The organism is Streptomyces sp. NRRL WC-3742, assembly GCF_000720635.1.
Classification (GTDB): Bacteria; Actinomycetota; Actinomycetes; order Streptomycetales; family Streptomycetaceae; genus Kitasatospora.
In genome coordinates, this window is record NZ_JOCF01000047.1 from 1 (window position 1) to 111,199 (window position 111,199).

General features: G+C 71.8%; 110 protein-coding genes and 3 pseudogenes (1 of these 113 cut by a window edge). 60 read left to right on the forward strand and 53 right to left on the reverse strand.

Annotation, left to right across the window (positions count from 1 at the left end):
• Window positions 1-763: response regulator transcription factor (locus tag IH61_RS43165; RefSeq protein ID WP_031073386.1), on the reverse strand; the 763-nt coding region annotated here is incomplete at its 3' end.
• A gap of 132 nt (window positions 764-895) precedes the next feature.
• On the opposite strand from IH61_RS43165, the gene IH61_RS0124465 reads away from it, so the two are divergent.
• Entirely contained in the window at window positions 896-2,218 is a 1,323-nt protein-coding gene (locus IH61_RS0124465) for a DUF6350 family protein (protein ID WP_051837851.1), read from the forward strand.
• 7 nt (window positions 2,219-2,225) lie between these two features.
• Here IH61_RS0124465 and IH61_RS0124470 read toward each other — a convergent pair whose 3' ends face one another.
• A complete protein-coding gene (locus tag IH61_RS0124470; protein WP_031073390.1) occupies window positions 2,226-2,888 on the reverse strand; it encodes a hypothetical protein in 663 nt (220 codons plus the stop codon).
• 480 nt (window positions 2,889-3,368) lie between these two features.
• Here IH61_RS0124470 and purN point away from each other — a divergent pair, with 480 nt between their 5' ends.
• Together purN and purH are read left to right on the forward strand one after the other, a co-directional pair.
• Entirely contained in the window at window positions 3,369-4,028 is a 660-nt protein-coding gene (gene purN, locus IH61_RS0124475; RefSeq protein ID WP_031073392.1) for a phosphoribosylglycinamide formyltransferase, read from the forward strand.
• Window positions 4,025-5,602, forward strand: coding sequence for a bifunctional phosphoribosylaminoimidazolecarboxamide formyltransferase/IMP cyclohydrolase (gene purH, locus IH61_RS0124480; RefSeq protein WP_031073394.1), 1,578 nt, complete (start codon window positions 4,025-4,027; stop codon window positions 5,600-5,602). Before purN ends, purH begins: the two co-directional genes overlap by 4 nt.
• A gap of 111 nt (window positions 5,603-5,713) precedes the next feature.
• Here the strand turns inward: purH and IH61_RS0124485 are convergent, their stop codons facing one another.
• Window positions 5,714-6,346, reverse strand: coding sequence for a hypothetical protein (locus IH61_RS0124485; RefSeq protein WP_031073396.1), 633 nt, complete (start codon window positions 6,344-6,346; stop codon window positions 5,714-5,716).
• Between the two features lie 464 nt (window positions 6,347-6,810).
• On the opposite strand from IH61_RS0124485, the gene IH61_RS0124490 reads away from it, so the two are divergent.
• The 6 genes from IH61_RS0124490 (at window position 6,811) to IH61_RS0124515 (ending at window position 12,346) form a co-directional block, all read left to right on the forward strand.
• Entirely contained in the window at window positions 6,811-7,665 is an 855-nt protein-coding gene (locus tag IH61_RS0124490; protein WP_031073399.1) for a bifunctional methylenetetrahydrofolate dehydrogenase/methenyltetrahydrofolate cyclohydrolase, read from the forward strand.
• A 21-nt stretch (window positions 7,666-7,686) separates the two neighbouring features.
• Complete coding sequence (locus tag IH61_RS0124495; RefSeq protein ID WP_051837854.1) at window positions 7,687-8,112, forward strand: DUF3017 domain-containing protein; 426 nt, start codon at window positions 7,687-7,689, stop codon at window positions 8,110-8,112.
• Window positions 8,113-8,313: 201 nt separating this feature from the next.
• Window positions 8,314-9,306, forward strand: coding sequence for a malate dehydrogenase (locus IH61_RS0124500; RefSeq protein WP_031073402.1), 993 nt, complete (start codon window positions 8,314-8,316; stop codon window positions 9,304-9,306).
• Between the two features lie 92 nt (window positions 9,307-9,398).
• Window positions 9,399-10,724: a hemolysin family protein gene (locus IH61_RS0124505; protein WP_031073405.1), complete on the forward strand. Its 1,326-nt coding sequence runs from the start codon at window positions 9,399-9,401 to the stop codon at window positions 10,722-10,724.
• Between the two features lie 30 nt (window positions 10,725-10,754).
• Window positions 10,755-11,795 (forward strand): tryptophan--tRNA ligase, encoded by a 1,041-nt coding sequence (gene trpS / locus IH61_RS0124510; protein ID WP_031073407.1) that lies wholly within the window; start codon window positions 10,755-10,757, stop codon window positions 11,793-11,795.
• On the forward strand, window positions 11,792-12,346 hold the full coding sequence (locus IH61_RS0124515; RefSeq protein ID WP_051837856.1) for a 2'-5' RNA ligase family protein: 555 nt from the start codon (window positions 11,792-11,794) through the stop codon (window positions 12,344-12,346). The genes trpS and IH61_RS0124515 overlap by 4 nt, the downstream gene beginning before the upstream one ends.
• Window positions 12,347-12,399: 53 nt before the next feature.
• On the opposite strand, the gene IH61_RS0124520 is transcribed toward IH61_RS0124515, so the two are convergent.
• On the reverse strand, window positions 12,400-14,865 hold the full coding sequence (locus tag IH61_RS0124520; RefSeq protein WP_051837858.1) for a CDP-glycerol glycerophosphotransferase family protein: 2,466 nt from the start codon (window positions 14,863-14,865) through the stop codon (window positions 12,400-12,402).
• A 341-nt stretch (window positions 14,866-15,206) separates the two neighbouring features.
• Complete coding sequence (locus IH61_RS0124525; protein WP_031073412.1) at window positions 15,207-18,779, reverse strand: bifunctional glycosyltransferase/CDP-glycerol:glycerophosphate glycerophosphotransferase; 3,573 nt, start codon at window positions 18,777-18,779, stop codon at window positions 15,207-15,209.
• 131 nt (window positions 18,780-18,910) lie between these two features.
• Here IH61_RS0124525 and IH61_RS0124530 point away from each other — a divergent pair, with 131 nt between their 5' ends.
• Window positions 18,911-19,909 (forward strand): glycosyltransferase, encoded by a 999-nt coding sequence (locus IH61_RS0124530; protein ID WP_031073415.1) that lies wholly within the window; start codon window positions 18,911-18,913, stop codon window positions 19,907-19,909.
• Between the two features lie 38 nt (window positions 19,910-19,947).
• Entirely contained in the window at window positions 19,948-20,844 is an 897-nt protein-coding gene (locus IH61_RS0124535) for a YihY/virulence factor BrkB family protein (protein ID WP_051837860.1), read from the forward strand.
• A 32-nt stretch (window positions 20,845-20,876) separates the two neighbouring features.
• Here IH61_RS0124535 and IH61_RS0124540 read toward each other — a convergent pair whose 3' ends face one another.
• Window positions 20,877-22,064 carry a D-alanyl-D-alanine carboxypeptidase family protein gene (locus IH61_RS0124540; RefSeq protein ID WP_234327317.1) on the reverse strand — a complete coding sequence of 396 codons (1,188 nt, stop codon included), beginning with the start codon at window positions 22,062-22,064 and terminating at the stop codon, window positions 20,877-20,879.
• Window positions 22,065-22,169: 105 nt separating this feature from the next.
• Here IH61_RS0124540 and IH61_RS0124545 point away from each other — a divergent pair, with 105 nt between their 5' ends.
• Window positions 22,170-22,427 carry an SCO4848 family membrane protein gene (locus IH61_RS0124545; protein ID WP_031073421.1) on the forward strand — a complete coding sequence of 86 codons (258 nt, stop codon included), beginning with the start codon at window positions 22,170-22,172 and terminating at the stop codon, window positions 22,425-22,427.
• 59 nt (window positions 22,428-22,486) lie between these two features.
• Here the strand turns inward: IH61_RS0124545 and IH61_RS0124550 are convergent, their stop codons facing one another.
• From IH61_RS0124550 to IH61_RS0124580, 7 genes are all read right to left on the reverse strand, one after another.
• Entirely contained in the window at window positions 22,487-23,257 is a 771-nt protein-coding gene (locus IH61_RS0124550; RefSeq protein ID WP_031073423.1) for a succinate dehydrogenase iron-sulfur subunit, read from the reverse strand.
• A complete protein-coding gene (sdhA, locus tag IH61_RS0124555) occupies window positions 23,257-24,999 on the reverse strand; it encodes a succinate dehydrogenase flavoprotein subunit (RefSeq protein ID WP_031073425.1) in 1,743 nt (580 codons plus the stop codon). Before sdhA ends, IH61_RS0124550 begins: the two co-directional genes overlap by 1 nt.
• Window positions 25,000-25,050: 51 nt before the next feature.
• Window positions 25,051-25,542, reverse strand: a complete 492-nt coding sequence (gene sdhD / locus IH61_RS0124560) for a succinate dehydrogenase, hydrophobic membrane anchor protein (protein ID WP_031073427.1) — start codon at window positions 25,540-25,542, stop codon at window positions 25,051-25,053.
• 8 nt (window positions 25,543-25,550) lie between these two features.
• Window positions 25,551-25,931: a succinate dehydrogenase, cytochrome b556 subunit gene (sdhC, locus tag IH61_RS0124565; RefSeq protein ID WP_037973303.1), complete on the reverse strand. Its 381-nt coding sequence runs from the start codon at window positions 25,929-25,931 to the stop codon at window positions 25,551-25,553.
• 284 nt (window positions 25,932-26,215) lie between these two features.
• Window positions 26,216-26,761, reverse strand: a complete 546-nt coding sequence (locus IH61_RS0124570; protein ID WP_420713998.1) for a 2-oxo-4-hydroxy-4-carboxy-5-ureidoimidazoline decarboxylase — start codon at window positions 26,759-26,761, stop codon at window positions 26,216-26,218.
• Between the two features lie 249 nt (window positions 26,762-27,010).
• Complete coding sequence (locus tag IH61_RS0124575) at window positions 27,011-28,651, reverse strand: alpha/beta hydrolase (RefSeq protein ID WP_051837864.1); 1,641 nt, start codon at window positions 28,649-28,651, stop codon at window positions 27,011-27,013.
• A gap of 82 nt (window positions 28,652-28,733) precedes the next feature.
• Entirely contained in the window at window positions 28,734-29,474 is a 741-nt protein-coding gene (locus tag IH61_RS0124580; RefSeq protein ID WP_031073436.1) for an SDR family oxidoreductase, read from the reverse strand.
• Window positions 29,475-29,866: 392 nt separating this feature from the next.
• Between IH61_RS0124580 and IH61_RS0124585 the strand changes: the two genes are divergently transcribed.
• The 7 genes from IH61_RS0124585 (at window position 29,867) to IH61_RS0124615 (ending at window position 38,690) form a co-directional block, all read left to right on the forward strand.
• The gene (locus tag IH61_RS0124585) at window positions 29,867-31,120 is read left to right on the forward strand and encodes an amidohydrolase (RefSeq protein WP_078911365.1); all 1,254 of its coding nucleotides are present in this window, start codon (window positions 29,867-29,869) and stop codon (window positions 31,118-31,120) included.
• Between the two features lie 253 nt (window positions 31,121-31,373).
• A complete protein-coding gene (locus IH61_RS0124590; RefSeq protein WP_031073439.1) occupies window positions 31,374-32,435 on the forward strand; it encodes a BMP family lipoprotein in 1,062 nt (353 codons plus the stop codon).
• A gap of 369 nt (window positions 32,436-32,804) precedes the next feature.
• Window positions 32,805-34,379, forward strand: a complete 1,575-nt coding sequence (locus tag IH61_RS0124595; RefSeq protein WP_051837902.1) for an ABC transporter ATP-binding protein — start codon at window positions 32,805-32,807, stop codon at window positions 34,377-34,379.
• Window positions 34,380-34,383: 4 nt separating this feature from the next.
• Entirely contained in the window at window positions 34,384-35,550 is a 1,167-nt protein-coding gene (locus tag IH61_RS0124600) for an ABC transporter permease (protein ID WP_051837866.1), read from the forward strand.
• Complete coding sequence (locus IH61_RS48785) at window positions 35,547-36,839, forward strand: ABC transporter permease (protein ID WP_051837868.1); 1,293 nt, start codon at window positions 35,547-35,549, stop codon at window positions 36,837-36,839. Before IH61_RS0124600 ends, IH61_RS48785 begins: the two co-directional genes overlap by 4 nt.
• Entirely contained in the window at window positions 36,836-37,246 is a 411-nt protein-coding gene (locus IH61_RS48790) for a cytidine deaminase (RefSeq protein ID WP_031073448.1), read from the forward strand. Before IH61_RS48785 ends, IH61_RS48790 begins: the two co-directional genes overlap by 4 nt.
• A gap of 166 nt (window positions 37,247-37,412) precedes the next feature.
• The gene (locus tag IH61_RS0124615) at window positions 37,413-38,690 is read left to right on the forward strand and encodes a thymidine phosphorylase (protein WP_031073450.1); all 1,278 of its coding nucleotides are present in this window, start codon (window positions 37,413-37,415) and stop codon (window positions 38,688-38,690) included.
• 62 nt (window positions 38,691-38,752) lie between these two features.
• On the opposite strand, the gene IH61_RS0124620 is transcribed toward IH61_RS0124615, so the two are convergent.
• Together IH61_RS0124620 and IH61_RS0124625 are read right to left on the reverse strand one after the other, a co-directional pair.
• The gene (locus IH61_RS0124620; RefSeq protein ID WP_078911366.1) at window positions 38,753-39,145 is read right to left on the reverse strand and encodes a Uma2 family endonuclease; all 393 of its coding nucleotides are present in this window, start codon (window positions 39,143-39,145) and stop codon (window positions 38,753-38,755) included.
• 26 nt (window positions 39,146-39,171) lie between these two features.
• Complete coding sequence (locus IH61_RS0124625; RefSeq protein WP_031073452.1) at window positions 39,172-40,443, reverse strand: MFS transporter; 1,272 nt, start codon at window positions 40,441-40,443, stop codon at window positions 39,172-39,174.
• Window positions 40,444-40,535: 92 nt separating this feature from the next.
• Between IH61_RS0124625 and IH61_RS0124630 the strand changes: the two genes are divergently transcribed.
• The 3 genes from IH61_RS0124630 (at window position 40,536) to IH61_RS0124640 (ending at window position 43,408) form a co-directional block, all read left to right on the forward strand.
• Window positions 40,536-41,504 carry a LysR family transcriptional regulator gene (locus IH61_RS0124630; RefSeq protein WP_078911367.1) on the forward strand — a complete coding sequence of 323 codons (969 nt, stop codon included), beginning with the start codon at window positions 40,536-40,538 and terminating at the stop codon, window positions 41,502-41,504.
• 126 nt (window positions 41,505-41,630) lie between these two features.
• Window positions 41,631-42,785 (forward strand): adenosine deaminase, encoded by a 1,155-nt coding sequence (locus IH61_RS0124635; RefSeq protein WP_051837872.1) that lies wholly within the window; start codon window positions 41,631-41,633, stop codon window positions 42,783-42,785.
• A 218-nt stretch (window positions 42,786-43,003) separates the two neighbouring features.
• Window positions 43,004-43,408 carry a hypothetical protein gene (locus IH61_RS0124640; protein WP_031073455.1) on the forward strand — a complete coding sequence of 135 codons (405 nt, stop codon included), beginning with the start codon at window positions 43,004-43,006 and terminating at the stop codon, window positions 43,406-43,408.
• An 83-nt stretch (window positions 43,409-43,491) separates the two neighbouring features.
• Here the strand turns inward: IH61_RS0124640 and IH61_RS0124645 are convergent, their stop codons facing one another.
• Window positions 43,492-43,674: a PspC domain-containing protein gene (locus tag IH61_RS0124645; protein ID WP_031073456.1), complete on the reverse strand. Its 183-nt coding sequence runs from the start codon at window positions 43,672-43,674 to the stop codon at window positions 43,492-43,494.
• A gap of 384 nt (window positions 43,675-44,058) precedes the next feature.
• Between IH61_RS0124645 and IH61_RS47125 the strand changes: the two genes are divergently transcribed.
• Window positions 44,059-45,450 (forward strand): hypothetical protein, encoded by a 1,392-nt coding sequence (locus tag IH61_RS47125; protein WP_031073457.1) that lies wholly within the window; start codon window positions 44,059-44,061, stop codon window positions 45,448-45,450.
• A 130-nt stretch (window positions 45,451-45,580) separates the two neighbouring features.
• On the opposite strand, the gene IH61_RS43170 is transcribed toward IH61_RS47125, so the two are convergent.
• Complete coding sequence (locus IH61_RS43170) at window positions 45,581-46,141, reverse strand: hypothetical protein (protein WP_051837875.1); 561 nt, start codon at window positions 46,139-46,141, stop codon at window positions 45,581-45,583.
• A gap of 143 nt (window positions 46,142-46,284) precedes the next feature.
• Between IH61_RS43170 and IH61_RS0124660 the strand changes: the two genes are divergently transcribed.
• On the forward strand, window positions 46,285-46,968 hold the full coding sequence (locus IH61_RS0124660) for a PhzF family phenazine biosynthesis protein (RefSeq protein WP_051837876.1): 684 nt from the start codon (window positions 46,285-46,287) through the stop codon (window positions 46,966-46,968).
• 222 nt (window positions 46,969-47,190) lie between these two features.
• Here IH61_RS0124660 and IH61_RS50365 read toward each other — a convergent pair.
• The 4 genes and pseudogenes from IH61_RS50365 to IH61_RS0124680 all read right to left on the reverse strand — a co-directional run.
• Window positions 47,191-47,583, reverse strand: a pseudogene (locus IH61_RS50365) (hypothetical protein); the annotation flags it as partial.
• 133 nt (window positions 47,584-47,716) lie between these two features.
• Entirely contained in the window at window positions 47,717-48,112 is a 396-nt protein-coding gene (locus IH61_RS47130) for a hypothetical protein (RefSeq protein WP_031073461.1), read from the reverse strand.
• Window positions 48,109-49,653 (reverse strand): sensor histidine kinase, encoded by a 1,545-nt coding sequence (locus IH61_RS0124675; protein ID WP_051837880.1) that lies wholly within the window; start codon window positions 49,651-49,653, stop codon window positions 48,109-48,111. Before IH61_RS0124675 ends, IH61_RS47130 begins: the two co-directional genes overlap by 4 nt.
• Window positions 49,654-49,759: 106 nt before the next feature.
• Complete coding sequence (locus IH61_RS0124680; RefSeq protein ID WP_031073463.1) at window positions 49,760-50,437, reverse strand: response regulator transcription factor; 678 nt, start codon at window positions 50,435-50,437, stop codon at window positions 49,760-49,762.
• A 638-nt stretch (window positions 50,438-51,075) separates the two neighbouring features.
• Between IH61_RS0124680 and IH61_RS0124685 the strand changes: the two genes are divergently transcribed.
• Complete coding sequence (locus IH61_RS0124685; RefSeq protein WP_420713999.1) at window positions 51,076-51,684, forward strand: SigE family RNA polymerase sigma factor; 609 nt, start codon at window positions 51,076-51,078, stop codon at window positions 51,682-51,684.
• A gap of 177 nt (window positions 51,685-51,861) precedes the next feature.
• Here the strand turns inward: IH61_RS0124685 and IH61_RS0124690 are convergent, their stop codons facing one another.
• The 5 genes from IH61_RS0124690 to deoC form a co-directional block, all read right to left on the reverse strand.
• Window positions 51,862-52,485 carry an ATP-binding protein gene (locus IH61_RS0124690; protein WP_031073467.1) on the reverse strand — a complete coding sequence of 208 codons (624 nt, stop codon included), beginning with the start codon at window positions 52,483-52,485 and terminating at the stop codon, window positions 51,862-51,864.
• A gap of 61 nt (window positions 52,486-52,546) precedes the next feature.
• Window positions 52,547-52,957, reverse strand: a complete 411-nt coding sequence (locus IH61_RS0124695) for a hypothetical protein (protein WP_158845265.1) — start codon at window positions 52,955-52,957, stop codon at window positions 52,547-52,549.
• Window positions 52,958-53,223: 266 nt separating this feature from the next.
• Window positions 53,224-54,126: an aldehyde dehydrogenase family protein gene (locus tag IH61_RS0124700; protein ID WP_031073471.1), complete on the reverse strand. Its 903-nt coding sequence runs from the start codon at window positions 54,124-54,126 to the stop codon at window positions 53,224-53,226.
• On the reverse strand, window positions 54,119-55,597 hold the full coding sequence (locus tag IH61_RS0124705) for an aldehyde dehydrogenase family protein (protein ID WP_051837882.1): 1,479 nt from the start codon (window positions 55,595-55,597) through the stop codon (window positions 54,119-54,121). The genes IH61_RS0124700 and IH61_RS0124705 overlap by 8 nt, the downstream gene beginning before the upstream one ends.
• A gap of 5 nt (window positions 55,598-55,602) precedes the next feature.
• Window positions 55,603-56,589, reverse strand: coding sequence for a deoxyribose-phosphate aldolase (gene deoC, locus IH61_RS0124710; RefSeq protein ID WP_031073475.1), 987 nt, complete (start codon window positions 56,587-56,589; stop codon window positions 55,603-55,605).
• Window positions 56,590-56,766: 177 nt separating this feature from the next.
• Here deoC and IH61_RS0124715 point away from each other — a divergent pair, with 177 nt between their 5' ends.
• From IH61_RS0124715 to IH61_RS0124725, 3 genes are all read left to right on the forward strand, one after another.
• Window positions 56,767-57,033, forward strand: coding sequence for an AbrB/MazE/SpoVT family DNA-binding domain-containing protein (locus IH61_RS0124715; protein ID WP_158845269.1), 267 nt, complete (start codon window positions 56,767-56,769; stop codon window positions 57,031-57,033).
• Entirely contained in the window at window positions 57,030-57,488 is a 459-nt protein-coding gene (locus tag IH61_RS0124720) for a PIN domain-containing protein (RefSeq protein WP_031073479.1), read from the forward strand. The genes IH61_RS0124715 and IH61_RS0124720 overlap by 4 nt, the downstream gene beginning before the upstream one ends.
• Window positions 57,489-57,555: 67 nt before the next feature.
• Window positions 57,556-58,233 (forward strand): PH domain-containing protein, encoded by a 678-nt coding sequence (locus IH61_RS0124725; protein WP_051837906.1) that lies wholly within the window; start codon window positions 57,556-57,558, stop codon window positions 58,231-58,233.
• 69 nt (window positions 58,234-58,302) lie between these two features.
• Here the strand turns inward: IH61_RS0124725 and IH61_RS0124730 are convergent, their stop codons facing one another.
• From IH61_RS0124730 to IH61_RS0124740, 3 genes are all read right to left on the reverse strand, one after another.
• On the reverse strand, window positions 58,303-60,021 hold the full coding sequence (locus IH61_RS0124730) for a phospho-sugar mutase (protein ID WP_031073482.1): 1,719 nt from the start codon (window positions 60,019-60,021) through the stop codon (window positions 58,303-58,305).
• 159 nt (window positions 60,022-60,180) lie between these two features.
• On the reverse strand, window positions 60,181-61,002 hold the full coding sequence (locus IH61_RS0124735) for a purine-nucleoside phosphorylase (RefSeq protein ID WP_031073484.1): 822 nt from the start codon (window positions 61,000-61,002) through the stop codon (window positions 60,181-60,183).
• A gap of 135 nt (window positions 61,003-61,137) precedes the next feature.
• Window positions 61,138-61,575, reverse strand: coding sequence for a gamma-glutamylcyclotransferase (locus IH61_RS0124740; protein WP_031073487.1), 438 nt, complete (start codon window positions 61,573-61,575; stop codon window positions 61,138-61,140).
• A 97-nt stretch (window positions 61,576-61,672) separates the two neighbouring features.
• Here IH61_RS0124740 and IH61_RS0124745 point away from each other — a divergent pair, with 97 nt between their 5' ends.
• Window positions 61,673-63,124, forward strand: a complete 1,452-nt coding sequence (locus IH61_RS0124745; RefSeq protein ID WP_031073489.1) for an NAD(P)H-quinone dehydrogenase — start codon at window positions 61,673-61,675, stop codon at window positions 63,122-63,124.
• Between the two features lie 237 nt (window positions 63,125-63,361).
• Window positions 63,362-64,321 carry a DeoR/GlpR family DNA-binding transcription regulator gene (locus IH61_RS0124750; protein WP_037973305.1) on the forward strand — a complete coding sequence of 320 codons (960 nt, stop codon included), beginning with the start codon at window positions 63,362-63,364 and terminating at the stop codon, window positions 64,319-64,321.
• An 88-nt stretch (window positions 64,322-64,409) separates the two neighbouring features.
• Here the strand turns inward: IH61_RS0124750 and IH61_RS0124755 are convergent, their stop codons facing one another.
• The 6 genes from IH61_RS0124755 to IH61_RS0124780 form a co-directional block, all read right to left on the reverse strand.
• Window positions 64,410-66,182, reverse strand: a complete 1,773-nt coding sequence (locus IH61_RS0124755; RefSeq protein WP_031073494.1) for an acetyl/propionyl/methylcrotonyl-CoA carboxylase subunit alpha — start codon at window positions 66,180-66,182, stop codon at window positions 64,410-64,412.
• Between the two features lie 236 nt (window positions 66,183-66,418).
• On the reverse strand, window positions 66,419-67,177 hold the full coding sequence (locus tag IH61_RS0124760; protein WP_031073496.1) for a hypothetical protein: 759 nt from the start codon (window positions 67,175-67,177) through the stop codon (window positions 66,419-66,421).
• 64 nt (window positions 67,178-67,241) lie between these two features.
• Complete coding sequence (locus IH61_RS0124765; RefSeq protein WP_031073498.1) at window positions 67,242-67,844, reverse strand: nucleoside triphosphate pyrophosphatase; 603 nt, start codon at window positions 67,842-67,844, stop codon at window positions 67,242-67,244.
• A gap of 34 nt (window positions 67,845-67,878) precedes the next feature.
• Window positions 67,879-68,019, reverse strand: a complete 141-nt coding sequence (gene mmpB, locus IH61_RS47835; protein WP_199823376.1) for a morphogenic membrane protein MmpB — start codon at window positions 68,017-68,019, stop codon at window positions 67,879-67,881.
• Window positions 68,020-68,136: 117 nt separating this feature from the next.
• Window positions 68,137-68,358, reverse strand: coding sequence for an acyl-CoA carboxylase subunit epsilon (locus IH61_RS0124775; RefSeq protein WP_031073500.1), 222 nt, complete (start codon window positions 68,356-68,358; stop codon window positions 68,137-68,139).
• A gap of 68 nt (window positions 68,359-68,426) precedes the next feature.
• A complete protein-coding gene (locus IH61_RS0124780) occupies window positions 68,427-70,019 on the reverse strand; it encodes an acyl-CoA carboxylase subunit beta (RefSeq protein WP_031073501.1) in 1,593 nt (530 codons plus the stop codon).
• A 225-nt stretch (window positions 70,020-70,244) separates the two neighbouring features.
• Between IH61_RS0124780 and IH61_RS0124785 the strand changes: the two genes are divergently transcribed.
• From IH61_RS0124785 to IH61_RS41360, 3 genes and pseudogenes are all read left to right on the forward strand, one after another.
• Window positions 70,245-71,138 (forward strand): biotin--[acetyl-CoA-carboxylase] ligase, encoded by an 894-nt coding sequence (locus IH61_RS0124785; protein WP_031073503.1) that lies wholly within the window; start codon window positions 70,245-70,247, stop codon window positions 71,136-71,138.
• Between the two features lie 218 nt (window positions 71,139-71,356).
• The gene (locus IH61_RS0124790) at window positions 71,357-72,481 is read left to right on the forward strand and encodes an adenylate/guanylate cyclase domain-containing protein (RefSeq protein ID WP_031073505.1); all 1,125 of its coding nucleotides are present in this window, start codon (window positions 71,357-71,359) and stop codon (window positions 72,479-72,481) included.
• Between the two features lie 312 nt (window positions 72,482-72,793).
• Window positions 72,794-73,927 (forward strand): annotated as a pseudogene (locus IH61_RS41360) (diguanylate cyclase domain-containing protein); the annotation flags it as partial.
• A gap of 801 nt (window positions 73,928-74,728) precedes the next feature.
• Here IH61_RS41360 and IH61_RS0124800 read toward each other — a convergent pair.
• Window positions 74,729-75,328, reverse strand: coding sequence for a TetR/AcrR family transcriptional regulator (locus IH61_RS0124800; protein ID WP_031073509.1), 600 nt, complete (start codon window positions 75,326-75,328; stop codon window positions 74,729-74,731).
• Between the two features lie 100 nt (window positions 75,329-75,428).
• Between IH61_RS0124800 and IH61_RS0124805 the strand changes: the two genes are divergently transcribed.
• Both IH61_RS0124805 and hutH read left to right on the forward strand, forming a co-directional pair.
• Entirely contained in the window at window positions 75,429-76,625 is a 1,197-nt protein-coding gene (locus IH61_RS0124805) for a macrolide family glycosyltransferase (RefSeq protein ID WP_031073511.1), read from the forward strand.
• Window positions 76,626-76,758: 133 nt separating this feature from the next.
• Window positions 76,759-78,336 (forward strand): histidine ammonia-lyase, encoded by a 1,578-nt coding sequence (hutH, locus tag IH61_RS0124810; RefSeq protein ID WP_031073513.1) that lies wholly within the window; start codon window positions 76,759-76,761, stop codon window positions 78,334-78,336.
• Between the two features lie 43 nt (window positions 78,337-78,379).
• Here the strand turns inward: hutH and IH61_RS0124815 are convergent, their stop codons facing one another.
• Window positions 78,380-78,805 carry a hypothetical protein gene (locus tag IH61_RS0124815; protein WP_031073514.1) on the reverse strand — a complete coding sequence of 142 codons (426 nt, stop codon included), beginning with the start codon at window positions 78,803-78,805 and terminating at the stop codon, window positions 78,380-78,382.
• A gap of 211 nt (window positions 78,806-79,016) precedes the next feature.
• On the opposite strand from IH61_RS0124815, the gene IH61_RS0124820 reads away from it, so the two are divergent.
• Both IH61_RS0124820 and IH61_RS41365 read left to right on the forward strand, forming a co-directional pair.
• Window positions 79,017-79,886, forward strand: a complete 870-nt coding sequence (locus tag IH61_RS0124820) for a MurR/RpiR family transcriptional regulator (protein WP_031073517.1) — start codon at window positions 79,017-79,019, stop codon at window positions 79,884-79,886.
• A gap of 58 nt (window positions 79,887-79,944) precedes the next feature.
• The gene (locus IH61_RS41365) at window positions 79,945-80,298 is read left to right on the forward strand and encodes a hypothetical protein (RefSeq protein ID WP_037973306.1); all 354 of its coding nucleotides are present in this window, start codon (window positions 79,945-79,947) and stop codon (window positions 80,296-80,298) included.
• A gap of 1 nt (window position 80,299) precedes the next feature.
• Here IH61_RS41365 and IH61_RS48795 read toward each other — a convergent pair whose 3' ends face one another.
• A complete protein-coding gene (locus tag IH61_RS48795) occupies window positions 80,300-80,479 on the reverse strand; it encodes a hypothetical protein (protein ID WP_234327319.1) in 180 nt (59 codons plus the stop codon).
• A 380-nt stretch (window positions 80,480-80,859) separates the two neighbouring features.
• Between IH61_RS48795 and hutU the strand changes: the two genes are divergently transcribed.
• The 5 genes from hutU to IH61_RS0124855 all read left to right on the forward strand — a co-directional run bounded on the left by hutU (window position 80,860) and on the right by IH61_RS0124855 (window position 87,082).
• A complete protein-coding gene (gene hutU, locus IH61_RS0124835; protein WP_031073522.1) occupies window positions 80,860-82,515 on the forward strand; it encodes a urocanate hydratase in 1,656 nt (551 codons plus the stop codon).
• A 17-nt stretch (window positions 82,516-82,532) separates the two neighbouring features.
• Entirely contained in the window at window positions 82,533-83,714 is a 1,182-nt protein-coding gene (locus IH61_RS0124840; protein ID WP_031073524.1) for an allantoate amidohydrolase, read from the forward strand.
• Window positions 83,705-85,078, forward strand: coding sequence for a formimidoylglutamate deiminase (locus IH61_RS0124845; RefSeq protein WP_031073525.1), 1,374 nt, complete (start codon window positions 83,705-83,707; stop codon window positions 85,076-85,078). The genes IH61_RS0124840 and IH61_RS0124845 overlap by 10 nt, the downstream gene beginning before the upstream one ends.
• 29 nt (window positions 85,079-85,107) lie before the next feature.
• On the forward strand, window positions 85,108-86,283 hold the full coding sequence (gene hutI, locus IH61_RS0124850; RefSeq protein WP_031073527.1) for an imidazolonepropionase: 1,176 nt from the start codon (window positions 85,108-85,110) through the stop codon (window positions 86,281-86,283).
• A 97-nt stretch (window positions 86,284-86,380) separates the two neighbouring features.
• A complete protein-coding gene (locus IH61_RS0124855) occupies window positions 86,381-87,082 on the forward strand; it encodes a 2-phosphosulfolactate phosphatase (protein WP_031073529.1) in 702 nt (233 codons plus the stop codon).
• Window positions 87,083-87,315: 233 nt separating this feature from the next.
• Here IH61_RS0124855 and IH61_RS0124860 read toward each other — a convergent pair whose 3' ends face one another.
• The 3 genes from IH61_RS0124860 to IH61_RS0124870 form a co-directional block, all read right to left on the reverse strand.
• Window positions 87,316-87,570 carry an NUDIX hydrolase gene (locus tag IH61_RS0124860; protein WP_051837889.1) on the reverse strand — a complete coding sequence of 85 codons (255 nt, stop codon included), beginning with the start codon at window positions 87,568-87,570 and terminating at the stop codon, window positions 87,316-87,318.
• A 272-nt stretch (window positions 87,571-87,842) separates the two neighbouring features.
• Window positions 87,843-88,043, reverse strand: a complete 201-nt coding sequence (locus IH61_RS47135; RefSeq protein ID WP_158845271.1) for a hypothetical protein — start codon at window positions 88,041-88,043, stop codon at window positions 87,843-87,845.
• 15 nt (window positions 88,044-88,058) lie between these two features.
• A complete protein-coding gene (locus IH61_RS0124870) occupies window positions 88,059-88,247 on the reverse strand; it encodes a hypothetical protein (protein WP_031073533.1) in 189 nt (62 codons plus the stop codon).
• Window positions 88,248-88,446: 199 nt separating this feature from the next.
• Between IH61_RS0124870 and IH61_RS0124875 the strand changes: the two genes are divergently transcribed.
• Window positions 88,447-89,724, forward strand: a complete 1,278-nt coding sequence (locus IH61_RS0124875; RefSeq protein WP_031073537.1) for a helix-turn-helix domain-containing protein — start codon at window positions 88,447-88,449, stop codon at window positions 89,722-89,724.
• Between the two features lie 65 nt (window positions 89,725-89,789).
• Here the strand turns inward: IH61_RS0124875 and IH61_RS47140 are convergent, their stop codons facing one another.
• Both IH61_RS47140 and IH61_RS0124885 read right to left on the reverse strand, forming a co-directional pair.
• Window positions 89,790-89,927 (reverse strand): hypothetical protein, encoded by a 138-nt coding sequence (locus IH61_RS47140; RefSeq protein WP_158845274.1) that lies wholly within the window; start codon window positions 89,925-89,927, stop codon window positions 89,790-89,792.
• 44 nt (window positions 89,928-89,971) lie between these two features.
• A complete protein-coding gene (locus tag IH61_RS0124885) occupies window positions 89,972-90,682 on the reverse strand; it encodes a TetR/AcrR family transcriptional regulator (RefSeq protein WP_031073540.1) in 711 nt (236 codons plus the stop codon).
• 106 nt (window positions 90,683-90,788) lie between these two features.
• Here IH61_RS0124885 and IH61_RS0124890 point away from each other — a divergent pair, with 106 nt between their 5' ends.
• The 3 genes and pseudogenes from IH61_RS0124890 to IH61_RS0124895 all read left to right on the forward strand — a co-directional run bounded on the left by IH61_RS0124890 (window position 90,789) and on the right by IH61_RS0124895 (window position 92,517).
• On the forward strand, window positions 90,789-91,523 hold the full coding sequence (locus tag IH61_RS0124890; RefSeq protein WP_234327320.1) for a DUF4386 domain-containing protein: 735 nt from the start codon (window positions 90,789-90,791) through the stop codon (window positions 91,521-91,523).
• 166 nt (window positions 91,524-91,689) lie between these two features.
• Window positions 91,690-91,861 (forward strand): annotated as a pseudogene (locus IH61_RS44810) (IS5/IS1182 family transposase); the annotation flags it as partial.
• 224 nt (window positions 91,862-92,085) lie between these two features.
• Window positions 92,086-92,517: a VOC family protein gene (locus IH61_RS0124895; protein ID WP_031073544.1), complete on the forward strand. Its 432-nt coding sequence runs from the start codon at window positions 92,086-92,088 to the stop codon at window positions 92,515-92,517.
• Between the two features lie 117 nt (window positions 92,518-92,634).
• Here IH61_RS0124895 and IH61_RS0124900 read toward each other — a convergent pair whose 3' ends face one another.
• Window positions 92,635-92,832 carry a DUF397 domain-containing protein gene (locus tag IH61_RS0124900; protein WP_031073546.1) on the reverse strand — a complete coding sequence of 66 codons (198 nt, stop codon included), beginning with the start codon at window positions 92,830-92,832 and terminating at the stop codon, window positions 92,635-92,637.
• Window positions 92,825-93,688 (reverse strand): helix-turn-helix domain-containing protein, encoded by an 864-nt coding sequence (locus tag IH61_RS0124905; RefSeq protein ID WP_037973309.1) that lies wholly within the window; start codon window positions 93,686-93,688, stop codon window positions 92,825-92,827. The genes IH61_RS0124900 and IH61_RS0124905 overlap by 8 nt, the downstream gene beginning before the upstream one ends.
• 293 nt (window positions 93,689-93,981) lie before the next feature.
• Here IH61_RS0124905 and IH61_RS47145 point away from each other — a divergent pair, with 293 nt between their 5' ends.
• The 4 genes from IH61_RS47145 to IH61_RS0124925 all read left to right on the forward strand — a co-directional run bounded on the left by IH61_RS47145 (window position 93,982) and on the right by IH61_RS0124925 (window position 95,380).
• A complete protein-coding gene (locus IH61_RS47145; protein ID WP_051837896.1) occupies window positions 93,982-94,344 on the forward strand; it encodes an ATP-binding protein in 363 nt (120 codons plus the stop codon).
• Complete coding sequence (locus IH61_RS0124915; RefSeq protein ID WP_031073553.1) at window positions 94,341-94,592, forward strand: hypothetical protein; 252 nt, start codon at window positions 94,341-94,343, stop codon at window positions 94,590-94,592. The genes IH61_RS47145 and IH61_RS0124915 overlap by 4 nt, the downstream gene beginning before the upstream one ends.
• Window positions 94,589-94,711: a hypothetical protein gene (locus tag IH61_RS49670; RefSeq protein WP_267884065.1), complete on the forward strand. Its 123-nt coding sequence runs from the start codon at window positions 94,589-94,591 to the stop codon at window positions 94,709-94,711. The genes IH61_RS0124915 and IH61_RS49670 overlap by 4 nt, the downstream gene beginning before the upstream one ends.
• A 135-nt stretch (window positions 94,712-94,846) precedes the next feature.
• Window positions 94,847-95,380 carry a DUF6879 family protein gene (locus IH61_RS0124925; protein WP_031073555.1) on the forward strand — a complete coding sequence of 178 codons (534 nt, stop codon included), beginning with the start codon at window positions 94,847-94,849 and terminating at the stop codon, window positions 95,378-95,380.
• A 28-nt stretch (window positions 95,381-95,408) separates the two neighbouring features.
• Here the strand turns inward: IH61_RS0124925 and IH61_RS0124930 are convergent, their stop codons facing one another.
• The 3 genes from IH61_RS0124930 to IH61_RS0124940 all read right to left on the reverse strand — a co-directional run bounded on the left by IH61_RS0124930 (window position 95,409) and on the right by IH61_RS0124940 (window position 97,320).
• The gene (locus tag IH61_RS0124930; RefSeq protein ID WP_031073557.1) at window positions 95,409-95,879 is read right to left on the reverse strand and encodes an NUDIX domain-containing protein; all 471 of its coding nucleotides are present in this window, start codon (window positions 95,877-95,879) and stop codon (window positions 95,409-95,411) included.
• Between the two features lie 62 nt (window positions 95,880-95,941).
• The gene (locus IH61_RS0124935) at window positions 95,942-96,790 is read right to left on the reverse strand and encodes a helix-turn-helix domain-containing protein (protein WP_031073559.1); all 849 of its coding nucleotides are present in this window, start codon (window positions 96,788-96,790) and stop codon (window positions 95,942-95,944) included.
• 14 nt (window positions 96,791-96,804) lie between these two features.
• A complete protein-coding gene (locus tag IH61_RS0124940; protein WP_031073561.1) occupies window positions 96,805-97,320 on the reverse strand; it encodes a DUF6879 family protein in 516 nt (171 codons plus the stop codon).
• Window positions 97,321-97,523: 203 nt separating this feature from the next.
• Between IH61_RS0124940 and IH61_RS47840 the strand changes: the two genes are divergently transcribed.
• The 5 genes from IH61_RS47840 to IH61_RS0124965 all read left to right on the forward strand — a co-directional run bounded on the left by IH61_RS47840 (window position 97,524) and on the right by IH61_RS0124965 (window position 101,472).
• Complete coding sequence (locus tag IH61_RS47840; RefSeq protein ID WP_199823377.1) at window positions 97,524-97,670, forward strand: hypothetical protein; 147 nt, start codon at window positions 97,524-97,526, stop codon at window positions 97,668-97,670.
• Between the two features lie 170 nt (window positions 97,671-97,840).
• The gene (locus IH61_RS0124950) at window positions 97,841-98,839 is read left to right on the forward strand and encodes a methyltransferase domain-containing protein (RefSeq protein ID WP_324607617.1); all 999 of its coding nucleotides are present in this window, start codon (window positions 97,841-97,843) and stop codon (window positions 98,837-98,839) included.
• Window positions 98,840-98,897: 58 nt separating this feature from the next.
• Window positions 98,898-99,236, forward strand: coding sequence for a hypothetical protein (locus IH61_RS0124955; protein ID WP_031073565.1), 339 nt, complete (start codon window positions 98,898-98,900; stop codon window positions 99,234-99,236).
• A complete protein-coding gene (locus IH61_RS0124960) occupies window positions 99,233-100,918 on the forward strand; it encodes an alpha/beta hydrolase (RefSeq protein ID WP_051837898.1) in 1,686 nt (561 codons plus the stop codon). The genes IH61_RS0124955 and IH61_RS0124960 overlap by 4 nt, the downstream gene beginning before the upstream one ends.
• Before the next feature lie 2 nt (window positions 100,919-100,920).
• Entirely contained in the window at window positions 100,921-101,472 is a 552-nt protein-coding gene (locus IH61_RS0124965; RefSeq protein ID WP_158845277.1) for a hypothetical protein, read from the forward strand.
• 76 nt (window positions 101,473-101,548) lie between these two features.
• Here the strand turns inward: IH61_RS0124965 and IH61_RS0124970 are convergent, their stop codons facing one another.
• Window positions 101,549-103,072, reverse strand: a complete 1,524-nt coding sequence (locus tag IH61_RS0124970) for a peptide MFS transporter (protein ID WP_031073571.1) — start codon at window positions 103,070-103,072, stop codon at window positions 101,549-101,551.
• Between the two features lie 328 nt (window positions 103,073-103,400).
• Here IH61_RS0124970 and IH61_RS0124975 point away from each other — a divergent pair, with 328 nt between their 5' ends.
• Together IH61_RS0124975 and IH61_RS0124980 are read left to right on the forward strand one after the other, a co-directional pair.
• Window positions 103,401-104,075, forward strand: a complete 675-nt coding sequence (locus tag IH61_RS0124975) for a response regulator transcription factor (protein ID WP_030290974.1) — start codon at window positions 103,401-103,403, stop codon at window positions 104,073-104,075.
• A gap of 72 nt (window positions 104,076-104,147) precedes the next feature.
• On the forward strand, window positions 104,148-105,392 hold the full coding sequence (locus IH61_RS0124980; protein ID WP_031073573.1) for an ATP-binding protein: 1,245 nt from the start codon (window positions 104,148-104,150) through the stop codon (window positions 105,390-105,392).
• A 15-nt stretch (window positions 105,393-105,407) separates the two neighbouring features.
• On the opposite strand, the gene IH61_RS0124985 is transcribed toward IH61_RS0124980, so the two are convergent.
• Window positions 105,408-106,103 (reverse strand): ester cyclase, encoded by a 696-nt coding sequence (locus IH61_RS0124985; RefSeq protein WP_031073574.1) that lies wholly within the window; start codon window positions 106,101-106,103, stop codon window positions 105,408-105,410.
• 123 nt (window positions 106,104-106,226) lie between these two features.
• Entirely contained in the window at window positions 106,227-106,802 is a 576-nt protein-coding gene (locus tag IH61_RS0124990) for a GtrA family protein (protein ID WP_051837901.1), read from the reverse strand.
• Window positions 106,803-107,061: 259 nt separating this feature from the next.
• On the opposite strand from IH61_RS0124990, the gene IH61_RS0124995 reads away from it, so the two are divergent.
• The 3 genes from IH61_RS0124995 to IH61_RS0125005 are packed head-to-tail and all read left to right on the forward strand — an operon-like array spanning window position 107,062 to window position 109,961.
• Window positions 107,062-108,201, forward strand: a complete 1,140-nt coding sequence (locus tag IH61_RS0124995) for a 5-(carboxyamino)imidazole ribonucleotide synthase (RefSeq protein ID WP_031073577.1) — start codon at window positions 107,062-107,064, stop codon at window positions 108,199-108,201.
• The gene (purE, locus tag IH61_RS0125000; RefSeq protein ID WP_031073580.1) at window positions 108,198-108,728 is read left to right on the forward strand and encodes a 5-(carboxyamino)imidazole ribonucleotide mutase; all 531 of its coding nucleotides are present in this window, start codon (window positions 108,198-108,200) and stop codon (window positions 108,726-108,728) included. Before IH61_RS0124995 ends, purE begins: the two co-directional genes overlap by 4 nt.
• A gap of 33 nt (window positions 108,729-108,761) precedes the next feature.
• A complete protein-coding gene (locus IH61_RS0125005; RefSeq protein WP_031073582.1) occupies window positions 108,762-109,961 on the forward strand; it encodes a dipeptidase in 1,200 nt (399 codons plus the stop codon).
• On the opposite strand, the gene IH61_RS0125010 is transcribed toward IH61_RS0125005, so the two are convergent.
• Window positions 109,958-110,377, reverse strand: a complete 420-nt coding sequence (locus IH61_RS0125010; protein ID WP_031073584.1) for a CoA-binding protein — start codon at window positions 110,375-110,377, stop codon at window positions 109,958-109,960. The two genes, IH61_RS0125005 and IH61_RS0125010, sit on opposite strands and share 4 nt — an antisense overlap.
• 48 nt (window positions 110,378-110,425) lie before the next feature.
• Window positions 110,426-111,199 carry the 3' portion of a UDP-glucose dehydrogenase family protein gene (locus IH61_RS0125015; protein ID WP_031073586.1) on the reverse strand. 564 nt of this gene lie beyond the right edge of the window, so 774 of the gene's 1,338 nt are visible here — the last part of the coding sequence; its start codon lies off the right edge, out of view; the stop codon is at window positions 110,426-110,428.

Below are 111,199 nucleotides of genomic sequence, written 5' to 3' on the forward strand. Positions count from 1 at the left end.
CCAACCGCACACAGTGCACCGCCCGGTGCCGACACGTCGTCAACAGAAACACCTGCTGCACCAACCGCGTGTACGCCCCCTCGTACAGCACCTCGAACGCCCCGTCGCCGCCGTCGGCCGACGGCGCTGAGGGCAGGCCGTCGGACGGCTTCGCGGCAGCACCGCGCACGCCACCGCCCGGCGCCGCACCCGCGACGGACACGCCGTCACCCGGCCTTGCCGCAGAGGGCACGCCCCCGCCCCGCTTCGCCGCGGCGTCGACGGGCCGTCCGCCACGCGGCTCGGCCGTGGCGGACGGCTCACCGGGCGATTTCCTCCCTCTGTCGTCGGCCTGTTCGCCGTGGCGTGGTGCCGCGGTAGCAGACCGCCGGGGGTCGGCGGTCGGCGCCTTCGGCTGCCGGCCGCCTGAATTCGTGCCACCTGAATTCGCGCCGCCCGGTTGCGCCGAACGGTCGGTGACCGCGTCGCCGGGCTGCGGCGGACCGCCCGCCGCCGTCCGGCCGTCCCCGCCCTTCGCCGCCCCGTCCGGGTGGGCGAGGGCGACGGCGGCGGCCGGGGTGGGGGCGCCGAGTTTGCGCATGGCGCGGTGGATGTAGCTGCGGGCGGTGGCGGGGGTCACGCCGAGTGCGGTGGCGACGTGGGTGAGGTCGTGGCCTGCGGAGAGGTGGGCGAGGGCTTGGGCCTCACGGGGGGTCAGCTTTCGTAGCAGGTCGGCGAGGTCGTGCTCGCCGGTGCGTCGCTTGGGGGTGGGTGGCGTGGTCATCAGACGCTCCGGGCCGGGGCGCCGGCGGCTTGGGGGCAGGGTCTGAAAATGCGCATAAGCCAATAATCTGGGACACGGCGGCGGTTTGCCGCTTCACGGAGCATGGCGAGTCGCCTTGGCACCATGAGGCGCATGACGCAGCTGACGGGTCGTCCGATCCTCGGGATTCCGGGCGAGGTGGGCGGACGCCCGGTGCCCGCCGACCTGTTGACGGGGGTGCGGGCGGCGCTGGTCGGGCTCGCGGTGGTCGGGGTGCCGGTTCTCGGGCTCTGGGTGATCACCCCGTACGCGGACGACGGCGCCGCCGGTGCCACCCGTCTGGCGGCGGCCCTGTGGCTGCTGGGGCACGGCGCGCCGGTGCTCCGCGGGGGTGCGCAGGCGCCGTTGTCGGTGACGCCGCTGCTGCTGGGCGTACTGGCCGTGGTGCGGCTGTACCGGGAGGGGGCCGCGCTGGAGCGGCGGCGCGTGCTGCGGTCGCGGTGGGGCGGGCCGGTGGCGCTGTGGGCGGGGTACTGCGCGGTGGCGGTCGGGGTGGCGCTGCACTGCGCGGGGGCCGGGCTGTTCCGCAGCCGGGTGCTGCTGGACGTCCTCGTGGTGGCCCTGGTGGCGGGGGCCGCGCTGGCCGCGGGTGTGCGGTCGGCGGATCCGGAGGCCCGCGCCCACCCCGTTCTCGGTCTGCTCGACCGCCTGCCCCCGCCGTACCGCCCGACAGGAGGCGCGGAAGCGGTGGGAAGCGCCGCGCTCGCGGCCGGGGCGGGGCTGGTGGCGGCGGGCGGGGTGCTGGTCGCGGTGTCGGCGCTGCTCTCGGCGGTGGCCGGGGGTGGCCGGGGCGCGGCGCTGCTGGCGGGCGGTCCGGCGGCGCTGGCGGGGCTGGTGCTGCTCGCCGTGGTGCTGCTGCCGAACGCGGTGGTGTGGGGCGCGGCGTACGCGCTGGGCCCGGGATTCGCGGTGGGCGCGGGTACGGCGGTGGCGCCGTCCGGTACGAGGCTGGGCCCGCTGCCGGACTTCCCGCTGCTCGCCCTGCTCCCGGCCGAGGGGCCGGGCGGCTGGCGGTGGGCGGCGCTGCTGCTCCCGGCGCTGGCGGGCGTGGTGCCGGCGCTGCTCCTCGGGCGGGCGGCGGTGCGCCCCGAGCCCTGGACGCCCGCCGCGACGGCGGTCGCGGCCCTGGCGGCGGCCCTGCCGACCGGGGCGGGCGCGGCGGCGCTGGCCTGGCTGTCGGGCGGTGCGCTGGCGGCGGAGCGGATGGCCCGCCTGGGGCCGGTGCCCTGGTGGACGGGCCTGGCGGCGGCGGGCTGGGTCGCGCTGGTGGCCGTTCCGGGCGCGCTGCTGGTCCGTCACCTGGCCCTGGCGCCGTCCCACCGGACAGGGCTCGCACGCCGGAGCGCGCTGCGGCTGCGCGCCGGGGCGTACGCGGCCGTCCTGCGCCTGTCCTCCCGCCGCGCGCCCGCCGACTGAGCGGCCCCTACTCGGCGTTGCCCGTGAAGTCGACGTACCACTTCGGCGCGTACCGGTCGCAGTTGTCGGCGCCGACCGAGGTCAGGGAGTCCTGCACGCAGGTCTCGTACTCGTGGTAGTAGAGGCCGAGCCCGATCACCGAGGTGGTGACCACCACCGTCATCGCGCCGGTCAGGATGCCCGCGAGCGCGGCCGGGGTGAGCGGGTTCGGTGCGGGCGGCTCGTAGGCCGCGTTGCCGGTGCGGGCCTCGGCCGGCTTGGGGGTGCGCATGGCGCTGACGCCCCAGACGATGCCCAGCAGGCCGACGAGCAGGGCGAGCCAGTGGAGGCCCAGGAACAGGCAGACCAGCGCGAGCGGCCCGGCGAGGGCGGCGTTGCGGGCCCGGCGGTGGGCCGGGTTGCTCGGGTCGAGCCGGGGCGGCTGCGGTGCCGGGGGCCGCTGGCCGGGGCGGCCGTCGCCGAGGCCCGCACCCCACGGCGGCGGGAACGGCGGGCGCTCGCCGGAGCCCGAGCCGGAACCCGAACCCGAACCCGGCCCGCCGTCGCCGGACGGGCCGTGGACGCCGCCCTCGCCGGGCCGGGGACCGCGAGGCTGCCACGGCTGGTCCGGGGCATCCTCCGGCGGCGGCGCGAAGGGGTTGCGCTCGCCGGTGTCGTCACCGCTGCTCATGGTTCGGCCATTCCTTCTCGGTCGGTGGCCCGGTCGGTCGATCCGTCGAGGACCGGTCGGCTCGGAGGCTCGGTCGGCCGGAGCGTTGCCCCGGCGTCTCCTATGATCCCGCAGCCGTTCACCGACCCACCGGGCGGCCCGTCCCGCCGCCGCCCGGCCGCCGCCCCGCCACTGCCCGGCAGCCGCCTCGGCACCCGCCCGCACCGCCGTGCGGGCACCTCGCCGCGCCGCCCGCAACTCCCGTACGGCGAACGCGAGGAGATCCCCGTCTCAACTACGCGCGTAGCGCCGCCGAGGGCGTGCGGAGGCCGTCCGACCAGCCGTTATCGTGGTGACGGTCAGCAGCTCACCACGGTTCCCCGGGGCCCGCGTCGCGGCGGGTTCCCCTGGTGTTCCCCCTTGCTCGACCTGCCGTTCGTAGTGGCCCCACCGCCGGTGGACGTACCAGCGGGCGGCGCCCGACCTACGGAGAATCGCGCAGTGGCCGCCGCCCCCGCCCAGCTCTTCCCGCCCCGTACGCCCGGACCGGCCCGCCTGGTGGTGCTGGTCTCCGGCTCCGGAACCAATCTGCAGGCGCTGATCGACGCCGCCGCCGACCCGGCCTTCGGTGCCGAGATCGTCGCCGTCGGCGCCGACCGGGACGGGATCGTCGGCCTGGAGCGCGCCGCGAAGGCGAACATCCCCACCTTCGTCCACCGGGTGAAGGACTTCCCGGACCGCGCCGACTGGGACGCCGCGCTGACCGCCTCCGTCGCCGCCCACGAGCCGGACCTGGTGGTCACGGCCGGCTTCATGAAGATCCTCGGCCCCGCGTTCGTCGCGGCCTTCACCGGGCGGATCGTCAACACCCACCCCGCGCTGCTGCCCGCCTTCCCCGGCGCCCACGGCGTCACCGACGCCCTCGCGTACGGGGTGAAGGTCACCGGCTGCACCGTTCACCTGGTCGACGCCGGCGTGGACACCGGGCCGATCATCGCGCAGGGCGTCGTCGAGGTCGTCGACGCCGACCACGCCGATGGCGGCGACGCGCTGCACGAGCGCATCAAGACTGTCGAGCGCAAGCTGCTCGTCGACGTCGTGGGCCGGCTGGCCCGCGAAGGTCACCGCATCGAGGACCGAAAGGTATGGATTCCGGCATGAGTGCCAGCTCCACCACCCCCCCTGTCTCCGAGAACGTCCGTCCGATCCGTCGTGCGCTCATCAGCGTGTACGACAAGACCGGTCTGGAGGAGCTGGCCCAGGGCCTGCACGCCGCCGGGGTCGCCATCGTCTCCACCGGCTCCACCGCCGGACGGATCGCTGCCGCCGGCGTGCCGGTGACCGAGGTCTCCGAGCTGACCGGCTTCCCGGAGTGCCTGGACGGGCGCGTGAAGACGCTGCACCCCCGCGTGCACGCCGGCGTGCTCGCCGACCTGCGTCTGGAGTCGCACCGCGCGCAGCTGGCCGAGCTGGGCGTCGAGCCCTTCGACCTGGTCGTGGTGAACCTCTACCCGTTCAAGGCCACCGTCGCCTCCGGCGCCACCCCGGACGAGTGCGTCGAGCAGATCGACATCGGCGGCCCGAGCATGGTCCGCGCCGCCGCCAAGAACCACCCCTCGGTCGCCGTCGTGGTCGACCCGGCCCGCTACGAGGACGTGCTCACGGCCGTCCGCGAGGGCGGCTTCGACCTGGCCACCCGCAAGCGCCTGGCCGGTGCCGCGTTTGCCCACACCGCCGCCTACGACGTGGCCGTCGCCTCCTGGTTCGAGGCCGGCTACGCCCCGAGCGACGCGGACTTCCCCGAGTTCCTGGGCGCCACCTGGGAGCGCCAGAACGTGCTGCGCTACGGCGAGAACCCCCACCAGGGCGCCGCGCTCTACACCGACGGCAGTGGCGGCCTGGCCGGCGCGGAGCAGCTGCACGGCAAGGAGATGTCGTACAACAACTACGTCGACACCGACGCCGCCCGCCGCGCCGCCTACGACCACGCCGAGCCGGCCGTCGCGATCATCAAGCACGCCAACCCGTGCGGCATCGCGACCGGCGCCGACGTCGCCGAGGCGCACCGCAAGGCCCACGAGTGCGACCCGGTCTCCGCGTACGGCGGCGTGATCGCCGTCAACCGCCCGGTCACCGTCGCGCTGGCCGAGCAGATCGCCCCGATCTTCACCGAGGTCGTCGTGGCCCCGGGCTACGAGGACGGCGCCCTGGAGGTGCTGACCAAGAAGAAGAACCTGCGCGTGCTGCTCGCCGCCGAGGCCCCGGCCAACCGCCAGGAGGTGCGCCCGATCTCCGGCGGAGTGCTGCTCCAGGACGCGGACCGGGTGCACGCCGAGGGCGACGACCCGGCGAACTGGACCCTCGCCACCGGCGAGGCGCTCTCCGAGGCGGAGCTGGCCGAGCTGGCCTTCGCCTGGCGGGCCTGCCGGGCCGTCAAGTCCAACGCGATCCTGCTGGCCAAGGACGGCGCCTCGGTCGGCGTCGGCATGGGCCAGGTCAACCGGGTCGACTCCTGCAAGCTCGCGGTCGAGCGGGCCGGCGAGCGGGCCAAGGGCGCGTACGCCGCCTCGGACGCCTTCTTCCCGTTCCCGGACGGCCCGGAGATCCTGATCGCCGCCGGTGTGAAGGCGATCGTCCAGCCCGGCGGTTCGATCCGCGACGAGCAGGTCGTCGAGGCGGCCCAGAAGGCCGGCGTGACGATGTACTTCACCGGCGCGCGGCACTTCTTCCACTGACCGGCAGGCCCGGCGGCAGGCACAGACCCTGACGGCATGACGGAGCGGCCCGGCACCTCCTCGGAGGTGCCGGGCCGCTCCGTCGCGTCAGGCCGTCAGGCCGTCAGGCCGTCAGTAGCGCGGCCGGTTGAACCAGGCCACGCCGTCCCGGGTGCTCATGGCGACGATCCAGAGGATGGAGATCCCGATCCACAGCACGCCGATGATGAGCCCGAACGGGCCGCCCGGGTTGTTCGCGGAGCTCTGGGTCAGGCCGCTGAACAGCACCAGCAGGCCCAGCAGCAGCGAGATGCAGCCGTACACGAGGGTGGTGATCCTGGTCGCCGGGCCGCCCTTGCCGAACTTCGCGCCGAGGGTGATGGACAGGATCGAGGCGAGCAGGTACACGATCCCGAGCACCAGCAGGACGCCGGCCGCGGCGTTGCCGATCGTCGCGATGTCGCCGCTGCGGGTGTTGGCCTCGTGCTTGGCGCCCCCGGCGATGATCAGCAGGATGGCCGTCAGGATGACCTGCACGCCGCCGATGACGAAGAGCAGCACGCGGGTGGTCAGCACCAGGCCCGGCATGCTCTGCGGCGCGGCCGGCGGGAAGCCGTAGCCCTGACCCACCGGCGGGTAGCCGTACGCGGCGGGCTGGGGCTGCTGCTGCGGGTAGCCGTACCCGGCCGGCTGCTGCTGCGGGTAGCCGTAACCCTGGGGCTGCGTCTGGCCGTACGGGTTGTTCGGGTCGGGCGGGTAACTCATGGATGCCTCCGGGCAGTTACGGGGACGCGGGGACGGGACGGCGGAGGACCCGGTTGCGGCCGGCGGGTCGGGGTCACCGACCTGGACGGGACGGTGGTCGAGCGCGCCGGCAGCCCGGCGACGGTGACGGGCGGCGCGGGGCTCAGCGGCGAGGTGAGCGGGCGGCGAGCGGAGCCGTGCGCGGGCGCGTGGCGAAGGGCCGCGCGCGTGGGCGGTCGGGCTGCTCGGTCTTCTGCGGTCGGCTCACATCTTCCCCCGGGTACGCCCCGCCGCGGTGTCCGGCGGCCCGTCACGGGGCCGGTCGCGGCAGGATATGCCCCGACATCGTCAACCGGACGGCACGGCCCTGTCCAGCCGGTTGCCGGACAGGGCGCGAGACTGTGGCGCAACCGCAACGTGGTCCGGACCTTCCGCCGGTGCCGCCCCTGGTTCGGGGGCGTTCCGCGATCCGGGAGAATGGGGTCATGAGCGCCCAGATTCTCGATGGCAAGGCCACCGCCGCCGCGATCAAGTCCGAACTCGCCGCCCGCGTGGCGGCCCTCAAGGCGAAGGGCGTCACGCCCGGCCTCGGCACCGTCCTGGTCGGCGACGACCCGGGCAGCCGCTGGTACGTCAACGGGAAGCACAAGGACTGCGCCGAGGTCGGCATCGCCTCCATCCAGCGCGAGCTGCCCGCCACCGCCACCCAGGAGGACGTCGAGAACGTCGTCCGCGAGCTCAACGCCGACCCGACCTGCACCGGCTACATCGTCCAGCTGCCGCTGCCCAAGGGCCTGGACCAGAACCCCGTCCTCGAGCTCATGGACCCGGACAAGGACGCGGACGGCCTGCACCCGACCTCGCTCGGCCGTCTGACCCTGGGCATCGAGGGCCCGCTGCCCTGCACCCCGCTGGGCATCGTCGAGCTGCTGCGCCGCCACGAGGTGCCGATCGACGGTGCCGAGGTGGTCGTCGTCGGCCGCGGCATCACGGTCGGCCGCTCGATCGGCCTGCTGCTGACCCGCCGCAGCGAGAACGCCACCGTCACCCTGTGCCACACCGGCACCCGGGACCTGGCCTACCACCTGCGCAAGGCCGACATCATCGTGGCCGCCGCCGGCGTGCCGCACCTGATCAAGCCGGAGGACGTCAAGCCGGGCGTCGCGGTGCTGGACGTGGGCGTCAGCCGCAGCGAGGGCAAGATCGTCGGCGACGTGCACCCCGGCGTGGCCGAGGTCGCGGGCTGGATCTCCCCGAACCCGGGCGGCGTGGGCCCGATGACCCGCGCGATGCTGCTCAACAACATCGTCGAGGCGGCCGAGCGCCGCGCCGGCGTCTGACACCCCAGGGAGACGGCGAGCATGTCTGAACCGCGACCGGCGCGGTCCCGGCGCAGGCCGGTCAAGACCACCGGCACCCTGCCGCCCGAGGGCTCGCGCGCGGCCCTCGGCTCCGGCCACGCCCTGCCGGTCCGGCAGTGGCCCATAACGCTGGTCCTGTCGGTGGTCGGGGCCGGTCTCGCGGTCACCTGGTTCGCCGACTTCAAGGACGGTTTCCGGTACGGGCTGCTGATCCTCGGCTGCGGCGTGCTGCTGGGGGCCGTGCTGCGGCTCGTCCTGCCGGAGGTCGGCATGCTGGCGGTGCGCAGCCGCTTCACCGACGTCATCGTGATGGGCTTCCTGGGTGCCTCGATCGTGCTGCTGACGCTGGTCGCGCAGCCGAACCCGTGGCTGGAGATGCCCTGGCTGGACAACGTCGGACAGCTCATCGGCAGGCCCAAGCACTGATCCGCAGGTCTGCGGCGGCCCCCGCCCTCGGAACAGAGGGTGGGGGCCGCTCTTCGTCTGTGACGCATCAGCCACGCCCGGGCATCGGGCGTACGCCCCGCTTTGCGGTAACCTGACGCCGGTCTCTCGATGTCGAGAGATCATCCTGGCTCCAGCGCCGGTGTGCCTGGGGCACCTGGCGATCTGCTGGAGAAGGTAGAAATGACTCGCACCCCCGTCAACGTCACCATCACCGGAGCGGCCGGCCAGATCGGCTACGCGCTGCTCTTCCGCATCGCCTCGGGCCACCTGCTCGGCGCCGACGTGCCGGTGAACCTGCGCCTCCTCGAGATCCCGCAGGGCCTCAAGGCCGCCGAGGGCACCGCCATGGAGCTCGTCGACTGCGCCTTCCCGCTGCTGCGCGACATCAAGATCACCGACAACCCGAACGAGGCGTTCGACGGCGCCAACGTCGCCCTGCTGGTCGGCGCCCGCCCGCGCACCGCCGGCATGGAGCGCGGCGACCTGCTGTCGGCCAACGGCGGCATCTTCCGCCCGCAGGGCAAGGCCATCAACGACAACGCCGCGGACGACATCAAGGTCCTGGTCGTCGGCAACCCGGCCAACACCAACGCCCTGATCGCCCAGCGCAACGCCCCGGACGTCCCGGCCGAGCGCTTCACCGCGATGACCCGCCTGGACCACAACCGGGCCGTCGGCCAGCTCTCCGCCAAGACCGGCGCCCTGGTCTCCGACATCAAGCGCGTCACCATCTGGGGCAACCACTCCGCGACCCAGTACCCGGACATCTTCCAGGCCGAGGTCGCCGGCAAGCCGGCCTTCGAGGCCGCCGGCAGCGACCAGGCGTGGCTGGAGAACGACTTCATCCCGACCGTCGCCAAGCGCGGCGCGGCCATCATCGACGCCCGCGGCGCCTCCTCGGCCGCCTCGGCCGCCAACGCCGCCATCGACCACGTCTACACCTGGGTCAACGGCACCGCCGAGGGCGACTGGACCTCCATGGGTGTCGTCTCCGACGGCTCCTACGGCGTCCCGGCCGGCCTGATCTCCTCCTTCCCCGTCACCACCAAGGACGGCAAGTTCGAGATCGTCCAGGGCCTGGAGATCTCCGACTTCTCCCGCGCCCGCATCGACGCCTCGGTCAACGAGCTGGTCGAGGAGCGCGACGCGGTCCAGGAGCTGGGCCTCATCTGAGCCCCCGCAACCGACCGACGGCCCGCCGCCCCACCGAGGGGCGGCGGGCCGTCGCCGTCCGGCCGCACCCGGCCGCCCTACACTGACCGGCTGTGAACGAAACCATCGGCGACGCCGCGCTCGTCCTCGTGTTCATCCTCCTGGGCGGCCTGTTCAACGTCGCCGAGATCTCGCTGATCTCCCTGCGCGAGGGCCAGATCCGCACCCTGGAGGCCGTCGGCACCCGGCGCGCGGCCCGGGCCGCGCACCTGGCCGCCGACCCCAACCGCTTCCTCGCCGCCGTCCAGGTCGGCGTGACGTGCATGGGCTTCCTGTCCGCCGCCTTCGGCGCGGACACCCTGGCCGGCAAGGTCGCCCCGGTGTTCGTCGAGGCCGGGCTCTCCCCGGGGCTCGCCGACGCCCTCGCCCTGGTCGGCCTCACCCTGGTGATCAGCTACGTCTCGCTGGTGCTCGGCGAGCTCACCCCCAAGCGCATCGGCCTGCAGCGCGCCGAGTCCATCGCCGTGGTCGCCGCGCCCGTGGTGGACGTCATGTCGGTGGCGCTGCGCCCGGTGATCTGGCTGCTCGGCCATTCCACCAACCTGATGGTCCGCCTCCTCGGCGGCGATCCGGCCGCCGGCCGCGGCTCGATGAGCTCCGAGGAACTGCGCGGCCTGGTCGCCGCCAACACCGAACTCGGCAGCGACGAGCGGGCGTTGATCGCCGACGTGTTCTCCGCCGGCGAGCGCCAGCTGCGCGAGGTGATGGTCCCGCGCACCGAGGTGACCTTCCTGGACGCCGAACGCCCGCTCGCCGCCGTGCGCCACCAGGCCGAGACCTCCCCGCACTCGCGCTACCCGGTGGTCGAGGGCAGCGCCGACGCCGTCGTCGGCTTCGTGCACGTCCGGGACCTGTACGGCGCCCGCGGCGAGCAGGCCGTCAAGGTCCGCGACCTCGCCCGCCCGGTCAAACTGCTGCCCGGCACCAAACGGGTGCTGAAGGCGATGAGCGAGATGCGCCGTGAGGGCCACCACCTGGCCATCGTCGTCGACGAGTACGGCGGCACGGCCGGCATCGTCACCCTGGAGGACCTGGTCGAGGAGGTCATCGGCGAGATCCGCGACGAGTACGACCGCCCCGAGACCGCCACCACCCGCCGGCTGGCCGGCGGCGGCATGGAACTGGACGGCCTGCTCAACCTCGGCGACTTCGAGGAGGAGACCGGCGTCGCCCTGCCCGAGGGCCCCTACGAGACGGTGGCCGGCTGCCTGGTCGCCTCCCTCGGCCACCTGCCCCGGGAGGGCGACCAGGCGCGGATCGTCGCCGAGAGCGGCCAGGGCGTCATGCTGACGGTCGCCAAGCTGGAGGGCCGGCGGATCGCCCGGGTCGGGGTGAGTGCCGTCACACCGCCGGAGCCCGAAGGGCCGGAGGTTTCCTGACCGAGCGGGGGAACTGGAAGAATGGCCCGCATGGTCAACGCAGCGGTCACCGGTCCGGCCAAGGACCGTCCCCGGGTGCTCTCCGGCATCCAGCCCACCTCCGGCTCGTTCCACCTCGGCAACTACCTCGGCGCGGTGCGCCAGTGGGTCGATCTGCAGAAGGACAACGACGCCTTCTACATGGTGGTCGACCTGCACGCGATCACCGTGCCGCAGGACCCGGCGACCCTGCGCGAGAACACCCGGATCTCCGCCGCGCAGCTCCTCGGCGCGGGCCTCGACCCGGAGCACTGCACCCTGTTCGTCCAGTCGCACGTGCCCGAGCACGCGCAGCTGGCCTGGGTGATGAACTGCCTCACCGGCTTCGGCGAGGCGTCCCGGATGACCCAGTTCAAGGACAAGTCCTCCCGGTACGGCGCCGACAGCACCACCGTCGGCCTGTTCACCTACCCGATCCTGCAGATCGCGGACATCCTGCTCTACCAGGCGGACGCCGTCCCGGTCGGCGAGGACCAGCGCCAGCACGTGGAGATCACCCGCGACATCGCCGAGCGCTTCAACTCGCGCTACGCCCCGGTGTTCACGATCCCGAAGCCGTACATCCTCAAGGAGACGGCCAAGATCATGGACCTCCAGGACCCGGCCATCAAGATGAGCAAGTCGGCCTCCTCGCCCAAGGGCCTGGTGAGCCTGCTGGACGAGCCGAAGGCCAGCGCCAAGAAGATCAAGAGCGCCGTCACCGACACCGGCACCGTCGTCTCCTACGACGAGGAGCAGAAGCCGGGCGTCTCCAACCTGCTGCGCATCCACTCCGCGCTCAGCGGCCGGTCGGTCGAGCAGCTGGTCGCGCACTTCGAGGGCAAGATGTACGGCGCCCTCAAGACCGAGCTGGCCGAGCTCTACACCGAGTGGGTCACGCCCTTCCAGGACCGCACCCGCACCTTCCTGGACGACCCGGCGGAGCTGGACCGGGTGCTCGCGATCGGCGCCGAGAAGGCCCGCGCGGTCGCCTCCGAGACGCTGGCGACGGTGTACGACCGGATCGGCTTCCTCCCGGCCGCCAAGCGGTGACTCCCCTCACACAACTACCCGATGGTGAGCGGCTCCCGGAGCTGCTCACCATCGGCGTGTCCGTGCACATCCCGGAGCCGTACGGCACGCAGCTCCAGGACGCCCGGGCCGCGCACGGCGATCCGCAGGCCCGGTCGATACCGACGCACGTCACCCTGCTGCCGCCGACGGAGGTGCCCGCCGAGCTGCTGCCCAAGATCGAGGAGCACCTGGCGTCCGTGGCGGCCGCGCACCGGCCGTTCCGGATGCTGCTGCGCGGCGCCGGCACCTTCCGTCCGGTCTCCCCGGTGGTGTTCGTCCGGGTCGAGGAGGGCGCGCAGGAGTGCCGGCTGCTGGAGGCGGACGTCCGCTCGGGCCCGCTGGCCCGCGAGCTGGCCTTCCCGTACCACCCGCACGTGACGGTCGCGCACGGCCTGCCCGAGGACGTGCTGGAGCGGGCGTACGAGCAGGCGCGCGGCTACCGGGCGTCCTTCCGGGTGCCGGGCTTCTCGCTCTCCCGGTTCGACGCGGACGAGGTCTGGCGGCCCTGGCGGGCCTACGCGTTCGCCTGAGCCGGGCAGCGCGTTCGCCCGGGACGGAACGCCGCGCCCTCTCCCGAGGCGGACTACCCGGCGCTGCGCCCGAGTTCCAGCATCCGGTCGACCACCCGGCGGGCCGCGCCGCCGTCGTCCAGGGCGCAGTGCTCGGCCCGGAAACGGCGGTAGCGCTCGGCGTATCCGGGCGGCAACTCGGCTTCACCGTCCGCGAGTTCGCGCAGCGAGCCGAGCAGTTCGGCGGAGGTCGGCACCAGCGGGCCCGGGGCGTCCCGCTCGAAGTCGAAGTAGAAGCCGCGCAGGGTGTCGCGGTAGTGCTCCAGGTCGTAGGTGAAGAAGTAGATCGGGCGGCCGGTGATCGCGAAGTCGAACATGATCGACGAGTAGTCGGTCACCAGTACGTCCGCGACGAGCAGCAGTTCCTGCGGGTCCGGGTAGTCCCCGCAGTCGTACAGGAAGCCGTCCCCGGCCGAGGGCAGCGGCTCGCGCACGTGCGAGTGCGGGCGGATCAGCAGCACGTGGTCCTCGCCGAGCAGGCGCCGCGCGTGCTCCACGTCCAGCTTCAGGCCGAGCCGGAAGCCGTCGCCGTCCCCGCGCCGCTGGTCCTCGCGCCAGGTGGGCGCGTACAGCACGATCCGCTTGCCCTCGGGGACGCCGAGCTTGCGGCGGACGGCCTCGGCGTCGCTCCGGTCGGCCCGGGCGAGCACGTCGCCGCGGGGGTAGCCGGACTCCAGCACCTCGCCGTTGTAGCGGAAGGCGCGCCGGAGGATCGGGGTGGCGAAGGGGCTGGGGGAGAGCAGCAGGCTCCACTGCGGGGTCTCGCGGTCGAGCGCCTCCAGGTAGCCGTGGTCGGACAGCCAGGAGTTCTCGACGTCGTGGGCGATGCGCTTGAGCAGCGAGCCGTGCCAGGTCTGCACGACGACCTGGCCGGGGCGGCGCTCCAGGAAGTCCGGGAAGTGCGTGTTGCCGACGAGGTAGCGGCAGGTGGCCAGCGCGCGGTACCACTCCGGGCTCCAGATCCGTACGGCGCGCACCCCGGGCGGCAGCTCGGCCTGGGCGTCGTCGACGACCCACAGGTGTTCCAACGCCTCGCCGCGGCGCACGAGTTCGGCGTGCACGGCGCGAGGTGAGTCGGCGTAGCCGCGGCCGCCGAACACGTCGTACAGCACCGCCTCGCGCACCGGCTCGCGGCGGGCGGCGGGGTAGTGCTCGGTGCGCTGGCGCCGCTGGGTGAAGGCGCTGCGCTCGGTCGCGTCGAGCACCGGGGTGGAGTCCACCAGCAGGGTGTCGGCCCAGCGGCGCTGCAGCAGGACGCGCTTGCCGCCGGCCGTGGTGGCGGCGGGCAGGGCGGGCAGCAGGGCGGGGGCGGCGAGCAGCGGCCGGCCGGGTCCGGAGCCGTCGGCGGGCTCCAGCGAGACGCCCCAGACGCCCTTGCGCAGCGGCAGTGCGATGCCGTCCGAGCCGGTGCGGGTGGCGGGCACCCGGGCCAGGAAGCGGCCGTCGCCGGTGGCGGATATGGGGGTGCGGACCTCCTGGGCGAGGGAGTCGTGCCGCAGGACGAGCTCGAGGCCGTCCTCGGCCGCGCCCGGGCAGTGGCCGGCCAGTTCGAAGGCGCCGGCGCGCCCGGTGATCCGGTCGACGAAGCCGGCCGGGGGCTGGACGCACAGCTGGAGGCGCCCGTCCGCGAGGTGCTTGAGGTAGAGCGCCCGGCCCGGGGCGCCCGGCAGCGGGTGCTGGCCGGCGACCGGGCCGCCGCGCTCGTCGAGGCAGAGCTGTTCGGTGCCGCCGTCGGGGAACAGCAGCTCGGCGTCCCAGTGCTCCAGGTCGCCGGTGCCGCGCCCGTCCTCGGTGAACGGCCCGTACGGCAGGTGGACGGCGAAGGTGTTGCCGGTGCGGGCGAGGGGGCGCTCGATCACGGCCTCGCTCTCCCGGTGGCGCAGCCGCAGCACGGTGCCGGACGGGCAGGAGTCGGCGGCGCCGCGCAGGTCGAGGCCGCCGGGGCCGGGGTCGGCCGCGGTGAGCCGGGCGGCGGGGCGTTCGAGGCGCAGGGTGAGCCGGCCGTCCTCGAAGAACGGCTGGAGGCGGACGTCGCCGTCCACCCAGCGGGCCGGCGGGTACTCGCCGGAGCCGCACCAGTGCGGGGCGAGCGTGCCGTAGCGGCGGCGCAGCCGGGCGGCGGCGGGGCGGGTGAACAGGGTGGTCTCGATCCGCCAGTCGCCGAGCAGCCACTGGCCGTCGCGGTGCAGCCGGGAGGGTTCCACGAGCGCGGTGAAGCCGGACCAGTCGTGGTTGAACGCGGACTGGGCGCTGTCGTCGGTGACCTCGGGCATCCTGCGCGGTCTCGACCGCAGGTGGACGGGCGGGCGCGCGGCGTCCCGGTGGCGCAGGGTCAGCCAGGTCCAGGCGGAGCCGGGGCGGCCGGTGTCGAGGTCCGCGGGCCGGGCGAAGCCGGTGAGCTCCAGGCCCCGGGCGTGCCAGCGGGCGCGCAGCAGGCCGAAGGCCACGTCCTCGTCGGCGGCGGGTCGGTCGGTGGTCACACGGGGTACGGCATGGGGGAGGACGAACCGTGTGAGCACAGGCATGGCGGGGATGGCCCTTCGGGGAACGGGACCCCCGGCCATGGCGGTGGACCGGGAGCGCGGCCGACGATCCGTTCTTCGCAGGGGGGTCGGGGCCGATTTCACATCCCATACCTCGGCGACGTTCCCGGTCAACCGTACGGAGTGTCGAAATTCGCCGAAGATTCGCTCGCCAATCACCGGGTGGACGGCAAAGCAGACACAAAGGGTCGTAAACGCAGTGTGATTTCTCTCAGATGATTCTCAGGAATTGCCGGGGCGCCCGCACCGGTGGTGTCGGGCGCCCCGGAAAGCCCTCGCTACTCCTGGCGGAGCATGGCCTCGACCACGCGGGCCGAGGCGCTTCCGTCGTCCAGGTCGCAGTACGCCTCGCGGAAGGCGGCCGCCTTGTCGGTGTACTCGGCCGCGACCTCGTCGACCCGGCCGAGCGCCTTCACCAGTTCCTCCGAGGTGGCCAGCAGCGGCCCGGGGGCCTCGGCCTCGAAGTTCAGGCTGAATCCGCGCAGGTTGTCCCGGTAGTGCTCCAGGTCGTACGTGAAGAACAGCAGCGGCTTGCCGGTCGAGGCGAAGTCGAACACGCTCGCCGAGTAGTCGGTCACCAGTACGTCGGCGATCAGCAGCAGCTCCGCCATGTCGGGGTAGCTGCCGACGTCCCAGATGTAGCCGTTGCCGGCGTCCGGGATCTGCCCGCACATCAGGTGGTGACGGCGCACCAGCAGCACCTGGTCGTCGCCGAGCGCCGCCCGGGCCGCCTCCAGGTCGATCCGCAGGTCGATCTGGTAGCCGCCGTTCGGCCGCCGCCGGTCCTCGCGCCAGGTCGGCGCGTAGAGCACGACCTTCTTGCCCTCGGGCAGGCCCAGCCGTTCGCGGACCTGCTCGGCGGTCTTCTCCCGGTCGGCCGCGAACAGCAGGTCGTTGCGGGGCGAACCGCTCTCGACGATCTCGCCGTGGTAGTCGAAGGCGCGCCGCAGCACCGGGGCCGACCAGCTGTTGCCGGCCACCAGCAGGTTCCAGTGCTGGACCTCGCGGGCGAGGCTCTTCAGGTAGTTCGAGTCGGTGAACCAGACCTTCTCGAAGTCGAAGCCGACCTGCTTGAGCGGGCTGCCCTGCCAGGTCTGCACGACCACCTGGCCGGGGCGGCGGACGAAGAACTCGGGCAGGTGGGTGCTGGTGACGATGTACTTGGCGGTGGCCAGCGCCTCGAACCACTCCGGGCTCCACATGCGCACGGAACGCGCGGTGCCCGGCAGGTCCGCCTGCATGTCCTCACTGCCCCACAGGTGCTCCAGCGGCAGGCCCCGGCGGACCAGTTCCTCGTGGATCGCCCGGGGGGAGTCCCCGTACTGGCTGACGCCGCCGACGTGGTAGAGCACGGTGTCGCGTACCGGCTTGCGCCGGGCCGCCGGGTAGTCGACGGTGCGCTCCAGCCGCTGGCGGTAGCCGGCCCGCTCCTCGGGCAGCAGCACCGAGTGGGACTCCAGCGACAGGCCGTCGTGGCGGCGGCGCTCCAGCGCGATGCGCTTGCCGCGCGACTCCACCTCCAGCGGCAGCGTGTCGAAGCAGCCGGGGCCGACCAGCGCCGAGGCGTCGGGCAGCGCCTCGGCCGTCGAGCCGACCGGACGGAAGAAGACGTTCCAGGTGCCCTTGGTGAGCGGCACCCGCCCGGCGAAGGAGGCGGTCGGCACGGCGGGCAGCGCGGTGCGGAACCGGCCGTCCGCGATCTCCACGGGGTAGACGTGCTCCTCCTCGCGCCAGTGGTGACGGACCACCAGCTCCCAGCGGTGCGCGCCGGGCAGCGGGAACGAGCCGCTGAGCAGGAAGCCGTCCGCGCCGCGCGCGGAGACCTCGTCCACCACCGGCTGGAGCACCTGGTCGACCAGCTGCAGGTGGCCGCCGGGGGAGGGCTTTGAGTACAGCGCCCGGCGCAGGTCGGCCGGGGCGCCCGGGTTCAGCGGCACGTGCAGCTGCTCGGGCGCGTTGCGCTCGTCCCAGGCGATCTGGATCGTCTCGCCGTCGGCCAGCTCCAGGACGGCGTCCCAGCGGTCGCGGCTGCGCTCGGTGGCCACCGGGTCCAGCTCGGCCCAGGCTTCGCGCACGGCCGTCAGCTCGGCGATCGGGACGTCCGCGGTGAACGGCTGCAGCGAGCCGGCCGGCACGCCCAGCTCCAGCGGGAAGGACACGTGGCGGTCCGACTCCACGTGGGTCAGCCGCAGCCGGCCCCCGGCGAAGTTCGGGCCGGAGCGGGCCGCGCCGGAGACCTCCAGCCGGTCGTTGCGGGCGGCCAGGCCCGACACCCGGGCCCGGACGGTCTCCACCCGCAGGTGCACGTGGTTGTCCCGCACCCACGGAGTGATCCGCACGTCCGGCTCGACCCAGTGCGAGGGCAGGTACTCGGCGCTGTCGCTCCAGCCCGCCGAGATCCGGCCCTTGTACACCCCGCCCTTGCCCGCGCCGGCCACCAGGACGCGCCAGTGGCCGTCCTTCCACTGGCCGCGGCTGCGGAGCTTCTTCGGGTCGATCGCGACGCTGAACCCGGACCAGTCGCAGTTGTACAGGTCGTGGTTGCAGCTGGCCGTGGCCTCGGGGCTGTACGTGGTCCTCATCGGCACCGCGATCACCCGGCGGCCCCTGGTCTCCCGCAGCACCAGCGTGCGCACCATGTCGTGCTTGCCGGACGCGCCCAGCTGCTCCGGGTACGCGTGCCCGGTCAGCTCCAGCTTCCCGCCCACCCAGGCGCTGCGGTACAGGCGGCTGCGCATGACCAGCGAGTTGTCCAGCTTGAGCACCCCGGCCGGCACGCTGCGGCGCCCGCCGCGCAGGAACGGGTAGTCGGCGTACGGGCGCAGCAGGCCGCGGGCCTGCACACCGCCGCCGCTGTCGCCCTCGTACCTGATCTGCTCGACGAGCTCGTCGATGCGGCCCTGCAGGGTCAGGTGGTACTTGAGCCGCAGCGGCGCGCGCAGCTTGCGCACCTGCTCGGGGCCGATGGCGCGCAGCAGCCGGCTGACGTGCTGGAGGTAGGCGTCCCGGTACTCCTTGTCGCCGTCCACGACGGACCAGAAGAACATCGGGATCTCCTCGACGAGGGTGTTCTCGTCGTAGGAGCGCAGGTACTGGGCGAAGCGCGGCTCGGTCTGCTTCCGCAGCCAGGCGCGGACCAGCTCGACCGAGGCGACCCGGTCGACCAGGCCCTTCGGGTTGGTGCGCATCTGTGTGATCGACATCTCGCCGACCTCGCGCTCGCGCCAGTGGTAGATCGGCTCGGAGAGCACGTCCACGCTCGCGGCGAGGTAGTGGTGCGGCACGCTGACCGGCGCGTCCTCGTAGAGGATGCCCTCGGGGTAGAGGATGTCGGCGGCGTCGAAGAAGGACCGGCGGTACATCTTGTTCCAGGCGGTGCGGTCGGTGACCAGCGCCGGGATCTCCGTGATGTGGGTCCTGAGCCTGGTCTCCTTGAACGGCTTCACGTGCCCGCCGGACTGGTAGTAGCCCACCGCGCGGAACCGCAGCACGTTGCCGGTGCAGAAGTCGGAGCCGGTCTCGTCGAGCGTGTTGATCATCAGCTCGTACGCGCTCGGCGGCATCGAGTCGTCGCTGTCCACGAAGCACAGGAACTGCGAGTCCGGGTCGATGTGCCGGATACCGGTGTTGCGGGCCGCCCCCAGGCCCTTGTTGACCTGCCGGACCAGCCGGAACCGGGAATCCTTCGCCGCGTACGCCTCCGCGAGCGCCGCGCTGCCGTCCTTCGAACCGTCGTCGACCATGACGCACTCGAAGTCCGTGAAGGACTGGGCGGCGATCGAGTCGAGGCATTCGACGAGGTAGCGCTCGACGTTGTAGATCGGAACGACGATGGAGAGGCGGGGAGCCATCGGCTACGCGGCCTTTCTCGGGAGGAGCGGAGCCGCCCGGGGGACGGGCCTGACCGCACTGGGATCGGTGCGTTTTGCCCCCGATCCTACCTAAGCACCAGGCCCCGACCCCGGCCCACTACGCTGGGCCCGTGCCCCGTTTCAGCGTCATCGTGCCCGTGTACCAGGTCCAGGACTACCTGATCGAGTGTCTCGACTCGGTCCTGGGACAGAACGGCCCGAGCCTGGAACTCATCGCGGTGGACGACCGTTCCCCGGACGGCTGCGGCGCCCTCCTCGACGGGGCCGCCGCCGCGGACCCGCGCGTCACGGTGCTGCACCTGCCCGAGAACGTCGGCCTCGGCCGCGCCCGCAACGCGGGCCTCGAGGTCGCCACCGGCGACTACGTCCTCTTCCTCGACAGCGACGACACCCTGACCTCCGGCCTGCTCCGGAGCATCGACGACCGCCTTCGCGCCACCGGCGACCCGGACGTCCTCGTTTACGACTACGCCCGCACCTACGCCGACGGCCGGATCACCCGCGCCGCCTCCGCCCACGTCTTCGGCGCCCCCTCCCCGGACGTCTTCGACCTCGCCGCCCGCCCCGACCTGCTCGACCTGCTCCAGGTCGTCTGGAACAAGGCGTACCGCCGCGACTTCGTCACCGAGCAGCAGCTGGTCTTCCCGGCCGGCTACTACGAGGACACCCCCTGGACGTACCCGGCGCTGCTCGCCGCCGAGCGCATCACCCTCCTCGACGAGATCGGCGTGCACTACCGCCAGCGCCAGGAGGGCGGCAACATCCTGGCCACCGCGAGCCGCAAGCACTTCGACGTCTTCGCCCAGTACGACCTGGTCTTCGCCTTCCTCGACCGCCGCCCCGACCTCGACCACTGGCGCCCGGTCGTCTACGGCAAGATGCTGCACCACCTCAACACCGTCGTCGCCAAGCCAGGCCGCGTCCCCGCCGGCGACCGCCGCGAGTACTTCCGCCGCGCCGCCGAGCACTGCGCCCGCCTGCGCCCGGCCGGCTACCGCCCGCCCGCCGGCGTCGAGGGCGTGCGCCTCGAACTGCTCGGCCACGGCCGCTACGGCGCCTACCAGGCCGTCCGCGCGCTGGCCAAGGCCCGCCGCCTGGTGCGCCGCTGACGGCTGTTCGGGGGACGGATTGGGGTATAACCGGTCAGGTGGACTTCCTGACCCGCCTGCCGGTTCTCGGCCCGCTCGTCACCCGGGTGCTGCACAGCCGCCCCTACCGGGCCTACGAGTGCTTCACCGCCGCCCGGGGCAACCGGCTGGCCGGGGCCGTCACCTTCTTCGGCTTCCTCGCCCTGTTCCCGCTGCTGACCGTGGCCCTGGCGATCGCCGTCGCCACCTTCGACAGCGCCCAGGTCGACGACCTCCAGCGCCGCATCTCCGACCAGTTGCCGGGCCTGTCCGACGCCCTCAACCTGCCCTCCCTGGTCGCCAACGCCGGCACCATCGGCCTGGTCGGCGGCGCCCTGCTGCTGGTCTCCGGCCTCGGCTGGGTCGACACCATGCGCACCTCCATCCGGGACGTCTGGCAGCTGCCCGACGACGACGGCAACGTGGTGGTGCGCAAGCTCTGGGACTGCCTGGTGCTGGCCGGCCTCGGCGTGGTGTCGCTGCTCTCCATGGGCCTGCTCACCGCCGGGACGACGGCCGCCGGCTGGATCGCCGACCGGATCGGCTTCCACAACGGCTACGTCTTCACCGTGGTCGGCCTGCTGCTCGCCGTCGCCTGCGACACCGTGCTGTTCGCCTACCTGCTGGGCCCCTTCCCCGGGGTCACCGACCAGAGCCGCCGTGACCTCCTCCTGGGCGCGCTGATCGGCGCGGCCGGCTTCGAGGTGCTGAAGCTGGCGCTCGCCTCCTACCTCGGCTCCGTCGCCGGCCGCAGCCTGTACGGGGCCTTCGCCACCCCGGTGGCGCTGCTGCTGTGGATCAACTTCGTCTGCCGCCTGCTGATGTACTGCGTGGCCTGGACGGCGACGGCCGACCCGGAAGCGGCCCTGGAACGCACCCGCGCCCACGGCCGCGCCCTGATCGACTCCGCTTCCTAGACCTGGACCTGGACCCAGACCTGGACCCAGACCTAGACCTTCCTGCCCCGCCGCCGCAGCACCAGCCCGCCGTACGCGACCGCGCCACCCGCCGCGGCCACCACCAGCCAGCCCGCGAGCCCGAGGCCCCCGTCGTCGCCCCCGGCCGCCGCCGCCTTGGCCGTCACGGCGCCCGGCGAGGGGTGCGGCGGCGGCGCGGGAGTGCCCGTCTCCTCGGCGGACCCGCCGCCGGGCGGCAGCTCGTCGACCAGCTTCCCGACCGGCTTAACCTTGCCCGCGGCGGCGAACCCCCAGTCCAGCAGCGCGGCCGTCTCGTCGTACACCTTCTGGTAGCTCGCCGGGTGCATCACGGTGACCAGCAGGGTGCGCCCGTCGCGCTCGGCGGCGCCGACGAAGGTCGAGCCGGCGTTGGTGGTGGTGCCGTTCTTCACCCCGATCAGGCCCGGGTACTTGCCCAGCAGCCGGTCGGTGTTGGCGATCCCGAAGCTGCCGCGCTGGCCGGTCTTCGGGTCGACGGCCCCCGGGAACACCGCGTCCTTGGTGGAGCAGTACATCCGGAAGTCCGGGTTGCGCAGGCCGGAGCGGGCGAACAGCGACAGGTCGTACGCCGAGGAGAGCTGCCCGTCCATGTCGTAGCCGTCCGGGGAGATGACCTTGGTGTCCCGCGCCTGCAGCGCGTCCGCGCGGGACTGCATCTCGGCGACGGTCTGCGGCACACCGCCGTTCATGTGCGCGAGGACGTGCACGGCGTCGTTGCCCGAGCTCAGGAACACCCCCCGCCACAGGTCCTCGACCCGGTAGTCCAGGTTCTCCTTGATGCCGACCAGGCTGCTCCCGGCGCCGAGCCCGGTGATCTCCTCGTCGGCGACCTTGTGCACGGTGTTGCGGTCGAACTTGGGCAGCACGGTGTCCGCGAAGAGGATCTTGAGCGTGCTCGCCGGAGGCAGCCGCAGATGCGGGTTGTAGGACGCCAGCACGTCACCGGTGGCGGCGTCGGAGACTATCCAGGACTGCGCGGTCAGCCCCCCGGGCAGCGCCGGCGCCCCCGCCAGCGGATCGACCTGCACCCCGGCCCCCGCGAGCCGCTCCCCGCCGATCACGGCCTTCGGCGGCGGCTCCAACGGCGCCGCGACGGCTGCCGGGGCGGCGCAGAGCAGGACGGGAAGCGCCACGGCGAGGGAGGCGCACAGCTGAGTGAGGGACTGACGGCGTGTCGGCACCAGCAGACCGTACCCAGTGAAGGTGACCGCCGTCCCAGCCAGGTCCCCGGTCCTCCGCAGGAGGGGCCCGCCCTACGCCGTTCGGAGGCCCCGCATACTGGAGCAATGAAGCTCAGCCGCCGCGCCTCCTGGTTCCTGACCGCCTTCGGGGTCTGGTCGATCATCATCTGGACCACCTTCGTCAAGAACCTCTGGAAGGACTCCGGCGGCCAGGCGTTCGTGAACGGCGACCACTCCCACCCCACCGCCTTCTTCTGGATCCACCTCCTCCTCGCCGTCACCTCCGCCCTCCTCGGCATCGCCGTGGGCACCCTGGGCCTCCGCGGCCTCCGCGCCACCCGCCGCACCCCGGCCACCGACTGAGACGTACGAAGGCCCCCACCCGGTCGGGTGGGGGCCTTCGTCATGTCCTGGCGGGAGGATCAGAAGCGGCGGGTGACCAGGGCGCGCTTGACTTCCTGGATCGCCTTGGTGACCTCGATGCCTCGGGGGCACGCCTCGGAGCAGTTGAAGGTGGTGCGGCAGCGCCACACGCCCTCACGGTCGTTGAGGATCTCCAGGCGCTGCTCGCCGCCCTCGTCGCGCGAGTCGAAGATGAAGCGGTGCGCGTTGACGATGGCCGCCGGGCCGAAGTACTGGCCGTCGTTCCAGAAGACCGGGCAGGACGACGTGCACGCGGCGCACAGGATGCACTTGGTGGTGTCGTCGAAGCGCTCGCGGTCCTCGGCGGACTGCAGGCGCTCGCGGGTCGGCTCGTTCCCCTTGGTGATGAGGAACGGCATGACGTCCTTGTACGCCTGGAAGAACGGGTCCATGTCCACGATCAGGTCCTTGAGGACCGTCAGGCCCTTGATGGCCTCGATCGTGATCGGCTTCTCCGGGTCGACGTCCTTGATCAGGGTCTTGCACGCCAGCCGGTTGCGGCCGTTGATCCGCATGGCGTCGGAGCCGCAGATGCCGTGGGCGCAGGAACGGCGGTAGGTGAGGGTGCCGTCCTGCTCCCACTTGATCTTGTTGAGGGCGTCGAGGACGCGCTCCTTCGGGTCCATCACCAGCTGGTAGTCCACCCACACCGGCTCCGGGTGCTCCTCCGGGTTGAACCGGCGGATGCGGAAGGTGACGGTGATCGGCTGGACGGCTCCGGCCTCGACCGCGTCCAGAGCGGCCGAGTGCTCCACAGTCGGAGTGCTCATCAGTACTTACGCTCCATCGGCTGGTAGCGGGTCGTGACGACCGGCTTGTAGTCGAGGCGGATGGAGGTGGCGCCCTCGGCGTCGACCTCCTGGTACGCCATGGTGTGCTGCATGAACTTCACGTCGTCACGCGTCGGGAAGTCCTCGCGGTAGTGGCCGCCGCGGGACTCCTCGCGGGCCAGCGCGGAGACGGCCAGCACCTCGGCCAGGTCGAGCAGGTTGCCCAGCTCGACGGCCTCCAGGAGGTCCGTGTTGTAGCGGAAGCCCTTGTCCTGGATGGAGACGTTCTTGTAGCGCTCCTTCAGCGCGGCGATGTCCTCGACCGCCTGCTTCAGGGTGGCGCCGGTGCGGTACACCATCGCGTTGGCGTCCATGGTCTCCTGCAGCTCCTTGCGGATCTGCCCCACGGACTCGGTGCCGGTGGACTCGCGCAGGCCGTCGACGAGCGCCTGCACCTTCTCCTCCGGGTTCTCCGGCAGCTCGACGAACTCGTGCGCGTTGGCGTAGTCGGCGGCGGCGATGCCCGCGCGACGGCCGAACACGTTGATGTCGAGCAGGGAGTTGGTGCCCAGGCGGTTGGCGCCGTGCACGGACACGCAGGCGACCTCGCCGGCCGCGTACAGGCCCGGGACGATGTCCGTGTTGTTGCGCAGGACCTCACCCTCGACGTTGGTCGGGATGCCGCCCATGGCGTAGTGCGCGGTGGGCTGGATCGGGATCGGGTCCGTGTAGGGCTCGATGCCGAGGTAGGTGCGCGCGAACTCGGTGATGTCCGGGAGCTTGGCGTCCAGCTGCTCCGGCGGCAGGTGGGTGAGGTCCAGGTAGACGTGGTCGCCCTCGGGACCGCAGCCGCGGCCTTCGCGGATCTCGGTGTAGATCGCGCGGGAGCAGACGTCACGGGACGCGAGGTCCTTCATGACGGGGGCGTAGCGCTCCATGAAGCGCTCGCCGTCCTTGTTGCGCAGGATGCCGCCCTCGCCGCGGGCGCCCTCGGTGAGGAGGATGCCCATGCGCCAGATGCCGGTCGGGTGGAACTGGAAGAACTCCATGTCCTCCAGCGGCAGGCCGCGGCGGTAGACCAGGGCCTGGCCGTCACCGGTGAGGGTGTGGGCGTTGGAGGAGACCTTGAAGAACTTGCCGGTGCCGCCGGAGGCGAACACGACGGACTTGGCCTGGAAGACGTGGATCTCGCCGGTGGCCAGCTCGTAGGCGACGACGCCGGCCGTCTTGCCCTCGTTGATGAGCAGGTCCAGGACGTAGAACTCGTTGAAGAACTCGACGCCGTGCTTGACGCAGTTCTGGAACAGCGTCTGGAGGATCATGTGACCGGTGCGGTCGGCCGCGTAGCACGAGCGGCGGACCGGGGCCTCGCCGTGGTTGCGGGAGTGGCCGCCGAAGCGGCGCTGGTCGATGCGGCCCTGCTCGGTGCGGGAGAAGGGCAGACCCATCTTCTCCAGGTCGAGGACGGCGTCGATGGCTTCCTTGCACATGATCTCGGCGGCGTCCTGGTCGACCAGGTAGTCACCGCCCTTGACCGTGTCGAAGGTGTGCCACTCCCAGTTGTCCTCCTCGACGTTGGCCAGGGCGGCGCACATGCCGCCCTGGGCCGCGCCGGTGTGGGACCGGGTCGGGTAGAGCTTGGTCAGGACGGCGGTGCGGGTGCGCTGCGTCGACTCGATGGCCGCGCGCATGCCGGCGCCGCCGGCGCCGACGATGACGGTGTCGTACTGGTGAATCTGCATGGGGGGTTAACTCGCCTCTGGCCTCTGCCGATGGTCGATGGTGCTCGCGGCTCAGATGTTGGGGTCGAAGGTGAAGATCACCAGGGTGCCCAGCAGCACGGTGAAGACCGTGGCGGTACCCATGAGCCCCTTGAGCCAGAGCCGGGTCGAGTCCTTCTCGGCGTAGTCGTTGATGACCTGCCGCATGCCGTTGGCGCCGTGCAGCATGGCGAGCCAGAGCATCAGGAGGTCCCAGCCCTGCCAGAACGGCGAGGCCCAGCGACCGGCGACGAAGGCGAAGCCGATCTTGGAGACGCCCCCGTCCATGATCAGCATGATGAACAGGTGGCCGAGGATCAGCGCGACCAGGACGACACCGGACAGGCGCATGAAGAGCCAGGCCAGCATCTCGAAGTTGGTGCGGGTGCGGCGCGGCGTCTTGGCCGTCCGCTTGCGCGGCGGCTCGATGACGAAGGCGTCGGCGGGGTTGCCCGTGCCGAGGCCCTTGCCGGTGTGCGCCTGCTTGGAGGGGACGACGATCGCGTCGGAGTATTCCGTGGTCATCAGTCAGCTCACTTCCCGAACCAGTCGATCAGGGTGTGCTGCAGGATGCCGTAGAAGGAGCCGGCCATCATGACGACCCAGACCCCCACCACGGTCCACAGCATCTGCTTCTGGTACTTCGGGCCCTTCGACCAGAAGTCCACGGCGACGACGCGCAGGCCGTTGAGGGCGTGGAACAGGATGGCGGCCACGAGGCCGTACTCCATCAGGTTCACGAGGGGAGTCTTGTACGTCTGGATGACGGTGTCGTAGGACTCCGGCGACACTCGCACCAGGGCGGTGTCCAGGACGTGGGCGAACAGGAAGAAGAAAATGAGGACGCCGGTGACTCGATGAGCCACCCAGCTCCACATACCTTCCCGGCCGCGGTACAGCGTTCCAGCCGGCACGGAAAAACCCTCCGGAAGCGATTGGGGGCTCGGCCGGCTTCGGTGTCGGTCAGCCCGGCCGGGTACGGTCCACCGGCCGCCAGCATCCTATCGGCGCGTTCTGGCTCGCCGCCTCCGGGGCCCCCGGGTGTGATCAATCAGGCACTTCTGGCCTAGTGGGACAGGAACCGGCGGGCTTTTCGTCACACAGAGTGAGAATGCGACCGCGCCACGGTGACGGACGGTCGGTCACCGTGGCGCGGAGGGACGCGGAGGAGCGTGACGGGGCGAGGTCTGGCGCAGGCTCAGCGGGCCGCGGCCTCCGGATGGGTGGCCACCAGGTGCTCCAGACGGGTGAGCGCGATCCGCCGGAGCTCGTCGGCCGCGATCAGCCGCTCCTCGTCGGGGTCGTTCGCCAGCCGGGTGCGGATGGAGGAGAGCACCGCGTCGAGCATCTCCTCCGGCTCCACCCCGTCGAGGCAGACGACGAAGACGTGGCCGAACCGTGCCTCGTACGCGGCGTGCGCCGCCCGCAGTGCGGTGTGCGCGGCCTGGCTGCCGGGCGCCCGCATGCCGAGGAGGGGCTGGGGCATCCAGCTCTCGTCGGCGAGCGCCTCGGTCAGGTCGGCGTGGCGCAGGTCGTAGGAGGCTTCGCTGGCGGCGGCCAGCAGGGACTCTATGTCGGGGTAAGGGCGGTGGGCGGCGAGCCGCAGGGCCCAGCGGTGGCTGCCGCAGCAGGCCAGCAGGGCCTCCTCGGCGGCGCCGTGGTCGGCCTCGTTGAAGCGGTGCAACCCGAGGAGGGTCGGCTCGGAAATGGGATCGAGCCGCTGTGGCGGGATGTCACTGGCCAGCGGGTCCTCCTCGTGAGGGCGGGAAGATGCCGGTGAAAGGTGGGGTGGTGGAGCAGGTGAAGTATGGGGGCCTCGGGCGGCCGTCCTGGCCGGTCGGGCGGTTCCTCCAAGGTAGTTGAGCGGTCATCAGTTGGGGAGGGCGCACGCCGAATTCATCCGGACGAGCTATCAAGTTGTGACGTTGACACCGGTTCGTCAGCTTCGTCGGCATGGTCGGCTTCGTCGGTACGACTCTCCCCAGGGGAGGTGCTACTCGCAGCGGGTGCCCGCGGCGGGCATGGTGCCCTCGGTCAGATAGGCGGCCATGGCCTTGTCGATGCAGGCGTTGCCCTGGCCGAAGGCGGCGTGGCCCTCGCCGACGCGGGTCAGCAGGGTGGCGTTGGCGAAGCCCTTGGCCAGGGACTCGGCCGAGGCGTACGGCGTGGCCGGGTCACCGGTGGTGCCGACGACCAGGATCGGCGCGGCGCCCTCGGCGCGGATGGGGTGCGGCGTCTCCTTGGTCTGGAACGGCCAGTGGGCGCAGCCCGGCTCGGCATAGTCGTCCGCGCTGACGCCCTTGGACAGCAGCGGGGCCTCGGCGAGCAGCCGGCTCGCGGCCGCGGCGGCGCGCTCGGGGGTCGGGGCCGGGCGGGCGGCGTCGGCGCAGCGGATCGCCTCCTCGGCCTCGTTCATCGGGTTGTAGTGGCCGTCCTCGTCGCGGCCGTTGTACTGGTCGGCGAAGGCCAGCAGCATGTCGCCCTTGCCGCGGACCATGGCCCAGCCGAGGGCGTTGCGCAGGTACTCCCAGCTCTTGGTGTCGCCGTAGAGCATCGCGATGACGCCGGTCCACGCCTGGTCGCGGCCGAGCTTGCGGCCGTCCTTGGTGGTGAGCGGGTTGTCGTGGAGGCCGTCGAGGAAGTCGGCGGCCTTCTTGGCGGCCTTGTCCTTGTCCTTGCCGAGGGAGCACTGGTCGCCGTGGTTCTCCACGCAGTCGGCGGCGAAGCGCTCGAAGGACTTCTCGAAGCCGACCTGCTGGTCGATGCCGTGGTCCAGGGGGTCCTGGGAGGGGTCGACGGCGCCGTCGAGGATCAGCCGGCCGGTGTTCTTCGGGAACTCCTCGGCGTAGACCGAGCCGAGGTAGGTGCCGTAGGAGACGCCCAGGTAGTTGAGCTTCTTGTCGCCGACGACGGCGCGCAGCACGTCGAGGTCGCGGGCGGTGTTGCGGGTGCCGACGAAGGGCAGCAGCTTGCCGGACTTGGCCTGGCAGGCGGCGGCGTGGTCGGTGGAGAGCTTGGTGCGCTCGGTCTTGCGGACGGCCGGGTCGAGCGGGGCGTCCTGGTCGTTGAGGGCGTCGTGCTGCTTGTCGTCGTAGCAGACGACGGGGGCGCTGGCGCCGGTGCCGCGGGGGTCGAAGCCGATCACGTCGAAGCGGTCGTGCAGGGGGCCGGCGAAGTCCTTGGCGCCGTACTCGACCATCTCGACGCCGGAGCCGCCCGGGCCGCCCGGGTTGACCATCAGGGAGCCGACCCGCTGGTCCGCCTTGGCGGCCGGGTGCTTGATCAGGGCGAGGTCGATGGCGTCGGTGGCGGGGTTGGCGTAGTCGAGCGGGACGTGCAGCTTGCCGCACATCATGCCGGTGGTGTCGACCTTGGCCTTCTCGGCCTTGGGGTCGGCCGGGCACGGGGTCCAGGCGATCTGCTGGCCGTAGAAGGGCTTGAGCGCGGGGTCGGCCTCGCCGGCGGGCTTGGGCGTCGGGGTGGCCGCGGTGCTCGCGGCGGTGGTGCCGGCGGTGCCGGCGGCCTTCTCCTGGGAGGGTGCGGACTTTCCGTCGCACGCGGTGGCGAGGAGCAGGGTGCCTGCCGCCAGGGCGGTCAGCAGGACGCGTGGGCGGGCGGCCCGGTAGATCTTCATCGCACGTATGTACCACTGGTGGGTGACACGTTCGATCAGTGGCCCCCGGGCCGCCCGACCTGCGGCGCTGTGCTCGGTGGACCTAGGCGCGGTGGACCTTGTGGTTGGCCGCCTGGGCCCGGGGGCGCACCACCAGCAGGTCGATGTTGACGTGCGACGGCCGGGTGACCGCCCAGGCGACGGTGTCCGCGACGTCCTCCGAGGTCAGCGGCTCGGCGACGCCCGCGTACACGGCGGCGGCCTTCTCCTCGTCGCCGCGGAAGCGGGTGACGGCGAAGCCCTCGGACTTCACCATGCCCGGCGCGATCTCGATCACCCGGATCGGCTCCCCGCACAGCTCCAGCCGCAGCGTCGCCGCGATGGTGTGCGCGGCGTGCTTGGCCGCGACGTACCCGCCGCCGCCCTCGTACGCGGCCAGCGCGGCCGTCGAGGACATCACCAGGACGGTGCCGTCGCCGGTGGCCCGCAGGGCCGGCAGCAGCGCCTGGGTCACGTGCAGCACGCCGAGGACGTTCACCTCGTACATGGCCCGCCAGTCGGCCGGGTCGCCGTGCTCCACGGTCTCGGCACCGATCGCGCCGCCGGCGTTGTTCACCAGGACGTCCACCCGGCCCAGCTGCGCCGCGAAGGCGTCCACGGCGGCCCGGTCGGTGACGTCCAGGGTGAAGGCGCGGCCGCCGATCTCCTTGGCCAGGGCCTCGATCCGCTCCGTCCTGCGGGCGGTCAGCACCACGTCGAAGCCCTCGGCCGCCAGCCGGCGGGCCGTCGCCGCGCCGATCCCGCCGCTGGCACCGGTGACCACGGCCACCTTCTGCTCGGTCATTGCCACTCCCTGGGGGCTCGTCCGTCGTTCACCCGATCATCTCAATCGCGTCGGCGGCGCGGTGAGGAAGCCCTGTCGGATCGCGGAGCGAGCGTTTCTCGACCGCCGTCGGAGGTGCGCCGTCTACGGTGCGCCGTACCGCCGAGAGGTCGGGGAGTGTGGGGCACGTACGCTCCGGAGGAACGTTTCTGACCGCTCGTCAACACCCGTGTCCGTCAAGGCGGCGCCAGCCGTGACCACCGACCCGGGTGATCGTTGCACAGGTCAGGCAACACCGGGAAGGCGGCTGAAACGAGATGTCATACCCACCTGTCCGGCCGGTATGCGCCCATCCGGGCACTGATTTTCCGGAAGCCGGGAAAAAGTCCCTCGGCGGGCCTACGCTTGGGGAGATGAACCGTCCTGAGCCCGCTCAGCCGGGCACGACGCTCGACGCCGCACGCCCCGCCGCCGGACTGCGCGCCCAGGTCGCGGCGCTCGAGTCCGAGCTGATCGCCTTCCGCCGGGACCTGCACCGGCACCCCGAGCTGGGCCGGCAGGAGTTCCGCACCACCGGGCTCCTGCGCGACCGGCTGCTGGAGGAGGGGCTCAAGCCGCGGGTGCTGCCCGGCGGTACGGGTCTGCTGGTCGACCTCGTCCCGCCCGGCACGGCCCCCGGTACCGAGTTCCTGGCCTTCCGCGCCGACATCGACGCGCTGCCGATCGACGACGCCAAGACCGACGTCCCGTACCGCTCGACCGTCCCCGGCCGGGCGCACGCCTGCGGCCACGACGTGCACACCTCCGTGGTGCTCGGCACGGGCCTGGTGCTGGCGCAGGCCCTGCGCGGCGGCGAGCTGCGCCGGCCCGTCCGGCTGGTGTTCCAGCCGGCCGAGGAGGTCATGCCCGGCGGCGCACTGGACGTGATCAAGGCCGGCGGGATGGACGGCGTCGGCCGGATCTTCGCCGTGCACTGCGACCCCAAGGTGGAGGTCGGCCGGATCGCCCTGCGAACCGGGGCGATCACCTCGGCCTGCGACCGTCTCGTCCTGCACCTGGACGGCCCCGGCGGGCACACCGCCCGCCCGCACCTGACCACCGATCTGGTGACGGCGATCGCCAGGATGGCCGCCGACCTGCCGGGCGCGCTGGCCCGCCGGATGGACCCGCGCTGGGGCGTCAGCCTGGTCTGGGGCCGGATCGCCTCGGGCTCCGCACCCAACGTGATCCCGCAGCACGCCGAACTGGAGGGCACCGTCCGCTGCCTGGAGCTGGCCGGCTGGCGCGAGGCGCCGGACCTGCTGCACGAGCTGATCGCCAAGCTCGCCGAGACCTACCGGGCCAAGTGGACGCTGGACTACCACCGCGGGGTGCCGCCGGTGGTCAACGAGGCCGACTCCGTCACCCTCCTGGACGAGGCGATGAACGCCCGTTTCGGGGGCGACGGTGTGCAGGTGGTCGAGGGCACCGAACAGAGCCTGGGCGGCGAGGACTTCTCCTGGTACCTGGAGCACGCCCCCGGCGCGCTCGCCCGACTGGGTGTCCGCGCCCCCGGCGAGGCCACGGTCCGGGACCTGCACCAGGGCAGGTTCGACGTGGACGAACGGGCCATCGGCATCGGGGTCGAGCTCTTTTCGGCACTGGCCCTGGACGGAGACCGGGACTGATCGCCTTCCGCAGCCCTGTGGTCGACCCCTGATCGGGTCGTCGAGATCCTGGTCCGGTCCGGTTCCGTAAACTGGGCCGGACCAGTCTCGGATTTCACCGTCCGTGCGGGGAAAAGGACCTCGGAGTGCGTGTCAGACCACGGTTTGATAACAACCCGAATGCTCCGGCAGCCCGTAACACAACCGTGTTCTACGCGCGTTACGGTGGCGTCCGACCACGCTAAACGGGTGCGTGTGAGAAGGAGATACTCCCTTGCGCCGTTCTATGAAGCTCGCTGCGGTTGTGCTCTCGGGTTCCCTGGGCATGGCCTCGCTCGCCGCCTGCGGCGCAAAGAGCACCGACAACAACACCGCCTCCTCCGGCGGTGCGTCCGACTCGCTGAAGGTCGGTATGGCCTACGACATCGGCGGCCGTGGCGACCAGTCCTTCAACGACTCCGCCGCCCGTGGCCTGGACAAGGCCAAGGCTGACCTGGGCGTCTCGGTCACCGAGGCCGAGGCCAAGCCGGGCGAGGCCGAGGCCGACAAGGAGACCCGTCTCAAGAACCTCGTCGACGGTGGCTACAAGACCATCGTCGCGGTCGGCTTCGTGTACCAGCCGGCCGTCAACAAGGTCGCCAAGGACAACCCGAACGTCAAGTTCGCGATCATCGACTCGAACGACAAGGACCAGCCGTCCAACGTCACCTCGCTGCTCTTCGCCGAGCAGGAGGGTTCGTACCTCGCCGGCGTCGCCGCCGCGAACAAGTCGAAGGCCAAGCACGTCGGCTTCATCGGCGGTGTGCAGTCCGAGCTCATCAAGAAGTTCGAGGCCGGTTACAAGGCCGGTGTGAAGTCCGTCGACTCCAGCATCGTCGTCGAGACCACCTACCTGACCACCCCGCCCGACTTCACCGGCTTCACCTCGCCCGACAAGGGCAAGGAGGCCGCGCAGGGCCAGCTCGACAAGGGCGCGGACGTCATCTACTCCGCCGCCGGCTCCTCCGGCAACGGCGCCATCGAGGCCGTCGCCAACGCGAAGAAGTTCGCGATCGGCGTCGACTCCGACCAGGCCACCCAGCCGGCCCTGGCCAAGTACAAGGACGCGATCCTGACCTCGATGGTCAAGAACGTCGACAACGCGGTCTTCAGCTACATCGACTCGGTCAAGAAGGGTCAGAACCCGACCGGCATCAAGCTGTTCGACCTCAAGGCCGACGGTGTCTCGCTCGCCACCACCGGCGGCAAGATCGACGACATCCAGGACAAGCTGAAGACGGCCGCCGACGCCATCAAGAGCGGCCAGACCAAGATCCCGGTCACGCCGGAGGGCTGAGGCCCGAGCGTCCCGGAGTCGTAGCCGCGCCTGCCGCCTGCCCGGCAGCGCGAACCTCCGGTACAGCAGCACGGGAGGGGCCCGGAAGGGTGCGCTCAACGCGTACCCCCGGGCCCCGTTCCGTCTCCAGCACGTTTCCCCGTTCCCCCGTTTCCCCCCTTGGCCCTCCAGCGCAACGACGCGCCCCCAGACCACCAGGAGATCGCCATCACCGCATCCGACCCCGTCCCCCTGCGCAAGGACGGCAACCCCAGCGCGGGGACGGCGACACCGGCCGTCGAACTGCGCGGCATCACCAAGCGCTTCCCCGGCGTCGTGGCCAACCACGACATCAACCTCACCGTCCGCAGCGGCACCGTGCACGCCCTCATGGGCGAGAACGGTGCCGGCAAGTCGACGCTGATGAAGATCCTCTACGGCATGCAGAAGCCGGACGAGGGCACCATCGCCATCAACGGCGAGCAGTGCGAGTTCAACACCCCCGGCGACGCCATCTCCCGCGGCATCGGCATGGTGCACCAGCACTTCATGCTCGCCGACTACCTGACGGTGTGGGAGAACGTCGTCCTCGGCGGCGAGAGCCTGTACGGCATCGGGGCCAGGGCCAAGGCGAAGATCAAGGAGATCTCCGACCAGTACGGCCTGGGCGTGCGCCCGGACGCCCTGGTCGAGGACCTCGGCGTCGCCGACCGCCAGCGCGTCGAGATCCTCAAGGTGCTCTACCGCGGCGCCAAGATCCTCATCCTCGACGAGCCCACGGCCGTGCTCGTCCCGCAGGAGGTCGACGCGCTGTTCGACAACCTGCGGGAGCTCAAGGCCGAGGGCGTCACCGTCATCTTCATCTCGCACAAGCTGCACGAGGTCCTCTCGGTGGCCGACGCGATCAGCGTCATCCGGCGCGGCACCACCGTCGGCGACGCCGACCCGAAGGCCGTCACCGCCCGCCAGCTCGCCGAGCTGATGGTCGGCGCCGAACTGCCCTCCCCGGAGAGCCGCGAGTCCACCGTCACGGGCGAGGTGATGCTCGACGTCGAGGGCCTGCGCATCGCCAAGACCGACGCCGAGGGCATCGATCGCGTCGTCCTGGACGACATCTCGCTGCGCATCCACAAGGGCGAGATCCTCGGCATCGCCGGCGTCGAGGGCAACGGCCAGGCCGAACTCGTCGAAGCCATCATGGGCATGCTGCCGCTGAACGCCGGCGCCGTCGCCCTGGACGGCAAGGACCTCTCCGGCACGCTCACCCGCGCCCGCCGCGAGGCCGGCATCGGCTACATCCCCGAGGACCGCCACCGGCACGGCCTGCTGCTCGAGGCCCCGCTCTGGGAGAACCGCATCCTCGGGCACGTCACCGAGAAGCCCAACTCCAACGGCATCCTGCTCGACCCGACCGCCGCCCGGGCCGACACCCAGCGCATCGTCGAGCAGTACGACGTCCGCACCCCCGGCATCGAGGTCACCGCGGCCTCCCTCTCCGGCGGCAACCAGCAGAAGCTGATCGTCGGCCGCGAGATGAGCCACGAGCCCAAGCTGCTCATCGCCGCGCACCCCACCCGCGGCGTGGACGTCGGCGCGCAGGCCCAGATCTGGGAGCACATCCGGGTCGCGCAGCGCGCGGGCCTGGCCGTCCTGCTGATCTCGGCCGACCTGGACGAGCTGATCGGGCTCTCCGACACCATCCGGGTCATCTACCGCGGGCGCCTGGTCGCCGACGCGGACCCGGCCACCGTCACCGCCGAGGACCTCGGCACCGCGATGACGGGTGCGGCCAGCGGCCACCTGGAGTCCGAGCCGGAGGCCGTCGAGGAGTTCCACGAGATCCTCGTCGAGGGCACCGAGGCCGAGGGCGACGGCGACCGTTCGTCCGACGCCGGGCCGAGCGACGCCGTTCCGTCCGACGACCGTACGTCCGACACCGCCGACGATCCCAAGGCGGGGGAGTAGCCACATGACCAGTCCCAACCCCCCGGCCGGCGCCAAGCCGGGCCTGGCGCAGCGGTTCAGCGGTGAGCGCATCGCGCTCGCGCTGGCCGCGCCGGTGCTCGCGATCGTGCTCTCCGTCGCGATCTGCTCCGTGCTGCTGGCGACCTCGGGCAAGAACCCGTTCGACGCGTGGAACGTGATGCTCACGTTCGTCACCACGTCGGACCACCAGGTGCTGATCCTCAACCGGACCACCACCTACTACCTGGCCGCGGCCGCCGCCGCGTTCGGGTTCCGGATGAACCTGTTCAACATCGGCGTCGAGGGCCAGTACAAGGTCGCGGCGCTGTTCGCGGCCTTCGTCGGCGGCCAGCTCGACCTGCCGTCCTTCATCCAGATCCCGCTGCTGCTGATCACCGCCATGCTGATCGGCGGCCTGTACGCGAGCGTCGCCGGTCTGCTGAAGGTCTACCGCGGTGTCAGCGAGGTCATCTCGACCATCATGCTGAACTCGATCGCCACCGCGATCGTCGGCGTGCTGCTCGTCCCGGGCATCTTCGCGCCCAAGGTCAGTGGCACCAGCAACTCGATCCAGACCAAGCCGGTCTCGGAGTCGAGCCACTTCTTCGTCTTCGAGACGAACGGCGGCAAGCTCTGGGGCTTCCTGCTCGTCGCCGTCATCGTCGGCGTGGCCTTCCAGCTCGTGCTCACCCGCACCCGCTTCGGCTTCGACCTGCGCGCCACCGGCCGCTCGGAGTCCGCCGCGACCGCGTCCGGCGTGAACGTCAAGAAGATGATCGTCATCTCGATGGCGGTCTCCGGTGCGATCGCCGGTCTGATCGGCCTGCCCGAGCTGCTGCAGAACTCGTACAGCTTCGGCCAGACCTTCCAGCCCGGTCTGGGCTTCCTGGGCATCTCCATCGCCCTGCTCGGCCGCAACAGCCCGATCGGCATCGCCTTCGCGGCGCTGCTGTTCGCCTTCCTCGACGCCGCCGGCTCGGTGCTCCCGCTGCCCCTCAACGGTGAGTTCCCCTTCGAGATCGTCGACGTCATGAAGGGCACCATCGTCATCTGCGTCGTCGTCGCGTACGAGCTGGTGCGCCGTTACGGCCTCGTCCGCCAGCAGCGCCGCGTCGGCGCCGAGCTCGCCGCCCAGGCCGCCGCGGCCGGCAACAAGGAGGTTGCGGCATGAGCCAGAACTTCACGACCGAGTTTTGGAAGAGGGTCGCCTCCCCCCTCGGAGAGCCCTCGGGCAAGTCGGCGAAGAAGCGCAAGCTGTCCTGGCCGGTGGTGCTCCTGCTGATCGCGGGCGCGCTGCTCCTGATCGCCGCCGTCGGCGTGGTCACGGGCAACCACTCGCTGACCTCCTCCGGTCAGATCACCGCCGCACTCGGCGCGGCCGTGCCGATCGGCATGGCCGGTCTGGGCGGTCTCTGGTCCGAGCGGGCCGGTGTGGTCAACATCGGCCTCGAGGGCATGATGGTCGCCGGCACCTTCTGCGGCGCCTGGGCGGGCTACCTGGTCAACCCGTGGGTCGGCCTGCTGGCCGGCATGGCGGGCGGCGCGCTCGGCGGTCTGCTGCACGCGGTCGTCACCGTCACCTTCGGCGTCGACCACATCGTCTCCGGCGTCGGCATCAACCTGCTGATCCCCGGCATCTGCGCGTACGTCAACCGGATCTACTACAAGGACTACGTCTCGGTGGGCGCCGGGCAGAACCAGTCCCCGCCGGCCGATCCGCTGCCGTACATCACCGTCCCGGGTCTCTCCTCCTGGTTCAAGGACATCGAGGGCCACCACTGGTTCTTCGTCTCCGACGTCGCGGGCGTGCTCGGCGGCCTGGTCACCAACCTCTCGGTGGTCGTGGTGCTGGCCGGCGCGCTGATCGTGGTCAGCTACTTCGCCCTGTGGCGCACGGTCTTCGGCCTGCGTCTGCGCTCCTGCGGCGAGAACCCGACCGCGGCCGAGTCGCTGGGCGTCAACGTCTACAAGTACAAGTACATGGCGGTCATCGCCTCCGGCGCCTTCGCGGGCCTCGGCGGTGCGTACCTCTCGCTGGTCGCCGCGCACTTCTACAAGGACGGCCAGACGGCCGGCCGAGGCTTCATCGGCCTCGCCGCGATGATCTTCGGCAACTGGCTGCCCGGCGGCCTCGCCATGGGCGCGGGCCTGTTCGGCTTCACCGACAGCCTCCAGCTGCGCGACCCGGAGTCGGTGCACGTGCTGATCCTGATCGTCGGCATCGCGATGATCCTGCTGGCGCTGTGGCACCTGTACCGCCGCAAGTACGTCGCGACGGCGATCACCGCCGCGGCGGCCGCGGGCCTGCTGTGCTGGTACGCCTTCACCGAGCAGGTGCAGCGCCCGCTGATCGTCGCCACGCCGTACGTGATCACCCTGGTGGTCCTGGCGCTGGCCGCGCAGCGACTGCGGATGCCCAAGGCGGACGGTCAGATCTACCGCAAGGGGCAGGGCAAGTGACGGCCCCCGCTGCCGATGCCGCCTCCGCGGTCGACTGGGAGCGGCTGCGCGAGGCGGCGCGCGAGGCGATGAGCCACGCGTACGCCCCGTACAGCAAGTTCCCGGTCGGCGCGGCGGCGCTGGTGGACGACGGGCGGCTGGTCTCCGGCTGCAACGTCGAGAACGCCTCGTACGGGCTCGGGCTGTGCGCCGAGTGCGGGCTGGTGTCCGCGCTGTACGCCTCCGGCGGCGGCCGGCTGGTCGCCTTCACCTGCGTCGACGGCGCGGGCGAGCTGCTGATGCCGTGCGGGCGCTGCCGTCAGCTGCTGTACGAGCACGGCGGGCCGGAGCTGCTGGTCGACCTGGCCGCCGGCGTGAAGCCGATGAGCGAGGTCCTGCCCGACGCGTTCGGGCCGGAGCGGCTGTAAGGCCCAACGGGTGATTCGGGCCGGCCCGATCCACCCGATGGGCCCTAGCCTCAATTTCTGTTACGCGCGTAGAGTGTCGCGAGTGGGCCGTTGACCGGTCATCTCGCGGCACTCTCCGCATTTGATGCGCATTTGATGCCTTCTGAACAACCCTCTTGGAGCACGCATGGACGCCATCTCCGTCATCACGACCAAGCGCGACCGCGGAGAGCTGAGCGACGCTCAGATCGACTGGGTCATCGACGCGTACACCCGCGGCGAGGTCGCCGACGAGCAGATGTCCTCGCTGGCCATGGCGATCCTGCTGAACGGCATGAAGCCGCGGGAGATCAGCCGCTGGACCGAGGCGATGATCCGCTCCGGCGTCCGGATGGACTTCTCCTCCCTGCCGCTGCCCACCAGCGACAAGCACTCCACCGGCGGCGTCGGCGACAAGATCACCCTCCCGCTCGCCCCGCTCGTCGCCGCCTGCGGCGCCGCCGTCCCGCAGCTCTCCGGCCGCGGCCTCGGCCACACCGGCGGCACCCTCGACAAGCTGGAGTCCATCCCCGGCTGGCGCGCCCTGCTCTCCAACGAGGAGATGATGGACGTCCTGCGCGACGCCGGCGCCGTCATCTGCGCCGCCGGCGACGGCCTCGCCCCCGCCGACAAGAAGCTGTACGCGCTGCGCGACGTCACCGGCACCGTCGAGGCCATCCCGCTGATCGCCTCCTCGATCATGTCCAAGAAGATCGCCGAGGGCACCGGCGCGCTCGTCCTGGACGTCAAGGTCGGCTCCGGCGCGTTCATGAAGAACATCGACGACGCCCGCGAACTCGCCCGCACCATGGTCGGCCTGGGCACCACGGCCGGCGTCAACACCGTCGCCCTGCTCACCGACATGTCCACCCCGCTCGGCCTCACCGCGGGCAACGCCCTCGAGGTCCGCGAGTCCGTCGAGGTGCTCGCCGGCGGCGGCCCGGCCGACGTCGTCGAACTCACCCTCGCCCTCGCCCGCGAGATGCTCGCCGCGGCCGGCGTCCACGGCAAGGACCCGGCGGACGCCCTGCGCGACGGCACCGCGATGGACCACTGGCGCCGCATGATCGCCGCCCAGGGCGGCGACGTCGACGCCCCCCTCCCCGTCGCCCGCGAGCAGCACATCATCCCCGCGCCCGCCTCCGGTGTCCTCACCAAGCTCGACGCCTACGCCGTGGGCGTCAGCGCCTGGCGCCTCGGCGCCGGCCGCGCCCGCAAGGAGGACCCGGTCCAGGCCGGCGCCGGTATCGAGATGCACGCCAAGCCCGGCGACACCGTCGTGGCCGGCCAGCCCCTCCTCACCCTCCACACCGACACCCCCGAGCGCTACGACTACGCCATCGCAGCGCTCGAGGGCGGCATCGAGGTCGCCCCGGCGGGTACGGCGTTCACCCCGAACCCGATCGTGCTGGATCGCATCGCGTAGTCATACGCATTGCGCGATGAGGAGCCCGTACCCGGTCACCGGGTACGGGCTCCTTCGCGTTCTCAGGCGTATGTGAGCAGGCCGCTGGTGTCGATGCTCCAGGGGCCGACGGCGACGGTGTCGCCGAAGGTGAACTTCTCCTGGGATTCGTCACGAGGCTCTGAGTACACGGTGCCGGTGCCCGTGCGGGGGTCGACGAGCAGGTAGAACGGAATGCCCATGGCCGAGTAGTCATGGACCTTGTACTCGTATTCGTTCTCCGGGTTGGACTTGGAGACGATCTCGACCACGAGCAGCACCTCGTGCGGGAGGACCGCCGGCTGCTCGCCTTCCGGCGTCGCCTCGGGGAAGACGATCTGGCCGTTGGCGATCTCGATGCTTCCTACCCCGGGCACCTGCGGCAACTGATCCGCGATCTCACGCAGCCGGGCGAACACAGCAGGATCGATGCTCATGCTTTGGAGCGTATCGGCGCCCGCTGTCAAGCGTCCGCGACCGCCCGCCGTGCCGTGTGGGCCTGGTGGGTGGCGTACAGGGTGACTGCGGTGGCGAGGGTCATGGCGGTGAGGGCGATGGTGGTGGTGCCGGGCCAGGCGGTGGAGTGGTAGGCGTCGGCGCCGAGGGTGCCGCCGAGGCTGTTGCCGAGGTAGTAGGCGATCAGGTAGAGGGCGGAGGCTTGGGCGCGGCCGTGGGTGGCGGTGCGGCCCACGGCGGCGGAGGCGGTGGCGTGGCCGGCGAAGAAGCCGGCGGTGATGAGGACGAGGCCGAGGAGGGTGAGGGGGAGGGAGTCGGCGAGGGAGAGGAGGAGGCCCGCGGTGGTGACGGCGATGGCGGTGTAGAGGGCGCCGCGGCGGCCGAGGCGGGCGGTGAGGCGGCCGGCGGCCGCGGAGGTACCGGTGCCGACGAGGTAGACGACGAAGATCGAGGCGGCGATCGACTCCGGCAGGTGGAAGGGGGCGGCGATCAGCCGGTAGCCGATGGTGTTGTAGACGGCGCCGAAGACCGCCATGAAGAGCAGCCCGAGCGCGTACAGCCGTACCAGCAGCGGGTTGCGCAGGTGTCCGCCGACCGTACGGGCGAGGGCGCGGGCGTCCACGGGGGCCGGGGTGAAGTGCCGGGCGGCGGGGATGAGGAGGCGGAAGGCGAGGGCGGCGAGGAGGGCGAGGGCGGCGGAGGCGGCCAGGCCCCAGCGCCAGCCGAGGGCGGCGGCGGTCCAGCCGGAGAGGAGGCGCCCGCCCATGCCGCCGATGCTGTTGCCGGCCACGTACAGGCCCATCGCGGAGGCCAGGGCGCTGGGGTGGATCTCCTCGGCGAGGTAGGCCATGGCGGTGGCGGGCAGGCCCGCGAGGGCGGCGCCCTGGAGGGCGCGCAGGGCGACGAGGGTGGTGAGGTCGGGCGCGAGGGGCAGGGCGAGGGCGAGGGTCGCGGCGGCGAGGGTGGAGGCCGTCATGACCGCGGTGCGGCCGTAGCGGTCGGAGAGGGCGCTGGCCGGGAGCAGGCCGAGCGCGAGGCCGAGGGTGGCGGCGGAGGCCGTCCAGCTGGCCTGGCCGGGGGTGAGGTCGAGGTCGGCGGAGAGGATCGGCAGCAGGCCCTGGGTGGAGTACAGCAGGACGAAGGTGGCGACACCGGCGGCGAACAGGGCGAGGTTGGCGCGGCGGAAGGCGCGCTGCCCGGGGCGGTGGCGGTCGTCCGGGCCGGAGGTGGGGGCGGAGGTGGGGGCAGTCGGGGCTGCCTTGGTATCGGCGGGCTGCATGGGCACGACCGTAGGCCCGTGGCGGTTGATGCGTCCAATGCATGAAGGGGGGATGATCGATGCTCACACGTATGAGGGCAGGTGGTGGCGGCATGGCGGGGCCGGAGTCGGTGGACGGTGGGGAACTCGGGCACCGGGTGGCCGAGTTGGGGCCCGGCGAGCCGGCGGTGCTGCTGGCGCCGAGGCTGGCGCAGTTCGCGGCGGTGGCCCGGCTGGAGCACGTGACGCGGGCGGCGGCGCTGCTCGGGGTGCCGCAGCCGACGCTGTCGCGGGCGGTGGCGCGGCTGGAGGAGGAGCTGGGGGTGGACCTGCTGGCCCGGCAGGGCCGGACCGTCCGGCTGACCAGGGCCGGGCGGCTGCTGCTGGCCTCGGTGGAGCGGGCGCTGGCGGAGGTCGAGCGGGGTGCGGAGGCGGCCCGGGCGGAGGCGGATCCGGCGGCCGGGCGGGTGGCCTTCGGCTTCCTGCACACGATGGGGCCGGACGCGGTGCCGGCGCTGCTGCGGGGGTTCCGGGCCGAGCACCCGCAGGTGCGGTTCCAGCTGGTGCAGGACTACGGCGGGGCGATGCTGGAGCGGCTGCGGGCGGGGGAGCTGGACCTGTGCCTGGTCGCGCCGCTGCCGGACGATCCGGCGTTCGTCGCCCGCCCGCTGGACGAGCAGCGGCTGAACCTGGTCGTCCCGGCGGACCACCGGCTGGCCGGGCGGCGGCGGATCAGGCTGGGGGAGGTGGCGGAGGAGCCGTTCGTCGGCCTGGAGCCGGGGTACGGGCTGCGGGTGATCACCGACGACTTCTGCGCGCAGGCGGGCTTCGTACCCCGGCTGACCTTCGAGGGGGAGGAGGCGGAGACGCTGCGCGGGCTGGTGGCGGCGGGCCTGGGCGTGGCGCTGCTGCCGCCGCCGCTGGTGCCCCGGCCGGGAGTGGTGGAGCTGGAGGTGACGGCGCCGAGGACGCGCCGGGCGGTGGGGCTGGCCTGGGCGGCGGGGCGGCCGCTGACCCCGCCGGTGGCGGCGTTCCGGGACTTCGTGCTGTCGCGGCGGGGGCGGTTGCTGCACCACGACTGACGAATGGGCGGCGGATTGCCGATTGGTGGATCGTATGGACCGGTCGGTGGAATTCCGCGTGGAGTTTGGACCATCCGGTGGTATTCCCGGTGGTGGGTCTACGCGCGTAGGGGCTATATTTCCGCAATGGAGAAGCAGATCCCCGTCACCACCGCGGGCACGGGCCCGCGCATTCCCACCCCCGACCAGATCCGCCGCGCGCCGAAGGTGCTGCTGCACGACCACCTGGACGGCGGGCTGCGCCCGGAGACCGTCGTCGAGCTGGCCGCCGCGGTCGGCTACGAGGGCCTCCCGACCATGGACCCCAAGGAACTCGGCGAGTGGTTCCGCGAGGCCGCCGACTCCGGCTCGCTGGTCCGCTACCTGGAGACCTTCGCGCACACCTGCGCCGTCATGCAGACCCGCGAGGCCCTGATCAAGGTCGCCGCCGACTGCGCCGAGGACCTGGCCGCGGACGGCGTCGTGTACGCCGAGGTGCGCTACGCCCCCGAGCAGCACCTGGAGGGCGGGCTGAGCCTGGACGAGGTCGTCCTGGCCGTCCAGGAGGGCTTCCGCCTCGGCGAGGCCAACGCCCGCGCGGCCGGTCACCGCATCCGCGTCGGCACCCTGATCACCGCGATGCGCCACGCCGCGCGTTCGCAGGAGATCGCCGAGCTGGCCAACCGCCACCGGGACGCGGGCGTCGTCGGCTTCGACATCGCGGGCGCCGAGGCCGGGTACCCCCCCACCCGCCACCAGGCCGCCTTCGACTACCTCAAGGGCGAGAACAACCACTTCACCATCCACGCGGGCGAGGCGTTCGGCCTGCCGTCGATCTGGGAGGCCCTGCAGTGCTGCGGCGCCGACCGGCTCGGCCACGGCGTGCGGATCGTCGACGACATCACGGTGAACGAGGACGGCTCCGTCGAGCTCGGCCGCCTGGCCGCGTACGTGCGCGACAAGCGCATCCCGCTGGAGATGTGCCCGACCTCCAACCTCCAGACGGCGGCGGCCACTTCGTACGCCGAGCACCCGATCGGGCTGCTGAGCCGGCTGAAGTTCCGGGTCACGGTGAACACCGACAACCGGCTGATGAGCGGCACCAGCATGAGCCAGGAGTTCGGGCACCTGGTGGACGCCTTCGGCTACACGCTGGGCGACATGGAGTGGTTCACCGTGAACGCGATGAAGTCCGCGTTCCTGCCCTTCGACGAGCGGCTGGCGATGATCGGCGACGTGATCAAGCCGGGCTACGCCGAGCTCAAGGCGGAGTGGCTGTTCGCCTCCGGCGCCGGCAACTGAGTCCTCGGTCGTACACGAGGTCGGATGAACGCCCTTTTCTCGTACGGAAATTGGTGTTCATCCGACTATTCCCTCGGGTGGGTGAACGCCCTTTGGTCCTGGCGCGAACCTCTCACTACGGTGTGCCAGTCATGCCGTCGACGACAGCGGTGGCGGCGGTCGCCCTTCCGCCCTCCGCGTCGAAGCCGGCCACCGACGACGACCCAAGGGGACGAACCATGAAGCAGGCTCTCAAGGCCGCCGGCACCGCCGCGCTCGGCATCGCCATCGCGGCGGTCGGTGCCGGCACCGCCTCCGCCGACGCCCCGGCGCCCGGCGGCCTCGGGCTTCCCACCGGCGCTGTGACGAACCCCGCGGTGACCGGTGCGGTCACCGACACCGCCTCCAAGCTGCCCGGAGGCGACAAGGTCACCGGCGCGCTCGGCACCCTCGCCCCGACCGCCGGCCACGCCGCCGCCGCGGCCCCGGAGGCCCCGGTTGCCGCTCCGGCCGCTGCCCCGGCCGCCGCGCCGGTCGCCGGTGTGACGCAGACCCGTGGGGCCATCCCGACCATCCCGGGCGTCGACAAGACCCCGATCGGGGGGCTGACCGGCGCCCTGCCGCTGCCGGGCCTCGCCGGCTGACCCGGCAGACAGCACGCAGCACGACGGGCCGCCCGCCCCGGGAACACCGGGGCGGGCGGCCCGTTCGCGTGCGCCCGCCGGGATCACGGCTCCTGGGGGAGCAGCACCCACAGGGCGAGGTAGACCAGGAACTGCGGGCCGGGCAGCAGGCAGGAGGCCAGGAAGATCAGGCGGACGGTCCAGGGCGTCAGGCCGAAGCGCTCGGCGATCCCGGCGCAGACGCCGGCGATGACGCGGTTGTGGCGGGGGCGGGCGAGGCGGGCCATGGTGGTCTCCCAATCGGTTGCGACCCGGTCGGCCGGTCCGGCGGGTGTACTTCCATGCTCCGCCGCGGACGGGCGGGAAGCCTCCGCCCACCAGGTGATTCGCAGCCCCGGCGGGTCACCGGGGAGGAGTAGCCGACCGTCGGGGTCGTCTCGGGGAGGGCCCTGAGGACGGAAGTCCCATTCGGGGACGGGGGCGGGCTCCGGGTGGGGGCGGGAAACCCCGTGGCGAAGCTGTCGGATCATCTGGATATGATTCCGCGGTCGCTGATCATGGGGGGCTGAATCGGCGGCGCCCTCGCGGCTTCCAACGGCTTCAAGCTGCCCCTCACGTCTGCGACTTCGCACTTCCCCGGGCGCTCGCCCGCATTCCTCCGTGAGGTTCCCTTGCGCATTCAGCACCGCCGGCTCCTCGCAGTCGCGGCCGCCGCCACCCTGGTCTCCGGCGTCGCCCTGACCTCGGCCCCCGCCGCGTTCGCGGCCCCGGCGGCACCCGGCCCCACGGCCCCCGCGCCCCAGGGCCAGGCTTCGCCCGTCACAGTCACCGTCAGCGGCTTCCCGACCACCGTCAGGGCGGGCAGCGCGGTCGAGTTCACCGCGACGCTCAAGAACACCGCCGACCATCAGGTCGACGTGGACGACACCGCCTTCACCGTGGCCGGCGTCGGCCCCGCCCTCAAGCAGACCCAGCTCAAGCTGGAGTTCCAGCGCCCGGGCACCACTCAGTGGGTGGCCGGGAAGCTGAACGGCAACGACCTCGGCGGCTTCTGGCTGCTGGACGAGTTCGACAACCGGTTCCACCTGGCCCCCGGCGCGGAGGCCACCTACCGGCTGCGGCTGACCCTCGCCGCCGACGCCGCCCCCGGCTCGACCTCCGCAGGTCTGAGGGCCATGGTCGAGGACCCGACGCTCCCCTTCGAGCAGCGGACCTCCGAGGCGTCGGGAAGCTTCTCTCACTTCACCATCGAGCCGGTGGGCGGTCCGGTCACCCCGCCCACCGCCGGTCTGCCGGAGGTCAGGGTCGAGGGCCTGCCCGAGACCTTCACCGCCGGTGGCGAGGCGAAGACGTTCAAGGCCGTCTACACCAACCGCACCGGCAAGGACCTGCAGATCGTCCCCGCGATCGTCTTCCAGGGCGAGGGTGTGCTGCGGCCCGACGCCGTCAAGCTGGAGTTCCAGACGCAGGACGGGAAGTGGCTGGCCGCCACGCCGAGGCCGGACGGCGACATCCCCGGCACCCAGCTGGGCGTGGAACTGCTCACCGGCAGCAAGGCCGGCGACGTCATCGCGCTGCCCAAGGACGAGACCCGCACGGTGAACCTGCGGCTGGCCTTCACCAAGGACGCGCCGGTCGCCGCCGAGACGGTCTTCGCCAACGGGTACAGCCTGCCCGGGCCCGGTGAGCGCGAGGCCGGGACGTCCAGCCCGAAGGCCCCGTTCAAGATCGAGGCCGCGGCCACGGGCGGCGCGACCACTCCGGCCACCCCGGCTCCCACGACCCCCGCGACCCCCGGGACCTCCGCGACCAGCGACCCCGCCCCGGCGACCCCGGCCCCGGTCGTCCCGGCCGCGCAGAGCGGCACGGGCGCGCAGGGTTCGTCGGCCACTGGCTCGTCGGGGTCGACCACCGTCGCCGCGTCGGCCACCGGCGCCACCCTGGCCTCCACTGGCGGCGGCTCCTCGGCCGCCCCGATGGCGATCACCGGCGCCACCGCGATCGCGCTCGGCGCGGGCACCCTGGTCGTGGCGCGCCGCCGTAAGGCTGCCGCCCGCGGCTGACCCCGGGTACGACGAGAGGGCCCGTCCCCCGTAGTGCCACTACGGATGTAGTCGCACTACGTATGTAGTGGCACTACTGCAGTAGTTCCACTGCGGGGGCGGGCCCTCGAGGCGTCCGTACGGGCGGAGCTCAGGCCGTCGGCGGCTGCTGCGGCGGGGTGGGCTGCGCGTAGGGGTTGTTCGCCACCGGCTGGGCGGGCGTGCCCGGCTGGTACGTCGGGGCGCCCTGCGGCGCGGCCGGGGCACCCTGCGGGGCCGGGGCGACGGGCGCGGCCGGGGTGGTCGGCTGCCAAGTCTGCGGCGGGACCTGTGCACCGGGTGCCTGCGCGGCGTTGGGGTCGAACGGCGCGTTCGGGTTGTACGGGGCGTTCGGGTTGTACGGCGCCACCGGTGCGGCCGCCTGCGCGTTCTTCGCCTTGTTGCCCTCGACGATCGACTTCACCATGGTGACGATCAGCAGCACGGGGAGGATGAACACCTTGTAGAACACGGTGTAGGTGAGGCCGTCGAAGACGAACGCCAGGTAGTAGGCGTAGCCGAGGAATCCGAGGCCGGCCAGGCTGCAGATGATCCGCATCCCGATCTTCACGCTCGTACCGGCGATGCCGAGTCCGAGCAGGAGAATGCCGCTGAGGGCAAGCGCCACGACGTACCAGGAGAAGAGCGGGTCGACGCTGAAATCGAGATTCAAGGTGCTTCCTGTGACCGGAATGAAAAACGGAGGAACCGTTCAGGGACGAGAGCGCACAGTACTGGAGGCGGCTGACATCCGACGTCGCCTTTTCATCACGGTGTCATTGCGCTACGTCGGAACGGCGATTGACGAGGTGGAAAATGGTCGGCTATGAGCTGCTGCGGGTCTTTTGCGGACCGGACGGTGGATACGGGAACGAGCTCGGTGTGGTGCGCGAAGGCGCCTTGCTGCCGGCGCGGGCGGACCGTCAGGCCCTCGCCCGGGAACTCGGCTACAGCGAAACGGTGTTCGTCGACGACCCGGTGAGCGGGGAGATCGACATCTACACCCCGACCCTGCGCCTGCCCTTCGCCGGCCACCCCTGCGTGGGCGCGGCCTGGCTGCTCGGCGTGGACCGGCTCGTCACCGCCGCCGGGGTCGTGGGCGTGCGCCGCGAGGGCGGGCTGACCAGGATCGAGGCCCGGCCCGAGTGGGCGCCCGGGCGCACCCTGCGTCAGTACGGCTCGGCGGCCGAGGTGGACGCGCTGGAGGTGCCGCCGCCGGGCGAGTGGATCTACGCCTGGGCCTGGCAGGACGAGGAGGCCGGTACCGTCCGGGCCCGGGCCTTCCCCGGGCGGGGCGACGGCATCGACGAGGACGAGGCGACGGGCGCGGCCGCCCTGCTGCTGACCGCGCGCCTCGGCCGGGAGCTGACGATCACCCAGGGCCGGGGCTCGCAACTGCTGACCGGGCCGCGCCCGGGCGGGCTGATCGAGGTCGGCGGCCGGGTGGTCTCCCAGGGGCGCCGGGGTTCTCAGGTGGCGGGCGGCGTCGGCTCGGCGTAGGCGCGGGGCCGGGGGGCGACGACGGTCACGGGGGTGACGACGGGGGTGACGACGGCAGTGACGGCCGTCGGCGCCGCTGCGATCCGGACGGCGGCCCCCGCCCGCTCGGCCCCCGCCCGCTCGGCGCCCGTCCGCGCGCAGCACGTGCCGCAGGCCCGGGACGAAGGCGAGGTGGGTGACGGCCACGCCGATCACCGCGAGCAGGATGTGGTCCACGTTGAGCACGTGCCCGGGCGTCCAGGAGGAGAGGAACTCCAGGCCCGTCGCCAGCATGGCGGAGGCGCCGGTGGTGCGTAGGAAGGACGGCAGCCAGCCCGCCCGCACGCGCCCGCCGGCCAGCGGGAGCAGTACCCCGAGCGGGGCCAGCAGCAGGAGTTCGCCGGCGACCTGCCAGCCCGTCGAGGAGCGGAGCGACGCCAGCGGCGTCAGGTTGGCGTCGTAGACCCAGGCCACCGGCAGGGGCCGGAGCACCACCAGCCAGAGCACCACCGCCAGGTGGCAGGCCAGGCCCGCCAGCCCGATCAGGCGGAGGGGACGGTGGACGACCGCCGTCGGCCCGGTCTCGGTCCGCACGACGGAACGCTCGTCGCGTGTCCTGGTGCCATCTCGCTGCACGGGGGGAAGGACGTGAGCCGGTGGCGCGACGGTTCCACACCCGGCGTGAACATTCCGAAAGCGCCCCTGCGGCGCCCCGTGCGACGAGGGCGTGTCCTTCGGCTCACGCCGGGCGGGCGCCGAAAGTCACGCCCTACCGGCAGCCCGCGCTGGGGACGGCGCTGAACGGGTTGTCCGGCGGCGCGCTCGCCTGCGCAGGGGCCGGGGACGGGCTCGCGGCGCCCTTGGCGGCCCCGCCCCGGGCCGGGGTGACGGCCGGGGTCGGGGCGGGGGTGGCCAGGGCGGTCGGCACGTGCGGGGTGGTCGGGCAGGCCGTCCGGCTGGCCGGGGCCCCGGCGTCCACGGGCACGGCGGTGGGCCGGATGCCGCAGCCGGAGGCCAGCGCGAGGAGCACGACCACCCCGGCCGAGCGGCGCAGGACGGTCGGCAGGGCGGCCGGTCGGCCGGTCGGCCGGGTGGTCGGCAGAGCGGGTGAACGTACGTCGGTCGAACGCACGTCGGTCGAACGTGCGGCGGTGGAGCGGGTCATGTGGCGTCCTTGTCCCGGGCGGCGTCGCGAACCGGGCCGCCCTCGGTCTCGTCCTCGGACGGCGGAGCCGGCGGGGCCAGTGGCAGCGTCAGGGTGAACACCGCGCCGACCTCCCCGTTGGCCGCAGTGATCGTGCCCCCGTGGATCTGCGCGTTGGCCATCGCGATCGACAGCCCCAGTCCGCTGCCCTCGGAGCGGGCCCGCCCCCGGTCGGCCTTGTAGAAGCGGTCGAAGACGTGCGGCAGCACGTCCTCGGGGATGCCGGGGCCGCTGTCGGAGACCTCGACCACCACCGAGTCCCCGGTCTGCCGGACCTTGACGCGCACCGGCGAGCCGCCGTGCTTGAGGGCGTTGCCGATCAGGTTGGCGAAGACCACGTCGAGCCTGCGCGGGTCGACGACGGCCAGGATGCCGCGCGGGGCGTCCAGTTCGACGGCGTCGTACCAGGCCCGGCCGTCGATGCAGGACATGATCAGGTCGGCCATGTCCACCTCGTCGGCGACGAGCTTCGCGGTGCCGGCGTCGAAGCGGGTGACCTCCATGAGGTTCTCCACCAGGTCGGACAGCCGCCTGGTCTCGCTCACCACGAGCCGTACGGCCGGCTCGATCATGGGGTCGAGGGACTCGGCCTCGTCCTCCAGGATGTCGGTGACGGCGGTCATCGCGGTCAGCGGGGTGCGCAGCTCGTGCGACATGTCGGCGACGAACCGCCGGCTCTGCGCCTCGCGTGCGCTCAGCTCCTCCACCTGCTCGTGCAGTGCTTCCGCCGTCCGGTTGAACGTCCGTGCCAGGTCGGCGAGTTCGTCGGCGCCGTCGACCTCGAGCCGGGTGTCCAGTCGCCCCTCGCCGAGCTTGCGGGCGGCGTCGCCGAGCCGCTTGACCGGCCGCAGCACGGTGGCGGAGGCGGCCTGGGCGAGCAGCGCGGAGCCGATCAGGGCGAGCAGGGTGGCGATGGACAGCGACCAGCCCAGCGTGTTGAGGTCGGCCCGCTCGTTCTCCAGCGACTTGAACATGTACGCCGTCGGGCCGTTCGGCATCACCTTGCTGCCGCCGATCAGGAACGGCCGACCCTCCAGGTTCTGTCGCTGCCAGTACAGGTGGTACCGGTACGGGTTGCTGTCGGTGACCTCGCGCGGCTTGGCGACGGTGGACTGCAGCGGCGCCGGGACGTCGGCGAGGGTGAAGTGCGCCGGGTCGGAGGAGGCCGAGCACTCCGGGTGTTCCGGGTCCGTCACCACCACCTCGTAGCTCAGGCCGGAGCTGGCCACGCCGGAGGCGAGCCCGGCGAGGTCCTGGCAGGTCGCGTTCAGCGGCATCGTGGAGACGCTGCGGCTGAGCGAGACGCGGAAGTCGTTGAGCGCCGTGTCCTGGGCGCGCTTGAGCACCGCGTCGCGGTTCAGCCAGTACGCGATGCCGGAGGCCGAGACGGCGGCGAGCAGCGCGACCGCCGCGAACACCGCGATCAGCCTCACCCGCAGCGAGCGCAGCTGGCGCCACGAAACGGCCGGTATGCGCCGGGTGGTCGTCTGGTGGTCAGTCACGTGAGCCTGTCGTCGTACGGGAGATACGGGAGATACGGGAGTTGGGGACGTTGGGGGAGCTACGGGGGTTGAGGGACCCGAGCGGGTCCGGCAGGGGGATGGGGGCTCAGGCCGGAGGGTCCAGCCGGTAGCCCACCCCGCGCACGGTGCGGATCAGCGTCGGCGCCGACGGCACGTCCTCGACCTTGGCCCGCAGCCGCTGCACGCAGGCGTCCACCAGCCGGGAGTCGCCCAGGTAGTCGTGCTCCCAGACCAGCCGCAGCAGCTGCTGGCGCGAGAGCGCCTGGCCGGGCCGGCGGCTGAGCTCCAGCAGCAGCCGCAGCTCGGTCGGGGTGAGCTGGAGGTCCTGGCCGTCCTTGGTGACGGTCATCGCCGCGCGGTCGATGACCACGGTCCCGTACGCGGAGGAGTCCGAGCTCTCCCGCTCGCCGCGCCGCAGCACGGCGCGGATGCGCGCGTCCAGCACGCGGGGCTGCACCGGTTTGACCACGTAGTCGTCGGCGCCGGACTCCAGGCCCACCACCACGTCGATGTCGTCGGAGCGGGCGGTGAGCAGGATGATCGGCAGCTGGTCGGTGCGGCGGATGCGTCGGCACACCTCGAAGCCGTCGATTCCGGGCAGCATGACGTCGAGCACGATCAGGTCGGGCCGTTGCTCCTTGAAGAGTTTCAGACCGTCCTCACCGGAGGCGGCGGTGGCCACGCGGTGGCCCTGGCGGGTGAGGGCGAGTTCGAGGCCGGTCCGGATGGCGTCGTCGTCCTCGATCAGTAGGAGGAAAGGCACGGCCCCATTTTGGCCCACCGGCCGCGCCGAATCACCCCCCGGACCGGTCACCGCCCGTTCGGGAACCGGAAGGAGTGCCCCCGGCGTCCGGTACGGAGGAGGGCGGACCGGGACGAAGGGCCCACCCCTGTGACACCCCTGTGACAGTCGGCGGACAGCGCCATCACAACCGCCGGGCAGGATTTTCCATGTCGCCGCAGGACAGCGGGCCCCAGGGCCGGCTGGAGGGCGGCAACCGGAACCGCTCGTACCGACCCAGGGGGCGCACGATGAACGCCATGCTTCAGACCCGGACCAACCCGGCTGTCCGCACCGCGCGTTCGTCAGCCACCGCCCCCCGGACCCGCTACGAGGTCAGGACCGACGAGAACTCCGGTGCCGTGACCGTACGGGGGTGCGCGCACAGCACCGGTGGAAACCCTGCCGCACGCCGGGTGAGCGGCGGCGGCAGGACGGGGGAGCTGTACGGGATCGGCCGGACGGGGAGTGCGGCCGACTCCGCCAACACCCTCACGCTGCGGGGGATCCTCCCCGTCCGCGTCGAGGGCAAGGACGCCCTGGGGGGTAACCGGGGGAACAGCGGTCTGCGGACGGTCGGCTCGGGGGAGCCGGCCGGCCGCGAGGCCGCAGGTGCGACGCTGCTGCGGCTGAACCCCGCGGCGGCCCGTACCGGCCAGGCGGGACAGGGAGACGCGCAGGGGGAGCACCCGGCCGTCGCGGAGGACCACATCACGGAGTTCACCGCGTACGTGCGCGAGCGCCGCGCCTCCCTGTACGCCACGGCGTACCACCTCACCGGTGACCGCTACGAGGCCGAGGACCTGCTGCAGAGCGCGCTCTTCAGCACCTACCGCGCCTGGGGCCGGATCACCGACAAGGCCGCGGTCGGGGGCTACCTGCGCCGCACCATGACCAACCTGCACATCTCCGCCTGGCGGCGCCGCAAGGTCAACGAGTACCCGACCGAGGAGCTGCCGGAGACGGCCGGCGACACCGACGCGATGGGCGGCACCGAGCTGCGCACCGTGCTCTGGCAGGCGCTGGCGAAGCTGCCGGAGAACCAGCGGACCATGCTGGTGCTGCGGTACTACGAGGGCAAGACCGACCCGGAGATCGCCGACGTGCTGGGGATCAGCGTCGGCACGGTCAAGAGCAGCATCTGGCGTGCGCTGCGCCGCCTGCGCGAGGACGAGCACCTGAACAAGTCGGGCGACACCGTCCGGGCGTTCGGCGAGCTGGTCGCGTAGCGGCGCCGCGATGGACTCCCGTCGGGGGACGGGAACGGACGGTCACGGTCCGGGGGTCGGCTCGGGGGAGCGGCCCGTGGGGGAGCCGAGGATCGTTCGAGGGCGACGGGCCCGGTGCGGGGGAGACGCACCGGGCCCGTCGTCGTAACGTCGTACGAGCGGCTCAGACGGTGGCGATCAGACGGTGGTGAAGCGCCCGGACCAGGCCGCCGCGGCGATCCGCCGCTCGGCCTCGGGGCCGGCGCACGGGTACGAGCCGAGCGCCACCTGCCGCCCGACGATCGAGCGCTCGGCCCGCATCAGCCGCGCGCCCCGGCGCAGCAGCACGGGCAGCGACTTGCGCCCCTCCCGGACGTCCCGGCGCAGCCGGCGCCAGGCCGTGGTGAGCGCGCCGTTGCGCAGGCACAGGGCGTCGCCGAGCAGCCCCTGGGCCTCGCACTCGGCGACGATCTCGGCGGCGAAGATGCCCTCGGCGATGAACGCGCCCGCCTCGCCGAGTTCCAGGACGTGGGTGTCGACGCGGCCGTTGTCCGGGATCGAGTACACCGGCACCTCGGCGCGCCCGTGCTCGTGCAGCGCGCGGATGGCGGCGAGCGCCTGGTCGCGGTGCCAGGCGAGCGGGGTGTCCCAGTCGACGGCGCCGTCAGGCAGCCGGGGGAGGGTCGGGTCGTCGCCGTCCTTGTAGAAGTCGTCGAGCTGGAGGACCGGCAGGCCGCTGCGCTCGGCGAGGGAGGACTTCCCCGATCCGGACGGCCCGGAGATCAGGATCACCCGGGCGTGGGAGGTCGGTGCGGGGTTCATGGGGGAGTCACTCACGGGACACCAGTCTGACGCATCCCGGCCGGTTACCGAAACCGGTCGGTCAGACCTTTCCGACGGCGTCCGGACCGGCCAGGGCGAGGTGCAGCATCGACAGGTAGCGGCTGTCGACCTGGAGGTAGACCGTCCGGCCGCCCAGGGGCGGTTCGTAGCCGGTGGCGGCCCAGTCCTGGCTGTGCCAGGTGTCGGGCTCGGGCTCGTGGAAGGTGCCGCCGACGGGCAGGTCGACGTGACCGAGCGCACGGGAGCCGAAGGTGACCGTGCGCGAACCCGGGGTGATGTGCAGCTTCCCGTTGACGTAGGCGCGTTGCCAGCCGGGCCGCTCGGACCGGGCCGAGCACGGGATCCGTACGGGCCGGCCGGCGTCCAGGCGCCTGCGGGTGCGGGAGACGTGCCAGCGGCGGATGAACCCGTCCGTGAGCAACGGCATCAGCTCGGCGATCAACTCTCCCACGGCGCCCCCTCGTTCGGTCCCTCGTTCGGTCCCTCGTTCGTCCGGGTGAAGGTCCCGGTGAACGTCCCGGTACGAAGGATTGTGCGCCGTGCGCGCCCGCCCCGGGGATCGCCGAAAGTCGAGGGGTACGCCGACGAAAGTCGACGGACCCGCACCTGGGGGGGATAGGTGCGGGTCCGTCTCATGACCGCCCGGGCCCTGGGGGGGAGAGGGCACTGGGGACGGCCAGTCTGTGGAGTTGTGACTCAATCCGGTGGGGACGGAGGTCAGATCCCCATCGGGTGCCAGACCGTCTTCGTCTCCAGGAACGAGAGTAGCCGGTCCGTACCGGGCGCATCCGTCCAGTCCCGGGCGAACGGGTCCAGCTCCGGACGGATTACCCGCTTGAGGGTATCCGCGGCGGCGGCCTCCAGGGCGGGCGCCGCGCCGGGGCCGTCCTCGGCGATCGCGCCGGCGAGGTCCAGTGCGTTGACGTCCTGGTGCGAGGCCAGGGTCGGCGCGATGTCGGCCGTGCGGCCCGAGATGATGTTGACCACGCCGCCCGGGACGTCCGAGGTGGCCAGCACCTCGCCCAGCGACAGCGCGGGCAGCGGGGCGTCCGCGGCGGCCGCGACCACGACCGTGTTGCCGGTGGCGATCGCCGGGGCGATCACCGAGACCAGGCCGAGCAGCGAGTGCCCGTACCCGGCCTGCGGGGCGACGATCCCGACCACGCCGGTCGGCTCCGGGGTGGAGAGGTTGAAGTACGGGCCGGCGACCGGGTTGGCGCCGCCCGCGATCTGGGCGACCTTGTCGGTCCAGCCCGCGTACCAGACCCAGCGGTCGATCGCGGCGTCCACCAGCGCGGCGGCCTTCTTCGGGCCGATGCCCTCGGAGAGGGCCACCTCGGCGGCGAACTGCTCGCGGCGGCCCTGGAGCATCTCGGCGACGCGGTACAGCACCTGGCCGCGGTTGTAGGCGGTGGTGCCGGCCCAGCCCTTGACCGCCTTGCGGGCGGCCACGACGGCGTCACGGGCGTCCTTGCGGGTGCCCAGCGGGGCGTTGGCGAGCCACTGGCCCTTGGAGTCGGTCACCTCGTACACCCGCCCGCTCTCGGAGCGCGGGAACTTCCCGCCGACGTACAGCTTGTAGGTCTTGAGGACCTCGAGACGCGTTGCTACATCAGACATCGAGGTAAGCCTCCAGACCGTGGCGGCCACCTTCGCGGCCGTAACCCGACTCCTTGTAGCCGCCGAACGGCGAGGTCGGGTCGAACTTGTTGAAGGTGTTGGCCCAGACCACGCCGGCCTTGAGCTGGTTCGCCATCCAGAGGATGCGCGAGCCCTTCTCCGTCCAGATGCCGGCGGAGAGGCCGTACGGGGTGTTGTTGGCCTTCTCCACGGCCTCCGCGGGGGTGCGGAAGGTCAGGACGGAGAGCACCGGGCCGAAGATCTCCTCCTGGGCGATCCGGTGGGCCTGGCTGACGCCGGTGAACAGGGTCGGCTTGAACCAGAAGCCGGTGCCCGGGAGTTCGCAGGCGGGGGACCAGCGCTCGGCGCCCTCGGCCTCGCCGGCCTCGGTCAGCGCGGTGATCCGGGCCAGCTGCTCGGCGGAGTTGATGGCGCCGATGTCGGTGTTCTTGTCCAGCGGGTCGCCGACGCGCAGGGTGCCCATGCGGCGCTTGAGGGCGTCCAGCAGCTCGTCCTGGATCGACTCCTGGACCAGCAGGCGCGAGCCCGCGCAGCAGACGTGGCCCTGGTTGAAGAAGATGCCGTTGACGATGCCCTCGACGGCCTGGTCGATCGGCGCGTCGTCGAAGACGATGTTGGCGGCCTTGCCGCCCAGCTCCAGCGACAGCTTCTTGCGGGTGCCGGCCAGCTGCCGGGCGATCGCCCGGCCGACCGGGGTGGAGCCGGTGAAGGCGACCTTGTTGACGTCCGGGTGCGCGGTGAGCGCGGCGCCCGTGCGGCCGTCACCGGTGACGATGTTGACGACGCCCTTCGGCAGGCCCGCCTGGCGGCAGATCTCGGCGAAGCGCAGGGCGGTCAGCGGGGTGGTCTCGGCCGGCTTGAGGACGACGGTGTTGCCCGTCGCCAGGGCGGGCGCGATCTTCCACGCCAGCATCAGCAGCGGGAAGTTCCACGGGATGACCTGGCCGGCCACGCCCAGCGGCTTCGGGTTCGGGCCGAAGCCGGCGTGGTCGAGCTTGTCGGCCCAGCCCGCGTAGTAGAAGAAGTGCGCGGCGACCAGCGGCAGGTCGACGTCACGGGTCTCGCGGATCGGCTTGCCGTTGTCGATCGACTCCAGCACGGCCAGCTCGCGGCTGCGCTCCTGGACGATCCGGGCGATCCGGAACAGGTACTTGGCGCGCTCGCTGCCCGGCAGGGCCGACCAGTCGGTGAACGCCTTGCGGGCAGCGGCGACGGCGCGGTCCACGTCCTCGTCGGTGCCCTGGGCGAACTCGGCGAGCACCTGCTCGGTGGCCGGGTTGACCGTCTTCAGGGACTCGCTGCCGGAGGAGTCGACGAACTCGCCGCCGATGAAGTGGCCGTAGGAGGTGGCGATGTCGCCCGCGGCGGCGGGGGACTCGGGGGCCGGGGCGTACTCGAAGAGGCCGGCCTTGCGCACGGGCTCCTCGGTGGTGGTCTTCTTCTTGGCCATGGTGATCAGTCCACCGTCACGTAGTCGGGGCCGGAGTAGCGTCCGGTGGCGAGCTTCTGGCGCTGCATCAGCAGGTCGTTGAGCAGGCTGGAGGCGCCGAAGCGGAACCAGTGCGGGGACAGCCAGTCGTCGCCGAGGGTCTCGTTGACCATCACCAGGTACTTCATGGCGTCCTTGGTGGTGCGGATGCCGCCCGCGGGCTTCACGCCGACCTGCACGCCGGTGGCCTCGCGGAAGTCGCGGACGGCCTCGAGCATCAGCAGGGTGACCGGCGGGGTCGCGTTGACGGCGACCTTGCCGGTGGAGGTCTTGATGAAGTCGGCGCCGGCCAGCATCGCCAGCCAGGAGGCGCGGCGCACGTTGTCGTACGTCTGCAGCTCGCCGGTCTCGAAGATCACCTTGAGGTGGGCGGAGGTGCCGTCGGCGCGCTTGCACGCCTCCTTGACGGCGACGATCTCGTTGAAGACGTCGAAGTAGCGGCCGGAGAGGAAGGCGCCGCGGTCGATCACCATGTCGATCTCGTCGGCGCCCGCGGCCACCGCGTCGGCGGTGTCGGCGAGCTTGACCGGGAGGGCGGCGCGGCCCGCCGGGAAGGCGGTGGCGACGGAGGCGACCTGGATGTCGGTGCCGCGCAGGGCGTCCTTCGCGGTGGCGACCATGTCCGGGTAGACGCAGATCGCGGCGACGCGGGGGGTGGTCGGGTCGGTCGGGTCGGGGGTCCTGCCCTTGGCGCACAGGGCGCGCACCTTGCCGACCGTGTCCGCGCCCTCGAGCGTGGTCAGGTCGATCATGGAGATCGCCAGGTCGATGGCGTACGCCTTCGCCGTGGTCTTGATCGAGCGGGTTCCGAGGGTGGCGGCACGCGCCTCCAGGCCGACCTGGTCGACGCCGGGCAGGCCGTGCAGGAAGCGGCGGAGCGAGGCCGCGGACGCCGCAACGTCCGAGAGGCCGCTGCCCGCAACGCCGGGGGCATTGGCTGCAACAGTGGACATAGTCACCAGACCAGCATATCTACGCGCGTAGTCGTCCGCTAGAGCGCCCCCCTTTCGTGGCCGGACCGAGATCTGGGGGTGGGGCGGGTCAGGGATTCACCGGATGGTGCGCAGATCGATCAATAGTGCGCAGAAATCCCCGTGGTCCACATTCTGGGAAGTGGGTACCCTGTGCTCATGAGTGTCACAGGCGACCGCCCGGTGGAAGCCACGACCACGGTCGGGCACCGAGGGCGCATCATCCTGCCCGTCGCCATCCAGCGTGCCGCGCACATGCAGGAGGGCGCGCGCGTCCACCTGCGTGTGCTCGAGGACGGCGGCGTGATCATCGAGACCGCCGAGGACATCAAGCGCCGGCTGAAGTTCCGGCTCCCGGCCGGCGTCGACCTCGCGGCCGACGACCGCGCGGAAGCGGACGAGGACGAGGAGCGCGGCGCCGTATGACCCGCCTTCTCGACGCGGGAGCGGTCCTCGCCTGGATGGCCGACGAGCCCGGAGCCGCCCAGGTCGAGGACGTCCTCGACGGCGCCCGGCTGCCCACCGTCTGCCTCACCGAGGTCCTGCGCCGCGCCCAGGCGTACGGACACCCCAGCCCGCCGCGCCGCATCGCGGACGACCTGGTTGGCGCCGGCCTGGTCATCGTCGAGGACGTCACCCAGGCCGACGCCGTCCGGGCCGCCGAGCTGCGCCACCTCTCGTACGCCACGAGATCCCGGTGGACCGAGGACGACCTGCGGCACATCAGGTCCGCCAGGCCCGGGACCCTGTCCACCGCCGACTCGCTGTGCATCGCCGTCGCCGAACGCCTCGACCTTCCCGTCCTGACCACGGATCGCGCCTGGTCGGTGGTCGAGCGCCTCGCCGGCGGCTTCCGGGCCGAGGTCGTACACATCCGCTAGGCGTTCGTCGTCGAACGGTGATCGTCGGGGCCTGTGGTCTCCCGCGGGCATGGGGCAGAATCAGGCCATGACCCAATCCGACGGCGGGCCCCACCAGGGCCGGCCCGCTCCCGACGGGGACCAGGCGTACGCGGACCGCGTGTACCGCTCCGTCCCCGGTGTGATCACCGGCGTGATGCTGCTCGCCCTCGCCGCCTGGCTGATCGGCGACGCCGTGCTGAACGGGACGGGCAGGACCCCGTACGTGTCGCTCGCCGCCCTGCCGCTGTTCGCCGCCCCGGTGATCGCCTACACCCTGCGCCCGGTGGTGCGGGCGACCGCCGCCGGGCTGCTGGTGTGCAACCCGTGGCGCACGATCACCGCGCCCTGGGCCTCGGTGGACGCCCTGCGCGCCGGGTACTCGGTCGAGTTGCTCGCCGGCGGAAAGAAGTACCAGGTCTGGGCCGTGCCGGTGTCGCTGCGCCAGCGCAAGCGGGCCGGCCGGCTGCGGGCGGAGAACCAGGGCGGGGAGCACGCCTCCCGGGTCGGGATGATCTTCGGCCGCCAGGCCAACCCGGTGGTCGTCGGCTCCCCGGACCCGACGAAGGCGTGGTCCGATCAGGTGACCGCCGTGCTCCAGGAGATGGCCGAGCGCAAGGCCGGCGACCCGGCGGCCGCCGGGCCGGTCGTGGTGCGCTGGTGCTGGTGGCTGATCGCGCCGACGCTGATCGGGCTGGTCGCGCTGATCACGGTGATCGCGGTCTGACCGCTCTCGGAACGTACGTACGGAGAAGGGCCCGCCGAGTACCGGCGGGCCCTTCCGTCGTGGCGGGGGTCAGATCCCGGCGGCCGCGGCGAGGTCGCGCTTGATCGCGTCGAGCAGTTCGGCGGCCCGCGTACGGGCGGCGCCGAGGTCGGCGGCGGTGGCGACCGGGAGGACGACCTCCAGGTAGCACTTGAGCTTGGGCTCGGTGCCGGAGGGCCGGACCACGATCCGCGCGGAGCGCACGGCCTCGCCCTCCAGGTAGTAGCGCAGCCCGTCGGTGGGCGGCAGCTCGGCGGAGCCGGCGGACAGGTCGTCGGCGCGGGTGACGGCCAGGCCGGCCACGGCGGTCGGCGGCTGCTCGCGCAGGCGGCGCATGGCGTCGGCGATCAGCGAGAGGTCCTGGACGCGGACGGAGAGCTGGTCGGTGGCGTGCAGGCCGTGCTCCAGCGCCAGGTCGTCCAGCAGGTCGGTCAGGGTGCGGCCGGACTTCTTCAGGGTGGCGGCCAGTTCGGCGACGAGCAGGGCGGCGGTGACGCCGTCCTTGTCGCGCACGCCCTGCGGGTCGACGCAGTAGCCGAGCGCCTCCTCGTAGCCGTAGCGCAGGCCCTCGGCGCGGGAGAGCCACTTGAAGCCGGTCAGCGTCTCGGCGTAGTCCAGGCCCGCGGCCTCGGCGATCCGGCCGAGCAGGGTGGCGGAGACGATGGTGGTGGCGAAGGTGCCCTCGGCCTTCTTGGCGACGAGCGCCGAGCCGAGCAGCGCGCCGACCTCGTCGCCGCGCAGCATCCGCCAGCCGGAGGTGCCGTTGCCGGAGCCGGCCGCGTTGCCGTTGACGGGCACGGCCACCGCGCAGCGGTCGGCGTCCGGGTCGTTGGCGATCACGATGTCCGGGCCGACGGAGGCGGCGGTGCGGAAGGCGAGGTCCATCGCCCCCGGCTCCTCCGGGTTGGGGAAGGCGACGGTCGGGAAGTCGGGGTCGGGCTCGGCCTGTTCGGCGACGACGGTCGGCGCGGGGAAGCCGGCCCGGCGGAAGGCGGCGACGAGGGTGTCGCGGCCGACGCCGTGCATCGGGGTGTAGACCACGTCGAGGTCGCGCGGGCTGTGCTCGTCCACGATGCTGACGGCCCGGTCCAGGTACGCCTCGACGACCTCCTCGCCGAGCACCTCCCAGCCGCCGTCGGCGCGCGGGACGTCGTCCAGCGAGCCGATCGCGTCGATCTCGGCGGCGATCCCGGCGTCGGCCGGCGGGACGATCTGCGAGCCGTCGCCCAGGTAGACCTTGTAGCCGTTGTCCTGCGGCGGGTTGTGGCTCGCGGTGACGGTGACGCCGGCCGCCGCGCCCAGGTGGCGGACGGCGAAGGCGAGCACCGGGGTCGGCAGCGCGCGGGGCAGCAGCGCGGCGCGCAGGCCCGCGCCGACGACCACAGCGGCGGTGTCCCGGGCGAAGTCGTACGACTTGTGGCGGGCGTCGTAGCCGATGACGACCAGGTCGCCCAGGCCCTCCTTCTTCACGTACGCGACCAGGCCGGCGGCGGCCCGGATCACCACGGCGCGGTTCATCCGCATCGGGCCGGCACCGAGCTCGCCGCGCAGGCCCGCGGTGCCGAACTGGAGGCGGTCGGCGAAGCGCCCGGCCAGCTCGGCCCAGGCGAGCTGGCCGTCCTCCTCGGCCCCGGGGGCCTCGGCCCGGGCCAGCAGGGCGGACAGTTCCTCGCGGGTCTGCGGGTCCGGGTCCTCGGCCAGCCAGGTCCGGGCCCGGGCGAGGAGGTCGGTGGTGGTTGCCTGCGTCATGGTCTGCAGCTCCATCGGGAAGTGCGTCGGTGGGTCGGCCGGAGGGTTCCGCGCGATGAGAAAGGGGTGTGCACATGCGGACGGGGCCCACGGGAGGGCGTGATCAGCGGATCACGCCGCCCGTGGGCCCCGTCTCATGCATTCTGCGCCTGGAGGGCGTCAGATCCGCTCAAGGACCTTCGCCAGCAGCTCGCCCATGCGCTCGGCGGAAGCCTTGCCGGCCTCCAGGACCTCGGCGTGGTTGAGCGGCTCGCCGGTGATGCCGGCGGCCAGGTTGGTGACCAGGGAGATGCCGAGCACCTCGGCGCCGGCCTCGCGGGCGGCGATGGCCTCCAGGGTGGTGGACATGCCGACCAGCTCGCCGCCGATGACCCGGGCCATGTTGACCTCGGCCGGGGTCTCGTAGTGCGGGCCGCGGAACTGGACGTAGACGGCCTCGTCCAGGGTCGGGTCGACCTCGCGGCACAGGGTGCGCAGCCGCTTGGAGTACAGGTCGGTGAGGTCGACGAAGTTGGCGCCGACGATCGGGGAGTCCCCGGTCAGGTTGATGTGGTCGCTGATCAGCACCGGCTGGCCCGGGGTCCAGCCCTGGCGCAGGCCGCCGCAGCCGTTGGTCAGCACGATGATCCCGCAGCCGGCCGCGGCGGCGGTGCGCACGCCGTGGACGACGGTGGCGACGCCGTGACCCTCGTAGTAGTGGTTGCGGCCGAGGAAGATCAGGGCGCGCTTGTCGCCGATCTTCACCGAGCGGATCGTACCGGCGTGTCCGGCGACGGACGGGGCGGGGAAGCCCGGGAGGTCGGTGACCGGGAACTCGGCCACGGTCTCGCCCAGGGCGTCGGCGGCCGGCACCCAGCCGGAGCCCATCACCAGGGCGACGTCGTGCCGCTCGGCACCGGTCAGCTCGCGCAGGCGCGCGGCGGCGGCCTGGGCGGCGGCGTAGGGGTCGGTGGAGACGACCGACTGAGGAGTTGCGTTCACGCGTCCGAGGATAGACGGGAATCGGCTACGCGCGTAGAAAATCGAGCGCGGCTTGCCGGATCGTTACCCGGTTGACCCGAAAGTACAGCTCGGTGGCGCTTTTCGGGTGACGCGACCGTCCGGACGTACGAGAACTCAGCAGGGCCGGCGGCGAAGATCGAGTACGTAGTCGTCGGGGGCGCCCGCGCTCTCGGCGGCGTCGGCGATCAGGCCGAGGTAGCGGGCGGCGGGCAGGCCCCCCTCGTAGTCGTTGAGGACGTACGTCCAGACCTGGATGTCGCCCTCCAGGGTGTGCGCCCGCAGCTTGGTCTTGCGGTAGATGCCGAGCTGCACGCCCTCCCAGCGGTCCAGGCCCTCCTCGTCCATCGGCGCGATCTCGTACAGCGCGACGAAGACCTGCTCCTTCTCGTCCTCCACGACGGTGGCCAACGAGCCCTCCCAGCCCAGCTGTTCGCCGCCGAAGGTGAGCCGCCAGCCGTCCAGCCAGCCGGTGCCGCGCAGCGGGGAGTGCGGGGCGCGGCGGGTCATCTGCCGGGCATCGAGGTTCGTGGCATACGCGGCGTAGAGGGGCATGGGGGTCAGAGTAGCCCGGCTGGGTGGGTGTGACGCATGTCCGGTACACGTCCTCACCTCCGACCCCGGCGTGGCGGCGATCCCGGCGTGCGGGACAATGGGTGGCGTGACTCGGATCGTGATCATCGGTGGCGGACCCGGCGGCTACGAGGCGGCGCTGGTGGCCGCCCAGCTCGGCGCGGAGGTGACCGTCGTCGACCGCGACGGTCTGGGCGGATCGGCGGTCCTGACGGACTGCGTGCCGTCGAAGACCCTCATCGCGACCGCGGAGGTGATGACCACCTTCGACAGCTCGTACCAGGAGCTCGGCATCACCGTCCAGGACGGCGCGGCGCGCGAGCAGGGCGAGAAGGTCGTGGGCGTGGACCTCGGCAAGGTCAACCGCCGTGTGAAGCGACTGGCCATCGCGCAGTCCCACGACATCACCCAGTCCGTCACCCGTGCCGGGGTCACGGTGCTGCGCGGCCGCGGCCGGCTCGGCTCCGGCGGGCAGGCCGTGGACGGCTCCCGCGAGGTGCTGGTGGACGGCCCGGACGGCTCGGTGCAGTCGCTGCGCGCCGACGCGGTGCTGATCGCCACCGGCGCGCACCCGCGCGAGGTGCCCGACGCCACGCCGGACGGCGAGCGCATCCTCACCTGGACGCAGGTGTACGACCTGGAGGAGCTGCCCCGCGAGCTGATCGTGGTCGGCTCCGGCGTCACCGGCGCCGAGTTCGCCGGCGCCTACCAGGCGCTCGGCTCCAAGGTCACGCTGGTCTCCAGCCGTGACCGGGTGCTGCCGGGCGAGGACCCGGACGCCGCCGAGGTGCTGGAGGACGTCTTCCGCCGCCGCGGCATGAACGTGATGAGCCGCTCCCGGGCCGAGAGCGCCAAGCGCATCGGCGACCGGGTCGAGGTGACCCTCTCGGACGGCAAGGTCATCGAGGGCACCCACTGTCTGATGGCGGTCGGCTCGATCCCCAACACGGCCGAGATGGGCCTGGAGGAGGCCGGGGTCAAGCTCAACGACTGGGGCCAGATCCAGGTCGACCGGGTCTCGCGCACCAGCGCCCCCGGCGTCTACGCGGCCGGTGACTGCACCGGCGTCTTCATGCTCGCCTCGGTGGCGGCCATGCAGGGCCGGATCGCGATGTACCACGCGCTGGGCGACGCGGTGCAGCCGCTGAACCTCAAGACCGTGGCCTCCAACGTCTTCACCGACCCGGAGATCGCCACCGTCGGCTACACCGCCGCCGACGTGGAGTGCGGCAAGATGGACGCCGTCGTCGTCAAGCTCCCGCTGCGCGGCAACCCCCGCGCGAAGATGCAGGGCATCCGGGACGGCTTCGTGAAGCTGTTCTGCCGCCCGGGCACCGGCATCGTGGTCGGCGGCGTGGTCGTCGCCCCGCGTGCGAGCGAGCTGATCCACCCGATCTCGCTCGCGGTGGACGCCAATCTGACGGTCGAACAGGTGGCCAGCGCCTTCACCGTCTACCCGTCCGTCTCCGGATCGACCGCCGAGGCGGCCCGGCAGCTGCACATCCGCAAGCGGGCCGACGGCGAATCCTGAGCTCAAGGGGCACAGTTGAGGGCGGTCACCGGAAGGTGGCCGCCCTTTCGCGCACGACGGACCGTCACCCGGACGGCGGGCGCAGCCCCGGCTTGCTGACGGCGCGTATTGTACGGTCACGCGCCGCTCGTGCGTGAGCATTTCCCGCTACCAGCTGCAAACGCATGAAAGCAGACGGTCACGCAGGTTACCGTCAGTTCTGTGTTTGCTGCAGAACGTCGCCAGTTGATCCTCGAAATGGTGCGCGCCAACGGAGCCGTCTCGCTCCGGGAGTTGGCCCGCGTCGTCCAGACCTCCGAAGTGACCGTGCGTCGTGACGTACGGGCGCTGGAGGCAGAAGGGCTCCTCGACCGCCGTCACGGCGGCGCGGTGCTCCCCGGCGGCTTCAGCCGCGAACCCGGCTACCCGCAGAAGACCCACCTGTCCGCGGCGGAGAAGAGCGCCATCGCGGACCTCGCCGCCTCGCTGGTGGAGGAGGGGGACGCGGTGGTGGTCGGCGCCGGTACCACCACCCAGGAGCTGGCCCGCAGACTCGCGCGGGTGCCCGGCCTGACGGTGGTCACCAACTCGCTGCTCGTCGCCCAGGCACTGGCGCACGCCAACCGGGTCGAGGTGGTGATGACCGGCGGCACCCTGCGCGGCTCCAACTACGCGCTGGTGGGCAGCGGCGCGGAACAGGCGCTGCAGGGGCTGAGGGTCACCAAAGCCTTCATCTCCGGCAGCGGGCTGACGGCCGAGCGCGGGCTGTCGACCGCGAACATGCTGTCCGCGAGCGTGGACCGGGCCATGGTGCTGGCGGCCGCCGAGGTCATCGTCCTCGCCGACCACACCAAGCTCGGCGCGGCCGGCATGTTCCAGACCGTCGCCACCGACGCCATCACCCGGCTCGTCACCGACGAGCAGGCCACCGCGGACGACGCCACCGCCCGGGAACTGGACGCGCTGGCCGACTGCGGGGTGCAGATCGATCTGGCACCCCTGGGCGGCGGCGCGGGCGGCAGCGACGCCCCCGTCCACGGCACCGGCAGCGGGCCCGTCCACCAGACGCAGCCCGGCCCGATGGCCCGCCGCTCGGGCCCGCCGCCCGGCGGCGCCCCGCTGCCCGGCCAGCGCCGCCCGGGCGCGCACGGCGGACCGGTCGGCCCGGGCGGGATGCCCGTGCGGATGGCCGAGCTGGGGCTGCAGCGCGGGCGCTGAGCGCCGAACGGGAGCGGCCGGCCCGCACACCCCGGTGGGGTGTACGGACCGGCCGTGGAAACCGTCCTGCGTCAGTCCTCGGTCCCGCTCAGTCCTTGATCTCGCAGAGCGCGGCGCCGCTGCTGACACTGGCGCCCACCTCGGCCTTGAGGCCGACGACGGTGCCCGCCTTGTGCGCGTTCAGCGGCTGCTCCATCTTCATCGCCTCCAGGACGACGATCAGCTCGCCCTCGGCGACGACCTGGCCCTCCTCGACGGCGACCTTGACGATGGTGCCCTGCATCGGGGAGGCGAGGGTGTCGCCGCCGACGGCCGAGCCGGCCTTCTTGGCGCCCACGCGGCGCTTGGCCTTCGCCGCGCCCGCACCGGCCGCCGGGGCCGCCGCGACACCCAGCGAGGACGGCAGCGAGACCTCGATCCGCTTGCCGCCGACCTCGACGACCACGGTCTCGCGGGTCTCGGCCTCCTCGCCCTCACCGGCCCCGCCCGCGAAGGCCGGGATGGTGTTGTCGAACTCGGTCTCGATCCAGCGGGTGAAGACCTTGAACGGCCCGTCGCTGCCGTGCACCTCGGGCGCGAACGCCGGGTCGGTGACGACCGCCTGGTGGAACGGGATGGCGGTGGCCATGCCCTCGACCCTGAACTCGTTCAGCGCGCGGCGGGCCCGCTCCAGGGCCTGCTTGCGGTCGCGGCCGGAGACGATCAGCTTGGCCAGCAGGGAGTCCCAGGCCGGGCCGATGACCGAGCCGGTCTCCACGCCCGAGTCCAGGCGCACGCCCGGGCCGGACGGCGGGGCGAACAGCGTCACCGTGCCGGGCGCGGGCAGGAAGCCCCGGCCCGGGTCCTCGCCGTTGATGCGGAACTCGAAGGAGTGACCGCGCACCTCGGGGTCGCCGTAGCCGAGCTCCTCGCCGTCGGCGATCCGGAACATCTCGCGGACGAGGTCGAGGCCCGTGACCTCCTCGGTGACCGGGTGCTCCACCTGCAGACGGGTGTTGACCTCCAGGAAGGAGATCGTGCCGTCCAGCGCCACCAGGAACTCGCAGGTGCCGGCGCCGACGTAGCCCGCCTCCTTGAGGATGGCCTTGGACGCGCGGTACAGCTCGGCGTTCTGCGCCTCGGTCAGGAACGGCGCGGGCGCCTCCTCGACCAGCTTCTGGTGGCGGCGCTGCAGCGAGCAGTCACGGGTGGAGACGACCACCACGTTGCCGTGGCTGTCGGCGAGACACTGGGTCTCCACGTGCCGCGGGTTGTCCAGGTAGCGCTCGACGAAGCACTCGCCGCGGCCGAAGGCGGCGACGGCCTCGCGCACCGCCGACTCGTACAGCTCCGGGATCTCCTCCAGCGTGCGGGCGACCTTGAGGCCGCGGCCGCCACCGCCGAAGGCCGCCTTGATGGCGACCGGCAGGCCGTGCTCCCGGGCGAAGACGACGACCTCGTCGGCACCCGAGACCGGGTCCGGCGTGCCGGCGACCAGCGGGGCACCGGCGCGCTGCGCCACGTGCCGGGCGGTCACCTTGTCGCCGAGGTCGCGGATGGCCTGCGGCGGCGGGCCGATCCAGATCAGACCCGCGTCGAGGACGGCCTGGGCGAAGTCGGCGTTCTCCGACAGGAAGCCGTAGCCGGGGTGGACGGCGTCGGCGCCGGAGTCGGCGGCGGCCTTGAGGACCTTCGCGATGTCCAGGTAGCTGGTGGCCGGGGTGTCACCGCCCAGCGCGTAAGCCTCGTCGGCCGCGCGGACGTGCAGCGCATCCCGGTCCGGCTCGGCATAGACGGCGACGCTGGCGATACCGGCGTCCGAGCAGGCCCGAGCGACGCGGACTGCGATTTCCCCGCGGTTGGCGATGAGCACCTTGCGCACTGTGGCTCCCTTCTTGAACCTCGTTGAGTTTATGGATTCCTGGGCGGTACCGGCGAGTAGCCCCAGGTTGTGAACTATCCCACACGCTCGGTGATGGGAATCGAGGCGTCCTCGACCGTCCGTGGAGAGACTGCCCAGGTCACCGCAGGTGCGGTCGGAACAGCATGATCAACGGCGAGTGACCGTACGGAGGTACGGGCGGTCGGTGGCATCGGACACACTCTCGTGCGGCCCCCTCAGGCGGCCGTCGTGGTGGCGGCGGGGGCGGACGGCCGGTGCAGCGCCTCGGTGGTGACGTCGGCGGCCAGTTCGACCATGTCCGGCCCGTACGCCTCCGGGTTGACCACCCGCAGGACCAGGGCGAAGGTGCCGTCCTGGCCGTACTTCCGGGCGAGTTCGCGGTGGTGGGCGACGAGGTAGCGCACGCCCGCCTGGTTGGCGGTGGCGGTCAGCCCGGAGACCAGGAAGGCCGGCCGGCTGTCCGGCGCCGACTGCAGCCGGGCGATCAGTGCGAAGGAGTGACCGCCGGAGGAGCCGGAGCCGCTCACGTACGGGTACTCCGCACTGCCGATCGTCAGGATCGGCACCACGCTGTCAGGGGTGGGCAGGTGTGCCACGCCGGGCAGCCAGGAGGCCAGATGGGCCGCCGTCCGCTCGTTGCTCGCCGGGCCGCCGATGCAGAACTCGGCCTTGCTCCCGAGCCCTTGGCGGACCTCGTCGTGCGCGACCAGTTCGGCCCGGGACCCGCATTCCTTGACCAGGGCGGCCAGCTCCATCAGTGCGTACACGTCGGTGCGTGAGACGCTCTTCGCGTTGGTGGACGCGGGCTGGCGGTTGACGACGATCAGGCAGTCGCTGCCGGTGGGCAGCCCGAAGAACCGCCGCACCCGCTCGACCCTGCGGCGCCGCCGCAGGGTCTGGGCGAGCCAGCCGAGCCCGGCACTGATGGCACTGGCCACCAGGCCCAGCACCACGTTGAGCACGTTGTCGGCCATCGCCGCGTTCCTCCCCGGATCGAACGGGGGTCAGCTTAGAGGGCCGACTGCCCCGCGCGTCAGGTCAGTTGGTCCACAGATCCACAATGCGCACGTCGAGGTCGGCGAGCAGGCGGCGCAGCAGGGGCAGCGAGAGGCCGATGACGTTGCCCGGGTCGCCGTCGATGCCGTCGACGAACGGTGCCGAGCGGCCGTCCAGGGTGAACGCCCCGGCCACGTACAGGGGTTCGCCGGAGGCCACGTACGCGGCCACCTCGGCGTCGTCCGGGGTGCCGAAGCGGACGGTGGTGGAGGCGGTGGCGGAGGACTGGCGGCCGGTCGCGGTGTCGATCACGCAGTGGCCGGTGCGCAGCACGCCCTCGCGCCCGCGCATCGCGCGCCAGCGGGCGACGGCCTCCTCGGCGTCGGCGGGCTTGCCGAGGGCCCGGCCGTCCAGCTCCAGGACGGAGTCGCAGCCGATCACCAGCTCGCCGGCGGTCAGTTCGGCGGCGACGGCCTTCGCCTTGGCCTCGGCGAGGACCAGGGCCAGCTCGCCGGGGGTGGCGGCGCTGATCGCGTCCTCGTCGACGCCGCTGACCACCACGCGCGGGTCGAGCCCCGCCTGGCGCAGCAGCCCGAGGCGGGCGGGGGAGGCGGAGGCGAGGACGAGGGAGCGCTGATCGGTCATGCCGACCAGCGTAGGCGGTGGTGGTGTCCGCCGTTCAGGTGAACCAGCGGGAGAGCATCATCAGGACGGAGCCCACCAGCACGATGGCGGCCAGCACCCGGCCGGAGCGCCGCATTCGTTCCTGCATCCGCCGGGCCTCGGGTGAGGGCTCGTCGCGAGGGTCTGACCAGAGCACCCGTCCAGGGTGCGCCGCGCGGGGCGGCGGGCGCCTGAGTACGCGTACTCAGGTTGGGGGCGGAACGGGCGTGGGGAGCCGCGACCGGCTCCCCACGCGTCGTACGTCCGAGCGCTTCTAGCGTGCCCAGCCCGAGGTGCGCCAGGCGTTGGTGCCCGGGTGGATCGCGGGGCGGAGCAGGCGGGCGCGGTCGCTCCAGGGGGAGGCCGGGCCGACGCCGGCCAGGCGGGACGCCTCGGCGGCGGCCTGCGCGGCGGCGGCCCGGGATTGGACCACCGCCAGGACGGTGGCCAGCTCCTCGGGGGTCGGCTGCCCGTGCAGCACGTGGATCGGGGCCATGGTTCGATTCTCTCCCGTACGGGGCTGTGGCGTCCTGAGGGCGTCCTGAGGGGCGTCCTGGGGGCGTCCTAGAGGGGGATGTTGCCGTGCTTCTTCGCCGGCAGCACCTCGCGCTTGCCGCGCAGCGCCCGCAGGCCCCGGACGATGTGGCGGCGGGTCTCGCTGGGCGCGATGACCGCGTCCACGTAGCCGCGCTCGGCCGCCAGGTACGGGTTGAGCAGGGTGTCCTCGTACTCGGCGACCAGCTCGGCCCGGCGGGCGTCGACGTCCAGGCCGGCCTCGGCGGCCTCGGCCAGCTCGCGGCGGTAGACGATGTTGGCCGCGCCCTGCGCGCCCATGACGGCGATCTGCGCGGTCGGCCAGGCCAGGTTGAGGTCGGCGCCCAGGTGCTTGGAGCCCATGACGTCGTACGCGCCGCCGAACGCCTTGCGGGTGATCACGGTGATCAGCGGGACGGTGGCCTCGGCGTAGGCGTAGATCAGCTTGGCGCCGCGGCGGATGATGCCGTCCCACTCCTGCTCGGTGCCGGGCAGGAAGCCGGGCACGTCGACGAAGGTCAGCACCGGGATGTTGAAGGAGTCGCAGGTGCGGATGAAGCGGGCGGCCTTCTCGCTGGCGTTGATGTCCAGGCAGCCGGCGAGGTCCATGGGCTGGCTGCCGACGATGCCGACGGAGTGGCCCTCGACGCGGCCGAAGCCGGTGATGATGTTGCCGGCGAACAGCGGCTGGGTCTCCAGGAACTCGCCGTCGTCGACGATGTGCTCGATGACCTTGTGCATGTCGTACGGCTGGTTCGCCGAGTCCGGCACGATCGTGTCGAGTTCGAGGTCCTCGTCGGTGACCGCCAGGTCGGCCTGCTCGGGGTAGGACGGCGGGTCGGAGAGGTTGTTGGAGGGCAGGTACGAGAGCAGGCTCTTGACGTACTCGATCGCCTCCTTCTCGTCCGTGGCCAGGTAGTGCGCGTTGCCGGACTTGGTGTTGTGGGTGCGGGCGCCGCCCAGCTCCTCCATGCCGACGTCCTCGCCGGTGACGGTCTTGATGACGTCCGGGCCGGTGATGAACATGTGCGAGGTCCGGTCGGCCATCACCACGAAGTCGGTGATCGCGGGGGAGTACACCGCGCCGCCCGCGCAGGGGCCCATGATCAGCGAGATCTGCGGGATGACGCCGGAGGCGTGCACGTTGCGGCGGAAGATCTCGCCGTAGAGGCCGAGCGAGACCACGCCCTCCTGGATGCGGGCGCCGCCGGAGTCGTTGATGCCGATGACCGGGCAGCCGGTCTTCAGCGCGAAGTCCATGACCTTGACGATCTTCTCGCCGAAGACCTCGCCCAGCGAGCCGCCGAAGACGGTGAAGTCCTGGGCGAACACGGCGACCTGGCGGCCGTCGACGGTGCCGTAGCCCGTGACCACGCCGTCGCCGTAGGGCCGGTTCCTCTCCTGGCCGAAGTTGGTCGAGCGGTGGCGGGCGAACTCGTCGAACTCGACGAAGGAGTCCTCGTCCAGCAGCTCCACGACCCGCTCCCGGGCCGTCAGCTTGCCCTTGGCGTGCTGCTTCTCGACGGCCTTGGCGGAGCCGGAGTGCACCGCCTCGTCGAGCCTGCGGCGCAGGTCGGCGAGCTTGCCGGCGGTGGTGTGGGGGTCGTACGGCGCCTCGGTCATCCGGTGGCTCTCCCTGATCATCGGCCGCGACCTGTTCGAGTGCGCGCGGGCCGGATGTGGGGGCCCGCCGCGGGAGGGCAGGGCGGCGCTGCGAACTACCGTTGGGTAGCGTAAACGGCGGGTGGCGCCGGATGTAACGTCCGCCGGTTATGGCCAGCGACACAGTGTCATCGGCGTACGTTCTGGGGCACGATAGGTCGGCCTGGGGCATCTACTGTCATCCCCATGACCGCACCCGACACCCCCCGCCGCAGTGGACTGCGCGGCTTCGGCGCCGCCGGACCGTCGCCCTGGACGGACCTGGACCGGCCCCCGCTGGACGGGGCGGCGCTGCGCCGCTCCCTGATCGTCCCGGGCGGGCTCTGGACCTCGCTGGACGTCCTCGCCGAGACCGGCTCCACCAACAGCGACCTCGCCGAGCGGGCCCGGGCCGGCGCCCCGCAGGGCGCGGTGCTGGTCGCCGAGGCGCAGAGCGCCGCGCGGGGGCGGCTGGACCGGCAGTGGACGGCCCCGGCCCGCTCCGGGCTCTTCCTCTCCTTCCTGCTGCGGCCCGAGGAGGTGCCCGTCGAGCGGTACGGCTGGCTGCCGATCCTCGTCGGGGTGGCCGCCGCCAGCACGCTGGGCCGGGTGGCCGGGGTCGAGGTGGGGCTGAAGTGGCCCAACGACCTCCAGGTGGAGATCGACGGCGCGGAGCGCAAGGTCGGCGGCATCCTCACCGAACTGAGCGGCGGCGCCGTGGTGGTGGGGATGGGCCTCAACGTCTCGCTGCGCGCGGAGGAGCTGCCCGTCCCCACTGCCGCCTCGCTGGCGCTGGCGGGGGCCTCGACCACCGACCGGTCCGTCCTGCTGCGGGCCCTGCTGCGCGAGTTCGCCGAGCTGTACGGGGAGTGGACGGCCGCCGCCGGGGACCCGCACGCCAGCGACCTGATGCGCGCGTACGCCGACCGCTGCACCACACTGGGACGCCGGGTGAAGGTGCACCTTCCCGGGGGCGCGGAGTTGGAAGGCGAGGCGGTGGCGATCGACGGCGACGGCCGGCTCGTGGTGCGCTCCGAGGACGGCGCACGCCGGGCGGTCGGCGCGGGGGACGTCGTCCACGTGCGCCCCGAGCCCCGGTAACTGGTCACCGGGGCCCGCCCAGCGGTCGTCCGTGCTCCCCTTACTCCCCCTTGACCCGGGCGGATGCCCCGGATGACGGGATTCCGTGCGAACATTCCACCTGGCAGCGGTGTGAGGCGCGCCACTGCTCGCAGGGGTGGTCAAACGCGCCCGGACAGGTAGCGCGCCCGGACAGGCAGGACACGAGGCAAGTGCGGCGACCGCACGGGGACGGACCGGTGGCAGAGGACGGCAGCAGCGGCGCGGCGGCGGGCGACCACGACCAGACGGTCGCGCTCGAACTGGAGCGGCTGATCCTGGACGCGCCACGTCGCTACACCCCGTACCAGGCCGCCCGTGCCGCCGACGTCCCGATGGAGCTGGCCACCCGCTTCTGGCGGGCCATGGGTTTCCCCGACATCGGCCAGTCCCGGGCGCTGACGGACGGCGACGTGATCGCCCTGCGGCGGCTGGCCGGGCTGGTCGAGTCCGGGCTGCTCAGCGAGTCGATGGCGATCCAGGTGGCCCGCTCCACCGGCCAGACCACCGCCCGGCTGGCGGGCTGGCAGATGGACACCTTCCTGGAGAACCTCACCCAGTCCGTCGAGCCCGGCCTGACCCGCGCCGAGGTCGCGTACCCGCTGGTCGAGCTGCTGCTGCCGGAGCTGGAGCAGTTCCTGGTGTACGTCTGGCGGCGCCAGCTGGCCGCCGTCACCGGCCGCGTGGTGCAGGCCGCCGAGGACCACGAGATCACCAGCGGACGGCTCGCGGTGGGATTCGCCGACCTGGTCGGCTTCACCCGGCTGTCGCGGCGGCTGGAGGAGGAGGAGCTCGGCGAGCTGGTCGAGACCTTCGAGAACACCTGCTCCGACCTGATCGCCGGCCAGGGCGGCCGGGTGATCAAGACCCTCGGCGACGAGATCCTCTACGTCTCGGAGGACCCGGCGACCGCCGCCGAGATCGCGCTCAGCCTCATCGACGCGCTGGCCGAGGACGACACCATCCCCGCGCTGCGGGTGGGCATGGCCTTCGGCACCGTGACCTCGCGGATGGGCGACGTCTTCGGCACCACCGTCAACCTGGCGAGTCGGCTGACCTCGATCGCGCCCAAGGACGCGGTGCTGATTGACGGGGAGTTCGCCGCCGCCCTGGAGCAGAGCGGCGCCGTCGCTCCCGCCGACTCGGAGGGGCCGGGCCTGGCGGAGGCGCTCTCCGCGGCGGCGGGGATGCCGGCCTCGGGGCTGCCGATGCCCGCGCCGGAGCCCGGCCACCGCTTCCACCTGCAGCCGATGTGGCGGCGGCCGGTGCGGGGGCTCGGGCTGGTCGAGCCGTGGCTGCTGTCGCGGCGGATGAAGGCCGAGTAGCGCTGGGGGAGCCCCGGGAGGCTCCGCGCGCCTTCCGCGCGCTTTCGGCCGGAACGGTTGAAAGTCGTACGGTTCGGCCGCTGCCTGTCGGGGCAAACGGGACATAGCCGAGCGAAACCGCCATAGTCTTGGTGCAAGTGGGCCGTACCGGCGGCCCACGGGGGGTCTGGCAGGACCGAGCACAGGGAGCGAGGCGAGCCGGTGAGCAGTGAGGCGATCGTGACGGACCGCGGCTGCGACTGCGGCGGCCCGCCGCGGCCCGAGTCGCTGCCCGACCTGCGGTTGCGGTCCGTGGTCGAGCTCGCCCAGGACATGGCGGGCGCGCTGACCCCGCTGGAGGCCGTCCGGGTCGCCGCAGCCAGGGCCACCGAGGCGCTCGGCGCCACCATGGCCGCCGTCTCCGTCTGGGACCGCGAGTCCGGCCGGCTGCGGGTGCTGGTCAACCACGGCGACCTCGCGCCCGGCGAGCAGGAACTGCCCGAGGACGAGTCGTACCCCGTCGCCGACTTCCCCGAGATCGTCACCTACCTGGAAGAGCGCTGGACCACCGGGCGGCTGCCCCGCGCCTGGGTGCAGACCGCCCAGAGCGTCGAGCCGCACGCCGGGCACGCGCACCCGACCGCCGGCGCGTACTGCCAGGAGCGCGCCGCCGCGCTGCGCCGGCGCGGGCGGGGCTGCTGCGTGGTCGCGCCGATCGTGCTGCACGGGCAGGCGTGGGGCGAGCTCTACCTCGCCCGCGCGCTCGGCATGCCCGAGTTCACCGAGGCCGACGCCGACTACGCCACCCTCCTCGCCGCCCAGGTCTCCGCCGGGCTCGCCCAGACCGAACGCCTCGCCGACCTGCGCCGCCTCGCCTTCTCCGACCCGCTCACGGGCCTCGCCAACCGGCGGGCCGTCGACGAGCGGCTGGAGGGCGCGCTCGCCGCGCACAACCGCGAGGACACCGTGGTCTCCCTGGTCGTCTGCGACGTCAACGGGCTCAAGCGGGTCAACGACCAGCTCGGCCACGAGATGGGCGACCGGCTGCTCGAACGCTTCGCCCACCAGCTCTCGCTGGCCGCCGCCAAACTCCCCGGCAGCCTCGCCGCCCGGCTCGGCGGCGACGAGTTCTGCCTGCTCGCGGAGGGGCAGAAGGCGGACGAGGTGGTCGCCGTCGCCGAGGAGCTGTGCGCGCGGGCGCTGGCCCTGTCCGAGGGGGAGGGCGTCGCCTGCGGGGTCGCCTCCACCGGGGACTCCATCGGGCCCGTCACCACCCCCGACCGGCTCTTCCGCCTCGCCGACGCCGCCCAGTACCGGGCCAAGGCCGCCCGCGCCGCCCACCCCGTCGTCGCCGGGCGCAGCCACGGCCCCGGCTTCTCGCCCGACCCCACCGTGCTGCTCGCCGACGCCGCCGACCCGCACCGCCGCGCGGACGGGCGGCGCGGCCCCACCGGCCGCGCCGGGTCCGGCGACCGGCGGCGCTTCCGCGGCGCCGCCCACAGCGCCGACCCGGGGCAGCTGCTCACCGCCGTCCTCGCCTCCCTCGACCAGGCGGCCGACGCCCGGTCCGTCCACCCGGCCGACAGCCTCGGCAAGCTGGTCGTCGTCGCCGAGACCGCCGCGCGGCTGCTGGACGCGGTCGGCTGGTGGGTCTCGTACGTGCCGCCGGGCTCGCAGCTGATGCGCACCGCCCAGCACGCCGTCTACCGGATGACCAGCGGGCCCAGCAGCAGGCGGGCCGAGACCCAGCGCGCCCAGATCGAGGCCCCGGACGCCGTCTTCGACCTGCGGCACTACCCGATGACGCGGCGGGCGGTGCGCGGCGGTGCCTTCGCGCTGCGCGCGGGCGCGGCGGGCAACGACCCGGCGGAGGAGGCGATGCTGGTCGTCTCCGGGTACCGGGGGATGGTCGCGGCCGGAGGGCAGAACGCGGCGGGCGGCTGGCTGGTCGAGCTCTTCGCGGACGACGCCACCCTGCCGCTGGGCCAGGCGGCCTGCGCGATGCGGACGCTGGTCGCGGTGGCCCTGGCCGGCCCGGCCTCGCCTCCCGGGGTCTGAGGGCCCGCTCCCGGTGTGTCCCCGTTCGGTGACCGGCGGGTCGCGGCCTAGGCCGTGTCTTTCGGATCACGCCGGGCGGTCGCCGCCGGGGCACGCACCTCGCCGGCTTCTCGTCAGTCGCCGATGCTCCGCATCTACTCCCTCCTCGGCACCGCCGATGCACGCACCCCAACGCCGCCCGCTGATCCGACGTGATCCGAAAGACACGGCCTAGTCGCGGGGTGCGAGGGCCCGGAGCGCGGCGTCGACCAAGCGGTCGGCGTGGGCGTGGGTGAGCGGGCCGAGGTGGTGGATCCAGCGGTAGTGCAGGGGGCCGTAGAGGAGTTCGACGGCGAGGTCCAGGTCGGTGTCGGGGGCGAGCTGGCCGGCCGTACGGGCGCTGCGCAGGCGGTCGCGGGTGGCTTCCAGGAGCGGTTCGAGCAGGCGGGTGTGGTACTCGGCGCGCAGGGCCGGGTCGTTGACGACCTCGGTGGTGATGGCCCGGTAGGTGCGGTCGAGGGCGGGGTCGGTGAGTTCGTCGACGGTGGGGCGCAGGACGGCCCGCAGGTCGGCGGCGAGGTCGCCGGTGTCGGGGAGGGCGAGGCTGCCGTCGCGCTCGTTGACGGCGAGGAAGGCGTCGAAGACGACCGCGCCCTTGGAGGGCCACCAGCGGTAGATGGTCTGCTTGCCGACGCCGGCGCGGGCGGCGATCGCCTCGATGGTGAGCTTGGCGTAGCCGGTCTCGGTGACGAGTTCGGCGGCGGCGGCGAGGACGGCGGCGCGTGAGCGTTCGCTGCGGCGGGCGGGGTCGGGGGGTCTCTGGTCGGCCATGGGAAAAATACTAGGCGAAGCGGCGAGACGGAACGTATTGTCTTGTCCCGAACCGACGAGACGGATCGTCTCGTCTCTCCAGCGATCCCGGAGGTGCCCCATGACCCGACCCCGCCCCGCCCACGTCCTGATGGTCTCCGTCCCGGCCCACGGCCACGTCAACCCGAGCCTGGCCGTGATCGCCGAGCTGGTCGCCCGGGGCCACCGGGTCAGCTACGTCAACGACCCCTCCTTCCGGGAGCTCGTCGAGTCCACCGGCGCCGAGTTCGTCCCGTACGGGACGAAGCTCCCCTTCGCCGAGGATCCGTCGGCCTGGCCGGCGGACCCGGTGGGCATCCAGGAGGTGTTCCTCGACGACGCGCTGGCGATGTGGCCCGTCCTGCTGGAGCGCTTCGGCGGGGAGGACCGCCCGGACGTGGTGCTCTGCGACATCGCGGGCTACGCCGGCCGGGTGCTCGGCGAACGGCTGGGCGTACCGGTGGTGCAGCTGTCCCCGACGTACGTCGGCTGGGAGGGCTTCGAGCAGGACCTCCCGGAGATCGTGAACGCCGTCCGCGCGGCGCCCGGCGGAGCCGCGCACTACCGGCGCTTCGCCGATTGGCTGGCCGGGGCCGGTGCCGTCCAGCGCGATGTGGACGCGTTCAAGTCGCGGCCCGAGCGGGCGATCGCGCTCGTCCCGCGCGCCCTGCAGCCCCATGCGGACCGGGTGGACGGGCGCAGGATCTCCTTCGTCGGGCCCTGCTTCGGCGACCGCGCCCACCAGGGGGAGTGGAAGCGGCCGGACGGCGCGGAGAAGGTGCTGCTGGTCTCGCTGGGCTCGGCGTTCACCCACCAGCCCGCCTTCTACCGGGCCTGTGTGGAGGCGTTCGGTGCGCTTCCCGGCTGGCACACGGTGCTGCAGATCGGCAGGCACACGGATCTCGCGGAGCTCGGCGAGCTGCCGCCGGGTGTGGAGGTGCACCGCTGGGTGCCGCAGCTGTCGGTGCTCGCCCAGGCGGACGCCTTCGTCACCCACGCGGGCATGGGCGGCTCCAGCGAGGGGCTGTTCCACGCCGTGCCGATGATCGCCGTGCCGCAGGGGGCCGACCAGTTCGCCAACGCGGACGCCCTGGTGGCGCTCGGCGTCGCCCGTCGGCTGGAGGTCGGGGCCTCTCCGGAGGCGCTGCGGGCCGCGCTGCTGGAGCTGGTCGGCGATCCGGCGGTGGCGGAGCGGCTGGCGGCGCTGTCGGCCGCCGGGCGGGCGGAGGGCGGCACGGCCCGGGCGGCGGACCTGATCGAGGCCGAACTGGGGAGGTGAGGGCGCACTCGAGGGGCGTCGAGGGGCGTCGAGGGGCCTCGGGGTGCGGGGCAGGGCCGGGGCGGCGGAGAATCCGGATGGCGGGCACCTGTTGTCATATCTTCATTCACCTGATGTGATGATGCATATGGATATGCACAGTGCTGTGGCCCCCGACGCTCCGCTGGTCCTGGTCGGCAAGGCCGACGTCAGTGCGGAGGACGTGCTCGCCGTGGCCCGGGGCAACGCCCGGGTCGAGATCGGCCCCGACGCGCTCGCCGAGATGGCGGCCGCCCGCGCGCGGATCGACGCCCTCGCGGCCGAACCGCGCCCCGTCTACGGCGTGTCCACCGGCTTCGGTGCGCTCGCCGTTCGCCACATCAGCCCCGAGCTGCGCGCCCAGCTCCAGCGCTCGCTGGTGCGCTCGCACGCGGCCGGGATGGGCCCGGCCGTCGAGCGCGAGGTCGTCCGCGCGCTGGTGTTCCTGCGGATGAAGACCCTGGCCTCCGGCCGCACCGGCGTACGGCCGCTGGTCGCGCAGACCATGGCCGCCGTGCTCAACGCCGGTATCACCCCGGTGGTGCGGGAGTTCGGCTCCCTCGGCTGCTCCGGCGACCTCGCGCCGCTGTCGCACTGCGCCCTGGTGCTGATGGGCGAGGGCGTGGCCACCGGCCCCGACGGCGTGGAGAAGCCCGCCGCCGAACTGCTCGCCGCCGCCGGCATCGAGCCGGTCGAGCTGCTGGAGAAGGAGGGCCTGGCCCTCATCAACGGCACCGACGGCATGCTCGGCATGCTGGTGATGGCCATCGCCGACCTGGCCCGGCTGTTCACCACCGCCGACATCACCGCCGCCATGACCCTGGAGGCGCTGCTCGGCACCGACAAGGTGCTCGCCCCCGAGCTCCACGCCCCGATCCGCCCGCACCCCGGCCAGGCGCTCAGCGCCGCCAACATGCTGGCGGTGCTCAAGGGCTCCGGCCTCACCGGCCACCACCAGGACGACGCGCCCCGCGTCCAGGACGCCTACTCCATCCGCTGCGCCCCGCAGGTCGCCGGCGCGGGCCGCGACACCCTCGCCCACGCCCAGCTGGTCGCCTCCCGCGAGCTGGCCGCCTCCGTGGACAACCCGGTGGTGCTGCCGGACGGCCGGGTGGAGTCCAACGGCAACTTCCACGGCGCCCCGGTCGCGTACGTGCTGGACTTCCTCGCCATCGCCGCCGCCGACCTCGGCTCCATCTCCGAGCGGCGCACCGACCGGCTGCTCGACAAGGCCCGCTCGCACGGCCTGCCGGCCTTCCTGGCCGACGACCCGGGCGTGGACTCCGGCCTGATGATCGCCCAGTACACCCAGGCGGCGCTGGTCAGCGAGAACAAGCGGCTCGCCGTCCCGGCCTCGGTCGACTCGATCCCCTCCTCCGCGATGCAGGAGGACCACGTGTCGATGGGCTGGTCGGCGGCCCGCAAGCTGCGCCAGGCCGTGGACAACCTCGGCCGCATCCTCGCCGTCGAGCTCACCGCCTCCGCCCGCGCGCTGGAGATCCGCCAGCAGGCGGACGCGGCCGGCGGGATCGCCCCGGCCACGGCGGCCGCGATGGCCGCCGCCCGCGAGGCGGGGGTCGGCGGCGCCGGCCGCGACCGCTTCCTCTCGCCGGACCTGGAGGCCGCCGCCGCGCTGGTCGCCTCGGGCGAGCTGGTGCGCGCCGTCGAGAAGGTCACCGGGCCGCTGGCCTGAGTCCGTCCGTGGGACGGCTGGGCGTGGGACGGCTGGGCCGTGCTCAGTCCCAGTCGTCCCGCGAGCGGGGCTCCTCGCGGCGGTTGCCGAAGGCGGCGGCGAAGTTGATCCCGACGATGCCGGCCCAGCAGGCCAGCAGGCCCGCGAAGCCGCCGCTGCCGGGGCTGCTCGCGATGGCCGTCAGCGGGATGCCGAACACCATCGAGGCGATCGCCAGCCGGGTGCCGGGGCGGCCCTGGCTCCAGCTGCGGCGGCGCGGGCGGTCGTGGGGGTGGCCGTGGTGGCGGCGGGACGGTCCGTAGTCGTCCATCCGGTCGGCGACCGCGTTCTCGACCCGGGCGTCCAGACGGGAGTCGAGGCGCTTCATGAAGGAGTCGACCAGCTCGTCCTCGTACTCCTTGCCCAGCTCCTTGCGGGCCTGCAGGGTGGCGTTGAGGTCACGGCGAAGTTCGTCCTGACGGGTGTCCATGTCGCCAGCCTGGGGCCGTGGTTGGACATGGTCCACCCCTTCGCGGGGGGAATCCGGGCGGGATCAGGGTGAAATCAGGGTCACCCCCGAGACGCCTCCGCCCCTTCGGGCCGTCCCACCGGCCGTCCCGTCGTACGAGACGTTTTTGCCAGGGAAGGCGTGCTGCTGCACAGTCGTCGTCCAACCGCACGCATCCGGAGGTACCGCGCTGATGACCGCCACCGACGAGGCCGGCACCGTAGGGCCCTCCGCCCGCCTGCTCCAGCTCTTCGAAGGCCACCGGCTGACCCCCACCCAGCGCCGCATCGCGCACTCCCTCGTCCGGCACGCCACCGAGGCGCCGTTCCTGTCGAGCGTCGAGGTCGCCGAACTCGCCGGGGTCAGCCAGCCCTCCGTCACCCGCTTCGCCGTCGCCCTCGGCTACGACGGCTACCCGGCGCTGCGCAGGCAGCTGCGCGAACTCGGCGTGGGCGAGCAGGCCGCGCCCGAGACCCCGGACGACACGATGCGCAACGAGCACCAGCAGGCCGTGCTCGCCGAGATCGAGCACCTGCGCCACCTCGCCGAACTCCTCGCCGACCCCGAGCCGATCATCCGCGCCGCGCGGCTGCTCGCCGCCTCCCGCCCGCTGCCCGTCCTCGGGCTGCGCGCCGCCTCGGCGCAGGCGCGCGGCTTCGCGTACTTCGCCGCCAAGGTGCACCCGGACGTACGGCTGCTCGACGAGGGCGGCAGCATGCTCGCCGACCGGTTGGAACAGGCCACCGCGGCGGGGGCGACGGCGCTGCTCTGCTTCGCGCTGCCGCGCTACCCGCGGGAGCTGATGGACGCGCTGGCGGTGGCCCGGGACTGCGGGCTGACGGTGCTCACCGTCGCCGACAGCGCCTTCGCGCCCGTCGCCAAGATGTCCGACCTGATGCTGCCGGCGGCGGTCGGCACCGGGCTGGTCTTCGACACCGCCTGCGCGCCGATGATGCTCGGTCGGGTTCTGCTGCAGACCATGTGCGACGAACTCCCGGGCGCGGAGGCCCGGTTGGAGGCGGTCGAGCAGGCGGCGGCGGCGCGGGGATTGTTCCTGGAGTAGGGGCCGGGGGAGTACTCGTCACAAACCCGGGCATCCCCTACAGCAGGGGGTGCCGCCCATGCGCGTGATCCATGAGATGAAGTTCGTCGCCCGCCTGGCCTCGGGTGTCGACGAATGGTCCTGCCCCACCTGCGGCCGCCGCGTCACCCTGCGGCGGCTGCCCGAACCCGAACTGACCGTCCTCGACCCGGGCGACGACTCCGCCGTCCACGTCGGCGTCATCGAACCCGCCGCCGGAGCCGGTGCCGGCGTCGGCCCGGACGCCGGCACCGCCTCGGCCACCGCCGAGAAGTACGGCCTCGGCCCCGTCCAGAACGTCCCCCGCCCACCGTCCCCGCCCGCCCCCAACACGGCCGACCGCCGCTGGCTCGCCGAGATCGGCATCGACTGGGACGGCGACGCCGCGGCGTGACTCAGCCGCGCGGCGCGTACAGAGGAAGACCGGAGGTGTCCAGCTCGGCGGGTAGCGGCGAGGGCAGCGGGACGGGCTTGCCGTACTTGCCGTGCAGGACGCCCTGGTACTCGCCGTCGCGGGGGTGGGTGTGGAGAGTCCAGACCCCCTTGCGGGGATCGACGGCGAGAAGCACTGGCACGCCCGCGACCGCGTACCAGCTGGTCTCGGCAGCAATGAGACTGGTGCGCCGGTCCCCGCGTGCTTGCCGCGAGGAGTCGGGGACATCACCAGGGTTCCACCGATGATCTGGACGCGTAGGCCCGTGCTCCGCTCGATCTCCTCTGCCACCTCCCGGAGTCTGCCGGGCCGCACGCCGATGGCCGTCATCGTGTTCTCCGCTCCCTGGAACTGGGCCGAGTGGCTGGTGTTCGCCGGGTTCAGGCCAACGCGCCAAGTCGGCCGGTGCCGTTGCTGATCGGATTGTTCCGGGGTCTGGTCGAAAGTGCCTTGTTTAGTTATATTCAATCGAACCAAGTCTGAATGAATTCATCCGCAGGAGGCCGGGACATGGTGCAGCAGGTGAGTGGGCCGCGCGAGGTGCGTGCCGCGCGAGGGACGGGGCTGTCGACGCAGGGGTGGCAGCAGGAGGCGGCCCTGCGGATGCTCATGAACAACCTCGACCCCGAGGTGGCCGAGCACCCGTCCAAGCTGGTCGTGTACGGCGGCACCGGCAAGGCGGCGCGCGACTGGCGCTCCTTCGACGCCATGGTGAAGACGCTGCAGGGCCTCAAGCAGGACGAGACCATGCTCGTCCAGTCCGGCCGCCCGGTCGGCGTGATGCAGACCCACGAGTGGGCGCCGCGCGTGCTCATCGCCAACTCCAACCTGGTCGGCGACTGGGCCAACTGGGAGGAGTTCCGCCGCCTGGAGAGCCTCGGGCTCACCATGTACGGCCAGATGACCGCCGGCTCCTGGATCTACATCGGCACCCAGGGCATCCTCCAGGGCACCTACGAGACCTTCGCGGCCGTCGCCAACAAGCGGTTCAACGGCACGCTCGAGGGCACCATCACCCTCACCGCGGGCCTCGGCGGCATGGGCGGCGCCCAGCCGCTGGCCGTCACCATGAACGGCGGCGTGGCGATCTGTGTCGACTGCGACCCGTCCCGCATCTCCCGCCGCATCGAGCACCGCTACCTGGACGTCGAGGCCAAGGACCTCTCCCACGCGCTGGAGCTCGCCACCGCCGCCCGCGACAAGCGCCAGCCGCTCTCCATCGGCCTGCTGGGCAACGCCGCCGAGCTGTTCCCGCAGCTGCTCGCGATGGACGCCCCGATCGACATCGTCACCGACCAGACCAGCGCCCACGACCCGCTGAGCTACCTGCCCGTCGGCGTCGAGTTCGACGACATGGCGGACTACGCGGCCGCCAAGCCCGCCGAGTTCACCGAGCGCTCGCGCGAGTCCATGGCCCGCCACGTCGAGGCGATGGTCGGCTTCCTGGACCGCGGCGCCGAGGTCTTCGACTACGGCAACTCCATCCGCGGCGAGGCCCAACTGGCCGGATACGACCGCGCGTTCGCCTTCCCCGGCTTCGTCCCGGCGTACATCCGCCCGCTGTTCTGCGAGGGCAAGGGCCCGTTCCGCTGGGCGGCCCTGTCCGGCGACCCGCAGGACATCGCCAAGACCGACAAGGCCGTCCTCGACCTCTTCCCGGAGAACGAGTCGCTGCACCGCTGGATCAAGATGGCCCAGGAGAAGGTGCACTTCCAGGGCCTGCCCGCGCGCATCTGCTGGCTCGGCTACGGCGAGCGCGACAAGGCCGGCGAGCGCTTCAACGACATGGTCGCCTCCGGCGAGCTGTCCGCCCCGATCGTCATCGGCCGCGACCACCTGGACTGCGGCTCGGTCGCCTCCCCGTACCGCGAGACCGAGGCGATGCTCGACGGCTCCGACGCGATCGCCGACTGGCCGCTGCTCAACGCCATGGTCAACGTGGCCTCCGGCGCCTCCTGGGTCTCCATCCACCACGGCGGCGGCGTCGGCATCGGCCGCTCGATCCACGCCGGCCAGGTCACCGTCGCCGACGGTACGGCGCTGGCGGGCGAGAAGATCCGCCGCGTGCTCACCAACGACCCCGGCATGGGCGTCATCCGGCACGTGGACGCCGGCTACGACCGGGCCGTCGAGGTCGCCGACGAGCGCGGGGTCCGCGTCCCGATGGGTGAGCTGTGACCGCTTCGTTCAACGAGATGTGGGCGGAGCTGCTCCCCGTGGGCCGCTCCGCCTCCTCCGGCGGCTACCGCCGCTTCGCCTGGAACTCCGCCGACGCCGAGTGCCGCGCCTGGTTCGAGCAGCAGGCCCGCGGCCGCGGCCTGACGTACGAGCTCGACCGCAACGGCAACCAGTGGGCCTGGCTGGGCGACCCGAAGGGCGAGGGCGCGATCGTCACCGGCTCGCACCTGGACTCCGTCCCGGACGGCGGCGCCTTCGACGGCCCGCTCGGCGTGGTCTCCTCCTTCGCCGCCCTGGACGAACTGCGCGGCCGCGGCGCGGAGTTCAGCAAGCCCCTGGCGATCGTCAACTTCGGCGACGAGGAGGGCGCCCGCTTCGGCGTGGCCTGCATCGGCTCCCGCCTCACCTCCGGCGTACTCGGCCGCGAGCAGGCGTACGAGCTGCGCGACGCGGACGGCCTGCGGCTGCCCGACGCCATGGAGAAGGCCGGCTACGACCCCACCGCCCTCGGCGCGGACGAGGAGCGCCTCGCCCGGATCGGCGCCTTCGTCGAACTCCACGTCGAGCAGGGCCGCTACCTCACCGAAGGGCAGCCCGTCGGCGTCGCCAGCGCGATCTGGCCGCACGGCCGCTGGCGGTTCGACTTCCACGGCGAGGCCAACCACGCCGGCACCACCCGGATCGAGGACCGCCGCGACCCGATGCTGACCTTCGCCAACACGGTGCTCGCCGCCCGCAAGAAGGCCAAGCTCGCGGGCGCGCTCGCCACCTTCGGCAAGGTCGCCGTCGAGCCCAACGGCACCAACGCCATCGCCTCCCTCGTACGCGGCTGGCTGGACTCCCGGGCCGCCGACGAGGCCACCCTCACTTCGCTGGTCACCGAGATCGAGCAGGCCGCCGCCGAGCGCGGCGAACGCGACGGCGTCCGTGTCGAGCTGACCCGCGAGTCCTACACCCCGGTGGTGGACTTCGACGGCCCGCTGCGCGACCGCCTCGCCAAACTGCTCGACGCCCCGGTACTGCCCACCGGCGCGGGACACGACGCGGGCATCCTGGCCTCGGTCATCCCGACCGCCATGCTGTTCGTGCGCAACCCCACCGGCGTCTCCCACTCCCCGGCCGAACACGCCGAGGAGGCCGACTGCCTCGCCGGGGTCGCCGCCCTCGCCGACGTACTGGAGGACCTGGCGTGCCACTGACCTCGCACGTGACCTCGCACGTGAGCTACTGGGCCGAGTACGCCTGGCTGCCGGGCCGGGGCGGCCCGGCGGTCGAGCGCGACGTACTGATCGCCACCGGCCCCGGCGGCCGGATCGTCAGTGTCACCGCCGACTCCGGGCCGTGTCCGTCCGGGGCCGTCCGACTGGGCGGGCTGGCGCTGCCCGGCCAGGCGAACGCCCACTCCCACGCCTTCCACCGGGCGCTGCGCGGGCACGTCCAGGTCGGCTCGGGCACCTTCTGGACGTGGCGGGACACCATGTACCGCTTCGCCGGCACCCTCGACCCGGACTCGTACCTGGAGCTGGCCACCGCCGTCTACGCGGAGATGGCGCTCGCCGGGATCACGGCGGTGGGGGAGTTCCACTACCTGCACCATGCGCCGGGTGGGGTTCGGTACACCGATCCCAACGCGATGGGCGAGGCGCTGATCGAGGCCGCCGCCCGGGCCGGGATCCGGATCACGCTGCTGGACACCTGCTACCTGTCGTCCGGCTTCGGTGCGGAGCCGACCAGGCCGCAGCTGCGGTTCAGCGACGGCGACGCCGAGGCGTGGGCCGTACGGGCGGACGCGCTCAAGCCGCGCGAGCACGCCCGGATCGGCGCCGCCATCCACTCCGTGCGGGCGGTTCCGGCCGAGCAGCTGGGCACCATCGCGCGGTGGGCGGAGGAGCGGCAGGCGCCGCTGCACGTCCACCTGTCCGAGCAGACCGCCGAGAACGACGCCTGCCTCGCGGCGCACGGCGTCACCCCGACCCGGCTGCTCGCCGACCACGGGGCGCTCGGACCGCGGACGTCGGCCGTGCACGCCACGCACCTCACCGAGGAGGACGTGCGGCTGCTGGCTTCCTCCGGCACGACCATCTGCATGTGCCCGACCACGGAACGGGACCTCGCGGACGGCATCGGGCCGGCGCGGGCACTCGCCTCGGCGGGGTGCCCGATCTCGCTGGGCAGCGACAGCCACGCGGTGATCGACCCGTGGGAGGAAGCGCGCGCCCTGGAACTGGACGAGCGGCTGCGCACCCGGACGCGCGGGCACTGGACGGCCAACGCGCTGCTGCGGGCGGGCGGCGAGGACGGGCACGCCTCGATCGGCTGGCCGGAGGCCGGGCGGATCGAGGCCGGGGCGCTCGCCGACTTCACGGTGATCGCGCTGGATACGGTTCGTACGGCGGGGCCGCCGGCGCGGCTCGGCGCGGAGATCGCCGTCTTCGCGGCCTCGGCGGCGGACGTACGGCACGTGGTGGTCGGCGGGCGGCAGGTCGTTCGGGACGGGGCGCACCTGCTGGTGGGCGACGTTCCGGGGGCGCTGCGGGCCTCGATCGGCGCGCTGAGCGGCTGACTCTTCAACTTACCTAGGAAGGCGCTGTCTTGAGCACCAAGACCACCGTGATCACCGGCATCGGCAGCCTGGTCACCAACGATCCTGCGCAGGGCGTCGGCCCGCTCGGCCTGCTGACCGACGCGGCCGTGGTGCTGGAAGGCGACCGCGTCGCCTGGGTCGGCCCGGCTGCGCAGGCTCCGGCGGCGGACGAGCGGTTCGACGCGGAGGGGCGGGCGCTGCTGCCGGGGTTCGTGGACTCGCACGCGCACCTGGTGTTCGCGGGCGACCGTACGGCCGAGTTCAACGCCCGGATGTCGGGGCAGGCGTACACGGCGGGCGGGATCCGGACGACGGTGGCGGCCACTCGGGCTGCTTCGGATGCTGAACTGGACGCCAACCTCGCCCGCTTCGTTCGCGAGGCGCTGCGGCAGGGCACGACCACGATCGAGTGCAAGTCCGGCTACGGCCTCACCGTGGAAGACGAGGCCCGTGCCCTGCGTATCGCCGCGCAGCACACCCCGGAGACGACGTACCTGGGCGCGCACGTGGTCGCGCCCGAGTACGCCGAGGACCCGGCGGGCTACGTCGACCTCGTCACCGGCGAGATGCTGGATGCTTGCGCCCCGCACGCCCGTTGGGTGGACGTGTTCTGTGAGAAGGGCGCCTTCGACGGCGACCAGGCGAGGGCCATCCTGACGGCGGGCATCGAGCGCGGCCTCACGCCGAGGGTTCACGCCAACCAGCTCACGTACGGCCCGGGCGTACAGCTCGCCGTCGAGCTCGGCGCCGCCTCGGCCGACCACTGCACCCACCTGACGGACGAGGACGTGGCTGCCCTCGCCGGCTCGGGCACCGTCGCCACCCTGCTGCCCGGCGCAGAGTTCTCCACCCGCGCCGAGTACCCGAGCGGCCGCCGCCTGCTTGACGCAGGCGCAACGGTGGCACTCTCGACGGACTGCAACCCCGGCTCCAGCTTCACCAGCTCCATGGCCTTCTGCATCGCCGTGGCCGTACGGGAAATGGGCATGACCCCGGATGAGGCCGTCTGGGCAGCGACGGCGGGCGGCGCCCACGCCCTCCGCCGCACCGACGTCGGCACCATCACCGTCGGCGCCCGCGCCGACCTGCTGTTGCTCGACGCCCCCTCCCACGTCCACCTGGCCTACCGCCCGGGCGTCCCGCTCACGGCCGCCGTCTGGCGCGCAGGAGTCCGCGAGCTCTGAGCCCCGACTGCGTCACGAACGGCCCGCTCCCCACGCGCAGGGAGCGGGCCGCTTTATTAACCTGACGCCTCGATCGGGTGTGCGTGATCATGACCGGATGAACGCTCGATTCCTTGGCATTCCCGAGTTGGCCGAAGTCCCCTCCGTGGCGGTCGTCATCGACGTCATGCGTGCCTTCACTGTGGCTGCCTGGGCCTTTGCCCAGGGCGTGGAGAAGATCGTCCTCGCCGAGTCGCTGGATGACGCCCTGGCGCTCAAGGCTCGGCACCCGGACTGGGTGGCGCTCAAGGACGGCGCGCCCGCGCCCGGGTTCGACACGGTCAACTCACCGGGCCTGCTCCGGTCGATTGAGCTGGGCGGGCGGACCGTGGTGCAGAAGACCACGGCAGGGACCGTCGGCGCCCTCGCGGTGAAGGAAGCGTCGCTGGTGCTGTGCGCCAGCTTCGTGGTGGCGGAGGCAACGGCCCAGCTCCTGCGGGCGCGTGACTGTGACGCCGTCACGTTCGTGGTCACCGGCGAGGACGGGCAGGCCGATGAGGATCTGGCGTGCGCTGAGTACATCGCCCGCAGGGCCGCCGGGGCGCCGACGGATGCAGCCGAGTTCCTCCGCCGCGCCGCCGAGTCACGCGCTGCGACCGAGCTCGCGGAGGGCGTGCGTCAGGGGGTTCATCCTGATGACATCGCACTCTGCATCGAGCTCGACCGTTTCCCCTTCGCCATGGTGGCGACCTTGGAGGACTCGCTCATGGTCCTCCGCCCGTGCGCCGTGCCCTCGCCGACCGATGGGGCTTCGGCCTGACCGCTTGATCAGGTCCAGCGCTTCTCGGCCCGCTGGGCCGCCGAGATCCTCACGCCCGCTCCTCGTTGTTGCTTCGTGGTGGAGCTGAGTGAGTCCTGGGCGCCCCGATGAGGACCCACGTCTTGCCGGCGGCCTCCTGCTCCCCGCAAGAGGCCGCCGGAACGAATCGCTCGGGGGCTCCTTCCAGAGTTTCCGACCTGGCATCGGAGACCAGGCACGTTCGATGCTCTGGATCACGGAGCGATCAGGTTGCGGACCGCGTCGCTGACTTCGGGGAGCTCACCCGGGAGTGCCCACTGGTGGGCGTCGTGTTCGGTGAGGACGACCGGCTCGGTCTTCTCCACGGTGACGGCGAAGTTGAACTGGCGGGTGGTGCCGCCTCGGCTGTTCCGGTAGTCGAAGTGCCCGATGTAGTCCGCGACCTGGTCAATGGTCAGCCCGGTCTCCTCGGTGGTTTCGCGGTGCAGGGCGTCCAGGATGGTCTCCACTGCAACTCCTTGCGATGGTCGCTGACCTTGATGGCCACGCGGACGTACTGCTCGGCCACTTCCAGATCCTGCTCACGATGCCGGACCGGGAGCTTGATCATGTGGGCGTGGGCGCGTTCGGTGTGCGTCGGCGCAAGGGATCGAGAGAGATCCACTCTTCCGGGTTGCGGTGGCCCCGGGATCATCGGGACTGTCCGGTCAGTGCGAGTCCCCGGCCATGTCACGAGCGGCCCGCTCCCTGCACGCAGGGAGCGGGCGCTTCGGTGTGCCTGTCAGCCGAAGGGCAGGACCTCGGTGCTGCCACCGGCCAGGATGTGTTGGTACTCGGTTCCGCCGTTGAGCGGGCGGTAGTTGAGCACCGGATCACCGGCCCGCACGAGAGCAGTCGCGCACCCCAGGCACCAGGGCCGTGGCGGCTGTGCGTCGAGGTCCTCGATCACCGCAGGAGCGGAACACTGCGTGCAGGCCGCCATCGGGTCCTCCCCGGGTCAGGCCCAGGTGGAGCCGCACGCAGTGCAGCCCCATCGGCCGTCGATCGTCTGGTAGGTGGCGCCCGATCCGCAGACCGGGCAGGTGCGGGCGCTGGGCTGGTCGGCCCGCTCCAGCAGGGTACTGGGCGCCGGGGCGGCGATGGGCTCAGTCTCGGCGACGGGCTTGTCGAGCAGGATGGTGATCATGGCGTCTCCCCTCGGGATGGAGTGGCTGAGGTGCGCCGGCCGGGCATCACCCAGAGAACCCCGCCGAGGACCTGAGGCGGGAGCCAGCTGAGGGGCTCCCGCACGGGGTGTGCGTGCACCGCACACCCCGTGCGCGCCCTGCCCTGGGGTGTCGTCCTGTCGATACCGTGAGTAGTCCTTGCGCTCGAAAGGCGGCACCGTGTCACGTCAGCGTCGGCTTGGGACCGCCATCAGGGCCGCCCGATGTGCACGGCGGATGACCCAGGCCCAACTGGGTCGGGCATGCGGCTACTCGGCGTCTGCGATCAGCCGGGTTGAGGCAGGCACGCTCCGTCCGACCGAGCGGGCTCTTTTGCTGATCACCCGAGCGTTGGGCCTGCCGCCTGAAGCCCTCGGACTGGGTCGACCGGCTACCCTGGCGCAGGATGTGATCCCGGATCAGGAGGACGCCATGCTCCGCAGGCAGCTGTTCGTGGCCGGCATGGCGGCGGCCGGGGCATCGGCCCTTTCGGTCACCTCGGCGGCCGCTGCGCGCCCGGATGCGTCGGCCCGGATCGTCGGGGCACTCTACGAGCCTGAAACGTCTGTGCCCACATCGTTGCAGCAGCTCAAGGCGTCACTGTCTTCGGCGCGTGCGCAGTTCACGGCGGCTCGTTACCGGCATCTCGGCGACGAGCTGCCCGGTTTGCTGGGCTCGGCGCAGGCGACCCGCGAGGCATTGTCCGGCCGGTCCCGCGAGGAGGCCCATGCGTGTGTGGCCCGAGCCTGGGTGTTGGCGACCGAGCTTGCGTTGAAGGCTCACTCCGATGTCGCATGGCCAGCTGCGGACCGGGCTCTGGCGGCGGCCCAGGCCAGCGGCGACCCGGTGGTGCATGGTGAGGCGGCTCGCGTCCTGGCGATCACGATGCGGCGTTCCGGCCGTCCGATCGCCGCTGTCGATCTCCTGCGTCGTACCGCCGACTCGCTCGCCACGGCCCGGGACGACGTGTCCCGGGCCGTGGCGGCAACCCTGCTGATGACCGCCGCCTACACGGCGGCATGTGGGCAACGACGAGGTGACGCCCTCGACCTCATGGCGGGCGCCAGCGATGCGGTGGACCGACTGACTGGTGCTGGAGTCCGACCAAGTACTCCGCTGTTCACGGTCGACGCCACGAGTGCCCAGGTGAATCTGTACTGGATCGGGGTGCACACGGCGATGGGCACTCCCGACGAGGGCGTGCCGTATGCGGCGCGGATCGCCCCAGGGCAACTGCCCACGGCCGAGCGTCGGGCCCGGTACGGCACGGACTGCGCGCGCATGTGGCACAACCTCGGAGATCACCGCAAGACGCTTGCGGCGTTGCGGTTCACCGAGCAGGTCGCTCCGGAGGAGGTGCGCCGACCGGCTCTGCGGGCGCTCACGGCGGACCTGTTGTACGCGCCGGCTGCGGTGGCCGGCGTTCGGGAGTTCGCCGCGCGCACAGGCGTGTCCTGAAATCCCGAGACGGGCCGGCTGCTCCTCGTCGCCCCGTCGAGCCGGTGCTCGACGGGGCGACGTCTTCAAGCGGTGGGGTGTGGTGGTCGAACTCGCCCGTTTGCGCCCTGGAGGAGTTGGGCGAACTCGAGGCGGGTGGTGTGGACGATGATGTCGCCCTCGTCGGACTCGTGGAGTTCGATCAGGCCGTCCAGTGCGCGCACCTCAACGCAGTTGCTATTTGCAGCAGGTAGGTGCTGTCGTCGCGTCAGGATCGCTCGGCGGATGTCCATCCCTGCCGGTGGAGTCGTTCGAAGCCGTCCAGCAGGAGGTCCAGGGCGAACTCGAACTCGAACTGGTCGTCACAGCCCTGGCCCACGACCGATTCGCTGTCGTGTGGCCGAGCCAGCACGATCTCGACGATGTGCGGGTACCGGGCGGCCATCTCGCCCAGCTGGGCCGCGAGCGCCTGGGGGTCGGCGTCGGCCGGGGCCGGGCTTGGCGAGGCTGGGAACAGTTCCTGGGTGAACCCCCATACGCGGCTGCCCAGGGCGTGCATCGCGTGGTGGGTGAGATCGGCGGACAGGCCGCCGGCCCGGAACATGCCGATGATCGAGTTCAGGTAGTCGAGTACGCCGGGGGTTGGGCTGGTTCGGGACTCGATGACGCGCGAAGCCCAGGGGTGGCGCAGTAGCGCTCGTCGTGCCGAGAGGATACGGCGGCGGATCGCGCTCTTCCAGTTCGCGTCGCCGGCCGGGGGCTCGATCTCGCCGACGATGACATCCACCATGCCGTCGAGGAGTTGCTCCTTGTTGGCCACGTGCTTGTAGAGCGCCATCGGCACGACGTCCAGTTCGTGCGCCAGGCTGCGCATGCTCAGCGCCTCGTTGCCGGCGCGGTCGGCGAGTGCGACGGCGGCACGCAGCACGCGGTCCCGGTTGAGGGGCGTCCGGCGCGCTGGTTCTGTCTGCTGGGCCATCTTCTGACCGCCTTCCGTTCGACCGGTCGTCGCCGATCCCTTCTTGACGGGTGTACGCGGTACACCATACGGTGACGACCGCAGGTGTACGCCGTACACCTGCGCGGTGCACCACATCATCCAAGGAGTCCCGGTGGCCTCACCGAGAAAGCTCGCGACAGCGGCGGGCGTGTGCTACCTCGTCACCCACGTCACTTCGATAGGCGGGCTCATCCTGTACAGCCCGGTGCTGCACAACGCCGACTACATCGTCGGCCGGGGCGCGGACACCAGGGTGCTCCTGGGTGCCCTTTTCGAGGTGGTCCTCGCCATCGCGATCGTCGGCACCGCGTTCGCACTGTTCCCCGTCACCCGGCGGCACAGCGAATGCCTCGCCGTCGGTTACGTCGGCCTTCGCACGCTGGAGGCCGCCGTCATCGCCGTCGGCATCGTCAGCCTTCTCGCAGTCGTGACGCTGCGTCAGAATCCCCCGCAAGGGGCGGATCCAGCCTCCCTCCTCGCCACGGGCCGAGCGTTGGTCGCGGTCCACGACTGGACGTTCCTGCTCGGGCCCAACTTCATCTGCGGAGCCAACACGACGGTGGTGGCGTACCTGATGTACCGCTCGCAGCTCGTGCCGCGCTTCATCGCCGTGCTGGGGCTGGTCGGCGGCCCGCTGATCTTCGCTTCCGCGATCGCCGAGCTGTTCGGCCTCTACCAGCAGGTCTCCGGGGCGGGGATGCTCACCGCGATACCGGTGTTCGCCTGGGAGCTGACCTTGGCCATCCGGCTCATCGCCAAGGGATTCAAGCCGTCTACCGGCGCGATCGATGCCACCGCCGCCTCGCCGGGCAGGCAGTGAGCGCCGCAGACGGTACGGCCCGAGGCAAAGGCTCCCGCTGACCCGACCCCATGCGCCGCCGGGGCCTTTCTGTGATCACTGGGGGACCTGTGCCTGTGCTGCCCTCGTGGCCGACCGAACCGCTCCGGGACCAATTCGCCGCCTTGCTACCGCAGCGGCCCAAGTGAACGCCTTCCACCGGCTCGCACGGTGCTACGAGCGGCGGGTCAGCGTCATCGAAGCCTTCCGTCATCGAAGCCTTCTTCGACCTCGCCGACACGATCACTACCATCCGCAGCCTGATCCGCCGTGCCTGGACAACCCACCGTTGGGAGACACGCCACCGCCGCCGGCCATGACCGGCCACCTATCTGCGCAGGCTCTAAGGGCTTCCCGTAACTGATCTTTGGCGCGAGAGTGGTCGGCTGAGATCGGATCCGGGGTCCCACCCTTTTGGGGGCGCCGACCTCGGTTCACCCCTGTGACCGCACGACACAGCGGGGAATGGCAGGGGCCGTCCTCCCGGCAATGTGTGGATCCACCCGCCCGGGGAGATGAGCAGGGCCCCTGCTATCGTGCGCCGATGTCAATGATCAGGCAGTTCCAGGTGACCTTCGACTGCGCGGAACCTGCGCGTCTCGCCGCCTTCTGGTGTGAGGTGTTGGGGTACGTCGTACCGACAGCCCCGGAGGGTTTTGCCACGTGGGAGGAGTACCACCACTCGCTGCCGCCCGAGGACGAGATCTACTTCGCGTGCACTGATCCCTCGGGTGTGGGCTCGCGCGTGCTCTTCCAGCGAGTTCCCGAAGGCAAGGTCGTCAAGAACCGGGTGCATCTCGATGTGCGGGTCGGCACAGGGCTCGTGGGTGACGAGCGCCTGGCCACACTCGAGGCCGAATGCGCACGGCTGATGGCGCTCGGCGCGAAGCACGTGCTGACGCAGCGCGCCGATGGCGTCAACGAGTCGTGCATCACGATGCAGGACATCGAGGGCAACGAGTTCTGCCTCGCCTGAATCTCCTCCGAGGCTGGGAGGGGGAGCCGTCTCCCGGGGGCCTCTCAGAGATCACTTACGGGACAACCCTCGGCGGCGGCCTCTTGCGTCTCGCAAGAGGCCGCCGGAACGATTCGCTCAGGTGGTGGCGTGGTGGTCGAACTCGCCGACCTTTGCGGCCTGGAGGAGGTCGGCGAACTTGAGACGAGTGGTGTGGACGATGACGTCGCCCTCGTCGGACTCGCGGAGTTCGATCGCCCCTTCAAGCGCGCGCACCTCAACGCAGTTACTTGCTGCCTCGCTGAAGGTGGATTTTTGCCACTCGGAGCTATTCATACCTGTCCTTCAATTCCTTCATGATTGAGCGAATGTAATCTCGCGACTCGCTCTCCGGGAGCGCGACGGCTTCGATGCGTTCAAAGATCGCGCGGTAGCCCGCCAATTGGGCCGACGAGTCAAAGATGTGGGAGCCGTGGGACGAGTCGGCCTGGACCGTGTCCAGCTCTGGCACTGGCCCCTCCGCGTAGATCAGGTTCTCACTGGGGCCAGGGAAGTCGGCCGTATCGAACGGTACAACTCGCAGTGCGACTCCCGGAAGTTCGGAATCCTCGATGAGGGAATCAAGCTGTTCCCTGAGTACTGCGGGTCCGCCGTACTGGATTCGCAGAGCAGCCTCGTGAACCAGCGCCAAGTACGGTGTTTCACCGGATCGAACGGTTTGCTGCCTCCGGAGGCGGAAGTTCACTCTGCGGTCGACCTCGCGCTCGGGGAGGGGAGTGAAGCCTTTCGCGAACACGGCAGCGGCATAGGAGACCGTCTGAAGCATCCCCGGGATGAATCCGATGTTGAAGCTCTTGAGTCCCTTCGCATGTCCCTCCATTTCCGCCACATCAATGGGGGCGGCTGTGAGTGCGTTGCGATACTCATCCCACCAGGCCCGCTCTCGCTCCCTGGCCATGTCGGCGAGCGCGTCGACCAGTGGCGCGTTGGCGCACATGCACGCCTCGGCGATCTCGTGCAGGCGCTCCATGCTGACGGCGGACTTCCCGTTCTCCATCTGCGTCACCAGGGCAGGCGTCACACCGAGCAGGCGGGCGAGGTGGCTGCCCGCGAAGCCGGCCTGCTCGCGCATTCTCCGCAGTTCGGCACCGAGTCGACGTTGGCGAAGGGTCGGGTTCTGACGGTTGGCCATGGCGTCCTCTCTGCGGGTACAGACGCCAGTCTGCCGTGCCGTGCACGGGGGCGGCCATCTGGGGGATGACCCCTTCGAGGGAACTTCCGCGCATCGAGATTAATCTTAAGCGTCGATGCGCTATCGTCGCTCTCAGATCGATCCGATGGATCGTCAACAACGCCTGTTTTCAAGGCAGTAGGCGCCTGCTGCCCGCGCACCGAAGAGCAACCAGCCCCACTCTGGCCTGGCTCACGGCGACGTATCCGCCGCCCCACCTCTTCCTCCCACACCACAGCCTCACGGAGGTTCCCGTGTGCACCCGTAACAACCCCTCGCTCGCCCTCTCCCGGCTGGCCCTCCGAGACGTCCTGACCTGCAACGGCTGGGACCCCGAAACCATCTTCAACGCCGAACTCGCCCTGGTGGAGCTCATCTCCAACGCCTGGCGGCACGGCGGCACCCCCTCGCCCGTGGTCTGGTTCTCCCTCGTCGGCGGCACCCTGCGGGTCGCCGTCTTCGACGAGTCCGACGTCGTCCCCCGCCTCCGGCCGTCCTCCGGCCTCGCCGAGAGCGGCAGGGGGCTCCAACTCGTCGACGGCCTCACCCACCGGTGGGGCGTCGACCCGCAGAAGCGCGGCAAGACCACCTGGTACGAGCTGGACTTCGCCGCGTGACCGGCACCCCCGTCCCGCCGTGCGACCCCAACACGCGGGACTGCACCGAGTCCCAGATCACCGCCCTCCTGGGCGAGTTGCGCAGGCGCGGACTCCCGTTCGGGCTCCTCTGGGGATCCGCCTCGGCCGGCGAGAGGACCCTCGACGGGTACACCCTCGTCAACTTCGGCAACGCGCCGGTCAGCACCCTGCTCAACCTCCTCCACCTGCTCCGCGACCTGGAGCGGGACGAGCCGGAGTGCCAGTGAAGTTCTTCGTCGGCGCGATCCTGATCGCGCTCCTCGCCCTCGCGATCGCCACCGTCGTCCTCGGTGTCGTCGCCACCCTCAAGATGCCCCGCCCCGAAGAGCGCGACGAGCACCACTGAGCACACGCGAAGGCCCTCGCCCACCCCGGGCGAGGGCCTCGCGGGCACCCGTCCATATTCGGAGAATGGGTGCCGGGCACACGACCCTGGAACGTCCTCCCTGCCGCATGATGCCGATCCCGAGGAAAACGTGTGATGACGCAGAACGAGCAGCCGGTTCCTGACTTCGCGGCCCTGCTGGGGCAGGCACAACGGAACGCCGTCCACCTGGAGATGCGCGACGTGTACGCGGTTGGCGACGAGTCCACCTTCTTCGCCGACTTCAAGCGCACGGGGCAGGCGGACCTGAACCCGGACGATCCCTACTGGGCCGACTGGTTGGGGATCGTGCGGGAAACCGTGGGTCGGGGTGTGGTGATGCGCCGCGCGCGGATCGTCTCCGAGCCGGTCACCGACTACATCCGGTGGGAGCACGCGGTCACGCCGCTCAACCTCGGCGCCGGCGAACAGATCCGCTGGCTCCCGCGGCCGCTGGCCTCGGACATCGCCCTGCCCGGCAACGACCTGTGGCTGATCGACGACCGGCTGGTCATGTTCCACTGGTTCACCGGAGACGGGGACTGGGCAGGCCACGCGTTCGCCGACGACCCGGCCACGGTGAAGATGGTCTCCACCGCCTTCGAGACCGTCTGGAACCGGGCCACCCCGCACGAGCAGTACTCCGTCTGACCGCTGGCATCAAGAGCGGGCGCGCCTGTCAGCCGAGGTGGGGGACCACCCTGTGTTCCAGGAAGTGCTGGAGCCGGAGGCGCTGGGTGTGGTGCATCGGCAGGCCGTCGATGTCGCCGGGCGCGACGAACCGGAGGTCGGTTGACTCGTCCGAGATCCGCAGTTCCCCACCCGTGATGCGCGCGGTGAAGCAGACGTTGAACTGCTGCCGGACCTCGCCGTCCGAGTACGCGATCACGTGCCGGGGATCGGTGTACGTGCCGACGAGCCCCGTGATCTCGACGTCGAGGCCCGTCTCCTCTCGGACCTCTCGGACCGCTGTGTCCGGAAGCGATTCGCCGAGATCCATCGTTCCGCCCGGCAGCGCATAGAGGCCGTTGTCGGTGCGCCGCTGGAGCAGGATGCGCCCTTCGGTATCCGTCACCACCGCCGACGCTGCCACGACCAGCCGGTTCGGCTTCGGCGCGTCGGGATCGTCGTAGAACTCCGTCCGTGCCACGAGATCAGCTCTCCTCCACCGGCAGTGCGGCGCTCCACACCGCGTCGACAAGCACTGAGGTATCAATCCAGACAAGCCAGAGCGCCCGTAACGAGCGAACGTGCTGTGGCGCCTCGCACTGTCTCCTGCGAGAGCCGTTCGAAGGCCCGCGCGTACAGATCGACCTGGCTGGGCTGCGTGAGCGTGGAGGCGGCATCCAGAGTGTCCGCGTGGACCCTGGCGCCATCGAAGATTGTGAAGGTTGGCATGGGCCACACGTTCCGTTGTGCCAGGAACGGGATGATGCCCACCGCGACGTTCGGAAGATCCATGACCCCGAGCAGGTGGCCGAGCTGTGCTGCCATGGTCTCGGCGCTGCACACGCGGTACCGCAGTACCGACTCCTCCAGTACGAAGGAGAAGCGGTGTGCGCCGTTGTTCAACACCGCATTGCGCTTCATGCGAGCCGCCACGGCATCAGTCACGTCGTTCGGGGTGCCCCGGAAGTCCGCGATGCACGACAGCAAGGCTTCTGCGTACCTGGGTGTTTGGAGGAAACCGGGCACTACGTCGGAGACGTAGATTCGGAACACCTTGGTCTGTCGGTACAGGTCCGCGGTCGACTCCTGCAACTGGCGGAGCCCGCTCCGCTGGAGTCGCCGCCATTGCACGTGGGCGTCGGTGGACTGCCGGTTGGCGGCGACCAAGTCAGGGACTTGATCGCCGGCGTCACAGGCTCGGCACCATGCCCTGATGTCGGCGTCGGAGGGAGGCGTCCTGGCGTTCTCGATCCGGGACGACTTCGATTCCGACCAGCCGCATCTCGCGGCCAGCTCCCGCCCGCTGATCCCCGCGTCCTTCCGAATCTCGCTCAGCCGACGGGCAAGGGCTTGGCGAGCCTTCTGAACGTTTTCGGAGGGGTGCGCGGGCATGGGGCTGGCCTTCGTCAGATTTCGTACAGGTGGTGCGGGATCGCTCGCTCCCAGACCGCTTCGAATGCGTTGGTGCACAGGTTCACGGTCTTCAGGTCAGCCGTGATCTCATCCTCCACCACTGAGCCGTCCCCGGAGAAGTGGTGCACCCGAAGCAGAGCTCCGTCGAACAGCCAGAAGTCGTTCCCCGGAAGAGGGATGCTGGTGGCCTGTCGTCGTGGCAGCCAGCGGACCTGCTCGCCCGCCGTGACGTTGGCGTGGGTGACGTAGTGCTCCCACCGGATGTACTCGGACACGGGCTCGGAGACGATCCGAGCTCGGCGGATGATCACACCTCGCGCCACGGAGTCCGTGATCAACTGATCGTAGGGATGCCACCAGGACCGCCGGTCCTCCCAGTTGATCCGCTCACCGCGCTGCCACGCCTCGAACCGTTCCGTCGGGGCATATGCATCCCGCAGTTCCAGGTGGACGGCAGACCGCTGACACTGCTCAAGCAGCTCAGCGAAGCTGGGCACGCTCGATGGCATCGCACGCCTCCCTGATCTAGGTGCTTGCTCGGGCTTGCATCAAGCTCTCTGGCCTGCGTAGTCGGCGTCAATATGACGGATCAGAAAGGAAATTGACGTGCAATCTGATGCAAGTTCGTGGAGCTAGCTGCCTGGCGGTCCGTAGCGTCGTTCACACGGGCAAGAGGGAACACCTCAGCCTGACCGACAGAGAGGGGAAGCTCATGGGCAAGCGCGGAGGCGGTTCCGGGGACGGTCAGGGCGGCAAGCAGCAGGACGACAGCAACAAGGGCGCCGGGCACGGCGGTGGCGGCTCGGACGAGGGCGGTAACACCTCTGACGGCTCGGGCCCGGCGGGTGGCGGCAAGTGACCGGTGAGACGCACACGGAGGCGGGCCCCGAGGGGCTCGCCTCCGCGCTGGTGGCCGGCGGCGCGCTTTCCTCGGACTGGCTCCCGTCCTTCCGGGCCGTACCCCGTGAGCTGTTCGTTCCGGATCGCATCTGGCCGGGGATCACGGACGGTACTCGGCAGAATCCCGTGGTGTACCGGTCGCAGGACCCCGAGGCGTGGAGGCGAGCGGTCTACTCGGACATTCCGCTGACCACGCAATGGGACGACGGCGACCACGTGGGGGACGGGCTCGGAACAACCCCTTCTTCGTCCAACTCCATGCCCACGATGGTGTTTTCGATGCTCCAGGACCTCGATGTGCACCCGGGTGACAGGGTGCTGGAGGTCGGAGCGGGCACGGGGTGGAACGCGGGCCTGCTGGCCCACCGCCTGGGCGGCCCCAACGTGGTGACAGTCGAGTACGACCCCGATGTGGCTCGTGGTGCCCGGGAGAACCTGGAGCGCGCCGCCCTCGATCCGACCGTGATCGAGGGCGACGGGCGGGCGGGGTGGCCGGACGGCGCTCCCTACAGCCGGATCATCGCCACGTGCTCCCTGCTGGAGATCCCTTCGGCATGGCTGGAGCAGTCGGCCCCCGGCGGGATCATCGTGGCGCCGTTCGGCACCGAGTACGGCGGCGAGCAGGTCGTCCGGTTGACCGTGAGTGAGGACGGGACCAGTGCGAGCGGCCGGTTCACCCGGAGTTCGGCCTTCATGCGGCTGCGCCAGCAGCGCACGGACCGGCCGCCCTTCGAGGACTACCTGCACGGTCGGGAGTGGCCTGCGGACGGGGTGAGGAGGACCACCACGCTGGCCCCTCCGGAGACGGGCGGGTGGTTCGAGCAGTTCGTCATCGGCGCGGCCGTACCCGGAGTGTTCTGGCGGGCGGAGCGCTATGACGAAGGCGCGTACACCCTGTGGCTCTACAGCCGGGACACCCTCTCCTGGGCCTCCGCCGATTACGCGCGGGGCCGCACGGAGTACGAGGTGTACCAGTCCGGTCCCCGGAACCTCTGGGACGAGGTGGAGGCCGCCTGGCGCTGGTGGGACGGCCAGGGCCGCCCCGGCTTCGAGCGGTTCGGTCTGACGGTCGGCCCCGAGGGCCACACCCTGTGGCTGGACAAGCCGGAGAACCCGTTTCGGACGTGAGCTGACGGTCGGGCAAGTACGGTGTCCCGAAAGGATCCAGGACCCTGGGGGAGGGCGAATGGGCACCGTCATCGTGAGGCCCGCGGAGCTGAACGCGTCGGCGGGGGTGGCGCGCAGTATCGGGGAGGATCTGGCGAAGTCGTGCACGTCCGCGATCACCGACAGCCGTACGGCGGTCGGGCAGTTGACGGGCTGGTCGGTGGTCGCTGCGCTGGAGCAGGTGGCGACCGCCTGGGATCCCGTTCTGGCGACCGTCCGTGACCGGTTCGGGAAGACGGCGGACAATCTTGCCGCCACCGCCCAGGCGTACACCGACCACGAGGACGCCGTCACCGACGTCTGGCAGAAGAACAAGATCGCGGAGCCGTCGGACGCGAAGCCGAAGGGGGCCCCGTGAGCGGCCCGGCGGCGGTCAACCGGTTCGAGTTGCTGATGTGCTTCGACCCCGCCGGCCTGCACGCGGCGGCCAAGTCCTGGCACGGGTTGGCGAACGCGACCCGTTCCGCCAGGACGAGGCACCGGAGCCAGGTGGACGGGCCGCTGCGGCAGATGCACTGGCAGGGGAAGGACGCGGAGACCGCCTTCTGGACCATGCGCCGCACCGAGGAGATGCTGGAGGTCGTCCGGGTGGAGGCCGCGGCCATCGCGCTCACCCTGAACACCGTCGCGGACCGGATGTACCAGGCGCAGACCAACCTGAAGAACGCCGTTCAGCGCGCTCAGGAATGGAATCTGACGGTCGGCCCGGACGGCACCGTGAACCCCCCGAAACAGGGCTTCGCCGAAGCGCACGACCCTGGTGAACTACCCGAACGCAAGGCCCAGTTGGACCAGTGCAAGCAGCTCCAGCAGCGCATCGACAAGGCACTGTCCGACGCGCAGACCGCCAGTGACAAGGGCAAGGAGGTGCTCGGGAACCGTGACCCCGGCATCCTCACCCAGCCCCGGGTGTTCGGCGCGGTGGCCGGCACCGCCGGTGTCGGGGACGCGGTGGAGAAGGCGCTCGGGCTCGACGGCATCTCCGTCCCGGACAACAAGGACCCGCAGAAGGCCGCCGCCTGGTGGAAGACCCTGACCCCCGACCAGCAGGCGGACTTCATCGCCCTCCACGCGGACCGGATCGGCGCCATGGACGGCCTGCCGTCCGCCGTACGGGACGAGGCCAACCGGCTGTTCCTCGACCAGCAGTTGGACAAGAGCGAGGCGGGCCACGCGCGCGACACCAACCTGACCTCCGAGGAGTACAACAAGCAGCAGGCCGGGCTCCGCGCGCTGCGGGACCGGCTGGCGGAGCAGGACGGCGCCCCCGAGGGCAAGCAGCTCTTCCTGCTCGGCCTGGACCCGAACGGGCACGGGCACGCGATCGTTGCGATGGGCAACCCCGACACCGCGGACCACACCGCCGTACTCGTCCCGGGGACCGACACCACGATCGCCAGCATGCCGCGCGAGATCAAGCGCATCGACGCCACGCAGGAAGCGGCCAGTGACGCCTGCCAGGGCACCAAGAAGGTCGCCGTGATCTCCTGGCTCGGCTACGACGCGCCCGAGATCCCGCCCGAGAACTTCTCCGTCGCGGACACCGAGCGTGCGAAGGACGGCGCCGCGCCGATGCGCCAGTTCACCGAGGGTCTTCGCGCCGCGCAGGGCGACCACCGCAGCCACCTCACCGTGATCGGCCACAGCTACGGCACGACGGCGGTCGGAGCGGCCGCCTCCGGGGGCGCGGGGCTCGGGGCGGACGACATCATCGCGCTCGCCAGTCCGGGCATGATCGTGCCGGATGCCGGAAAGCTCCACATCAGCACCGATCACGTCTGGGTCGGCACGGCGAACGACGACCCCATTCGTTTCGCGTCGGGGCTCACCTTGGGGCGCGACCCGAGGAGTGACGTGTTCGGGGGACACAACATCCAGATCGACACCAGCGGGCACAGCGGCTACTGGGACGAGGGCAGCATCACCCTCATGAACCAGGGCCGCATCATCGTCGGCGCCGATCCGCTCCAGGCCCCGAAGAAGATCGAGGGGCACTTCGTCGTCCCGCCCTACAACGTGTCCGGCGCGGGAGGTCGGTGACCGTGGCCCGGGCAACCACGCGGCGCACGGGCGTCGCGGTCGCGCTGCTTCTCTTCCTCTCCCCGCTGATCGGAGGTTGTGTGTCCCAGGACCACGCGGACGGCGCAGGCCGGGACGATCCGCTGCCGGTGAAGAGCCGGGAGGAGGCCCTGAGCTGGGCCAAGCGGACGACCGACTACCTGGCGCAGCTCGTCGGCACCACCATCAGGCCGGAGGGGGCCCGGACCTCGTACCGGGACTGCGTCGGCAAGGAGGGCGAGATGCGGGACGACGGCCGCTTCGTCATGTCGTACGCGGGCTATGCGCCGTTCCCACTGGAGCAGCACCCGGAGGCGGCCCGCAAGGTCCGGGCGGAGTTGGAGAAGGAGGGCTTCGAGATCGCCGGGTACCGGGAGAAGGTGGACAGCGGGAGGATCGACGTGATCGTCGACGCCTACCAGAAGTCCAGCCGCTACCTGATGACGCTGGAGACCATGCAGTCCGGGGACCTCATGTTCCGGATCAACACCCCCTGCCTGATGCCCCCGAGCAGCTCCGGCGCCCCGCAACCCTGAGGCCCGGGAAAAACGACCGGGGCCGTCGCGGATCTCAGGAATCCGCGACGGCCCCGGTGGCCTTGTGGGGCAGACGTCAGTGGACGTCGCCCATGAGGGCCTGGACCTTCTTGCGGTAGGTGTACACCGCGAAGCCGGCGAGGACGGCGAGGGCGGCCTGGACGGCGATGATCGTGGTGCCGTCGAGGTTGACGCCGGCCAGGGAGAGGAGGCTGGTGGTGCAGTCACCGGCGGTGACTGCGAGGAACCAGACGCCCATCATCTGGGAGGCGTACTTCTGCGGCGCCATCTTGGTGGTGACCGAGAGGCCGACGGGGGAGAGGCAGAGCTCGCCGACGGTCTGGACCAGGTAGATCGAGACGAGCCAGAGCGGGGAGACCTTGGTGCCGCCGTCGGCCATCGTCATCGGGAGGATGAAGAGGAAGAAGGAGGCGCCGATCAGGGTCAGGCCGATCGAGAACTTCACGATCGTGTTCGGCTCCTTGTTGCGGCGGGACAGCCACAGCCACAGGAAGGCGAACACGGGGGCGAGCGCCATGACGAACAGCGGGTTCAGCGACTGGTACCAGGTGGCGGAGAAGCCGAAGCCGAACAGGTTGTCCGCGGTCTTCTTGTCGGCGAACAGCGACAGGGTGGAGCCACCCTGGTCGTAGATCATCCAGAAGATGGCGGCCGCGGCGAAGAACCAGATGTACGCGGACATCTTGGACTGCTCGCCGGCGGTGAGGTCCTTGTCGCGCTTGATGCGGGTCAGGACGACGACCGGGATGAGCAGACCGGCGATGGTCAGCGGGACGAGGGCCCAGTTCAGCGTGTAGTAGCCCAGGCCGACGACGGCGGCGTAGAAGGCCACGATGCCGAGGACCACGAGGCCGCCCTTGACCAGGAGGTTCTTGGTCTCCTCCGGCTTGAGCGGGTTCGGGACGACGCTGCTCTTGGCGCTCAGGTGGCGGCTGCCCAGCAGGAACTGGACGAGGCCGAAGGCCATGCCGACCGCGGCGAGGCCGAAGCCCAGGTGCCAGTTGTACTCCTTGCCGATGGTCCCGATGATGAACGGGGCGGCGAAGGCACCGAGGTTGATGCTCATGTAGAAGACCGTGAAGCCACCGTCGCGGCGCGGGTCGTCCGGGCCGTTGTAGAGGTGGCCGACCATCGTGGAGATGTTGGCCTTCAGCAGGCCGGAGCCGATCGCGACCAGGAACAGGCCGGCGAAGAACGCCGCCGAGCCCGGGACGGCCAGCGCGATGTGGCCGGACATGATCACGAACCCGGCGATGGCCACGGTCTTGCGGGCGCCCCAGACCCGGTCGCCGAACCAGCCACCGGGGTAGGCCATGAGGTAGACCATCGAGACGTAGACGGAGTAGACCGCCGTCGCGAGCGCCGCCGACTTGGCGAGGCCACCGCCCTGGCTGCCGACGGCTGCGTCGGCGCCACCGGAGACCAGGTAGTAGATGAGCAGGGCGCGCATGCCGTAGTAGGAGAAGCGCTCCCACATCTCGGTCATGAACAGCGTGGCGAGACCTCGGGGGTGCCCGAGGAAGGTCTTGCCGCTGGGGGAGGCCGACGCGAGGTCGGCGGCCCGGGTCGTAGACGCCATGTGTAGTGGTTCCTTGCCTGAAGCGTCCGCCAAGGGGGGTGCGGCGGACGTGGACTCGAACCACTCTACGTGGCGATATTTGGCGTTATCAGATGACAAACGTCGTGAATCAGCCGGGTTAATAACAAAGTTGGCATCGGATCTTCCCGATTGATCCATGGTAGATCGGCGCGTCTTCCTTCGGTTCAAAGATGCAAGCGCAGATTCTGCGCCGAACAGCCGGTCTGCAACGCTTCGTTGACCCGCGGCGTGTCCTTGTATAACGATCACGCTCTGTGAAACACCTCACAGGACGTACGGGCATACCCCGGCGGACTACCATCACCACATGACCTGTGTGCTTCTCGCCGAGGACGATCCGGCGATCTCCGAACCCCTCGCCCGGGCCCTGCGACGCGAGGGCTATGAGGTGCTCGTCCGCGAGGACGGTCCGACCGCCCTGGCCGCCGGGCTCACGGAGGAGGTCGACCTCGTCGTCCTCGACCTCGGTCTGCCGGAGATGGACGGCCTGGAGGTCTGCCGCCGGCTGCGCGCCGACGGCAAGAGCTGCCCCGTCCTGGTGCTGACCGCCCGCGCCGACGAGGTGGACACCGTCGTCGGCCTGGACGCCGGCGCCGACGACTACGTCACCAAGCCGTTCCGCCTGGCCGAGCTGCTCGCCCGCGTCCGGGCCCTGCTCCGGCGCGGCAACGTCGACCAGCTCACCACCGGCGCGCACGGCGTGAAGATCGACATCGAGTCCCACCGCGCCTGGCTCGGCGAGGAGGAGCTGACGCTCTCCGCCAAGGAGTTCGAGCTGCTGCGCGTCCTCGTCCGCGACGCCGGCCGGGTCGTGACCCGCGAGGAGATCATGCGGCAGGTCTGGGACACCACCTGGTGGACCTCCACCAAGACCCTCGACATGCACATCTCCTGGCTGCGCAAGAAGCTCGGCGACGACGCGGCCAACCCCCGCTACATCGCCACCGTGCGCGGCGTGGGCTTCCGGTTCGAGAAGAATTAGCCCCCACCGGCCCCCGTACGGAGAACGGGGCCGGGAACCGGTCGACGGAAGCACACCTCGGGGAGCGGCAGCGTGAAACGCCGGATGATCAACTCGCTGCTGGGCGTCGTCCTGGTGGTGGTCGTGGTGTTCTGCGTACCGCTCGCCCTGGTCGAGAAGCGCACCATCGTCAACTCGGCCCGCGACCGGGTCGACGCGACCGCCGTCCGGGTGCTCGCCCTGGTCGAGAGCCGGATCAACGCCAACGAGGCGGTCAACGGGCACTCCTTCGAGAGCCAGGTCACCGACGGCAGCTACGTCGAGGTGCAGCTGCCCGGCCAGGACGTCGTCTCGGCCGGTGAGCGCCCGGCCGGGAACCAGCTGCTGAAGGCCGCCGAACGCGGGAGCAGCGGCGCGATCGTCACCGTCGAGCAGTCCCGCGAGGACGTCGACCACGAGGTCGCCAACATGCTGCTGCTGCTCGGCGTCGTCGCCCTGCTGGCCATCCAGGCGGCCGTCGCCCTCGCCGTCCGGCAGGCCAAGCGGCTCGCCCGCCCGCTCACCGACCTCGCCGAGACCGCCGAGCGGCTGGGCTCCGGCGACCCTCGCCCGCGCGACCGCCGCTACGGGGTTCCCGAGCTCGACCGCGTCGCCGAGGTGCTGGACACCAGCGCCGAACGGATCGCCCGGATGCTCACCGCCGAACGCCGGCTCGCCGCCGACGCCTCGCACCAGCTGCGCACCCCGCTCACCGCGCTGTCCATGCGGCTGGAGGAGATCACCGCCGTCGCCGAGGACCCGGAGACCGTCAAGGAGGAGGCGACCATCGCCCTCCAGCAGGTCGAGCGGCTCACCGACGTCGTCCAGCGGCTGCTCACCACCCAGCGCGACCCGCGCAGCCCCACCGCCGTCGCCTTCGACCTGGACGAGGTGATCAAGCAGCAGGTGGAGGAGTGGGGCCCGACGCTGCGGGAGAAGGGCCGGCTGCTCTCCCTGGAGGGCCTGCACGGCGTCACCGTGGTCGGCACCCCGGGGACGGTCGCCCAGGTGCTCGCCACGCTGATCGAGAACTCGCTGATGCACGGCGCCGGGACGATCACCCTGCGGGTGCGGCCCTCCGGCACCTCGGTGGTGGTCGAGGTGCAGGACCAGGGCCAGGGCGTGCCGCCGGACCTCGGCAACCGGGTCTTCGAGCGGGCCGTCAGCGGCCGCAACTCCACCGGCATCGGCCTCGCCGTCGCCCGCGACCTCGCGGAGGCGGACGGCGGGAGGCTGGAGCTGCTCTCACTGAGGCCGCCGGTGTTCGCGCTGTTCCTCGGCCGCAGCCACGCGGAGTGATCGGAATGATCGGGGTCATCCGGAGGGCAGCACGCCGAGCTGGCGCATCAGGCCCATGACGTCCCACTGCCACCAGCCCTCGGTGATCCGGCCGTTGTGGCAGCGGAAAGTGGTCGTGCCGCGCCCGATCACCGACCTGCCGGTGTTCGGGATCTCCCGGAAGGCGCCCTTCTGGTGGGCGTGCCAGGTCCAGCGGGTGGCGACCTCGTCGCCTTCGGCGATCTGGCTCTCCACCTCGAAGGTGAACTCGAAGGCGTCCACGTAGGCGGCGCAGCGCTCTCGGAACGCCTGGATGCCGACCGCGTCGCCCTCGCTGCCGTAGTCGTGGTCGTGGTAGTCGGCGGCCATGCACTCGTCGATGACGTCGAGGTCGCCCGCGGCCAGCCCGTCCAGGACCCTGCTCGCGAGGGCCTTGTTGAACTGGGCGTCGCGGACCACGTCGAGGTCGGTGAAGGTGGGCGGCGCGTCACAGAGCGCCACCATCTCGCGGAAGATCCGGTCCGTCTCGGGCAGCTTGGAGTTGCGCATCGCCTCCTCGTAGGAGGGGAACTCCACGATCTCCACGACGTGGCTCTTGTCGGAGCGGTCGGTGGCGACCACCGCGTGGGAGGCGGTGCGCCTGCCCTTCGTTGACTCGGCCCAGGTGTCCATGAGCCGGTTGAGGTCGTCGAGTTTGTCGGTCTTGCAGTCGATGATCTGGACGAACGCCATGGCGAGCCTCCTGACCCCCTGGCCTCGATCGTCCGCAGGCCGTGCTCGCCCTCGGTCACCACTGTCCTCTCGGGGAGGCGGGCCCTGCAAGCGGAGGCAAGCGCGGGGGAGGAGGAGCGGCTGCTACTCGGCGGGGGCGTAGCGGATCTGCTCGGCGGCCAGCATCAGCTCGGCCTGGGCGGCCAGCTCCTGCCCGCTGGCGGTGGCGGGCGCGGGAACCGTGGCAGCGCCGGCGGTCGCCGGCTCCTCGGTCTCGGGCAGCGCCTTGAACACCCAGGTCCGGTACGAGACGAAGCGGAACACCGTGCCGAGGCCGAGGCCGACGACCTTGGCGCCCAGTTGCTCGTAGTGCGAGTCCAGGTTCAGCACGTAGACGGTGAAGGCGAGCACGCCGGTCTCGATCAGCATGCCGATGCCGCTGAAGATCAGGAACAGCGTGATCTCGCGCTTGCGGGAGGCGGCGTCCCGGTCCCGGTACAGCCAGTAGCGGTAGCCGAGGTAGTTGGTGGCGATCGCGATGACCGTCGCCGCGATGTTGGACCGCAGCGAGGCCAGGCCCAGGCCGTTGATGCAGACCCAGAACACGGCGAAGTTGACCACCACGCCGCTCAGGCCGACGATGCCGAACTTCACGACCTCACCCGTGAGCCCGCGCAGCTTCTGCTCGAGCGGGGGTTTCGAAGCTTCGGTCGTCGCCATACCGGGCTGCCTCCATGTACCTGCGGGACGAAAGGGTGTCCCACCGGGCCGGAGCCACCCCTTGAGTCCTGCGTGCACGCACATGATCCGACTACGCGGACGAGGACCTGGCCGTCCAGGCTACCCGCTTCCATCGAACGGCTCAGCCCTCCGGGGTAGGGGTTGACATCTACGCGCGTCCAGTACTCACCGTCCCCGGGCGGCTCCACCACCTCCCACCGGCCCGGATATCCTGGGCCGCGTGACTTCCCCGGGCAATGTGAATTTTCCAGTGGTGGGCATGATCGGCGGCGGGCAGTTGGCCCGCATGGCACACCAGGCGGGCATCCCGCTGGGGGTCAGGTTCAAACTCCTCGCCGACACGCCCCAGGACTCCGCGGCGCAGGTCGTCTCCGAGGTCGTCCTCGGTGACTACCGCGACCTCGACACCCTGCGCGCCTTCGCCGCCGGCTGCGACGTGATCACCTTCGACCACGAGCACGTGCCGACCGAGCACCTGCGCGCCCTGGAGGCGGACGGCATCGCCGTGCGCCCCGGCCCGGAGGCCCTGGTCAACGCCCAGGACAAGGGCGTGATGCGGGCCAAGCTGGACTCCATCGACGTGCCCTGCCCCCGGCACCGGCTGGTCGCCGACCCGGCCGACGTCACCGCCTTCGCCGGCGAGGGCACGGGCTACCCCGTCGTCCTCAAGACCGTCCGCGGCGGCTACGACGGCAAGGGCGTCTGGGTCGTCGACGACGAGGAGCAGGCGCAGGCGCCGTTCCTCGCCGGCGTCCCCGTGCTGGCCGAGGAGAAGGTCGACTTCGTCCGCGAGCTGGCCGCCAACGTCGTCCGCTCGCCCAGCGGCCAGGCCGTCGCCTACCCGGTCGTCGAGAGCGTCCAGGAGAACGGCGTCTGCGCCGAGGTCACCGCCCCCGCGCCCGGCCTCGACCCGGCCCTGTCCGACGAGGCCCAGCAGCTCGCCCTGCGCATCGCCGGCGAGCTCGGCATCGTCGGCCACCTCGCCGTCGAGCTGTTCCAGACCCGCGACGGCCGCATCCTCGTCAACGAACTCGCGATGCGCCCCCACAACTCCGGGCACTGGACCCAGGACGGCGCCGTCACCTCGCAGTTCGAGAACCACCTGCGGGCCGTCCTCGACCTCCCGCTCGGCGACCCCCGGCCGCGCGCCAGGTGGACCGTCATGGTCAACGTCCTCGGCGGCGACTACCCGGACATGTACCACGCCTTCCTGCACTGCATGGCCCGTGACCCCGGGCTGCGCATCCACATGTACGGGAAGGACGTGAAGCCCGGCCGCAAGGTCGGCCACGTCAACGTCTTCGGGGACGACCTCGACGACGTCCGCGAGCGCGCCCGCCACGCGGCCGCCTACCTGCGAGGAACGATCACCGAATGACCTCCGCCGCTCCTGTTGTTGGCATCGTCATGGGCTCGGACTCCGACTGGCCCGTCATGGAGGCCGCCGCCCAGGCCCTCGACGAGTTCGAGATCCCGTACGAGGTGGACGTCGTCTCCGCCCACCGGATGCCGCGCGAGATGGTCGCGTACGGCGAGAACGCCCACACCCGCGGCCTCAAGGCGATCATCGCGGGCGCCGGCGGCGCCGCCCACCTGCCGGGCATGCTCGCCTCCGTCACCCCGCTGCCCGTCATCGGCGTGCCGGTGCCGCTGCGCTACCTGGACGGCATGGACAGCCTGCTCTCCATCGTCCAGATGCCCGCCGGCGTGCCGGTGGCGACCGTCTCGGTGGCCGGCGCGCGCAACGCGGGCCTGCTCGCGGTGCGGATGCTCGCCGCCTTCGACCCCGAACTCACCGAGAAGATGGCCGAGTTCCAGGCCGAGCTCAACAACCAGGCCACCGAGAAGGGCAAGAAGCTGCGCGCCAAGGTCGCCGGCTCCAGCTCCTTCGGCTTCGGCAAGTAACCCCTGTCGTGGGGGTGGGGTAGAACAACCGGTATGACTTCGGACTCCCTCACCCCGCTCGACCGCGCCCGCGCACTGCTGCGCACCGCCCCCGTGGTGGACGGCCACAACGACCTCCCCTGGGCGATGCGCGAGCAGGCCGGGTACGACCTCGGCGCGCTCGACCTCGCCGCCGACCAGAGCGACCACCTGCACACCGACCTCGCCCGCCTCGCGGAGGGCGGGGTCGGCGCGCAGTTCTGGTCCGTCTACGTGCCCGCCTCGCTCGCCGGGGACCACGCCGTCAGCGCCACCCTGGAGCAGATCGACTTCGTCCACGCCCTGGTCGAGCGCTATCCCGACCGGCTGCGCCTCGCCCGTACGGCCGCCGACATGGAGGCTTCCCGCGCCGAGGGCCGGATCGCCTCCCTCATGGGCGCCGAGGGCGGCCACTCCATCGACTGCTCGCTCGCCACCCTGCGGGCCCTGTACGAGATGGGCGTGCGGTACATGACGCTCACCCACAACGACAACGTGCCGTGGGCGGACTCCGCCACCGACAAGCCGGTGGCGGGCGGGCTGACCCGCTTCGGCGAGGAGGTCGTCCGGGAGATGAACCGGCTCGGCATGCTCGTCGACCTCTCGCACGTCTCCGCCGACACCATGCGCGACGCGCTGCGCGTCACCGAGGCGCCCGTCGTCTTCTCGCACTCCTCCGCGCGGACCGTCTGCGACCACCCGCGCAACATCCCCGACGACGTGCTCGCCCAGCTGCCCGCCAACGGCGGGGTGGCGATGGCGACCTTCGTGCCCAAGTTCATCCTGCCCGCCGCCATCGAGTGGACGGCCGAGGCCGACGAGAACATGCGCGCCCACGGCTTCCACCCGCTGGACACCACCCCGCCCGCGATGGAGCGCCAGCGCGCCTACGAGGCCGAGCACCCGCGCCCGGTCGCCACCCCGGCCACCGTCGCCGACCACCTCGACCACATGCGCGAGGTCGCCGGCATCGACCACATCGGCATCGGCGGCGACTTCGACGGCACCGCCTTCCTGCCGGAGGGCCTCGACTCGGTGGCCGGCTACCCGAACCTGGTCGCCGAACTCCTCGGCCGCCACTGGTCCGAGGCCGACCTCGCCAAGCTCACCTGGCACAACGCGGTACGCGTCCTGCGCGACGCCGAGTCCGCCGCCGCCTCGCTGCGCACGAGCCGCCGCCCGTCCATCGCCACCATCGCGCAGCTGGACGGCTAGGACCTGTCCAGCAGAGGGATCTCGATGGCCGGGCACCTGTCCATGACCATGGCCAGCCCGGCCTCCCGCGTGCGCCCGTACGCGGCCTCGTCCACCACGCCCAGCTGGAACCAGACCGCCTTGGCCCCGACGGCCACCGCCTGATCGGCCACCTCCCCGGCGAGGTCGGACCGAACGAACACGTCCACCACGTCGATGGGGAACGGGATCTCGGCGAGCGAGGCGTAGCCCTGCTCGCCGAGGACGGTCTCGGCCTTCGGGTGGACAGGCACGACGCGCTTGCCGTACTTCTGCAGCACCCGCGCCACGCCGTGGGCGGCCCGGGCGGTGTTGGTGGACAGGCCCACCACCGCCCAGGTGTCGCCGGTGCCGGTGAGGATCTCGCGGACCGTCGCTTCGTCGCCGTAGTTCGTCATACCGCTGTCAACGGCATACCCCGGAGGGGGATTCCCCCAGGAGGTGCGTCAGCTGGGGCGGCCCAGGGCGCGGTACGTCCATCCGGCGGCGCGCCAGGCGTCGGCGTCGAGGACGTTGCGGCCGTCCAGGAGGCGGCGTTCGGCGACGACGGCGCCGAGCGCGGCCGGGTCCAGCTCGCGGAACTCGGCCCACTCGGTGAGGTGGAGGACGACGTGGGCGCCCTCGGCCGCCTCCAGGGCGGAGCCGGCGTAGGTGAGGGAGGGGAACATCCTGCGGGCGTTGTCGACGGCCTTCGGGTCGTAGACGGTGACCTGGGCGCCCTGGAGCTGGATCTGCGCGGCCACGTTGAGGGCGGGGGAGTCCCGGATGTCGTCCGAGTTGGGCTTGAAGGCGGCGCCGAGCACGGCCACCCGGCGGCCCAGGAACCCGCCGCCGCACTGCTCGCGGGCCAGCTCGACCATCCGGGAGCGGCGGCGCATGTTGATCGAGTCGACCTCGCGCAGGAAGGTCAGCGCCTGGTCGGCGCCCAGCTCGCCGGCCCGGGCCATGAACGCCCGGATGTCCTTGGGCAGGCAGCCGCCGCCGAAGCCGAGGCCGGAGTTGAGGAACTTGCGGCCGATCCGCTCGTCGTGCCCGAGCGCGGTGGAGAGCATCGTGACGTCCGCGCCGGCCGCCTCGCAGACCTCGGCCATCGCGTTGATGAAGGAGATCTTGGTGGCCAGGAAGGAGTTCGCGGCGGCCTTCACCAGCTCGGAGGTCGCGTAGTCGGTGACCAGGAACGGCACCCCGGCCGCGATCGGCTCGGCGTACACCTCGCGCAG

What these genes read in the sequence shown, in the direction of transcription:
- IH61_RS0124760 (WP_031073496.1), bottom strand. Translation starts at nt 67,177, where the DNA reads ATGGCCGACAACGTGCTCAACGTGGTGCTGGGCCTGGTGGCCAGTGCC.
- IH61_RS0124785 (WP_031073503.1), top strand. Translation starts at nt 70,245, where the DNA reads ATGACCGCACCCGACACCCCCCGCCGCAGTGGACTGCGCGGCTTCGGC.
- IH61_RS0124955 (WP_031073565.1), top strand. Translation starts at nt 98,898, where the DNA reads ATGGGCACCGTCATCGTGAGGCCCGCGGAGCTGAACGCGTCGGCGGGG.
- IH61_RS0124700 (WP_031073471.1), bottom strand. Translation starts at nt 54,126, where the DNA reads ATGTCTGATGTAGCAACGCGTCTCGAGGTCCTCAAGACCTACAAGCTG.
- IH61_RS0124855 (WP_031073529.1), top strand. Translation starts at nt 86,381, where the DNA reads ATGAACGCTCGATTCCTTGGCATTCCCGAGTTGGCCGAAGTCCCCTCC.
- IH61_RS0124525 (WP_031073412.1), bottom strand. Translation starts at nt 18,779, where the DNA reads ATGGCTCCCCGCCTCTCCATCGTCGTTCCGATCTACAACGTCGAGCGC.
- IH61_RS0124580 (WP_031073436.1), bottom strand. Translation starts at nt 29,474, where the DNA reads ATGACCGAGCAGAAGGTGGCCGTGGTCACCGGTGCCAGCGGCGGGATC.
- IH61_RS0124905 (WP_037973309.1), bottom strand. Translation starts at nt 93,688, where the DNA reads ATGGCCAACCGTCAGAACCCGACCCTTCGCCAACGTCGACTCGGTGCC.
- IH61_RS0124840 (WP_031073524.1), top strand. Translation starts at nt 82,533, where the DNA reads ATGTGGGCGGAGCTGCTCCCCGTGGGCCGCTCCGCCTCCTCCGGCGGC.
- IH61_RS47840 (WP_199823377.1), top strand. Translation starts at nt 97,524, where the DNA reads ATGGGCAAGCGCGGAGGCGGTTCCGGGGACGGTCAGGGCGGCAAGCAG.
- IH61_RS0125010 (WP_031073584.1), bottom strand. Translation starts at nt 110,377, where the DNA reads ATGACGAACTACGGCGACGAAGCGACGGTCCGCGAGATCCTCACCGGC.
- IH61_RS0124900 (WP_031073546.1), bottom strand. Translation starts at nt 92,832, where the DNA reads ATGAATAGCTCCGAGTGGCAAAAATCCACCTTCAGCGAGGCAGCAAGT.
- IH61_RS0124815 (WP_031073514.1), bottom strand. Translation starts at nt 78,805, where the DNA reads ATGGACACCCGTCAGGACGAACTTCGCCGTGACCTCAACGCCACCCTG.
- IH61_RS0124740 (WP_031073487.1), bottom strand. Translation starts at nt 61,575, where the DNA reads ATGCCCCTCTACGCCGCGTATGCCACGAACCTCGATGCCCGGCAGATG.
- IH61_RS47135 (WP_158845271.1), bottom strand. Translation starts at nt 88,043, where the DNA reads ATGGCGGCCTGCACGCAGTGTTCCGCTCCTGCGGTGATCGAGGACCTC.
- IH61_RS48785 (WP_051837868.1), top strand. Translation starts at nt 35,547, where the DNA reads ATGAGCCAGAACTTCACGACCGAGTTTTGGAAGAGGGTCGCCTCCCCC.
- IH61_RS0124575 (WP_051837864.1), bottom strand. Translation starts at nt 28,651, where the DNA reads ATGAAGATCTACCGGGCCGCCCGCCCACGCGTCCTGCTGACCGCCCTG.
- purH (WP_031073394.1), top strand. Translation starts at nt 4,025, where the DNA reads ATGAGTGCCAGCTCCACCACCCCCCCTGTCTCCGAGAACGTCCGTCCG.
- IH61_RS0124720 (WP_031073479.1), top strand. Translation starts at nt 57,030, where the DNA reads ATGACCCGCCTTCTCGACGCGGGAGCGGTCCTCGCCTGGATGGCCGAC.
- IH61_RS0124660 (WP_051837876.1), top strand. Translation starts at nt 46,285, where the DNA reads ATGGTCGGCTATGAGCTGCTGCGGGTCTTTTGCGGACCGGACGGTGGA.
- IH61_RS0124705 (WP_051837882.1), bottom strand. Translation starts at nt 55,597, where the DNA reads ATGGCCAAGAAGAAGACCACCACCGAGGAGCCCGTGCGCAAGGCCGGC.
- IH61_RS0124615 (WP_031073450.1), top strand. Translation starts at nt 37,413, where the DNA reads ATGGACGCCATCTCCGTCATCACGACCAAGCGCGACCGCGGAGAGCTG.
- IH61_RS0124870 (WP_031073533.1), bottom strand. Translation starts at nt 88,247, where the DNA reads ATGATCACCATCCTGCTCGACAAGCCCGTCGCCGAGACTGAGCCCATC.
- IH61_RS0124620 (WP_078911366.1), bottom strand. Translation starts at nt 39,145, where the DNA reads ATGAGCATCGATCCTGCTGTGTTCGCCCGGCTGCGTGAGATCGCGGAT.
- IH61_RS0124780 (WP_031073501.1), bottom strand. Translation starts at nt 70,019, where the DNA reads ATGACCGAGGCGCCGTACGACCCCCACACCACCGCCGGCAAGCTCGCC.
- hutH (WP_031073513.1), top strand. Translation starts at nt 76,759, where the DNA reads ATGCACAGTGCTGTGGCCCCCGACGCTCCGCTGGTCCTGGTCGGCAAG.
- IH61_RS0124745 (WP_031073489.1), top strand. Translation starts at nt 61,673, where the DNA reads ATGGGTGGCGTGACTCGGATCGTGATCATCGGTGGCGGACCCGGCGGC.
- IH61_RS0124625 (WP_031073452.1), bottom strand. Translation starts at nt 40,443, where the DNA reads ATGCAGCCCGCCGATACCAAGGCAGCCCCGACTGCCCCCACCTCCGCC.
- IH61_RS0124820 (WP_031073517.1), top strand. Translation starts at nt 79,017, where the DNA reads ATGACCGCCACCGACGAGGCCGGCACCGTAGGGCCCTCCGCCCGCCTG.
- IH61_RS0124885 (WP_031073540.1), bottom strand. Translation starts at nt 90,682, where the DNA reads ATGGCCCAGCAGACAGAACCAGCGCGCCGGACGCCCCTCAACCGGGAC.
- trpS (WP_031073407.1), top strand. Translation starts at nt 10,755, where the DNA reads ATGGTCAACGCAGCGGTCACCGGTCCGGCCAAGGACCGTCCCCGGGTG.
- IH61_RS0124775 (WP_031073500.1), bottom strand. Translation starts at nt 68,358, where the DNA reads ATGGCCCCGATCCACGTGCTGCACGGGCAGCCGACCCCCGAGGAGCTG.
- IH61_RS47130 (WP_031073461.1), bottom strand. Translation starts at nt 48,112, where the DNA reads ATGACCCGCTCCACCGCCGCACGTTCGACCGACGTGCGTTCGACCGAC.
- purE (WP_031073580.1), top strand. Translation starts at nt 108,198, where the DNA reads ATGACCTCCGCCGCTCCTGTTGTTGGCATCGTCATGGGCTCGGACTCC.
- IH61_RS0124725 (WP_051837906.1), top strand. Translation starts at nt 57,556, where the DNA reads ATGACCCAATCCGACGGCGGGCCCCACCAGGGCCGGCCCGCTCCCGAC.
- IH61_RS0124635 (WP_051837872.1), top strand. Translation starts at nt 41,631, where the DNA reads ATGGAGAAGCAGATCCCCGTCACCACCGCGGGCACGGGCCCGCGCATT.
- IH61_RS0124925 (WP_031073555.1), top strand. Translation starts at nt 94,847, where the DNA reads ATGACGCAGAACGAGCAGCCGGTTCCTGACTTCGCGGCCCTGCTGGGG.
- IH61_RS0124545 (WP_031073421.1), top strand. Translation starts at nt 22,170, where the DNA reads ATGAAGCTCAGCCGCCGCGCCTCCTGGTTCCTGACCGCCTTCGGGGTC.
- IH61_RS0124940 (WP_031073561.1), bottom strand. Translation starts at nt 97,320, where the DNA reads ATGCCATCGAGCGTGCCCAGCTTCGCTGAGCTGCTTGAGCAGTGTCAG.
- IH61_RS41365 (WP_037973306.1), top strand. Translation starts at nt 79,945, where the DNA reads ATGCGCGTGATCCATGAGATGAAGTTCGTCGCCCGCCTGGCCTCGGGT.
- IH61_RS0124895 (WP_031073544.1), top strand. Translation starts at nt 92,086, where the DNA reads ATGTCAATGATCAGGCAGTTCCAGGTGACCTTCGACTGCGCGGAACCT.
- IH61_RS0124805 (WP_031073511.1), top strand. Translation starts at nt 75,429, where the DNA reads ATGACCCGACCCCGCCCCGCCCACGTCCTGATGGTCTCCGTCCCGGCC.
- IH61_RS0125005 (WP_031073582.1), top strand. Translation starts at nt 108,762, where the DNA reads ATGACTTCGGACTCCCTCACCCCGCTCGACCGCGCCCGCGCACTGCTG.
- IH61_RS0124970 (WP_031073571.1), bottom strand. Translation starts at nt 103,072, where the DNA reads ATGGCGTCTACGACCCGGGCCGCCGACCTCGCGTCGGCCTCCCCCAGC.
- IH61_RS0124935 (WP_031073559.1), bottom strand. Translation starts at nt 96,790, where the DNA reads ATGCCCGCGCACCCCTCCGAAAACGTTCAGAAGGCTCGCCAAGCCCTT.
- IH61_RS0124750 (WP_037973305.1), top strand. Translation starts at nt 63,362, where the DNA reads ATGGTGCGCGCCAACGGAGCCGTCTCGCTCCGGGAGTTGGCCCGCGTC.
- sdhA (WP_031073425.1), bottom strand. Translation starts at nt 24,999, where the DNA reads ATGCAGATTCACCAGTACGACACCGTCATCGTCGGCGCCGGCGGCGCC.
- IH61_RS0124490 (WP_031073399.1), top strand. Translation starts at nt 6,811, where the DNA reads ATGAGCGCCCAGATTCTCGATGGCAAGGCCACCGCCGCCGCGATCAAG.
- IH61_RS0124985 (WP_031073574.1), bottom strand. Translation starts at nt 106,103, where the DNA reads ATGGCGTTCGTCCAGATCATCGACTGCAAGACCGACAAACTCGACGAC.
- IH61_RS0124595 (WP_051837902.1), top strand. Translation starts at nt 32,805, where the DNA reads ATGGGCGAGAACGGTGCCGGCAAGTCGACGCTGATGAAGATCCTCTAC.
- IH61_RS0124470 (WP_031073390.1), bottom strand. Translation starts at nt 2,888, where the DNA reads ATGAGCAGCGGTGACGACACCGGCGAGCGCAACCCCTTCGCGCCGCCG.
- sdhD (WP_031073427.1), bottom strand. Translation starts at nt 25,542, where the DNA reads ATGACCACGGAATACTCCGACGCGATCGTCGTCCCCTCCAAGCAGGCG.
- IH61_RS0124485 (WP_031073396.1), bottom strand. Translation starts at nt 6,346, where the DNA reads ATGAGTTACCCGCCCGACCCGAACAACCCGTACGGCCAGACGCAGCCC.
- IH61_RS0124500 (WP_031073402.1), top strand. Translation starts at nt 8,314, where the DNA reads ATGACTCGCACCCCCGTCAACGTCACCATCACCGGAGCGGCCGGCCAG.
- IH61_RS0124975 (WP_030290974.1), top strand. Translation starts at nt 103,401, where the DNA reads ATGACCTGTGTGCTTCTCGCCGAGGACGATCCGGCGATCTCCGAACCC.
- IH61_RS0124465 (WP_051837851.1), top strand. Translation starts at nt 896, where the DNA reads ATGACGCAGCTGACGGGTCGTCCGATCCTCGGGATTCCGGGCGAGGTG.
- IH61_RS0124495 (WP_051837854.1), top strand. Translation starts at nt 7,687, where the DNA reads ATGTCTGAACCGCGACCGGCGCGGTCCCGGCGCAGGCCGGTCAAGACC.
- IH61_RS0124550 (WP_031073423.1), bottom strand. Translation starts at nt 23,257, where the DNA reads ATGAGCACTCCGACTGTGGAGCACTCGGCCGCTCTGGACGCGGTCGAG.
- IH61_RS0124730 (WP_031073482.1), bottom strand. Translation starts at nt 60,021, where the DNA reads ATGACGCAGGCAACCACCACCGACCTCCTCGCCCGGGCCCGGACCTGG.
- IH61_RS0124640 (WP_031073455.1), top strand. Translation starts at nt 43,004, where the DNA reads ATGAAGCAGGCTCTCAAGGCCGCCGGCACCGCCGCGCTCGGCATCGCC.
- IH61_RS0124585 (WP_078911365.1), top strand. Translation starts at nt 29,867, where the DNA reads ATGAACCGTCCTGAGCCCGCTCAGCCGGGCACGACGCTCGACGCCGCA.
- IH61_RS0124990 (WP_051837901.1), bottom strand. Translation starts at nt 106,802, where the DNA reads ATGGCGACGACCGAAGCTTCGAAACCCCCGCTCGAGCAGAAGCTGCGC.
- deoC (WP_031073475.1), bottom strand. Translation starts at nt 56,589, where the DNA reads ATGTCCACTGTTGCAGCCAATGCCCCCGGCGTTGCGGGCAGCGGCCTC.
- IH61_RS0124715 (WP_158845269.1), top strand. Translation starts at nt 56,767, where the DNA reads ATGAGTGTCACAGGCGACCGCCCGGTGGAAGCCACGACCACGGTCGGG.
- IH61_RS0124690 (WP_031073467.1), bottom strand. Translation starts at nt 52,485, where the DNA reads ATGAACCCCGCACCGACCTCCCACGCCCGGGTGATCCTGATCTCCGGG.
- IH61_RS0124765 (WP_031073498.1), bottom strand. Translation starts at nt 67,844, where the DNA reads ATGACCGATCAGCGCTCCCTCGTCCTCGCCTCCGCCTCCCCCGCCCGC.
- IH61_RS0124630 (WP_078911367.1), top strand. Translation starts at nt 40,536, where the DNA reads ATGGCGGGGCCGGAGTCGGTGGACGGTGGGGAACTCGGGCACCGGGTG.
- IH61_RS0124600 (WP_051837866.1), top strand. Translation starts at nt 34,384, where the DNA reads ATGACCAGTCCCAACCCCCCGGCCGGCGCCAAGCCGGGCCTGGCGCAG.
- IH61_RS0124645 (WP_031073456.1), bottom strand. Translation starts at nt 43,674, where the DNA reads ATGGCCCGCCTCGCCCGCCCCCGCCACAACCGCGTCATCGCCGGCGTC.
- IH61_RS0124800 (WP_031073509.1), bottom strand. Translation starts at nt 75,328, where the DNA reads ATGGCCGACCAGAGACCCCCCGACCCCGCCCGCCGCAGCGAACGCTCA.